Annotated in this window: 104 protein-coding genes and 1 pseudogene; 57 read left to right on the plus strand and 48 right to left on the minus strand. The window is 69.9% G+C overall.

Annotation, left to right across the window (positions count from 1 at the left end):
• Both ACGFX9_RS14835 and ACGFX9_RS14840 read left to right on the plus strand, forming a co-directional pair.
• Positions 1-764, plus strand: a 764-nt coding sequence (locus ACGFX9_RS14835) for an ABC transporter permease (protein ID WP_393470571.1), incomplete at its 5' end; no start/stop codon positions are given.
• 30 nt (positions 765-794) lie between these two features.
• Complete coding sequence (locus tag ACGFX9_RS14840; RefSeq protein ID WP_393470575.1) at positions 795-1,568, plus strand: class I SAM-dependent methyltransferase; 774 nt, start codon at positions 795-797, stop codon at positions 1,566-1,568.
• A gap of 70 nt (positions 1,569-1,638) precedes the next feature.
• On the opposite strand, the gene ACGFX9_RS14845 is transcribed toward ACGFX9_RS14840, so the two are convergent.
• Positions 1,639-2,844, minus strand: coding sequence for a winged helix DNA-binding domain-containing protein (locus ACGFX9_RS14845; protein WP_393470578.1), 1,206 nt, complete (start codon positions 2,842-2,844; stop codon positions 1,639-1,641).
• Positions 2,845-2,904: 60 nt separating this feature from the next.
• Between ACGFX9_RS14845 and ACGFX9_RS14850 the strand changes: the two genes are divergently transcribed.
• Entirely contained in the window at positions 2,905-3,318 is a 414-nt protein-coding gene (locus tag ACGFX9_RS14850; protein WP_393470581.1) for a winged helix-turn-helix transcriptional regulator, read from the plus strand.
• A gap of 216 nt (positions 3,319-3,534) precedes the next feature.
• Here ACGFX9_RS14850 and ACGFX9_RS14855 read toward each other — a convergent pair whose 3' ends face one another.
• Complete coding sequence (locus ACGFX9_RS14855; protein WP_393470584.1) at positions 3,535-3,885, minus strand: DUF192 domain-containing protein; 351 nt, start codon at positions 3,883-3,885, stop codon at positions 3,535-3,537.
• 365 nt (positions 3,886-4,250) lie between these two features.
• On the opposite strand from ACGFX9_RS14855, the gene ACGFX9_RS14860 reads away from it, so the two are divergent.
• The gene (locus ACGFX9_RS14860) at positions 4,251-4,799 is read left to right on the plus strand and encodes a hypothetical protein (RefSeq protein ID WP_393470587.1); all 549 of its coding nucleotides are present in this window, start codon (positions 4,251-4,253) and stop codon (positions 4,797-4,799) included.
• 9 nt (positions 4,800-4,808) lie between these two features.
• On the opposite strand, the gene mgrA is transcribed toward ACGFX9_RS14860, so the two are convergent.
• Positions 4,809-5,846 carry an L-glyceraldehyde 3-phosphate reductase gene (gene mgrA, locus ACGFX9_RS14865; protein WP_393470590.1) on the minus strand — a complete coding sequence of 346 codons (1,038 nt, stop codon included), beginning with the start codon at positions 5,844-5,846 and terminating at the stop codon, positions 4,809-4,811.
• Between the two features lie 129 nt (positions 5,847-5,975).
• On the opposite strand from mgrA, the gene ACGFX9_RS14870 reads away from it, so the two are divergent.
• The 4 genes from ACGFX9_RS14870 (at position 5,976) to ACGFX9_RS14885 (ending at position 10,971) form a co-directional block, all read left to right on the plus strand.
• Positions 5,976-6,737, plus strand: coding sequence for an isoprenyl transferase (locus tag ACGFX9_RS14870; protein ID WP_393472396.1), 762 nt, complete (start codon positions 5,976-5,978; stop codon positions 6,735-6,737).
• A 320-nt stretch (positions 6,738-7,057) separates the two neighbouring features.
• Positions 7,058-8,380 carry a PhoH family protein gene (locus ACGFX9_RS14875; protein ID WP_393470593.1) on the plus strand — a complete coding sequence of 441 codons (1,323 nt, stop codon included), beginning with the start codon at positions 7,058-7,060 and terminating at the stop codon, positions 8,378-8,380.
• 411 nt (positions 8,381-8,791) lie between these two features.
• Complete coding sequence (locus tag ACGFX9_RS14880; RefSeq protein WP_393470596.1) at positions 8,792-9,514, plus strand: lytic transglycosylase domain-containing protein; 723 nt, start codon at positions 8,792-8,794, stop codon at positions 9,512-9,514.
• A gap of 125 nt (positions 9,515-9,639) precedes the next feature.
• Positions 9,640-10,971: an AI-2E family transporter gene (locus tag ACGFX9_RS14885; protein WP_393470599.1), complete on the plus strand. Its 1,332-nt coding sequence runs from the start codon at positions 9,640-9,642 to the stop codon at positions 10,969-10,971.
• Positions 10,972-11,071: 100 nt separating this feature from the next.
• Here ACGFX9_RS14885 and ACGFX9_RS14890 read toward each other — a convergent pair whose 3' ends face one another.
• Both ACGFX9_RS14890 and ACGFX9_RS14895 read right to left on the minus strand, forming a co-directional pair.
• The gene (locus tag ACGFX9_RS14890) at positions 11,072-11,602 is read right to left on the minus strand and encodes an alkyl hydroperoxide reductase (RefSeq protein WP_393470601.1); all 531 of its coding nucleotides are present in this window, start codon (positions 11,600-11,602) and stop codon (positions 11,072-11,074) included.
• 15 nt (positions 11,603-11,617) lie between these two features.
• Positions 11,618-12,172 carry a peroxiredoxin gene (locus ACGFX9_RS14895; RefSeq protein WP_393470604.1) on the minus strand — a complete coding sequence of 185 codons (555 nt, stop codon included), beginning with the start codon at positions 12,170-12,172 and terminating at the stop codon, positions 11,618-11,620.
• Positions 12,173-12,329: 157 nt separating this feature from the next.
• On the opposite strand from ACGFX9_RS14895, the gene ACGFX9_RS14900 reads away from it, so the two are divergent.
• Positions 12,330-13,286 (plus strand): LysR substrate-binding domain-containing protein, encoded by a 957-nt coding sequence (locus ACGFX9_RS14900; protein WP_393470607.1) that lies wholly within the window; start codon positions 12,330-12,332, stop codon positions 13,284-13,286.
• A gap of 36 nt (positions 13,287-13,322) precedes the next feature.
• On the opposite strand, the gene ACGFX9_RS14905 is transcribed toward ACGFX9_RS14900, so the two are convergent.
• The 3 genes from ACGFX9_RS14905 to ACGFX9_RS14915 are packed head-to-tail and all read right to left on the minus strand — an operon-like array spanning position 13,323 to position 16,956.
• Positions 13,323-15,749: an FtsX-like permease family protein gene (locus ACGFX9_RS14905; RefSeq protein WP_393470611.1), complete on the minus strand. Its 2,427-nt coding sequence runs from the start codon at positions 15,747-15,749 to the stop codon at positions 13,323-13,325.
• Positions 15,746-16,432, minus strand: coding sequence for an ABC transporter ATP-binding protein (locus ACGFX9_RS14910; RefSeq protein WP_393470614.1), 687 nt, complete (start codon positions 16,430-16,432; stop codon positions 15,746-15,748). The genes ACGFX9_RS14905 and ACGFX9_RS14910 overlap by 4 nt, the downstream gene beginning before the upstream one ends.
• Positions 16,429-16,956 (minus strand): PadR family transcriptional regulator, encoded by a 528-nt coding sequence (locus ACGFX9_RS14915; protein WP_160506940.1) that lies wholly within the window; start codon positions 16,954-16,956, stop codon positions 16,429-16,431. Before ACGFX9_RS14915 ends, ACGFX9_RS14910 begins: the two co-directional genes overlap by 4 nt.
• A 237-nt stretch (positions 16,957-17,193) precedes the next feature.
• Here ACGFX9_RS14915 and ACGFX9_RS14920 point away from each other — a divergent pair, with 237 nt between their 5' ends.
• The gene (locus ACGFX9_RS14920) at positions 17,194-19,464 is read left to right on the plus strand and encodes a transglycosylase domain-containing protein (protein ID WP_393470617.1); all 2,271 of its coding nucleotides are present in this window, start codon (positions 17,194-17,196) and stop codon (positions 19,462-19,464) included.
• Positions 19,465-19,524: 60 nt separating this feature from the next.
• On the opposite strand, the gene ACGFX9_RS14925 is transcribed toward ACGFX9_RS14920, so the two are convergent.
• The 4 genes from ACGFX9_RS14925 to ACGFX9_RS14940 form a co-directional block, all read right to left on the minus strand.
• Positions 19,525-21,549 carry a SpoIIE family protein phosphatase gene (locus ACGFX9_RS14925; protein ID WP_393470620.1) on the minus strand — a complete coding sequence of 675 codons (2,025 nt, stop codon included), beginning with the start codon at positions 21,547-21,549 and terminating at the stop codon, positions 19,525-19,527.
• A 55-nt stretch (positions 21,550-21,604) separates the two neighbouring features.
• Complete coding sequence (locus ACGFX9_RS14930) at positions 21,605-22,297, minus strand: class I SAM-dependent methyltransferase (RefSeq protein ID WP_393470623.1); 693 nt, start codon at positions 22,295-22,297, stop codon at positions 21,605-21,607.
• A 127-nt stretch (positions 22,298-22,424) separates the two neighbouring features.
• A complete protein-coding gene (locus tag ACGFX9_RS14935; protein WP_393470626.1) occupies positions 22,425-23,111 on the minus strand; it encodes a DUF402 domain-containing protein in 687 nt (228 codons plus the stop codon).
• A 23-nt stretch (positions 23,112-23,134) separates the two neighbouring features.
• Positions 23,135-24,547 (minus strand): class II fumarate hydratase, encoded by a 1,413-nt coding sequence (locus ACGFX9_RS14940; protein WP_393470628.1) that lies wholly within the window; start codon positions 24,545-24,547, stop codon positions 23,135-23,137.
• A 122-nt stretch (positions 24,548-24,669) separates the two neighbouring features.
• Here ACGFX9_RS14940 and ACGFX9_RS14945 point away from each other — a divergent pair, with 122 nt between their 5' ends.
• Positions 24,670-26,211, plus strand: coding sequence for a ricin-type beta-trefoil lectin domain protein (locus ACGFX9_RS14945; protein ID WP_393470631.1), 1,542 nt, complete (start codon positions 24,670-24,672; stop codon positions 26,209-26,211).
• Between the two features lie 12 nt (positions 26,212-26,223).
• Here ACGFX9_RS14945 and ACGFX9_RS14950 read toward each other — a convergent pair whose 3' ends face one another.
• Positions 26,224-27,891 (minus strand): fumarate hydratase, encoded by a 1,668-nt coding sequence (locus tag ACGFX9_RS14950; RefSeq protein ID WP_393470634.1) that lies wholly within the window; start codon positions 27,889-27,891, stop codon positions 26,224-26,226.
• A 149-nt stretch (positions 27,892-28,040) separates the two neighbouring features.
• Between ACGFX9_RS14950 and ACGFX9_RS14955 the strand changes: the two genes are divergently transcribed.
• Together ACGFX9_RS14955 and ACGFX9_RS14960 are read left to right on the plus strand one after the other, a co-directional pair.
• Positions 28,041-28,721 carry a DUF1707 domain-containing protein gene (locus ACGFX9_RS14955; protein WP_393470637.1) on the plus strand — a complete coding sequence of 227 codons (681 nt, stop codon included), beginning with the start codon at positions 28,041-28,043 and terminating at the stop codon, positions 28,719-28,721.
• Between the two features lie 161 nt (positions 28,722-28,882).
• Positions 28,883-29,263: a WhiB family transcriptional regulator gene (locus ACGFX9_RS14960; protein ID WP_393470641.1), complete on the plus strand. Its 381-nt coding sequence runs from the start codon at positions 28,883-28,885 to the stop codon at positions 29,261-29,263.
• Between the two features lie 94 nt (positions 29,264-29,357).
• Here the strand turns inward: ACGFX9_RS14960 and glpX are convergent, their stop codons facing one another.
• The gene (gene glpX, locus ACGFX9_RS14965; RefSeq protein WP_361833009.1) at positions 29,358-30,389 is read right to left on the minus strand and encodes a class II fructose-bisphosphatase; all 1,032 of its coding nucleotides are present in this window, start codon (positions 30,387-30,389) and stop codon (positions 29,358-29,360) included.
• Between the two features lie 162 nt (positions 30,390-30,551).
• Between glpX and ACGFX9_RS14970 the strand changes: the two genes are divergently transcribed.
• Positions 30,552-31,070 carry a DUF4245 domain-containing protein gene (locus tag ACGFX9_RS14970; protein WP_393470644.1) on the plus strand — a complete coding sequence of 173 codons (519 nt, stop codon included), beginning with the start codon at positions 30,552-30,554 and terminating at the stop codon, positions 31,068-31,070.
• Between the two features lie 95 nt (positions 31,071-31,165).
• On the opposite strand, the gene ACGFX9_RS14975 is transcribed toward ACGFX9_RS14970, so the two are convergent.
• The 4 genes from ACGFX9_RS14975 to ACGFX9_RS14990 form a co-directional block, all read right to left on the minus strand.
• Positions 31,166-31,756 (minus strand): malonic semialdehyde reductase, encoded by a 591-nt coding sequence (locus tag ACGFX9_RS14975; protein WP_393470647.1) that lies wholly within the window; start codon positions 31,754-31,756, stop codon positions 31,166-31,168.
• A gap of 155 nt (positions 31,757-31,911) precedes the next feature.
• Positions 31,912-32,166 carry an exodeoxyribonuclease VII small subunit gene (locus ACGFX9_RS14980; RefSeq protein WP_393470651.1) on the minus strand — a complete coding sequence of 85 codons (255 nt, stop codon included), beginning with the start codon at positions 32,164-32,166 and terminating at the stop codon, positions 31,912-31,914.
• Between the two features lie 10 nt (positions 32,167-32,176).
• Positions 32,177-33,394, minus strand: a complete 1,218-nt coding sequence (gene xseA, locus ACGFX9_RS14985; protein WP_393470654.1) for an exodeoxyribonuclease VII large subunit — start codon at positions 33,392-33,394, stop codon at positions 32,177-32,179.
• A 107-nt stretch (positions 33,395-33,501) separates the two neighbouring features.
• Positions 33,502-34,881: an APC family permease gene (locus ACGFX9_RS14990; RefSeq protein WP_393470656.1), complete on the minus strand. Its 1,380-nt coding sequence runs from the start codon at positions 34,879-34,881 to the stop codon at positions 33,502-33,504.
• Between the two features lie 76 nt (positions 34,882-34,957).
• Between ACGFX9_RS14990 and ACGFX9_RS14995 the strand changes: the two genes are divergently transcribed.
• Both ACGFX9_RS14995 and ppgK read left to right on the plus strand, forming a co-directional pair.
• Entirely contained in the window at positions 34,958-35,950 is a 993-nt protein-coding gene (locus tag ACGFX9_RS14995) for a 4-hydroxy-3-methylbut-2-enyl diphosphate reductase (protein WP_393470659.1), read from the plus strand.
• Positions 35,951-36,009: 59 nt separating this feature from the next.
• Positions 36,010-36,753 (plus strand): polyphosphate--glucose phosphotransferase, encoded by a 744-nt coding sequence (gene ppgK, locus ACGFX9_RS15000; protein ID WP_393470662.1) that lies wholly within the window; start codon positions 36,010-36,012, stop codon positions 36,751-36,753.
• Positions 36,754-36,794: 41 nt separating this feature from the next.
• On the opposite strand, the gene ACGFX9_RS15005 is transcribed toward ppgK, so the two are convergent.
• A complete protein-coding gene (locus ACGFX9_RS15005) occupies positions 36,795-37,412 on the minus strand; it encodes a DUF6542 domain-containing protein (RefSeq protein ID WP_393470665.1) in 618 nt (205 codons plus the stop codon).
• 193 nt (positions 37,413-37,605) lie between these two features.
• Here ACGFX9_RS15005 and ychF point away from each other — a divergent pair, with 193 nt between their 5' ends.
• Positions 37,606-38,694: a redox-regulated ATPase YchF gene (gene ychF / locus ACGFX9_RS15010; protein ID WP_393470668.1), complete on the plus strand. Its 1,089-nt coding sequence runs from the start codon at positions 37,606-37,608 to the stop codon at positions 38,692-38,694.
• 151 nt (positions 38,695-38,845) lie between these two features.
• Here the strand turns inward: ychF and ACGFX9_RS15015 are convergent, their stop codons facing one another.
• Positions 38,846-38,989, minus strand: coding sequence for a hypothetical protein (locus ACGFX9_RS15015; RefSeq protein WP_393470671.1), 144 nt, complete (start codon positions 38,987-38,989; stop codon positions 38,846-38,848).
• Positions 38,990-39,618: 629 nt separating this feature from the next.
• Between ACGFX9_RS15015 and ACGFX9_RS15020 the strand changes: the two genes are divergently transcribed.
• Both ACGFX9_RS15020 and ACGFX9_RS15025 read left to right on the plus strand, forming a co-directional pair.
• On the plus strand, positions 39,619-41,064 hold the full coding sequence (locus ACGFX9_RS15020) for a carboxylesterase family protein (RefSeq protein WP_393472398.1): 1,446 nt from the start codon (positions 39,619-39,621) through the stop codon (positions 41,062-41,064).
• A gap of 61 nt (positions 41,065-41,125) precedes the next feature.
• On the plus strand, positions 41,126-42,148 hold the full coding sequence (locus tag ACGFX9_RS15025) for an alcohol dehydrogenase catalytic domain-containing protein (RefSeq protein WP_393470674.1): 1,023 nt from the start codon (positions 41,126-41,128) through the stop codon (positions 42,146-42,148).
• Positions 42,149-42,328: 180 nt separating this feature from the next.
• Here the strand turns inward: ACGFX9_RS15025 and ACGFX9_RS15030 are convergent, their stop codons facing one another.
• On the minus strand, positions 42,329-42,952 hold the full coding sequence (locus ACGFX9_RS15030; protein ID WP_393470677.1) for a TetR family transcriptional regulator: 624 nt from the start codon (positions 42,950-42,952) through the stop codon (positions 42,329-42,331).
• A 124-nt stretch (positions 42,953-43,076) separates the two neighbouring features.
• Here ACGFX9_RS15030 and ACGFX9_RS15035 point away from each other — a divergent pair, with 124 nt between their 5' ends.
• Complete coding sequence (locus tag ACGFX9_RS15035) at positions 43,077-44,069, plus strand: aldo/keto reductase (RefSeq protein ID WP_393470680.1); 993 nt, start codon at positions 43,077-43,079, stop codon at positions 44,067-44,069.
• A gap of 69 nt (positions 44,070-44,138) precedes the next feature.
• On the opposite strand, the gene ACGFX9_RS15040 is transcribed toward ACGFX9_RS15035, so the two are convergent.
• Positions 44,139-45,095, minus strand: coding sequence for a helix-turn-helix domain-containing protein (locus ACGFX9_RS15040; protein WP_393470683.1), 957 nt, complete (start codon positions 45,093-45,095; stop codon positions 44,139-44,141).
• Positions 45,096-45,180: 85 nt separating this feature from the next.
• Between ACGFX9_RS15040 and ACGFX9_RS15045 the strand changes: the two genes are divergently transcribed.
• The 3 genes from ACGFX9_RS15045 (at position 45,181) to ACGFX9_RS15055 (ending at position 47,381) form a co-directional block, all read left to right on the plus strand.
• Positions 45,181-45,576, plus strand: a complete 396-nt coding sequence (locus ACGFX9_RS15045) for an MmcQ/YjbR family DNA-binding protein (protein ID WP_356856400.1) — start codon at positions 45,181-45,183, stop codon at positions 45,574-45,576.
• Positions 45,573-45,953, plus strand: coding sequence for an MmcQ/YjbR family DNA-binding protein (locus ACGFX9_RS15050; RefSeq protein ID WP_393470686.1), 381 nt, complete (start codon positions 45,573-45,575; stop codon positions 45,951-45,953). Before ACGFX9_RS15045 ends, ACGFX9_RS15050 begins: the two co-directional genes overlap by 4 nt.
• A gap of 114 nt (positions 45,954-46,067) precedes the next feature.
• On the plus strand, positions 46,068-47,381 hold the full coding sequence (locus ACGFX9_RS15055; RefSeq protein ID WP_393470689.1) for a replication-associated recombination protein A: 1,314 nt from the start codon (positions 46,068-46,070) through the stop codon (positions 47,379-47,381).
• 143 nt (positions 47,382-47,524) lie between these two features.
• Here the strand turns inward: ACGFX9_RS15055 and ACGFX9_RS15060 are convergent, their stop codons facing one another.
• The 4 genes from ACGFX9_RS15060 to ACGFX9_RS15075 form a co-directional block, all read right to left on the minus strand.
• Complete coding sequence (locus ACGFX9_RS15060) at positions 47,525-47,932, minus strand: type II toxin-antitoxin system VapC family toxin (RefSeq protein ID WP_393470692.1); 408 nt, start codon at positions 47,930-47,932, stop codon at positions 47,525-47,527.
• Positions 47,929-48,204: a hypothetical protein gene (locus ACGFX9_RS15065; RefSeq protein WP_356535720.1), complete on the minus strand. Its 276-nt coding sequence runs from the start codon at positions 48,202-48,204 to the stop codon at positions 47,929-47,931. Before ACGFX9_RS15065 ends, ACGFX9_RS15060 begins: the two co-directional genes overlap by 4 nt.
• Before the next feature lie 84 nt (positions 48,205-48,288).
• Positions 48,289-49,332, minus strand: coding sequence for an ABC transporter permease (locus tag ACGFX9_RS15070; protein WP_393470696.1), 1,044 nt, complete (start codon positions 49,330-49,332; stop codon positions 48,289-48,291).
• Positions 49,329-50,318: an ABC transporter ATP-binding protein gene (locus ACGFX9_RS15075; protein ID WP_393470699.1), complete on the minus strand. Its 990-nt coding sequence runs from the start codon at positions 50,316-50,318 to the stop codon at positions 49,329-49,331. Before ACGFX9_RS15075 ends, ACGFX9_RS15070 begins: the two co-directional genes overlap by 4 nt.
• A gap of 290 nt (positions 50,319-50,608) precedes the next feature.
• Here ACGFX9_RS15075 and ACGFX9_RS15080 point away from each other — a divergent pair, with 290 nt between their 5' ends.
• Together ACGFX9_RS15080 and ACGFX9_RS15085 are read left to right on the plus strand one after the other, a co-directional pair.
• On the plus strand, positions 50,609-51,877 hold the full coding sequence (locus tag ACGFX9_RS15080; RefSeq protein ID WP_393470702.1) for a histidine kinase: 1,269 nt from the start codon (positions 50,609-50,611) through the stop codon (positions 51,875-51,877).
• On the plus strand, positions 51,874-52,530 hold the full coding sequence (locus tag ACGFX9_RS15085; protein ID WP_393470705.1) for a response regulator: 657 nt from the start codon (positions 51,874-51,876) through the stop codon (positions 52,528-52,530). Before ACGFX9_RS15080 ends, ACGFX9_RS15085 begins: the two co-directional genes overlap by 4 nt.
• A gap of 86 nt (positions 52,531-52,616) precedes the next feature.
• Here ACGFX9_RS15085 and ACGFX9_RS15090 read toward each other — a convergent pair whose 3' ends face one another.
• The gene (locus tag ACGFX9_RS15090; RefSeq protein WP_393470708.1) at positions 52,617-52,865 is read right to left on the minus strand and encodes a hypothetical protein; all 249 of its coding nucleotides are present in this window, start codon (positions 52,863-52,865) and stop codon (positions 52,617-52,619) included.
• A gap of 177 nt (positions 52,866-53,042) precedes the next feature.
• Between ACGFX9_RS15090 and ACGFX9_RS15095 the strand changes: the two genes are divergently transcribed.
• Positions 53,043-53,342, plus strand: coding sequence for a chaplin (locus tag ACGFX9_RS15095; protein WP_393470711.1), 300 nt, complete (start codon positions 53,043-53,045; stop codon positions 53,340-53,342).
• A gap of 45 nt (positions 53,343-53,387) precedes the next feature.
• Here the strand turns inward: ACGFX9_RS15095 and ACGFX9_RS15100 are convergent, their stop codons facing one another.
• Genes ACGFX9_RS15100 through ACGFX9_RS15110 form a run of 3 tightly spaced genes read right to left on the minus strand, consistent with a single transcriptional unit; the run spans position 53,388 to position 55,453 of the window.
• Complete coding sequence (locus tag ACGFX9_RS15100) at positions 53,388-54,257, minus strand: tyrosinase family protein (RefSeq protein ID WP_393470714.1); 870 nt, start codon at positions 54,255-54,257, stop codon at positions 53,388-53,390.
• Positions 54,258-54,301: 44 nt separating this feature from the next.
• A complete protein-coding gene (locus ACGFX9_RS15105; RefSeq protein ID WP_393470717.1) occupies positions 54,302-54,748 on the minus strand; it encodes a tyrosinase family oxidase copper chaperone in 447 nt (148 codons plus the stop codon).
• A gap of 57 nt (positions 54,749-54,805) precedes the next feature.
• The gene (locus ACGFX9_RS15110; RefSeq protein WP_393470719.1) at positions 54,806-55,453 is read right to left on the minus strand and encodes a vitamin K epoxide reductase family protein; all 648 of its coding nucleotides are present in this window, start codon (positions 55,451-55,453) and stop codon (positions 54,806-54,808) included.
• A gap of 135 nt (positions 55,454-55,588) precedes the next feature.
• Between ACGFX9_RS15110 and ACGFX9_RS15115 the strand changes: the two genes are divergently transcribed.
• Positions 55,589-55,807: a hypothetical protein gene (locus tag ACGFX9_RS15115; RefSeq protein WP_393470721.1), complete on the plus strand. Its 219-nt coding sequence runs from the start codon at positions 55,589-55,591 to the stop codon at positions 55,805-55,807.
• 97 nt (positions 55,808-55,904) lie between these two features.
• On the opposite strand, the gene ACGFX9_RS15120 is transcribed toward ACGFX9_RS15115, so the two are convergent.
• The 4 genes from ACGFX9_RS15120 to ACGFX9_RS15135 all read right to left on the minus strand — a co-directional run bounded on the left by ACGFX9_RS15120 (position 55,905) and on the right by ACGFX9_RS15135 (position 58,340).
• Complete coding sequence (locus ACGFX9_RS15120; RefSeq protein ID WP_393470725.1) at positions 55,905-56,408, minus strand: DUF5949 family protein; 504 nt, start codon at positions 56,406-56,408, stop codon at positions 55,905-55,907.
• A 335-nt stretch (positions 56,409-56,743) separates the two neighbouring features.
• Positions 56,744-57,025, minus strand: coding sequence for a hypothetical protein (locus tag ACGFX9_RS15125; protein ID WP_393470729.1), 282 nt, complete (start codon positions 57,023-57,025; stop codon positions 56,744-56,746).
• 207 nt (positions 57,026-57,232) lie between these two features.
• Positions 57,233-57,925 carry a hypothetical protein gene (locus ACGFX9_RS15130; RefSeq protein ID WP_393470733.1) on the minus strand — a complete coding sequence of 231 codons (693 nt, stop codon included), beginning with the start codon at positions 57,923-57,925 and terminating at the stop codon, positions 57,233-57,235.
• A gap of 175 nt (positions 57,926-58,100) precedes the next feature.
• The gene (locus ACGFX9_RS15135; RefSeq protein ID WP_393470736.1) at positions 58,101-58,340 is read right to left on the minus strand and encodes a chaplin; all 240 of its coding nucleotides are present in this window, start codon (positions 58,338-58,340) and stop codon (positions 58,101-58,103) included.
• 357 nt (positions 58,341-58,697) lie between these two features.
• Here ACGFX9_RS15135 and ACGFX9_RS15140 point away from each other — a divergent pair, with 357 nt between their 5' ends.
• The 9 genes from ACGFX9_RS15140 (at position 58,698) to ACGFX9_RS15180 (ending at position 69,087) form a co-directional block, all read left to right on the plus strand.
• Positions 58,698-59,639, plus strand: a complete 942-nt coding sequence (locus ACGFX9_RS15140; RefSeq protein WP_393470739.1) for a DUF3344 domain-containing protein — start codon at positions 58,698-58,700, stop codon at positions 59,637-59,639.
• A 33-nt stretch (positions 59,640-59,672) separates the two neighbouring features.
• A complete protein-coding gene (locus ACGFX9_RS15145; RefSeq protein WP_393470742.1) occupies positions 59,673-60,827 on the plus strand; it encodes a glycosyltransferase in 1,155 nt (384 codons plus the stop codon).
• The gene (locus ACGFX9_RS15150) at positions 60,824-62,305 is read left to right on the plus strand and encodes an exopolysaccharide biosynthesis polyprenyl glycosylphosphotransferase (RefSeq protein ID WP_393470746.1); all 1,482 of its coding nucleotides are present in this window, start codon (positions 60,824-60,826) and stop codon (positions 62,303-62,305) included. The genes ACGFX9_RS15145 and ACGFX9_RS15150 overlap by 4 nt, the downstream gene beginning before the upstream one ends.
• 98 nt (positions 62,306-62,403) lie before the next feature.
• Positions 62,404-63,666 carry an O-antigen ligase family protein gene (locus tag ACGFX9_RS15155; RefSeq protein WP_393472401.1) on the plus strand — a complete coding sequence of 421 codons (1,263 nt, stop codon included), beginning with the start codon at positions 62,404-62,406 and terminating at the stop codon, positions 63,664-63,666.
• Positions 63,663-65,300, plus strand: coding sequence for a murein biosynthesis integral membrane protein MurJ (gene murJ, locus ACGFX9_RS15160; protein WP_393470750.1), 1,638 nt, complete (start codon positions 63,663-63,665; stop codon positions 65,298-65,300). The genes ACGFX9_RS15155 and murJ overlap by 4 nt, the downstream gene beginning before the upstream one ends.
• Complete coding sequence (locus tag ACGFX9_RS15165; protein ID WP_393470752.1) at positions 65,290-66,075, plus strand: polysaccharide deacetylase family protein; 786 nt, start codon at positions 65,290-65,292, stop codon at positions 66,073-66,075. The genes murJ and ACGFX9_RS15165 overlap by 11 nt, the downstream gene beginning before the upstream one ends.
• Complete coding sequence (locus tag ACGFX9_RS15170) at positions 66,072-67,265, plus strand: glycosyltransferase (protein WP_393470755.1); 1,194 nt, start codon at positions 66,072-66,074, stop codon at positions 67,263-67,265. Before ACGFX9_RS15165 ends, ACGFX9_RS15170 begins: the two co-directional genes overlap by 4 nt.
• Positions 67,262-67,924: a lipopolysaccharide biosynthesis protein gene (locus tag ACGFX9_RS15175; RefSeq protein WP_393470758.1), complete on the plus strand. Its 663-nt coding sequence runs from the start codon at positions 67,262-67,264 to the stop codon at positions 67,922-67,924. The genes ACGFX9_RS15170 and ACGFX9_RS15175 overlap by 4 nt, the downstream gene beginning before the upstream one ends.
• Positions 67,924-69,087 carry a GNAT family N-acetyltransferase gene (locus ACGFX9_RS15180; protein ID WP_393470761.1) on the plus strand — a complete coding sequence of 388 codons (1,164 nt, stop codon included), beginning with the start codon at positions 67,924-67,926 and terminating at the stop codon, positions 69,085-69,087. The genes ACGFX9_RS15175 and ACGFX9_RS15180 overlap by 1 nt, the downstream gene beginning before the upstream one ends.
• Here the strand turns inward: ACGFX9_RS15180 and ACGFX9_RS15185 are convergent, their stop codons facing one another.
• Entirely contained in the window at positions 69,088-70,278 is a 1,191-nt protein-coding gene (locus tag ACGFX9_RS15185; protein ID WP_393470764.1) for a glycoside hydrolase family 26 protein, read from the minus strand.
• A gap of 411 nt (positions 70,279-70,689) precedes the next feature.
• Here ACGFX9_RS15185 and ACGFX9_RS15190 point away from each other — a divergent pair, with 411 nt between their 5' ends.
• Complete coding sequence (locus tag ACGFX9_RS15190) at positions 70,690-71,715, plus strand: ATP-grasp domain-containing protein (RefSeq protein WP_393470767.1); 1,026 nt, start codon at positions 70,690-70,692, stop codon at positions 71,713-71,715.
• Positions 71,708-72,976: an NAD(P)-binding domain-containing protein gene (locus ACGFX9_RS15195; protein ID WP_393470769.1), complete on the plus strand. Its 1,269-nt coding sequence runs from the start codon at positions 71,708-71,710 to the stop codon at positions 72,974-72,976. Before ACGFX9_RS15190 ends, ACGFX9_RS15195 begins: the two co-directional genes overlap by 8 nt.
• 245 nt (positions 72,977-73,221) lie before the next feature.
• Here the strand turns inward: ACGFX9_RS15195 and ACGFX9_RS15200 are convergent, their stop codons facing one another.
• From ACGFX9_RS15200 to ACGFX9_RS15210, 3 genes are all read right to left on the minus strand, one after another.
• Positions 73,222-74,322 (minus strand): chaplin, encoded by a 1,101-nt coding sequence (locus ACGFX9_RS15200; RefSeq protein ID WP_393470772.1) that lies wholly within the window; start codon positions 74,320-74,322, stop codon positions 73,222-73,224.
• A gap of 123 nt (positions 74,323-74,445) precedes the next feature.
• On the minus strand, positions 74,446-74,703 hold the full coding sequence (locus tag ACGFX9_RS15205) for a chaplin (RefSeq protein ID WP_393470776.1): 258 nt from the start codon (positions 74,701-74,703) through the stop codon (positions 74,446-74,448).
• 219 nt (positions 74,704-74,922) lie between these two features.
• Positions 74,923-75,333: a rodlin gene (locus ACGFX9_RS15210; protein ID WP_393470779.1), complete on the minus strand. Its 411-nt coding sequence runs from the start codon at positions 75,331-75,333 to the stop codon at positions 74,923-74,925.
• Between the two features lie 206 nt (positions 75,334-75,539).
• Here ACGFX9_RS15210 and ACGFX9_RS15215 point away from each other — a divergent pair, with 206 nt between their 5' ends.
• From ACGFX9_RS15215 to ACGFX9_RS15245, 7 genes are all read left to right on the plus strand, one after another.
• Positions 75,540-75,950, plus strand: coding sequence for a rodlin (locus ACGFX9_RS15215; protein ID WP_393470782.1), 411 nt, complete (start codon positions 75,540-75,542; stop codon positions 75,948-75,950).
• Positions 75,951-76,394: 444 nt separating this feature from the next.
• Positions 76,395-77,492 carry an LCP family protein gene (locus ACGFX9_RS15220; RefSeq protein ID WP_393470785.1) on the plus strand — a complete coding sequence of 366 codons (1,098 nt, stop codon included), beginning with the start codon at positions 76,395-76,397 and terminating at the stop codon, positions 77,490-77,492.
• Positions 77,493-77,603: 111 nt separating this feature from the next.
• Positions 77,604-78,011 (plus strand): rodlin, encoded by a 408-nt coding sequence (locus ACGFX9_RS15225; protein WP_393472404.1) that lies wholly within the window; start codon positions 77,604-77,606, stop codon positions 78,009-78,011.
• A gap of 104 nt (positions 78,012-78,115) precedes the next feature.
• Positions 78,116-78,415: a trypco2 family protein gene (locus ACGFX9_RS15230; protein WP_393470788.1), complete on the plus strand. Its 300-nt coding sequence runs from the start codon at positions 78,116-78,118 to the stop codon at positions 78,413-78,415.
• A gap of 11 nt (positions 78,416-78,426) precedes the next feature.
• Positions 78,427-79,494 carry a trypsin-like peptidase domain-containing protein gene (locus tag ACGFX9_RS15235; RefSeq protein WP_393470791.1) on the plus strand — a complete coding sequence of 356 codons (1,068 nt, stop codon included), beginning with the start codon at positions 78,427-78,429 and terminating at the stop codon, positions 79,492-79,494.
• Between the two features lie 79 nt (positions 79,495-79,573).
• The gene (locus ACGFX9_RS15240) at positions 79,574-79,786 is read left to right on the plus strand and encodes a hypothetical protein (RefSeq protein WP_393470794.1); all 213 of its coding nucleotides are present in this window, start codon (positions 79,574-79,576) and stop codon (positions 79,784-79,786) included.
• Between the two features lie 29 nt (positions 79,787-79,815).
• Positions 79,816-81,762 carry an HEXXH motif domain-containing protein gene (locus tag ACGFX9_RS15245; protein WP_393470797.1) on the plus strand — a complete coding sequence of 649 codons (1,947 nt, stop codon included), beginning with the start codon at positions 79,816-79,818 and terminating at the stop codon, positions 81,760-81,762.
• 133 nt (positions 81,763-81,895) lie between these two features.
• Here ACGFX9_RS15245 and fxsT read toward each other — a convergent pair whose 3' ends face one another.
• From fxsT to ACGFX9_RS15260, 3 genes are all read right to left on the minus strand, one after another.
• On the minus strand, positions 81,896-85,795 hold the full coding sequence (gene fxsT / locus ACGFX9_RS15250) for an FxSxx-COOH system tetratricopeptide repeat protein (protein ID WP_393470800.1): 3,900 nt from the start codon (positions 85,793-85,795) through the stop codon (positions 81,896-81,898).
• Positions 85,796-86,112: 317 nt separating this feature from the next.
• Positions 86,113-87,564 (minus strand): hypothetical protein, encoded by a 1,452-nt coding sequence (locus ACGFX9_RS15255; protein ID WP_393470803.1) that lies wholly within the window; start codon positions 87,562-87,564, stop codon positions 86,113-86,115.
• A 178-nt stretch (positions 87,565-87,742) separates the two neighbouring features.
• A complete protein-coding gene (locus ACGFX9_RS15260; protein ID WP_393470806.1) occupies positions 87,743-88,849 on the minus strand; it encodes a threonine synthase in 1,107 nt (368 codons plus the stop codon).
• 253 nt (positions 88,850-89,102) lie between these two features.
• Between ACGFX9_RS15260 and ACGFX9_RS15265 the strand changes: the two are divergent.
• The 8 genes and pseudogenes from ACGFX9_RS15265 to ACGFX9_RS15300 form a co-directional block, all read left to right on the plus strand.
• A pseudogene (locus ACGFX9_RS15265) lies at positions 89,103-89,621 on the plus strand (proprotein convertase P-domain-containing protein); the annotation flags it as partial.
• Positions 89,622-89,701: 80 nt separating this feature from the next.
• Positions 89,702-90,967: an alpha/beta hydrolase fold domain-containing protein gene (locus ACGFX9_RS15270; protein WP_393470809.1), complete on the plus strand. Its 1,266-nt coding sequence runs from the start codon at positions 89,702-89,704 to the stop codon at positions 90,965-90,967.
• Positions 90,968-91,160: 193 nt separating this feature from the next.
• A complete protein-coding gene (locus tag ACGFX9_RS15275; RefSeq protein WP_393470812.1) occupies positions 91,161-91,913 on the plus strand; it encodes a GntR family transcriptional regulator in 753 nt (250 codons plus the stop codon).
• A gap of 284 nt (positions 91,914-92,197) precedes the next feature.
• Complete coding sequence (locus tag ACGFX9_RS15280; RefSeq protein WP_393470815.1) at positions 92,198-93,892, plus strand: purine-cytosine permease family protein; 1,695 nt, start codon at positions 92,198-92,200, stop codon at positions 93,890-93,892.
• A 225-nt stretch (positions 93,893-94,117) separates the two neighbouring features.
• The gene (locus tag ACGFX9_RS15285) at positions 94,118-94,303 is read left to right on the plus strand and encodes an SPOR domain-containing protein (RefSeq protein WP_393470818.1); all 186 of its coding nucleotides are present in this window, start codon (positions 94,118-94,120) and stop codon (positions 94,301-94,303) included.
• An 18-nt stretch (positions 94,304-94,321) separates the two neighbouring features.
• Complete coding sequence (locus ACGFX9_RS15290) at positions 94,322-94,708, plus strand: (deoxy)nucleoside triphosphate pyrophosphohydrolase (protein WP_393470821.1); 387 nt, start codon at positions 94,322-94,324, stop codon at positions 94,706-94,708.
• A 203-nt stretch (positions 94,709-94,911) separates the two neighbouring features.
• On the plus strand, positions 94,912-95,328 hold the full coding sequence (locus ACGFX9_RS15295; protein ID WP_393470824.1) for an ATP-binding protein: 417 nt from the start codon (positions 94,912-94,914) through the stop codon (positions 95,326-95,328).
• Between the two features lie 166 nt (positions 95,329-95,494).
• A complete protein-coding gene (locus tag ACGFX9_RS15300; protein WP_393470826.1) occupies positions 95,495-98,113 on the plus strand; it encodes a SpoIIE family protein phosphatase in 2,619 nt (872 codons plus the stop codon).
• Positions 98,114-98,145: 32 nt separating this feature from the next.
• On the opposite strand, the gene ACGFX9_RS15305 is transcribed toward ACGFX9_RS15300, so the two are convergent.
• From ACGFX9_RS15305 to ACGFX9_RS15335, 7 genes are all read right to left on the minus strand, one after another.
• Positions 98,146-98,859, minus strand: coding sequence for a PspA/IM30 family protein (locus ACGFX9_RS15305; protein ID WP_393470829.1), 714 nt, complete (start codon positions 98,857-98,859; stop codon positions 98,146-98,148).
• Positions 98,860-99,034: 175 nt separating this feature from the next.
• Positions 99,035-101,185: a TPM domain-containing protein gene (locus tag ACGFX9_RS15310; protein ID WP_393470831.1), complete on the minus strand. Its 2,151-nt coding sequence runs from the start codon at positions 101,183-101,185 to the stop codon at positions 99,035-99,037.
• 76 nt (positions 101,186-101,261) lie between these two features.
• Positions 101,262-102,524 carry a hydrolase gene (locus ACGFX9_RS15315; protein ID WP_393470834.1) on the minus strand — a complete coding sequence of 421 codons (1,263 nt, stop codon included), beginning with the start codon at positions 102,522-102,524 and terminating at the stop codon, positions 101,262-101,264.
• Between the two features lie 99 nt (positions 102,525-102,623).
• Entirely contained in the window at positions 102,624-103,430 is an 807-nt protein-coding gene (locus ACGFX9_RS15320) for a succinate dehydrogenase/fumarate reductase iron-sulfur subunit (RefSeq protein ID WP_393470836.1), read from the minus strand.
• Complete coding sequence (locus tag ACGFX9_RS15325) at positions 103,427-105,364, minus strand: fumarate reductase/succinate dehydrogenase flavoprotein subunit (protein WP_393470839.1); 1,938 nt, start codon at positions 105,362-105,364, stop codon at positions 103,427-103,429. The genes ACGFX9_RS15320 and ACGFX9_RS15325 overlap by 4 nt, the downstream gene beginning before the upstream one ends.
• The gene (locus tag ACGFX9_RS15330) at positions 105,364-106,197 is read right to left on the minus strand and encodes a hypothetical protein (protein ID WP_393470842.1); all 834 of its coding nucleotides are present in this window, start codon (positions 106,195-106,197) and stop codon (positions 105,364-105,366) included. Before ACGFX9_RS15330 ends, ACGFX9_RS15325 begins: the two co-directional genes overlap by 1 nt.
• A gap of 102 nt (positions 106,198-106,299) precedes the next feature.
• The gene (locus ACGFX9_RS15335) at positions 106,300-106,614 is read right to left on the minus strand and encodes a hypothetical protein (RefSeq protein ID WP_393470845.1); all 315 of its coding nucleotides are present in this window, start codon (positions 106,612-106,614) and stop codon (positions 106,300-106,302) included.
• A 378-nt stretch (positions 106,615-106,992) separates the two neighbouring features.
• Here ACGFX9_RS15335 and ACGFX9_RS15340 point away from each other — a divergent pair, with 378 nt between their 5' ends.
• The 4 genes from ACGFX9_RS15340 (at position 106,993) to typA (ending at position 112,290) form a co-directional block, all read left to right on the plus strand.
• The gene (locus ACGFX9_RS15340) at positions 106,993-109,404 is read left to right on the plus strand and encodes an ABC transporter family substrate-binding protein (protein WP_393470847.1); all 2,412 of its coding nucleotides are present in this window, start codon (positions 106,993-106,995) and stop codon (positions 109,402-109,404) included.
• A 179-nt stretch (positions 109,405-109,583) separates the two neighbouring features.
• Positions 109,584-109,934: a type II toxin-antitoxin system RelE/ParE family toxin gene (locus tag ACGFX9_RS15345; RefSeq protein ID WP_393470850.1), complete on the plus strand. Its 351-nt coding sequence runs from the start codon at positions 109,584-109,586 to the stop codon at positions 109,932-109,934.
• On the plus strand, positions 109,931-110,236 hold the full coding sequence (locus tag ACGFX9_RS15350; RefSeq protein ID WP_393470853.1) for a helix-turn-helix domain-containing protein: 306 nt from the start codon (positions 109,931-109,933) through the stop codon (positions 110,234-110,236). The genes ACGFX9_RS15345 and ACGFX9_RS15350 overlap by 4 nt, the downstream gene beginning before the upstream one ends.
• Before the next feature lie 179 nt (positions 110,237-110,415).
• On the plus strand, positions 110,416-112,290 hold the full coding sequence (typA, locus tag ACGFX9_RS15355; RefSeq protein ID WP_393470856.1) for a translational GTPase TypA: 1,875 nt from the start codon (positions 110,416-110,418) through the stop codon (positions 112,288-112,290).
• Positions 112,291-112,891: the final 601 nt, after the last annotated feature.

The raw sequence follows: 112,891 nt of genomic DNA on the forward strand, positions 1-112,891 counted from the left end.
TACGCGACTCCTCCACCATGCTGCGCCGCAACCTCCTGCACGCCCGCCGCTACCCCTCCATGACCCTCAACCTGCTGCTCACGCCGATCATGCTGCTCCTGCTGTTCGTCTACATCTTCGGCGACACCATGAGCGCGGGCATCGGCGGCGGAGACCGCTCCGACTACATCGCCTACCTCGTCCCAGGCCTGCTCCTGATGACCATCGGCAGCACGACCATCGGCACCGCGGTATCGGTCTCCAACGACATGACCGAGGGCATCATCGCCCGCTTCCGCACCATGGCCATCCACCGTGGATCCGTACTCATCGGGCACGTCGTCGGCAGCGTCCTGCAATCGATCATCAGCGTGGTCTTCGTCGGCATCGTCGCCGTGGCCATCGGCTTCCGCTCGACCGATGCCAGCGCCCTGGAATGGCTCGCGGCCTTCGGGCTGCTGGTCCTCTTCGCCATGGCGCTGACCTGGATCGCGGTCGGCATGGGCCTGGTCAGCCCGAACGCCGAAGCCGCCGGCAACAACGCGATGCCGCTGATTTTCCTGCCGCTGATCTCCAGCGCGTTCGTGCCCGTCGACGCGATGCCGGGCTGGTTCCAGCCGATCGCCGAGTACCAGCCCTTCACCCCCGCCATCGAAACCCTGCGCGGCCTGCTCCTGGGCACCGAGATCGGCCACAACGGATGGCTCACGATCGCCTGGTGCCTGGGCCTGGCCGTACTCGGCTACTTCTGGTCCACCGCAAAGTTCAACAACGACCCGAAGTAATCCCCAAGCCAACAGTGCGAGGATCGCCCGATGAGTGATCGACCCGTCAGCAGGAGCTTCGAAGAGCTCGTCGCGGAAGCGGACGCCGCCCCCACCGAAGGCTGGGACTTCTCCTGGTTCGAGGGGCGGGCCACGGAAGAGCGCCCCTCCTGGAGATACGCCCACGCCATGGGAGAGCGGCTCGGGCACGCCACCGCCTCCCTCGACATCCAGACCGGCGGCGGTGAAGTCCTCGCCTCCGCGCCCGCCCTGCCGACGCTCGCCGTCGCCACGGAGGGATGGCCGCCGAACGTGGCCAAGGCGACCGCACTGCTGCATCCGCGCGGTGCGGTGGTCGTGGCCTCGCCCGAGGACGCGCCGCTGCCGTTCGCGGCGGAGGCGTTCGACCTGGTCACCAGCAGGCATCCGGTGAAGGCCGACTTCGACGAGATCGCCCGCGTCCTGCGCCACGGCGGCACGTACTTCGCCCAGCATGTCGGGCCCTCCAGCGTCTTCGAGGTCGTCGAGTACTTCCTCGGCCCGCAGCCGGAGGTATCCCGCAACGGGCGCCATCCCGACGGTGAGCGCGCCCAGGCCGAGAAGGCCGGGCTTGAGGTCGTCGACGTGCGGGCCGAGCGGCTGCGGATCGAGTTCTACGACATCGGCGCCGTCGTCCACTTCCTGCGCAAGGTCGTCTGGATGGTCCCGGACTTCTCGGTGGAGCGGTACCGGCCGCGGCTGCGGGAGCTGCACGACCAGATCCAGAGCGAGGGGCCCTTCGTCGCCCACAGCACCCGGCATCTGTTCGAGCTCCGTAAGCCGTGAGTCGCAAGCCGTAAGACGTCAGGTACGTGGCGGCTGGTCGCGCAGTTCCCCCGCGCCCCTTCGGGGGCGCCTACGCGTGCGCCCCCACCGTCACCTCACCCACCACCAACTCCGCCTTCCCCTCAAGCACTTCCCCCACCCGCTCCACCTGCTCCTCCAGCTCCCGCCGCCGCCCCGCGGCCAACCGCTCCAGCGGCTCGACCGTCACCGTCAGGCGGCGGCCCGCGCGCCGCTGGTGCCATACGCCCGCCACGACCCCGTCGACCAGCAGGACGGGGAAGTTGCCGGCCTGGCCCCCGGCCAGCGCACGCTCGTACGCCCGGCCGGGGAAGAGGCGTTCGCGGGGGTGGGAGGCGATGACGTACGCGTCGAAGTAGGGAAGCAGCCGCACACCCCGCACCGGCTCCTCAGGGAACTCCATGTCACCCGCGACCACGTACGCACCGGGCTTCCCCCCGGCCACGGCCCCCGCCCCGTCCCTGGCCCCGGCCCCCTCCATCTCCACCGCCTCGATCTCGCCGGTGGAAGCCAGAGACACGAACAGCTCCGCCGCCCAACCGCCCGGCGCCGCGGCCCACTTGGCGAACTCGCGTGGCGTCGCCGGGCCGTACGCGTACAAGAACCGCCGGACCAGCCGCTCCGTCGCCTCCTCGGCGGAGAGCGGCGGGTCCTCGGAGACGGGCGGACGCGTGTACGTCACCTTGCGTCCCCTGTTCGGTGCGAAGCACAGCGCGCCACGGTGGCCCGCGAGGTGCATGACCGAGCGCCAGCGCGGCCACATCCCCTGGAAGGCGGGCATCACCAGGTCGCCCGCCCAGGGCCCCGTACGCGCAAGCACTTCGTCGTTGAGCTCGTCGATGGTCAGCTGCTTTCCGTCCAGCGCCTCACCGATCGCGCTCACGACCTCCTCCGTCTGGGGCGGAGTCAGGCGCGCCTCCGCCTTGAACGGGTTCGGGCCGCTCGGAATCGCGGACAACGCGCCGGTCCAGAACGGGAGTTGTGCGGTCGGCAGGAGGTGGATCGTGCCGCGTGGCCCGAACGTCTTCACCAGGCTCGGCTCCTCGCCCCACAGCGCCTCGCGTACGTCCTGCCGGGTCGCCCCGTCCATCCGCAGCCCCACCGACAGCTCGGCGGCGGACATCACCTGCGCCTGCGCGGCCAGCATCGCGTCGACGACCTGCCCCGGCCCCGCCTCACCCGGCCTCGCCGGAGTCCGCAGGAACTGCCTCTCCGAGCGCCGGGCGTTGGCGGCGCTCCACGAAACAGCAAGGCTCATCAGAGTTCCCCTTCGGTACTGTCCATTCACAAGTGGCTCTGCGGACAAGGGGAGTGGACCATGCCGAAGCACGGCGCGGAGGGCAATTCGGAGGGCAATTCGGAGAGCACCGGGAGCGGCGGCAAGGAGACGAAGCAGTTGTACGCCTGTGGCCTCGACGCCGCGGTGGACGTCGTCGGAGGCAAGTGGAAGCCGATGATCCTCTGGGCTCTGTACGCGGGCAGGACCCTGCGCTTCGGCGAGCTCCGCCGCCACATCACCGGCGTCAGCGAGAAGGTCCTCATCCAGCAGCTGCGCGAGCTGGAGTCCGACGGCATCGTGCACCGCGAGGTGTACCCGGAGGTACCGCCGAAGGTCGAGTACTCGCTGACCCCCCTCGGGCTCTCCCTGAACGAGGCACTGATCCCGCTGGGGGCGTGGGGCGACGAGCACATGCAGCAGCTCGTGGCAGGCAGGGAAGGCAAAGCCGCCTGACGGGAAACCTGACGGGAAAGGGGAGCGGATGGTTGCCTGTCGCGTCGATCGTTAGCCAAGTGATCCCGAAACAGGTCGCGTTGATTCCGCATCGTTATCCGTACCGGCTCGATCCGGCCATGAGAATCACGTAAGTTCAGACCAAGGCGAATTCGCGTGAGCAAAGCCACGTGTGCGGCGCCGCGCGGTGGAGGGGACTGCGCGGCCCGCTCGCCCTCACCCGAGCTCCGCGGCCCCATCCGACCGCACCTCGACCCGTGCGCCCCGGCGTACGCCCCACCGCTCCATCGCCCCGGCCTCCGCCTCCAGGACGTGCCGGGCCCGCGGCCGCGGCCGCCCTATCCGCCCCGGGCGCATCGTCCGCACGCACAGCACCCGCAGCTCCCGGTCCAGATACGCCACGTCGATCGCGAACCGCATCCCCACCGTGTGCACGCTGCTCGCCGGGCTCAGCAACAGCGCCCCGCGCACTCCGTCCCGCCCGAGCAGTCCGCGCCGCCGGGCGCGGGCCGAATCCGCCATTTCCAGGGGGAGCATCCGTCCGCTCGGCAGGATCAGCATCGCCATGGGAGCCGAAGCTAGCCGCCCGCCCACGCACCGCGTCAAGGTGACCCGCCCGTGCGCCGCGTCAAGGCGGCGCCCCGAGGCCCGTCCCTCCAACGGGCTACCGCCTCGCGGGGCCGAAACCTGTCTCTCGGGGCCGAAATCCGGTGGAGAACAGGGCCGCGCAGTTGTCAGCCGGTTTCGGAGAGTAGTTGTGGCACGCCGATGCACGCAGCATCACTTACGAAGGGTTATGGTGGAAACCCCCCCTCGGGCCGGTCCGTCTCCCCCCCACGGACCGGCCCGATTTTTTGTGCCCGCGGGGAGCGCAGGGGGGCGCACTCGCCCGAATGATCACCGGGTCCGGGCCTGCGGATATCGTCAGGGACATGTCGAACCAGAACCCTCCGCCGCAGGGCAACCCGTACGCGAACCCTCAGGCCGACGCCCCCCAGGGCCATCCCCAGGCCGCCCCTCAGGCCAACCCCCAGGCCGGACTCCCCAGTTACGGCGGCCCGGCGCAGGACCCCACGCATGTCTACGGCTATGGCTACGGCTACGGCCGTATGGTCCCGACCACGATGCCGGGCGTCGTCCGTGCCACGCAGATCATCCTCTGGGTCCTGGGCGGACTGGTCTTGATCGGAGTGATCGGCATAGCGGCCACGGGCGACCCGGTGACGGCGGGCGCGGCCACAGGCGTGAACGTGTTCCTCCTGGTGGCCTGCGGTTTCTCGTTCGCGTTCAAGACCGCGGGCAACGGCGTGCGGGTGACCTGCATCGTCCTGATGAGCGTGCAGATAGCCTTCGGGCTCGGCGGCCTCGCCTCCGGAAACCCGGGCGGCATCCTGGGCCTTGCCGGCTCGGTCTCCACCGTCATCCTGCTGAGCCAGGGTGCCGCGGGCGCCTGGTTCAAGCGCCCGCGCACCCTCAACTGACCGCGGCGATCAGCCGCGCCCGGCCCAGATGTTGGTGCCGGGCGTGGAGACCGCGAACGTGTCGATCTCGGCCAGCTCCTCGTCCGTGAGCTTCGGTCCGGCAAGCGCCGCGACGTTCTCCTCCAGCTGCTTCACGCTGGAGGCGCCGATGAGCGCGGAGGTCATCCGCTCGTCGCGCAGGACCCAGTTCAGCGCCAGTTGCGCGAGCGACTGATCGCGGCGGGCCGCGATGTCGTTCAGGCCATTGAGGCGGCGTACGACCTCGTCGCTCAGCAGCTCCGGGTCGAGCGACTTGCCCTGCGTCGCGCGCGAACCCTCCGGGATGCCCTTCAGGTACTTGTTCGTGAGCAGGCCCTGCGCCAGCGGCACGAACGAGATGCAGCCCATGCCCGCGCCTTCAAGGGTGTCGAGCAGGCCGTCGTCCTCGGTCCAGCGGTTGATCATCGAGTACGACGGCTGGTGGATGAGGGCCGGAACGCACATCTCCCGCAGCAGCCGCGCCGCTTCGGCCGTCTGCTCGCTGTTGTACGAGGAGACACCCACGTACAGCGCCTTGCCCTGCTGAACGGCGGACGCGAGCGCGCCCATGGTCTCTTCGAGCGGGGTGTCCGGGTCGAAGCGGTGCGAGTAGAAGATGTCCACGTAGTCGACGCCCATCCGCTTGAGCGAGGCGTCGAGCGACGACAGCAGGTACTTCCGCGAACCCCATTCGCCGTACGGGCCGGGGTGCATGAGATAGCCCGCCTTGGTCGAAATGACCAGTTCATCGCGGTACGGGGCGAAGTCCTGGGCGAAGAGCTTGCCGAAGTTGAGCTCGGCCGAGCCGGCGGGCGGCCCGTAGTTGTTCGCCAGGTCGAAGTGCGTGACGCCCAGGTCGAAGGCGCGGCGCAGGATCGCGCGCTGGCTCTCCAGGGACTTGTCGTCACCGAAGTTGTGCCACAGGCCGAGGGAGACGGCGGGCAGCTTCAGACCGCTGCGGCCCGTGCGCCGGTACTCCATGGTGCTGTAACGGTCCGATGCCGCTCGGTACAGAGACGTGTCGTTCATGGGTACGAAGCTACTTCAGTGAGGGCTCACCCAAGGGCGAAGGCCCGTCACCCAAGGGCGGAGGCACGCCCTCACAGCGGTAGGCTTTCGCCTTCGGGGACTGCCATCTGCATGGAGGGGCTGACAGAAGTGAACCTGCGCGACCTGGTGTACGGACTTTACGCACGCCGGGTGGAAGGCCGCCTCGACCACGATCAGGTGCCCAAGCACATCGGGGTCATCCTCGACGGCAACAGGCGCTGGGCGAAGGCGTCCGGCGGGACCACCGAACAGGGCCATCAGGCGGGTGCGTACAAGATCGAGGAGTTCCTCGGCTGGTGTGCCGAGACGGACGTCGAGGTCGTCACCCTCTGGATGCTGTCGACGGACAACTTCGACCGCCCTGAGCGGGAGCTCATCCCGCTCCTCGGCATCATCGAGGACACGGTCCGCTCCCTCGCCACCGACGGCCGCTGGCGCGTGCACCACGTGGGCACGATGGACCTGCTGCCCGACCGCACCCAGGCCGTCCTGAAGGAAGCCGAGCAGGCCACCCACGCCAACAAGGGAATACTGGTCAACGTGGCCGTCGGGTACGGCGGCCGGCAGGAGATCGCCGACGCGGTCCGCTCGCTGATCCTCGACCACGCGGACAAGGGCACGAGCCTGGAGGACGTCGCGGAGAGTGTCGACGTCGACCTGATCTCCAAGCACCTCTACACACGCGGCCAGCCGGACCCCGACCTGGTGATCCGAACGAGTGGAGAACAGCGCCTGTCGGGCTTCATGCTCTGGCAGTCCGCTCACTCCGAGTACTACTTCTGCGAAGTCTTCTGGCCCGCCTTCCGCAAGGTCGACTTCCTGCGTGCCCTGCGTGATTACGCGGCCCGCCACCGGCGCTACGGCGGCTGACACCCCACGGGGTGCTCGCGTTGGTGAGGCGTGAGTAACCCAGAGTTCACGGACGCGCCGTCATATGCCCTGGCATGGCTGCGCGTGTTCGAGGGAATAAGCCTTGCAGGTCGACATCCGATTCACGGATGTCGTATCTCAGCGGGCGGCATGGGGCCGTCCGCCCGGGAGGCCCTTTGCACCAGGACGACCGTGCGGTGAGTACGGGCGAAGTGGAGGGCCGGAGCTCGGCCCGCGCACTGCGGTCCGAGACCGGTCCGGATTTCTCCCGGCATCCTTCCCGTCGCTCCCCGACCTCATCCGAGGGGGTACGTCCTTCCGTGGTGACCAGCACGAAGCGCCGCATGCCCGACAGGCGCACCTATGTTCTCGACACCAGCGTTCTGCTCGCAGACCCGAACTCCATGTACCGCTTCGACGAGCACGAAGTCGTGCTGCCCGTCGTCGTGGTCACGGAGCTCGAGGCGAAGCGGCACCATCCCGAGCTCGGCTACTTCGCCCGGCAGGCCCTGCGCCTGCTGGACGACTGCCGGGTCAGGCACGGTCGCCTGGACGCGCCGATCCCGATCGGCGACCTGGGCGGCACGCTGCGCGTCGAGCTCAACCACTCCGATCCCGGCGTGCTTCCGGCCGGCTACCGGTTGGGGGACAACGACTCACGGATTCTCGCCGTAGCGCGCAACCTCCAGGCAGAGGGATACGACGTCACTGTCGTGTCGAAGGATCTGCCTCTGAGGATCAAGGCGTCATCGGTCGGCCTCCTCGCCGAGGAGTACCGCGCCGAACTCGCCATCACGGACTCCGGCTGGACCGGAATGTCCGAACTGACCCTCTCCGGTGACCAGGTGGACCTCCTCTTCGAGGAAGACACGCTGTACGTGCCGGAGGTGGCGGACCTGCCCGTCCACACGGGCCTCACCATCCAGTCCGAGAAGGGCAAGGCACTTGGCCGCGTCACGGCCGAGGGCAACATTCGTCTCGTACGCGGTGATCGTGAGGCCTTCGGCATCAAGGGGAGGAGTGCGGAGCAGCGCATCGCGCTGGATCTGCTGCTCGATCCGGACATCGGCATCCTGTCGATGGGCGGCCGGGCGGGCACCGGCAAGTCGGCTCTCGCGCTCTGCGCGGGACTTGAGGCGGTCCTGGAGCGCCGCCAGCACCAGAAGGTGATGGTCTTCCGGCCGCTGTACGCGGTGGGCGGGCAGGAGCTCGGCTATCTGCCCGGCACCGAGGCCGAGAAGATGGGCCCCTGGGCGCAGGCGGTCTTCGACACGCTCGGCTCGGTGGCGGGCAAGGCGGTCATCGAGGAGGTGACGGCGCGCGGCATGCTCGAAGTGCTCCCGCTCACCCATATCCGCGGGCGCTCGTTGCACGACGCGTTCGTGATTGTCGACGAGGCCCAATCCCTGGAACGGAACGTCCTTTTGACCGTTCTGTCCAGGATCGGGGCGAACTCCCGCGTCGTACTCACTCATGACGTCGCCCAGCGCGACAACCTCCGAGTGGGGCGGTACGACGGGGTAGTTGCCGTGGTCGAGAAGCTGAAGGGGCATCCGCTCTTCGCCCATGTGACGCTCACCCGCTCCGAGCGTTCGCCGATCGCGGCGCTCGTGACCGAAATGCTGGAGGACGGGTCGATCTGAACCAGTTCACGGTGGTTACAGGGTAGTTGGGCGCCGCCCGGCGAAGCGAAGGAGCTTAGCCGGGCGGCGTCTTGGCGTTCGCCCTTTTCCGAAAAACTCCTGGGGCAAACGAGGTGTGAGCTTTCACACGCAACGGAGAATTGCCTTGCGGTGTCCGGCTGGGGCAGAGTCTGGGTCCTGTCAGGCCCCGCATGCGACACACCGGTACCCCCAGCGGTACCGCAAACCGGAAACACCAGAACTTCATAGTGGCAGTCGCATGCCGCCCGAGCACCACGCGACGCTCCCCTCACGGGAGTTGTCCACCGGGTCCGTGCCTCCCGTGACCGAGAACCAAGCGGAGGCCAGCGCCAGGGGCACGATTGCGTCCGCGAGGTCACCTATGCGGGCGCTGCTGGAAGGAAACCGCTTGTGAGCCGGATTTCGGTCCGGGGATTCGCCGTGGCATCTGCCACCGCGGTCACCACTGTCGGCGCTGTTGTCGGTGTCGCCTCGGGCAGCACCCAGGGCGCCTCGAATGACAACGACTTCGAGGCGACGGCAAGCGAAGCGACACTCCTCGCAGACATCCCCGCGGGTCAGCAGGCCCAGGTACAGACCGCGTCCCTGACGCAGCAGGCCGACGCGCAGGCCATGGCTGCCGACACGGCGGCGAAGAAGTCCGCGGCGGAAGCGGCCCGCAAGGAGGCCGCCGAGTCGGCGATCGCCAAGCAGAAGGCCGCTGAGAAGGCGGAGGCCGCAGAGAAGGCGGCAGCCAAGAAGGAGCGCGAGGAGAAGACGGAGGTCAAGGCCAGCCGTTCCTCCACGCGCGACGCCTCGGCTTTCTCCCCGCAGTCCTCGTACACCGTCTCGCAGGTCCAGGCGATGGCACGGCAGATGGTCCCCGGCGACCAGTTCCAGTGCTTCAGCAACATCGTCAACCACGAGTCCACCTGGAACTACAAGGCCACCAACGCCGGTTCCGGCGCGTACGGCCTCGTCCAGGCGCTCCCCGGCTCCAAGATGTCCTCGGCCGGAGCCGACTGGCAGACGAACCCCGCCACACAGATCAAGTGGGGTCTCGGCTACATGAACGACCGCTACGGAAGCCCGTGCGGAGCCTGGGACTTCTGGCAGGCGAACAACTGGTACTGAGCGGCGTCTCGCTCAACCTTCAAAGGCCCCTCACCGTCCTTCGGTGGGGGGTCTTCGCCGTGTACGGTCAGTCCGACAACTTCCAGGGGGGAGTGGTGGGGAAAGACGGGGGAAGAGGACGGATCATGTCGCGAGTACCAGGATGGATCGGCAGGCTCGGGTCCGGACTGTCCCAGGTGGGCGAGCGGATGGGCGCGAAAGAAGGGCCTGATGACGGCTTCGACGATGACATCGAACCGTCCCGCCGCTCGGCAGCCGACGATGCCGCGGCCGAGGGTGAGGTCGTCCCCGCGCCGCCCGCCTACGCACCGGACATAGCGGCCAGGCCCGACCCCGTCGCGGCGGTGCCGTGGGGGATGCGGGTCGCGGCCGAGGCCGGCTGGCGGCTGCTCGTACTCGCGGGCACGCTCTGGGTGTTGATGAAGGTCATCAGCGCCGTGCAGCTGGTCGTCTTCGCCTTCGTCGCCGCGCTGCTCATCACCGCGATGCTCCAGCCGACCGTGGTCCGGCTCAAGCGGCTCGGCCTGCCGCGGGGCCTCGCCACGGTCGTCACCGCCGTACTCGGCTTCGTGATCATGGGACTCGTCGGCTGGTTCGTGGTCTGGCAGGTCATGGAGAACGCGGACACGCTCTCCAGCCAGGTCCAGAACGGCATCGACGATCTGCGCAACTGGCTGCTCACCAGCCCGTTCCATGTGACCGAGGATCAGATCAACGACATCGCCAAGAGCCTGCGTGAAGCGGTCGGGGCGAACACGGAGGAGCTGACGTCGGCGGGGCTCGAAGGCGTCACCGTGATCGTGGAGGCCATGACCGGCATCCTGCTCACGATGTTCTCGACGCTCTTCCTGCTGTACGACGGCAAGCGGATCTGGCAGTGGGTCCTGAAACTGGTCCCGGCGCCCGCGCGGCCCGGCATCGCGGGAGCGGGCCCCCGCGCCTGGCGCACCCTCACCGCCTACGTGCGCGGCACGGTGATAGTGGCTCTGATCGACGCGATCTTCATCGGGCTCGGCATCTACTTCCTCGGGGTGCCGATGGCGGTGCCGCTGGCCGTCTTCATCTTCCTGTTCGCGTTCATCCCGCTGGTGGGCGCGGTCATCTCGGGCGCCCTCGCCGTGGTGGTGGCGCTGGTGACGCAGGGCGTCTTCACCGGCGTGATGGCCCTCGTGGTGGTCCTCGCCGTGCAGCAGATCGAGGGACACATCCTCCAGCCGTTCATCCTCGGCCGGGCCGTACGGGTGCATCCGCTGGCCGTGGTGCTGTCCGTGGCCGCGGGCGGCCTGGTCGCCGGGATCGGCGGGGCCGTGGTGGCCGTGCCGCTGGTCGCCGTCACCAACACGGTGGTGGGCTACTTGCGGGCGTACTCGCGGGAGGCCGCCCTGAAGCAGTCACCGCAGCCGCGGGGTGCCACGGCGTTGGACGTGGCACCGGTCGACAGCCCGTCCGCCGATTGAGGACGAACTCGGCGGAGCCGGTGATCGACGGCGCGCATGAGAAACGGCCCCTTCCAGCAACCGCTGGGAGGGGCCGTTCCGTTACCGCTCAGGGGAACCGCTACGCGAGCGACTCCTCGGAGTCCAGCGTGACGCCGACCGCCTGGATCACCGCGGCGATCTTGAACGCTTCCTGGATCGTCTCGCGGTCCACACCGGCCTTGCGCAGCACCTGCTCGTGGGAGTCGAGGCACTGGCCGCAGCCGTTGATGGCGGAGACGGCGAGCGACCACAGCTCGAAGTCGACCTTCTCCACACCGGGGTTGCCGATGACGTTCATCCGCAGGCCGGCCCGCATCGTCCCGTACTCGGGGTCCGAGAGCAGGTGACGCGTCCGGTAGAAGACGTTGTTCATCGCCATGACCGCGGCGGCGGACTTGGCGGCGGTGTACGCCTCGGGGGAGAGGTTCGCCTTCGCCTCGGGCTCCAGCTCACGCAGCACGCGCGGGGAGCGGGAGGCGATCGCGCAGGCGAGCACCGTGCCCCACAGCTGCTGCTGCGGCAGGTCCGAGTTGCCGATGACCGAGCCGAGGTTCAGCTTCAGGTCCTTGGCGTAGTCCGGTACGGCGGACTTCAGTTCGTCGAGTGCCATGTCAGAAGGCTCCGTTCACTCGCCCGAGAGCAGCGCGACCGGGTCCAGGGTCTCGTCGCCGGAGGTCCAGTTGCACGGGCACAGCTCGTCCGTCTGGAGCGCGTCGAGGACCCGGAGGACCTCCTTGGGGTTACGGCCCACGGAACCGGCGGTCACCATCGTGAACTGGATCTCGTTGTTCTGGTCGACGATGAAGACGGCGCGCTGCGCGAAGCCGTCCTCGCCCTCGATGCCGAGGTCACGCATGAGCTCGTGCTTCGAGTCGGCCATCATCGGGAAGGGCAGGTCGGTCAGGTCCGGGTGGTCCTTGCGCCAGGCGTGGTGCACGAACTCGGAGTCGCCGGAGAAGCCGAGGATCTGGGCGTCGCGGTCAGCGAACTCTTCGTTCAGCTTGCCGAAGGCGGCGATCTCGGTGGGGCACACGAAGGTGAAGTCCTTGGGCCACGCGAAGACGATCTTCCACTTGCCCTCGTAGGTCTTGTGGTCGATCTGCTTGAACTCGGAGCCCTTCTCAAGCGAGACACAGGCAGTCAGATCGAACTGGGGGAACTTGTCACCGACAGTGAGCACGCGCTCTCCTTGCAGCAAAGAAAATCCCTTTTGGGGAGTTTCCTGGGGGGTTGGACTGATGATGATCGTGGCACAGGGTGCATTGATTAGGGAAATAGCTAGAGTGGGTCGTGTTGATCGGACCTGGCTATCAGTGCCAGTAGTTAAGGAGGGGCCCGTGGCCACCAGCGCCAAGCCCGTGACCAAGCGGGGGGCCCGCCAACCCAGCCTCGCCCAGCTGCGCGCCTTCGCCGCCGTCGCCGAGCATCTGCACTTCCGGGACGCCGCCGCCGCGATCGGGATGAGCCAGCCCGCGCTCTCCGGCGCCGTGTCCGCCCTGGAGGAGACACTCGGTGTCACCCTGCTTGAGCGTACGACCCGCAAGGTCCTGCTCTCCTCGGCGGGTGAGCGGCTCGCGGTGCGCGCCAGGGCCGTGCTCGACGAGGTCGGGGCGCTGATGGAGGAGGCCGACGCGGTGCGCGCGCCGTTCACCGGGGCGCTGCGGCTCGGCGTGATCCCGACCGTGGCGCCCTATCTGCTGCCGACCGTCATCGGGCTCGTACACGAGAAGTACCCGGACCTCGACCTCCAGGTGCACGAGGAGCAGACCTCGTCCCTGATCGAGGGGCTCGGCGCGGGGCGGCTCGATCTGCTGCTGCTCGCCGTGCCGCTCGGCGTGCCCGGCATCACCGAACTGCCCCTGTTCGACGAGGACTTCGTGCTCGTCACGCCCCTGGACCACTGGCTCGGCGGGCGGGAGGGGATCCCGCGCGAGGCCCTGCGCGAGCTGAACCTGCTGCTGCTCGACGAGGGGCACTGCCTGCGCGACCAGGCCCTGGACATCTGCCGCGAGGCGGGGCGCGCGGACGCCCCGGTGACCACCACCGCGGCCGGGCTCTCCACGCTCGTCCAGCTCGTGGCCGGCGGGCTCGGCGTGACGCTGCTTCCGCGCACCGCCGTCCGCGTCGAGACCAGCCGCAGCAATCAGCTCCTGACCGGCTACTTCGCGGACCCGGCGCCGACCCGGAGCATCGCCCTCGCCATGCGTACGGGGGCCGCGCGGGCCGCGGAGTACGAGGCGCTCGCCGCCGCCCTGAGGGGGGCCGTCAAGCCGTTGCCGGTGCGGGTGTTGTGACCCCGCACCGGCAACGTACCGGCCCTGGAAGGGCAGTTACTCCGTGCGCAGACCGTCCGGGCGCATCATGCGCCACAGCGGCGGCAGGCTGAGCAGCGTCACGACCGCGACGAGCACGGCTCCGGCGGCCGTCAGGGGAGCGAACAGCCACCAGTCGGTGACCGAATGCCGGATCATGCGGACCATGACCCAGCCGAGGCCGGTTCCGCCCGCGACGGCGAGAGCCAGGCCGATCACGACCGGGATCGCGGTCTGCCACAGGATCGACCACGCCATCGAGGCGCGGCGCGTGCCGAACGCCGTGAGCGCGGCGAGCAGGCGCTTGCGCTCCCGCAGTTGCTCGATCATCGAGACCAGCATGGACGCCGCGATCAGCGCCATCGTCGCCATCGCGCCGATCCGCAGTCCGGTCTGGATGGTGGCGTACTGCTTGTCGCGCTCGATCGCCCGCAGCGTCCGCACGTCGAGGAACGGGTCCACGTGCGCCCCGGCGTTGCGGATGTACTCCTCGGCGTCCGGGACGTCCGGGTCGACCTTGATCATCGCGGTCGTGGCGGCGTCGGCCATCTTGGACAGGTCGATCGCGCCGGGCGTGGCGAAGATGCCGTTGTGCAGCTCGCCCCCCGGGTCGGAGCGGGCCTTGACCGTGCGGGAGTCGGCGGGCAGCGTCCACGGGGCGTGCCGGTGGCCGGGCTCGTCCCAGCTGATGGCGTTCAGGTCGACCGGCTTGCCGGGGCGCGCCGCTTTGTCGACCCACTTGTCCATCGCGGTGCCGGTGTGCACGACGAAGGTGTCGCCGTCCTCGCAGCTGCCGATGTGGGCGAGCTCGCGCAGGTTCGCGCAGGTGGCGACCGTCAGCTCCGTGGTGGGCCGCATGTCGTCCGCGTTCTTGAGCTTGCCCGGCTTGACGACGTACGTGGACACCGTGCCGATGACCTTCTCGACGCCCTTGGTCGTGCGGAACGTGTCGATCATCCGCGCGGCGAGTTCGCCGTCGCCGACGTCGGCCGTCACGACCAGCTTGGCGCGGCCGGGATTGTTGTCGGTGGCCTGGTTGAAGTCGTCGTGCATCGCGACGAACAGCATCTGCAGGGCAACCGCGCCCGCCACGGCGACGGTGATGCCGCTGACCGCCCGTGCCGCCGTACCGCTGCTCAACTGAAGTCTGCGGGTGGCCAGTTGCCAGGGGATGGGGCCGCCGCCGCGCAGCTTCGCCACGCTCACCTCGACGAGCCAGGGCAGCAGCGCCGCCAGGCCCACCAGGGTGAGCGTCGCACCCGCGCCGATGGCGAAGACCGGCGGTGCCATGTCGCCGCCGACCTGGCCCGCGGCCAGCAGGATCCCGAGGCCGAGGAGCGGCATCACGATGCGCCACCACAGACGGCGCTTGCGGGGCTTGCTGCTGCGGACGACGCCCAGCGGCTCGATGGAGACGGCCCGCAGCGAGACCAGCGTGACCAGGACGGCCGTGACCGGCACGGCGAGCAGGATCAGTACGGCGAGGGCGGGCACCGGCACCACGTCCGAGGGGAAGGCGCTGATCTTCCACCCATCGAGCGTGCCGATCAGTTCGCGCACGCCCAGGAAGAACAGGCCACCCGCGGCGAGACCGAGCAGTGCGCCGCACAGGGCCTCGCCCGCCGCGATCCGTCGCACGCTGTGGGCGTCGGCGCCGACGAGGCGCAACGCCGCGAGACGCCGGTCGCGCCGGTCGCCGCCGAAGCGGACGGCCGTGCCGATGAAGATGATCACCGGGGTCAGCAGGACCACGCAGATCAGGACCACCAGGACGATCAGCATCTGGTCCAGGGGTTCCGCAGGCTCCTTGTAGCCGAAGCTTTCGACGCGGTGGCCGCCCTTGGCCGGGGTGAGGGCGTCGGAACCGGCGTAGTAGTAGAGCTCCTGGGGGTTGGTCAGGCCGGCGTCGCCGATGGTGCCGGTGACGCGGTACTGGCTGTAGCGCTCCTTGAGGAGAGCGCCCTCGGAGCTGCCGAGGAGCTCGCGCAGGGCGGGCGACACGAACATCTCGCCGTCCGCCGGGATCTTCTTCAGGCCGGGCGGCAGGGCCGGGTGCGTGCCCTCGGCGCGCAGCACGCGGCCGCTCACCGTCTTGTCGCGGAAGTCGGTGGGAACGTCGCGTTGCAGGACCGTGGAGTCCGACCGCTTGATCTTCTTGCCCGTGAACTCGCCCTCGGCGGAGCGAGCCACCGAGCGGTCCTCGCGGTTCTGGAGCAGGTTGGGCACGGATGCCGCGCCGAGCAGCAGGGCCACGCCGAGGCCGACGCCGACCGCGGTCAGGAGGGTGCGAGCCCAGCCCTCGCGGCCGCCGCCGACGGCGAACCGGATGCCCAGCGCGAGGTCACGGACGAAGGCGCGGGATCCCCCCGTGGACACAGCCGCGGCGGGGTCGGCGTGCGGCGGCCCGGGCCGCGTGTGGGCCTCGGCGCGCGTGTCGAGGCTCATATCGCCCGCTCCATGTCGCGTGACCTGCCGTCGCGTACGACGATCTCGCGGTCGGAGTAGGCGGCGACGCGCGTCTCGTGCGTGACCAGGACGACGGCGGCGTTCGTCGAGCGCGCGGCGTCGGTGAGCAGCTCCATCACACGCTCGCCGTTGAGCGAGTCGAGCGCGCCGGTGGGCTCGTCGGCGAAGAGCACGCGCGGACTTGTGGCGAGCGCGCGGGCCACGGCGACCCGCTGGCCCTGGCCGCCGGAGACCTCGCCGGGCCGCTTGGCGGTGACGTCCTCGACCTCCAGACGCTCCATCCAGGTGCGGGCGGTCGCCTCGGCGTCCTTGCGCTTGGCGCCGTTCAGCCGCAGCGGAAGCGCCACGTTCTCGACGCACGTCAGCTCGGGGACCAGCTGCCCGAACTGGAAGACGAAGCCGAACTCGCTGCGGCGCAGGGCGCTCAGCGCCGCGTCCGGCAGGTCGACGAGCTCGCGGCCGTTGTACGTGATGGAGCCCGAGTCGGGCTTGACGATCCCCGCGAGGCAGTGCAGGAGCGTGGACTTGCCGGAGCCGGACGGGCCCATCACCGCGACGACCTCGCCGGGATGGATGGAGAAGTCGGCGCCGTCGAGCGCGGTCGTCGGACCGTACGCCTTGTGAAGACCGGAGGCGGTGAGAAGGGAACCTGCGGGGGTCATGCGGAGCGAACCTCCTGGGCGAGCTTGCCGAGGCGCGCGGCGGCAAGTTCCAGCCAGCGCAGATCGGCTTCGAGGTGGAAGAGCGCGTGGTCGCAGATCAGCTGGTCGGCGAGGTCGCCCTTGCGCTTGCGGTCGGTGAGGATGCGCATCAGGCGCAGGTGCTCGGCGCGCTGGGCGTCGAGCATCTCCGAGGCGTCGCGCTCGGTGAGGAGCGCGAGGACGACCTTCGTGTAGAGGGTCGACTGGAGGTAGGGCTCGGGCTTCTCCGGGGTGGCGAGCCACCGCTCGACATCGGTGATGCCGGCTTCGGTGATCGCGTACCGCTTGCGCTCGGGGCCGCCGCCCGCCTCTATGCCGTCGACCTCGACGAGGCCGTTCTTCAGGAGGCGGGACATGGTCGAGTAGACCTGCCCGTAGTGCAGCGGCTTGTCGTGACCGAACTTCTCGTCGAAGGTGCGCTTGAGGTCGTAGCCGTGGCGCGGGCCCGATTCGAGCAGGCCGAGGAGGGTGTGACCGATGGACATGCGGAGCACTCTACACGGTGTGTATACCCGCCATGTATACCGGTCACGAGGTGCTCACAGGTTCGAAAGTCAGGCAACCTTCTGAGGTCTGTGTTCGTCGGTTCTTAAGGGCAGGTGCTCATTGTCACGTCCGGAAAAGGCCGGATCGGCAGGAGTTTGTCCCAGGGTGCGGTGTTAGCTTCATGAGCTGACTCGACGTACGCATGAGGACTAGACGGAAGCGGAGCACTCAGAGCCATGGGCCGAGCGGAAGAGCGACAGGCGCGACAGCGCGGCGCGCGCCGGGCAGCGCGCGGGCGCCCTGCCGGCGCCGGCAAACCCAAGCGCACCGGCATACGCCGCTTCTTCACGCTGAAGAAGATCCTGGGTACGTTCTTCGGCCTCTGCCTGCTGGGCATGCTCGGTTTCGTCATCCTCTACATGGTGGTCGACGTGCCCGAGGGCAACGCGGCGGCCAAGCTGCAGAGCAACGTCTACAAGTACAAGGACGGCAAGGTCATCGCCAGGACCGGCGAACTGAACCGTGAGGTCGTCGACTTGGACAAGGTGCCGAAGAAGGTGCAGCGCACGTTCGTGGCCGCCGAGAACAAGTCCTTCTACAAGGACAAGGGCGTCGACTTCAAGGGCACGGCCCGCGGCCTGATCAACACGGTCACCGGCAAGGGCAAGCAGGGCGGCTCGACGATCACCCAGCAGTACGTCAAGAACTACTACTTGACGCAGGATCAGACGGTGACCCGCAAGTTCAAGGAACTGGTCATCTCGCTGAAGGTGGACCAGAACAGGAGCAAGGACGACATCCTCGCCGGGTACATCAATACCAGCTACTACGGCCGCGGCGCCTACGGCATCCAGGCCGCCGCCCAGGCGTACTACGGCGTGGACGCCGAGGAGCTGAACGTCACGCAGGGCGCCTATCTCGCCGCCCTCCTCCAGGCCCCGAGCCAGTACGACTGGACCTCCGCCACCGACGCCAGCCGCAGACTGGTCAAGGCCCGCTGGAACTACGTACTCGACAACATGGTCGAGGAGGGCTGGCTGCCCGCGGGTGAGCGCGAGAAGCTCACGTTCGACGTGCCGGACAAGCCCAAGGCCGCGCCCGGCCTCGAAGGGCAGACCGGCTATCTGGTGAAGCAGGCCAAGGACGAGGTCATGCGGGCGGGCAACCTCAGCGAGAAGCAGTTCGACGCGGGCGGCTACTCGATCACGCTCAACATCGACGAGAAGAAGCAGAAGCAGCTGGAGAAGGCTGTCGACAAGCAGCTGAACGACAAGCTCGACCCCGACAAGCGCAAGGCCGACGCCCGGGTGCAGGCGGGCGCCGCGTCCGTCGACCCCAAGACCGGCAAGGTCCTCGCGATGTACGGCGGCCAGGACTACGTCAAGCACTTCACGAACAACGCGGCCCGGCGCGACTACCAGCCCGCCTCCACCTTCAAGCCGCTGATCCTGGCCGCCGCCCTGGAGAACGGCTCCCAGACGCAGTCCGGCCAGCCGATCACGGCGAACACGGTCTACGACGGCACCAGCAAGCGCCCGGTCAAGGGCAGCGACGTCGGCTTCGCCCCGCCGAACGAGGACGGCAAGAGTTATGGCCCGGTCACCGTCCAGAAGGCGATGAACAAGTCCATCAACTCCGTCTTCGCGCAGATGGGCGTGGACGTCGGCATGGACGACGTGCTGGAGACGGCCGGCAAGCTCGGCATGGACGTCGAGGACCTGCCCGCCGTGCCCGCGCAGACCCTGGGCACCATGGGCGCGAGCCCGCTGGAGATGGCGGGTGTGTACGCCACGCTCGACAACCACGGCAAGAAGGTCACCCCGGCGATCGTGGCCAAGGTCGAGCACAAGGACCGCACGATCGACCTGCCGGACCCGATCGGCGAGCAGGTCGTGGAGCGGGGCACCGCGGACTCGCTGACCTCGGTCCTGACCGGTGTGGTCGACGACGGCACGGGCAGCGCGGTGCGCAGCCCGGTGCAGGACGTGGCGGGCAAGACCGGTACGTCCGACGACAACAAGTCGGCCTGGTTCACCGGCTACACGCCCAAGCTCGTCACCTCGGTCGGTCTCTTCGGTGAGGGTGCCGCGGGCACGGCCGAGGAGAGCAAGCAGGTCTCCATGAAGGGCGCCGGCGGTCTGCCGCGCGTCGACGGCGGCAGCTTCCCGGCGCAGATCTGGGCGGCGTACACCTTCAAGGCGATGGGCTCGCCCAGCAAGTTCGACCTGGACACGTCCATGGGCGCGGCCATCGCACCGCCTCCCGATCCGACGACGGAGGCCCCCGAGGAGCCCACGGACGAGCCGACGGAGTCCGAGGAGCCGACGACGAAGCCTCCGACGGACGAGCCGACCACCAAGGAACCGACGGACGACCCGACGACCCAGGAGCCGACGGACGACCCGACGACCCAGGAGCCGACGGACGACCCGGAGGAGCCGGACCCCGACCCGACGGGCTCCATCGAGATCCCGGAGAACCCGAACGGACAGCGCCAACAGAACTGAGTACGGCGAAGGCGCCCGGAAGCACATGCTTCCGGGCGCCTTCGCCGTACTGCTGCCTGCTCAGCTGTGGTTCAGCTCGAACCACACCACCTTGCCCGTGCTCAGGCGCGTCGCGCCCCACCGCCGGGCCAGCTTGTTGACCAGGTAGAGCCCGCGTCCGCCCTCGTCCGTGGCCCGCGCCTGCCGGAGGCGCGGCAGCTGCGGCACGTCGTCGCCGACCTCGCAGCGCAGCACGTCCGTACGCAGCAGGCGCAGTGTCACCGGGCGGGATGCGTACCGCACGGCGTTGGTCACGACCTCGCTGACCAGGAGCTCCAGGGAGTCGTTCAGCTCCTGGAGGCCCCAGCGCTCCAGGGCGCTGCGGGCCAGGCGGCGGGCGCGGGCCGGTGTCGCGTCCTCCGGCTCCAGGTACCAGTACGCGACATCGCTCGGCGCGATTCCGTCGAAGCGGGCGGCGAGCAGCGCGATGTCGTCGTCCCGGTCGCCGGGGCCGAGCATGTCGAGCACGTCGTCGCAGAGGGCTTCCAAGGGCGGCGGGTGGTCCGGCCCCGTCAACTGGGCGGTGGCGGCGAGCCGTTCGCGCAGCTGCTCTATGCCGGTCCACACGTCACGCAGGCGGGACTCGACAAGGCCGTCCGTGTAGAGCAGCAGCGTGGCGCCCGCGGGCGCGTCGAGCTCCACGGCTTCGAAGTCGACGCCGCCCACGCCGATGGGCGCGCCCGGCGGGACCCGCAGGACCTCCGCCCGGCCGCCCAGATGCAGCAGGACGGGTGGCGGGTGGCCGGCGTTGGCGATGGTGATGCGGTGCGCGACCGGGTCGTAGACCGCGTAGAGGCAGGTCGCCATGCGGTCCGAGCCGAGCCGCTGGGCCTGCTCGTCCAGGTGGTGCAGGACCTCCTGGGGCGGCAGGTCGAGCCCGGCCAGGGTCTGCGCGGTGGTCCGCAGCTGGCCCATGATCGCGGCCGATGTCATGGAGTGCCCCATGACGTCGCCCACGACGAGGGCTACGCGGCTGCCGGGCAGCGGGATCGCGTCGTACCAGTCGCCGCCGACGCGGGCCGTCTCGGCGGCCGGGAGATAGCGGGAGGCGAGGCGGACGCCGGTCGGGCGTGGCAAAGTCTCGGGCAGCATCGTGCGCTGGAGCTCGTCGGCGATGTACGCCTCGCGGCCGTAGAGCACCGCCTTGTCGATGCCGAGCGCGCTGTGCGTCGCCAGTTGGGCCGCGACAAGCAGGTCGTCGTTCTCGAACGCGGGCCGGTCGGGGCGGCGCAGGAACACCGCGGCGCCGATCACCCGGCGCCTGCCCCGCAGCGGGGCGAGGATGGTCCGCTGGCCCGAGGGCACGGTCCGCCCCTCGCCGAGCAGTTCGGGCAGCGCGGCGCTTGCCGCGGGGGCGTCGGCGAAGACCGGGCGGACGCCGCGAAGGACCTCGGCGAGGGTGCCGCCGGGGCGTACCTCGCAGAGCTCGGCGGTGGTCACCAGGTCGGACTGCACCTGGAGGGCGGGCATCGTGCCGCCCTCGGTGTCGGGCTCCTCGGGGATGCGGTCGGTGCGGCGCAGGCGCAGTACGAGGGCGCCGCTCGGCCGCTCCTCGCCGACCGGCAGCGGGTCGCGCAGATAGACCAGTATGGCGTCGGAGAACGTCGGCACCGTGGCCCGGCACAGGCCCATCACGATCTCGTCCAGGTCGATGCCGCGGGCGATCCGCCGGGTCGCCGCGCCCACGAAGCGCAGCCGGTCGCCGTCACGGCGCATGGCGGCGGGGCCTCCGCCCGGTGGCCTGGGCTGTCCCGAGCGCCGCTCCTCGCCGCCCGGAGCGCCATCGGGGCGCGGGCGGTGCGGGTCGGGGTGCTGCCCCGGGGACCCCGACGGCTGGGAGTGCTCGTCGCTGGGGCCCGGGGCGGGGTCGCCGGTCCGTGCCTGTGCCGCCTGAGGGGACTGTGTCGGCTGCGCGGGTAAGGCGGCCGCGCCCGCGCTGTCCCTCGCCTTCGGGGTACGCACCAGCGCCCCGCGTGGGTCCGCGGGGGCGGGGGGCCGGGCAGCTCGGGGCTGTCGGCCCTCGTCGGGGATGGAGTGCTCCGTCACGCGTTTCGAATCCGTCCGTCCGGGGCTGCGCCTTGGTCTCCGGTGGCTACTTTGGTCAGCCGCGTCGGCAGTGCAGGAAGAGCTGATGCTCGGGTGGTACGTCGGTACTGGCCGGGGCGTAGGAGTACGTGTCCTCGTCGACGATGTCGAAGCCCGCGTCACGTACGGCCTGCCGCAGTTCGTCCCGCAGATATCCGGATACCCGGATTGTGTGCCCCAGGAACGGAATTCTCGCGTCGTCCAGGTCGGCTTCGACCATGGACAGTGCGAGCAGACCACCGGGGCGCAGCAGTCCGTGCAGCAGCCGCAGAGCGTACGGGATCTCGGCGCGCGGAAGCATCAACAGCGCGAAGAACGCCGTGATTCCGTCGAACAGGCCCACGCCGTCCGGCCCTTCGGCCCGCAGCGCCGCCACGTCGAGCCGCCGGAACTCGGCGCCCTGGTCGGGCACGTTCTTCCTGGCGAGGTCGAGCATGCCCGGGGAGAGGTCGATCCCGAGGACCGAGTGACCGGCGCCCACGAGTTGCTGAGCGGTCGGAAGTCCGGTTCCGCAGCCCACGTCGAGGATCCTCGACCCGGGCGCCAGCGCGTCGGCGAGCCTGCGCCCGGCGGCGAGCTGGCCGTCCTTGTGCGGGAAGGCGTCGTCGTAGTGCTGTCCGATGGCGTCGAAGGCTTCGGCCTGCCCCGTACGGTCGGGCAGCACGCCGGATGACCCGCCGTACCCCTCGAACCCGCTCGCCTCGCTCACGTTCTGCCGCCCTTCGATGACACCCTGTCAGGCAACGCGCAAGCTCAGGGAGTTGAAGCTGGGTTGCTGCTGTGCGCCCTTGCGGAGGACGATCCTACGTTTGAACCATGGGGGCGCATCAAGGGTCTCATGACGTCACATGCGCGGGCGTGCGGTCCCAGTCATCCGGTAGGGCTGGAATAGTCCAGTCCGGATCGGGGCGCCAGTGCTGCCAGTTGTCCGAAAAGGGCTGTCCCCAGGAGTGGATCACATCGATGGCCGCGTGTGCGGCGGCCCGCACTTCCTGCGCTTTTGCCTCCTCCATCAGTCCTGCGCGCTGGGCCTGTGCGAACTCGTCCTCGTCGTGCCACTGCCAGGTCCTGTCCGGCCGTACAGAGATGTCCAGAAAGTGATCCTCGGAATCGATGCCTCCGGCCCAACGGCCGCGTGGCTCCTCGAGATTCACGTACCAGCTCTTGAACTGCCAGCCGGGCTCCCAGAAAAGCCACACCGACCACGGCTCGGCGGGCCGGGCCAGCTTCAGCACTCCGGTGCCGAACCACCGGTCCCTGCGCAGGGCACGGGGCTTGGTGTAGCGGGTGGCGAGGGGCTCCTGGTGAACGGGCGTCCCGTCGGCGATGACGGGCTTGACGCACTCGGTCCCCGGAGCCAGCCACACGGCGAGCAGTTCCTGGGTGTCCTGTACGACCGTGACGGGCCGGCAGATGTGGATCGCGTCCCCGCCGTTCTCCTTGTACCGCCACAGCACCTGGGAGCCGGGGGCCCATCGTGCTGCTCCGCTGCTCGTCGTTGGCGGCGTGGTGAGGTCTGTCATGCGGAGATATTAGTAGGGCATCCCTACGGGTGAGTCATCCGCAGTACGTCCAGCGCCTCGTCCAGCTGGGCCGACGTGAGGTCGCCCCGCTCGACGTACCCGCCTTCGAGCACGACCTCCCGGATGGTCTTCCGCTCGGCCAGCGACTTCTTGACCACCTTCGCCGCCTCCTCGTACCCGATGTACTTGTTCAGCGGAGTGACGACGGAGGGCGAGGACTCGGCAAACTCCCGGGCCCGCTCGGCGTTCGCGGTGATTCCGTCGACCGTCCGGTCGGCGAGCAGCCGCGACACGTTCGCGAGCAGCCGCATGGACTCAAGGACGTTCTTGCCGATCACGGGAAGCATCACGTTCAGCTCGAAGTTCCCCGCGGCCCCCGCCGCGGCGACCGTCGCGTCGTTGCCGGTGACCTGGGCGGCGACCATCAGGACCGCCTCGGGGATGACCGGGTTCACCTTCCCCGGCATGATCGAGGAACCGGGCTGCAGGTCGGGCAGGTTGATCTCGGCGAGCCCGGTCCGCGGTCCTGAGGCCATCCAGCGCAGATCGTTGGCGATCTTCGTCAGGCCGACGCCGATCGTCCGCAACTGCCCGCTGGTCTCGACGATCCCGTCCCGCGCGCCCTGCGCCTCGAAGTGGTCACGGGCCTCGGTCAGCGGAAGCCCGGTGGCGCGCGCCACCTCGTCGATCACGGCCGCCGAGAAGCCGGGCGGGGTGTTGATGCCGGTGCCCACCGCCGTTCCGCCGAGCGGCAGTTCGGCCAGACGCGGCAGCGATGAGCGCAGGCGCTCCACGCCGTAGCGCACCTGCGCCGCGTAGCCGCCGAACTCCTGGCCGAGCGTGACGGGCGTCGCGTCCATCAGATGCGTACGCCCGGACTTCACGACGTCGGCGAACTCCTCGGACTTCCGCTCCAGGGCCGCAGCCAGGTGTTCGAGGGCGGGGATCAGATCGCCGGTCACGGCTCCCGTGGCCGCGATGTGGATCGAGGACGGGAAGACGTCGTTCGAGGACTGGGAGGCGTTCACGTGGTCGTTCGGGTGGACGTCACGCCCGAGCCGCTCCGTGGCGAGCGTGGCGAGCACCTCGTTCGTGTTCATGTTGGACGACGTGCCGGAGCCCGTCTGGAAGACGTCCACCGGGAAGTGCTCGTCCCAGCGGCCTTCGGCCACCTCGCCCGCCGCGTCCGCGATCGCCGACGCGATGTCCTTGTCGAGCACGCCAAGCTCCGCGTTGACCTTCGCGGCAGCCGCCTTGATCCGCGCGAGGGCGGCGATGTGCGCGCGCTCAAGACGCTGTCCGGAGACGGGGAAGTTCTCCACCGCCCGCTGCGTCTGCGCCCGCCATTTGGCGTGCGCGGGGACCCGCACCTCGCCCATGGAGTCGTGCTCGATCCGGTACTCACCGCTTGCGCTTGCGCTGGCGTCGCTGGTCATTCCACGAACCTACCTCTCCGTCAGACCTCGCTGAAAAGTTGAGCACTTGTCTTGTTCTAGGTATTCCCAAGGCCGCTACTGACCAGTAAAAACCGTGGGTAACACCAAACCGGGGAGGCGCAATGAAGCGCACCAGACGCAGTCGCCAGGGCGGACTGCGATGTTCGTTCGCGGCGGCCGTCGCGATGGCGGCCGTGCTCGGCACGATCGCGGGCACACCCGCCCAGGCCGCGGACGGCAAGGACCGCGGGAGCGCCACGCTCACCTCTGCGCCGCTGCCGCCGGACCTGGAGAAGATCCGGGCGGCCGAGGCCACCAAGCTCTACGGCGACCCGGCCGAGCGCCCGCTCGCCGACCGGAAGACCGGCCTCATCTCGCTCGGCGACAGCGAGATATCGGGGGAGGGAGTCGGAACGTACGAACCCGGCACCGACGGCCCCGACAACTGGTGCCACCGCTCACCGGACGCCGCGATCCACCGCACCGGCATCCCCGCCGACGTGACGTACAACGTCGCCTGCTCGGGAGCGCAGACCGCCAACATCAAGATCGGCGGGACCAAGCAGTACCCCGACGAGCTGGTGCAGAGCGACAACCTCGCCATCAAGGCGCGCAACACGAACATCAAGGCGGTCATGCTGGTCATCGGGGCCAACGACGACCTCGAGTTCGCGCCGGTGATGACCGACTGCGTGACGCGCTATCTGCTCAGCCAGGGCTCCTGCGCCGGCAAGTACACGCCGGGGTGGCAGGCGCGGGTCGACGCGCTCGTGCCCAAGGTCGAGCAGTCCATCCGCGACCTGAAGACCGTCATGAAGGACGCGGGATACGCGGGCGACGCCTACAAACTGGTCGTCATGGGCTACCCGAGCCCCATCGGCCCGGACTTCAGGGACAACCCCTCGTTCCCGGGCAAGCTGGTCTGCGGCGGCCTCGGCTACGACTCCGACACCGAGTGGGGCCGCAACTACGCCGTCCCGGCCTTCGAGACCGGTATGCGCAAGGCGGCCAGGGCGGCGGGCGCGACCTACCTCGACAACTCCCGCCTCTTCCACGGCCATGAGGTCTGCATGGAGGACTCCTGGGCGCGCGGCCTCTACGTGGACCTCTCCCACCCCTTCCCGCCGGACTCCAATTCGGTCCGCCAGTCCTTCCACCCCAACGCCCGCGGCCACGCGGCCTTCGCGTCCTGCCTCACCCAGCTCTACAACTCCGGCTGGAGCGAGGGTGGTTGCGCCGACCCGGCGAGCACGGGCAGCCCGAAGCTCTACCAGGGCGGATGGGACGACGCGTACAAGCCGCTGAAGAACGCGGGTACGGGCACGTGCGTGGACGTCGACGCGTCGAGCAGCCGTAACGGCACCAAGGTCCAGGGCTGGGACTGCACCGGCAACCGCAACCAGACGTGGTGGTACGACGCCGGGCAGCGGTCCCTGCACACAGGTCTGACCCAGGACCGCTGCCTCGACGTCCCCGGCACCGCCAACGAAGGCACCGCCGTCACGCTGTGGAACTGCCACGGCGGCGCCAACCAGAAGTTCGTCCGCGACTCCGGAACGCTGCACCCGGCCGCCGACACCGGGCTCTGCTTGACCCTGGCGGGGGCCAAGGAGCAGCTGAAGCTCCAGAAGTGCACGGGAGCGGCGAACCAGCGCTTCGCGTAGCGGCTTAGGGCGTTACGCCTGGCCGGGTCCCCGTACCGGAATGCTGAGAATGGTCGGGGACTCGGCAGGTGCCTGGAAGAAGTCGTTGCCCTTGTCGTCGACCACGATGAAGGCCGGGAAGTTCTCGACCTCGATCTTCCATACGGCCTCCATGCCGAGCTCCTCGTACTCGACGACCTCGACCTTCTTGATGCAGTCCTGCGCGAGACGTGCCGCCGGGCCGCCGATCGAGCCCAGGTAGAAGCCGCCGTGCGAGCCGCAGGCGTCGGTGACCTGCTTGGAGCGGTTGCCCTTGGCGAGCATCACCTTGGAGCCGCCCGCCGCCTGGAACTGCTCCACGTAGGAGTCCATCCGGCCGGCCGTGGTCGGGCCGAAGGAGCCGGAGGCGTAGCCCTCGGGGGTCTTGGCGGGGCCCGCGTAGTACACCGGGTGGTCCTTCAGGTACTGCGGCATCTCCTCGCCCGCGTCGAGCCGCTCCTTGATCTTGGCGTGCGCGATGTCGCGGGCCACGACGAGCGGGCCGTTGAGCGAGAGGCGGGTCTTCACCGGGTACTTGGTGAGCTCGGCGAGGATCGCGTCCATCGGCTGGTTCAGGTCGATCTCGACGACGTCGGAGGCTTCGTCGAGGTGCTCGTCGGTGGTGTCAGGCAGGAAGCGCGCCGGGTCCGTCTCCAGCTGCTCCAGGAAGACGCCCTCGGCGGTGATCTTCGCGGTGGCCTGGCGGTCGGCCGAGCAGGAGACGGCGATCGCGACGGGCAGCGAGGCACCGTGGCGGGGCAGGCGCACCACACGCACGTCGTGGCAGAAGTACTTGCCGCCGAACTGCGCGCCGATGCCGATCTTCTGCGTCAGCTCGAAGACCTTCTCCTCAAGCTCCTTGTCGCGGAAGCCGTGGCCGGTCGGGGAGCCCTCGGCGGGCAGCTCGTCCAGGTAGTGCGCGGAGGCGTACTTCGCGGTCTTCAGGGCGAACTCGGCGCTGGTGCCGCCGACGACGATCGCCAGGTGGTAGGGCGGGCACGCGGCCGTGCCCAGGGAGCGGATCTTCTCCTCCAGGAACTTCATCATGGAGGCCTCGTTCAGGACGGCCTTCGTCTCCTGGTAGAGGAACGACTTGTTGGCCGAGCCGCCGCCCTTGGCCATGAAGAGGAACTTGTAGGCGCCCCCGTCGGTCGCGTACAGCTCGACCTGGGCCGGGAGGTTGGAGCCGGTGTTCTTCTCCTCCCACATGTTCAGGGGGGCCATCTGCGAGTAGCGCAGGTTCAGCTTCGTGTACGCGTCGTAGATGCCGTGCGACAGGGCCTTCTCGTCCTCACCTTCGGTGAGGACGTTCTGTCCGCGCTTGCCCATGACGATCGCCGTGCCGGTGTCCTGGCACATGGGGAGCACGCCCGCGGCAGCGATGTTCGCGTTCTTCAGCAGGTCGAGCGCCACGAACTTGTCGTTGCCCGACGCCTCCGGGTCGTCCACGATGCGCCGCAGCTGGGCCAGGTGCGCGGGCCGCAGATAGTGCTGGATGTCGTGGATCGCCTCGGCGGCGAGGGTGCGCAGCGCCTGTGGATCGACCTTGAGGAACGTCCGCCCGTCGGCCTCGAAGGTGGAGACACCCTCGGAGGTCACCAGCCGGTACGGGGTGGTGTCCTCTCCCAGCGGGAGCAGATCGGAGTACTCAAACTCTGGCATTTACGGCCATTCCTCACTCGGCAGACAGCGGCGCGGCCTCCATTGGCGACGCGACAACCAGCGTAGAACGCCACAGGACGGCCGAGCCTGTGAGGTAAGGCTCAGTAAGGGCTAGTCGCGATCTATCGCGTTTGGGTACGCTGACCGGTGTGGACCTAGAGAAGCGCCCCCAGCAGACCCACCCGGAACCGCGGCCCGCAGGCCTGCGCGCGTCGGACGCCGACCGGGACCGCACGGCGGACATCCTCCGCGAGGCGCTCGCCGAGGGCCGGCTGACCGCCGAGGAGCACAGCGAGCGCATCGACGGGGTCTACCGCGCCAAGACCATGGGTGAACTGGAGCCGCTGGTCGGCGACTTGCCCGCGGCGAGCGGCGCGCCGTACGCGACGGTGACGCCCGAGCCCGCGCCCTCCCGGCCGTCGGACGGAGTCGTGCCGCCGGTCGCCGACGAGAACATGGTGGCGGTCTTCAGCAGCTCCGTCCGCAAGGGCCGCTGGCGCGTGGGCCGGCGCACGCACGCGTACGCGATCTTCGGGAACATCGAGATCGACCTCAGTGAGGCGATCTTCGAGCAGCGCCAGGTCGTCATCAAGGCGGTCTCCGTCTTCGGCAACGTGGAGATCCGCGTCCCGGAGAACATCTCGCTGCGGGGCAGCGGCGCCGGTGTCCTCGGCAACTTCGAGGTGGACACGCTCGATTCGGCCGAGCGCGACGCCCCGGTCGTCTTCGTCGACGGTTACGCGATCCTGGGCAACATCGAGGCGAAGCCCAAGCGGGGCAAGCGCGTCCGGGACCTGCACAAGCAGCTGCGCAAGCACCTCGGGCACTGACGCGTCCCCCGAGGGGCCCAACCGGCGCGCGACCGGCCACTGACGGCGCGAACTCCCGTACATCCGCCCGTTCATCGGAACTCAGTGCATAGGCGCGTGCACAGCGGGTAGAGCTTGCTGCATCGTCTCTCGCTCGCGAAGCCGTCGTCAGGAGTAGACCCGTGCTGCAGCCGTCGCATCAGTCCCTGCAGGTCGCCGCCGTTCCGGCCCCGCGGGTGCCAGTGCGCGATCATGACCAGGACTCCCCATGGCACACCGAGGCGGTGTGCCGCCGAGACGAGGCCGGGCTGTTCTTCGCCCCGTCCAAGGAGCCGACCGCCTCACGCCTGTCCCGCGAGGAGGCCGCGAAGCGGGTCTGCGCCCGCTGTCCCGTGATGGTCGAGTGCCGGGAGCACGCCCTGCTCCAGCCCGAGCCGTACGGCGTCTGGGGCGGGCTCACCGCCGCCGAGCGCCGCGTGGTGCTCGCCAGGCGCAGGCGGCGCGAGGTGGAGCTCAAGAAGACCGCGCACACGACCTCGGGCCCGATCGCCGCGGCCGGATAGCCGGACAGCCGGACTGCGATGTCGTACGACGAAGGGGGCGTCCCCCGCACGGGGCGCCCCCTTCGGCGTACGTGACGTCAGCTGCTTCGCGCGGCTACTTCGCGCGGTCGAAGTCGATGGCGCTGTAGGCGCGCAGCTTCGCGAGCCGGTGGTCGGAGTCGATCTTGCGGATCGTGCCCGACTTGGAGCGCATGACCAGGGAGGAGGTCGAGGCCGTCTCCGCGGCGTAGCGCACGCCCTGGAGCAGTTCGCCGTCCGTGATGCCGGTGGCGACGAAGAAGACGTTGTCCCCGCGGACCAGGTCGGTCGTCGACAGCGTGCGGTCCAGGTCGTGGCCCGCGTCGAGCGCGCGCTGGCGCTCCGCGTCGTCCTTGGGCCACAGCTTGCCCTGGATCACACCGCCCAGGCACTTGATCGCGCAGGCCGAGATGATGCCTTCCGGGGTGCCGCCGATGCCCATGAGCATGTCGACGCCGGTGCCTTCGCGCACGGCCATGATCGAACCGGCGACGTCGCCGTCCGAGATGAACTTGATGCGCGCGCCGGTCTCGCGGATCTCCTTGACGATGCCCTCGTGGCGGGGGCGGTCGAGGATCATGACCGTCACGTCCTCGGGCGAGCGGCCCTTGGCCTTGGCGACGCGGCGGATGTTGACGGAGGCCGGGGCGTTGATGTCGACGTAGTCGGCGGCTTCCGGGCCCGTGACCAGCTTGTCCATGTAGAAGACCGCGGACGGGTCGAACATGGCACCGCGGTCGGCGGCGGCGAGCACGGCGATGGCGTTCGGCATCCCCTTGGCACAGAGGGTCGTGCCGTCGATCGGGTCGACGGCGATGTCGACCTCGGCGCCGGTGGTGTCACCGATGCGCTCTCCGTTGAAGAGCATCGGGGCCTCGTCCTTCTCGCCCTCCCCGATGACGACGATGCCGTTCATCGAGACGGTGGAGACGAGGGTCCGCATGGCCCTGACGGCGGCGCCGTCGGCGCCGATCTTGTCGCCGCGGCCGACCCAGCGGCCCGCGGCCATGGCGGCTGCCTCGGTGACCCGGACGAGCTCCAGGGCGAGGTTGCGGTCGGGAGCCTCGGGAGAGACTTCGAGCTCGGAGGGGAGATGATGCTCGGTCATCGGAGCGCACCTTTCTGCTGATACGACGACGGCCGGATGAGGGTGTGGCACGACTCTATCCGGAGGCCGACAAAATGAGCAGAGGGCCCCACGCATGAGCGGAACGGGCGTGAAGGGACCACCGGGGGACGAGCCGTGCCCGGCGCCTGAGACCATGGGTGCGTGGCAGGCAGACAAGGCAAGCAGACCGTACGGAACATGCTGTGGTCGATGGCGGTGATCGGCGTCGCCGCCGGCGCGATGTACATCTTCATCCCGCATGACGAGTCCAAGAGCCCCGTCAAGCGCGTCGACTACAGCGTGGAGCTGCTGACCGCGCGACGGGCCGCGGCGTATCCGGTGGCGGCCCCCGAGGGCCTGGCCAAGGCGTGGAAGCCGACGTCGGTGCGGTACGACGGCGCCAAGGGCGACAGCTGGCACCTGGGCTACCTCGACCCGTCGGGCGAGTACGTCACGGTCAAGCAGTCCACGGCGAAGCCGTCCGAGTTCATCGACGAGGCGACGCAGCGCGCGACCAGGACCAAGGTCACCGAGGAGATCGGCGGCAAGACCTGGCACCGCTACAAGGGCCAGACGTACGACGCCCTGGTGCGCGAGGACAAGGGCGCGACGACGGTGGTCGCGGGCACGGCGTCCTTCGAGGGCCTTGAGAAGATGGCGCGGGCGCTCAGGACGTCGTGATGTCCTGAGGCGTGTGAGCTGTGAGAGACGACAGGGCCCCCGGCAGATGTCTGCCGGGGGCCCTGTCTGTCGGCTGGTGTGCCTGGCGGCTCGGCTCAGACGGTCTGGATGACCTGGTCGAGCTCAAGGCGCGGGGAGCGCGGGAACCAGGCGTCGTCGCCGGGCTTGCCGATGTTGATGACCATCAGCGGGGTGTGGTCGTCGTCCAGGAACTCCTTCTGGACGCCGGCGGGGTCGAAGCCGGTCATCGGGCCCGCGGCCAGGCCCGCGGCGCGCACGCCGATGATGAAGTACGCGGCCTGCAGCGCGGCGTTGAGCTGCGCGGCACCTTCACGGGCCGGGCGCTCGGCGAAGAAGACGTCCTTGGCCTGCGGGAAGTGCGGGAAGAGGGCCGGCAGCTCCTCGTGGAACTCGTTGTCCGCGGAGAGGATCGCGACGAGCGGGGCGCTCGCGGTCTTCGGCTGGTTGCCCTCGGCCATGTGCTGGACCAGGCGCTCACGGGCCTCGGCGGAGCGGACCAGCGTGATGCGCAGGGAGGAGAGGTTGAAGGCGGTCGGGCCGAACTTGACCAGGTCGTAGATCGCCTGAACCTGCTCGTCCGTGACCGGCTCGTCGGTGAAGTTGTTCGCGGTGCGGGCCTCGCGGAAGAGCAGGTCCTGGGCGGCGGGGTCAAGGGCGAGAGACATGGATCAACCTTCTCGGTGCGTACGCGGATCAGCTTGCTCGATCGACCGTACGACGTTGCGGTTTAAGTTTCAACCAAATCCGGAGCTTGGTGATCCGCTTCACAGGTGTGTGCTGGTCGGGAGGCGGGGGCGCCCCTCGGATGCGGGGGCGCCCCTCAGGCGTCGTCCCCGTCCTCGGCTTCGTCCCCGTCCGGTCCGGCGAGCGCGGCGTCCAGGCGGGCGCGGGCGCCGTCCAGCCAGCGGCGGCACACCTTCGCCAGCTCCTCGCCGCGCTCCCACAGGGCGAGCGACTCCTCGAGCGTCGTGCCGCCGGTCTCCAGGCGGCGTACGACCTCGATGAGCTCGTCCCGCGCCTGCTCGTAGCCGAGTGCGTCCGCCGGGCCCGTGGCCTCGTCCGTCTTGCTGGTCATGTGCCCCACCCTAAATGTCGGTTCGTACGGCTCGTACGGTGAATTCGCCCTCGGCGACGCGTGCCCGCAACTCCTCGTCGGCGGCCACGTCTTCCGCGGCCCGCACCACCGCGCCGTCCGCCTTCTGCAGCACCGCGTATCCCCGCTGGAGCGTCGCGGCGGGGGAGAGGCCCACCACGCGCGCGTGGGTGTGCGTCAGCTCCGACTCGGCGCGGTCGAGCAGATGCCCGAGCGTGCGGCGGCTGCGGTCGACGAGCGCCGAGATCTGCTCCTCGCGCTCCTCGATCATGCGGTGCGGATTCTCCATGGAGGGGCGGGCAAGGGCGTGCGCCAAGCCGCGGTCCTCGCGGTCCAGGAAGGCGTCCATGCAGCGCCGGGCCCGGTCCCGCAGCCACCGCACGCGCTCGTACTCCTCGCCGACGTCCGGTACGACCTTCTTGGCGGCGTCGGTCGGGGTGGAGGCGCGCAGGTCGGCCACGTAATCGAGGAGGGGGTTGTCCGGCTCGTGCCCGATCGCGGAGACGACGGGCGTACGGCAAGAAGCCACGGCCCGTACGAGCTGCTCGTCCGAGAACGGCAGCAGGTCCTCCACGCTGCCCCCGCCGCGCGCCACGATGATCACGTCGACCGCGTCCAGGGCGTCCAGGTCCTTCACGGCCTGCACGACCTGCGGCACGGCGTGCACGCCCTGGACGGGGACGTTGCGCACCTCGAAGCGGACGGCGGGCCAGCGGTGCCGGGCGTTTTCGAGCACGTCACGCTCGGCGGCGGAGGCCCGGCCCGTGACGAGCCCGATGAGCTGGGGAAGGAAGGGAAGCGCCTTCTTGCGGTCGGCGGCGAAGAGCCCCTCCCCGGCGAGGCTCTTCTTCAACTGCTCGATCCGCGCGAGCAGTTCACCGACGCCGACGGGCTTTATCTCGACGGCCCGAAGGGACAGCTGCCCCCGGGGTGCATACCACTCGGGCTTGGCGTGGACGACGACCCGGGCGCCCTCGGAGACGACATCCGCGACGGCGTCGAACACCTGGCGGTAACAGGTGACGCTGACGGAGATGTCGTGCGAGGGGTCGCGCAGCGTCATGAAGACCACTCCGGCGCCGGGCCTGCGGGACAGCTGCGTGATCTGCCCCTCGACCCACACCGCCCCGAGCCGGTCGATCCAGCCACCGATGAGCCGCGACACCTCGCCGACGGGCAGCGGGGCGTCAGCGGACGTGTTCAAAGCCATGAGCCGAGCGTATCGGCAGCCTCTGACAGGACCCCTGCTCCTACGTCGAGGACGTGATGCGGAGTAACGGGTGGGCGGACGGGAAACATCCGCCGCGAAACGGCGGCCTAGGACTCCACACGACGAGCCCGCTGGCCAAAGAGCACAGCGAGCCCCACGACGAACCAGATCAGCCCCACCACCTGCGCAGACCCCGCAGCCTCAACAATCACGGCAATGGTGATCGCCGCCCCGAGCACGGGGACCAGCAGATGCCGCCACCAGCTGAAAGCCCCCCGCCGCTGAACGGCGAACCACCCCACGACACTCGCATGCAGCAACACGAACGCCGTCAAGGCCCCGACATTCACCACCGACACCAGATGATCCATGCCGTCATCCCGCCGCGCCGCCCACACCGCCGCCACCAGCGTCACGACGGCCGCGCACAGCAACGCGAGCCGCGGGGTCCCTGAATCCGTCTTCGACAGAGCCCCCGGCAGCCGCCGGTCACGGGCCATGGCGAACAGCAGCCGCCCCGCCGCCGCCTGCCCGGCGAGCGCGGCGAACGCCGCACCGATCGCCTTGCTGACGGCCACCAGGTCGTGGAGCCAGTCCCCGACCGCCGAGTCGACCGCATCGTAGAAAGCGGACCCCTGCTTGGCGGGCTCCGCGGCCAGCTGGGCCGACGACACCGGCTCAAGGACGGCCACCAGATAGGTCTGGGCGATGAAGAGCAGGCCCGCGAGCGCGAGGCAGAACAGCACCGCCCGCGCCACCTTCGCCGAGCCCCCCGTCACCTCCTCCGCGAACGAGGCGATCGCGTCGAAGCCCAGATACGAGAGCACCGCCACCGACACCGCGCCGATCACCGCTCCCAGCGCGAACGCACCCTGCGAGCCGTCCCCGCTCAGCGGCGAGAGCCAGTCCCGCTGCGTACCGTCCCGCGCCAGTACGACGATCGCCGACACCACGAACACGAGAAGGACCACGATCTCCAGGGCGAGCACCAGGAACCCGACCCGCGCCGCGGCCCGCACGCCCCACAGGTTCAGCGCGGTCGTCACCAGGACCGCGATCGCCGTCCAGACCCACCGGGAGACGGAGGGCACCAAGGCCTCCATCGCGATCCCGGAGAAGAGATAGGCGACGGCCGGGATCAGGAGATAGTCGAGCATCGCCATCCAGCCGGCGATGAACCCGGGACCGTTGCCGAGCCCCACGCGCGCGTAGGCGAAGACCGACCCCGCCTGGGGGACCACCCGCACCATCTGGGCGTAGCTGAACGCGGTGAACGCCATCGCGACCGTGGCGATGATGTAGACGAGCGCCACGGCACCGTGCGACTTGGCGTCGAGCGTCCCGAAGACACCGACGGGCGCCATCGGGGCGATGAAAAGCAACCCGTAGACGACGAGATCACGGAAGCTGAGACTGCGCCGCAGCCCGTCGCCTTCGGGGGTGGCTCCGGCGCTCGCACCGGCTGTCGAGTCTGAGGTACCGGACATCGTGCCTCCGTAAGTGAACGCAGGCTCCCAGTCTCCCCAAGAAGCCGATCTTTGACGCGCTGGGCTCGGCCTTACGATGGGGGGCATGACTGCTTCGACTCCTGCCCGCCGAGTCCTGCTCGCCGCCCCCCGCGGCTACTGCGCGGGTGTGGACCGTGCCGTGATCGCCGTCGAGAAGGCCCTTGAGCAGTACGGGGCCCCGATCTATGTCCGCCACGAGATCGTCCACAACAAGTACGTGGTGCAGACCCTGGAGAAGAAGGGCGCGATCTTCGTCGACCGGACGGCGGAGGTGCCAGAGGGCTCCATCGTCATGTTCTCCGCGCACGGGGTGGCGCCGACGGTCCACGCGGAGGCCGCCGAGCGCAAGCTCGCGACCATCGACGCGACGTGCCCTCTGGTCACCAAGGTCCACAAGGAAGCCGTCCGGTTCGCCAAGGACGACTTCGACATCCTCCTGATCGGCCACGAGGGGCACGAGGAGGTCATCGGCACGTCCGGTGAGGCGCCCGACCACATCACCCTGGTCGACGGCCCCGAAGACGTGGCGAACGTCGAGGTCCGCGACCCCGACAAGGTCGTCTGGCTCTCCCAGACGACGCTCTCCGTCGACGAGACGATGGAGACGGTCGACGCCCTGAAGACCAAGTTTCCCGGCCTGATCTCCCCGCCCAGCGACGACATCTGCTACGCCACGCAGAACCGTCAGATCGCGGTGAAGAAGCTGGCAGAGGACGCCGAGCTCGTCATCGTCGTCGGCTCCAAGAACTCCTCGAACTCGATCCGCATGGTCGAGGTCGCCCTGGACGCGGGCGCCCCCGCATCGCACCTCGTGGACGGCGCCGACGAGATCGACGAGGCCTGGCTGGAGGGCGTGAACACGGTCGGCCTCACCTCGGGCGCCTCCGTGCCGGACGTCCTGGTGGACGGCGTCATCGAGTGGCTGGCCGAGCGGGGCTACGGAGACGTGGAGACGGTGAAGACGGCCGACGAGTCGATCACCTTCTCGCTGCCGAAGGAGCTCCGCCGCGACCTGCGCGCCGAGGCCGCGGAGCTGTCCCAGAAGTAACGCGGAGGGCTGTCCCAGAAGTAACGCGGAGGCCGGGAGCTGCCCGTACGGTGGGTCTCATGCAGATCTTCGGTGTGGACATCGGCGGATCCGGGATCAAGGGCGCACCCGTGGACCTGGACCGTGGAGACCTGGCACAAGAGCGGCACAAGGTGCTGACCCCGCATCCGGCCACGCCCGGCGGCGTGGTCGAGAAGGTGCGCGAGGTCGTCGAGCACTTCGGCTGGAAGGGCCCGGTCGGGGCCACGTTCCCCGGCGTGATCGCCGGCGGCACGGCGCGCACCGCGGCCAACGTGGACAAGAGCTGGATCGGCAAGGACATCCAGAGCCTGGTCTCGGACCAGCTCGGCGGCGTCCCCGTCACCGTCCTGAACGACGCGGACGCGGCCGGCGTCGCCGAGATGCACTTCGGCGCGGGCCAAGGCCGCACGGGCACCGTCCTCCTGCTCACCTTCGGCACCGGCATCGGCAGCGCCCTCTTCACCGGCGGCCGCCTCGTCCCGAACACGGAGCTCGGCCACCTCGAACTCCACGGCCACGACGCGGAGAAGAAGGCCTCGTCCAAGGCCAAGGAGGACGAGGACCTGAGCTGGGAGCACTGGGCGCACCGCGTCCAGAAGTATCTGGCGCACGTGGAGATGCTGTTCTCGCCCGACCTCTTCATCATCGGCGGCGGAGTGAGCCGCAAGGCCCAGAAGTTCCTGCCGCTGATCGAGGGCATCAAGGCCGAGATCGTCCCCGCGCAGCTGCAGAACAACGCGGGCATCGTGGGCGCGGCGATGGCGGCGGCGGGCAAGGCGTAGAAGGCGCTGGGCAGCTTGTAGCCGCTTGAAGCAATCGCTCCCTACGAGGTGGGAACGCGCCTCTGGGGAGCCCGAGGCCCGGCGGCGGTGGTGCGCCGGGCCCGCCGTCGCTGCCCCATGAGCTTGATCTTGCGCACGGTGACGATCAGCCCGGCGATCAGCGTCCCGCCGTACAGCCAGCCCGCGTGCATCGCCAGCGACGTGATCAGCCCCATGAAGTGACCGCCGAACCCACCGGTGCCGCTGGAGATCGGGATCACCCCCGCGGCGAAGGCGATGGGCACCGTCACCGGCGCGGTCACCAGGTCGGCCGGCCGCACCCAGAAGGCGGTCAGCGCGCTCACGGGCAGGAAGAGCACGCCGTACGCGACGAGCGAACTCCCGAAGAGCAGCCACAGCAGACAGGCGAGCAGGAACATCGTCGCGGCGCAGAAGAGCCCACTGCCGAGCCCTGTGAGCCGCGGGTTCGGGATCCCGCGGAGCCTGCGGTAGAGCGGCAGCACGCGCAGTTTGCGTACGAGGGGTGGAACGGGGCGGCGGGGACGGGACGCGGCGCGGTAGACCGACGCCGCGTCGGCGGGCCTGCCCTGCGGGGGCAGGGGCGCGGTCCGTCGCGGCCGGGCCGGAGGCTGAGGGGGACGCGTCCTGTGTTGCTCCACCGGACCAACCTAGGTCGCTCCATGCCGATAATCCGGCCTGGGACACGCCCTTTGGCCGACCTTGGCCATCCGTTCGATACCCGCGCGATACGCCGACGGGAGCCGGGCCCGCACGCCGTAGACTGGGGGATCGCCCCACGGTCGCTCCGGCCCTCAGGGCCGTCCACCCACAGCACTCACGGGAAGTCGCAACGTGTCGCTCACGATCGGAATCGTCGGTCTGCCCAATGTCGGCAAGTCGACCCTGTTCAACGCCCTGACCAAGAACGACGTGCTTGCGGCCAACTACCCGTTCGCCACGATCGAGCCGAATGTCGGCGTGGTGGGCGTCCCGGACCCCCGCCTCACGAAACTGGCGGAAGTCTTCAGCTCCCAGAAGATCCTCCCGGCGACGGTCGACTTCGTCGACATCGCGGGCATCGTGCGCGGCGCGAGCGAGGGCGAGGGCCTGGGCAACAAGTTCCTCGCGAACATCCGCGAGTCGGACGCGATCTGCCAGGTCATCCGCGCCTTCAAGGACGAGAACGTCGTGCACGTCGACGGCAAGGTCTCGCCCAAGGACGACATCGAGACGATCAACACCGAGCTGATCCTCGCCGACCTCCAGACCATCGAGAAGGTCCTCCCGCGCCTCCAGAAGGAGTCGCGGATCAAGAAGGACATCGGCCCGAAGGTGAAGGCGGTCGAGGAGGCCCAGGCGATCCTGGAGAGGGGCGACACGCTCTTCTCCCAGGGCATCCTCCAGGGCTCGGAGCGCTCAGAACTCCTCCACGACCTGCACCTCCTCACCACCAAGCCCTTCCTCTACGTCTTCAACGTGGACGAGGACGAGCTGACGGACGACGAGTTCAAGGCCGAGCAGAGCGCGCTGGTCGCCCCCGCGGAGGCGATCTTCCTCAACGCGAAGCTGGAGTCGGACCTCGCGGAACTGGACGAGGACGAGGCCCTGGAACTCCTCCAGTCGGTAGGCCAGGAAGAGCCCGGCCTGGCCACCCTCGCCCACGTGGGCTTCCGCACGCTGGGCCTCCAGACGTACCTGACGGCCGGCCCCAAGGAATCCCGCGCCTGGACGATCCCGAAGGGCGCCACGGCCCCCGAGGCCGCGGGCGTCATCCACACGGACTTCCAGAAGGGCTTCATCAAGGCCGAGGTCATCTCGTTCGCGGACCTGGTCGAAACAGGCTCGGTGGCCGAGGCCCGCGCGAAGGGCAAGGCGCGCATGGAGGGCAAGGAATATGTGATGCAGGACGGGGATGTGGTGGAGTTCCGCTTCAACGTGTAGCGGCTGACTTATCGCCACGTCGCTGATCTGGCAAACATGCAGGTCAGGGAGGGTCCGACTCTTCGGGGTCGGGCCCTTTGTTTTTTCCCGTGCTGGGATGGTGCTGGGATGGGATGAGAACGCCCGTGCTGGGACGCGGGCCGGCGCTGGCTCAGTACGAGCGGGGCAGTGTGGGGAGCTTTGGCGCTGAGGCGGTCTCGGAGAGACGTTGGAGGTGCGTGGTGGCGAACGCGAGCCATTCCTCGGACCCCGCCTTCTCCTCGCCGGGCGGGAGCGCTGCGGCGTGACTGCGCACGGCGGCCATGTACTCGGCGAGGCGCGTGGTTCGATGCGGCTCGCTGGTCTGCGCGGCGCCGGCGTTCGGCGGCCTCTCCCCGGAGGATGATCTCCTGTGCGATCTCCGCGAGTTGGTCTTCGAGGGGCCGAGTGGCGGTGTTCCAGGAGTGCTTCTTGGCGTCGGCGAGTTCCTTGTCGGTGGGGATGTGTTCGCTGCGGTCCTGTTCTTGGAGGACGAGGAAACCCGACCTTTTCGCCTTGGGCGGTGATGGTGAAGTGCGGCTCGGCTTTGCGGCGCCGCTGGGGCGGCACGGCGCCTCGGGGACCCGCAGTGCCAGGCGCATTGCGTAGGTGAGCTTGTAGATCGTCGCGCCCCGCACGGGACTGGCGACGGTCCGGCGAGGCAGGCGCGCGGGCGTGGTCCGGCTACTCGGAAGGGCCGCATCGGCGGAGGGGTCAGCGGAGTGCCTCCGGAGCGTGGGGCCGCAGGGGGCCGCGGACGACGAGGAAGGGGAGCGGCTGACTGTCACCTGGTGACCATCAGGTGACCGCCACTTGCCGGGCGCTTTGTCGGATCTCAGGAAACGATGGGAGACGTCACCGCTCGCAATCATCCGCCGACACGCCGCGCGAAACACCCGCACCGCGCTGGAAGGACACGCCATGACCACTCCCAAGGCTCCGACTGCACCAGGGGTGCGGTCCTGGTGGGGAATTCCGTACGCCACCGCCGAGCGGTACCGCCGTCCCGTGGTCGCGGACTTCGATCCGAGTCTCGCGTACGACCGGAAGGGCGTCGTCGCGATCCAGCCCGACAGCGGGGACTGGCTCGAAGCGGACAGCGGGATGGGCGAGGACTGCCTGAACCTGAACGTGTGGGCCCCCGAGCAGCCGGCCGACAAGGCGCTCCCGGTGACCGTGTACATCCACGGCGGCGGATTCGAGTACGGCGCGAACACGCAGATCACCTCGAACGCCGCCGGTCTCGCCGCGACGGGGCGCGTGGTGGGCGTGTCGATCAACTACCGGCTCGGCGCGCTGGGCCCGCTCTCGCTCTCGCAGTACGGCGGGAAGCTCGCCGAGGCCAGCAACCTCTTCCTCCAGGACATCATCGCCGCGCTCACCTGGGTCCAGCGGAACATCGCCCACTTCGGCGGCGATGCGGACAACGTCACCGTCTACGGCCACAGCGGCGGCGCCTACTCCTCCCTCGGACTGCTCGGCGCCTCCTCTGCCGACGGTCTGTACCGGCGCCTGGCCGGGTTCTCCGGCGGGCCCGCCCGCTCCATCCCGGCCTGGTGGGCCGAGGAACTCGCGCACCTGTTCGTCACCGAACTCGGCGTCGCGGACAACCCGGAGAAGCTGCTGGACCTCGACCCGCTCTCCCTGCGGGACGCCCTGCGCAAGGTCGCCCCGACGGACCTCGGAGAACGGGGCGGGGTGGACAACAAGGCCACCGGCGTCGTCCTGGACATCGGGCAGCCCGGTGCGGTGGTGCACGCCCACCCCATGGACGTGCTCGCCTCGGGCGCGCACCGCGACGTCGACATCCTGCTGAGCATGGCCAGCGACGACATGGGCTGGTGGGTGGCGAACGACCTCGACCGGTTCGACCCGGGCACCGTCGACCGCGTCGTCGACGAGGTCGCGGGGTGGCGTATCTCCCGCTCCCGCGCCAAGAAGATCGTCGACGCCTACGACCAGGGCGGCCGTACCCCGGCCGAGGTCCGCGCCGCGGTCATGGCGGATTACCTCTTCGCGATCCCCGCAGCCCGCGGCGCCCTGGCCCACGCCGCCGCCGGCGGCAACGCCCACCTCCTGATGATCGGCCCCGCCGAGGGCGCGCCCGCCGTGCACGGCACCGAGATGTACGCGCTGGTCGGCCAGGAAAAGCCGGGCCGCAGCGCCGAACAGGCCGAGCGGGACACCCGTATCCGCGACATCGTGCTCGACTTCGCCACCGGCGAGCACTCCCGTCTGTGGCCCGCGGTCACGGACAAGCCCACCTCGCAAACCGTCGGCAACTCTCCCTTCGAGGGCACCGCCCACTACCAGCAGGTCCTCGACCTGTGGGAAGGCATCGACCGCCCCTGACGGCCGGCGGGCGATACGGAACTGCACGCCAAGGGGGCGAAACAGAGTGAGGAAACTCGACATGAGCCAACCGACAGCAGCCGGCGACGCCGCACCGGCGACGATGAGAGCCGTCGTTGTCACCCGGCCCGGCGGCCTGGACGCACTGGAGATCAAGGACGTCCCAGTACCCGTCCGCAAGCCCGGCTGGGTGCGGATCAAGGTCAAGGCGTTCGGCGTCAACGAATCCGAGGTCACCACCCGCAAGGGCGAGTCGGACCCGGAGGTCACCTACCCGCGTATCCCCGGCATCGAGGGCGTCGGCGTGGTCGACGAGGCCGACGAGGGCAGCGGACTGCGGCCGGGACAGCAGGTGGCCACGATGATGGGCGACATGGGCCGCAGTTACGACGGTGCCTACGCCCAGTACGTGACCGTCCCCGCGGCGCAGGTCATCCCGTTCGAGACCGGCCTGCCATGGGAGGTCGTCGGCGCGCTGCCGGAGATGTTCCAGACCGCCTACGGATCACTGACCCGCGGCCTGGACCTCAAGGCCGGGCAGGCGCTGCTGATCCGCGGCGGCACCTCCACGGTCGGGCTGAGCGCGGCCACGATCGCGAAGGACCTCGGAGCGACCGTGCTGTCCACCACCCGCAGCCCGGAGAGGGCCGGGGAACTGCGGGCCGCGGGCGTCGACCATCCCCTCGTCGACAACGGCACCCTCGCCGACCAGGTGCGCGAGCTGATGCCGGACGGCGTCGACGCCGCCCTGGAACTGGTCGGCTGCTCGGTACTCCCCGACACCCTCAACGCCGTCCGCCGCCACGGCACGGTCTGCTTCACCGGAGCCCTGGCGGGCCAGTGGACGATCCCCGACTTCAGCCCGTTCATGATCCCGGGCGGGGTGCGGCTGACGTCCTACGGCGGTGAGGCCGCCGACCTCCCGGCCGACGTCTTCGCCCACCAGCTGCAGGCCATCGCCGCCGGACGTCTCAACGTCCCGCTCGCGAAGGTCTACCACGGTCTGGAACAGGTCCGCGACGCCCAGGCCGACCTCGAATCCGGCGCCACACCGGGCAAGCACGTCGTCGTCCTGGACGACTGAGAACTGATCGCGGGACGTGACAAGGTCATCGCACACATCGCCACGACCATCCGGCCCCCGTTGGACCCGGAGCTCGCGCCCGTCGAGGAGGCGCGGGGCGCTGTTTTTCCGGCCCTGTCGGATGGCGGCCGGCGCCGTTCGGGGGATGTTCGGGCAGGGCTGCCGCGGGTCGGGTGGACCTCAGCGCACTCGAGGGAAAAGCCGCTCGACAGCGGTCACCACCGCGGCGCGGCGGGCGGCGGTGGTGGGGTCCACGGCGTGTGCGGCGGCGGCCTCGCTGAGTTCGGGTTGTGATGCCCAGGTCATGGCGATCTGGTTGACCAGGGCGAGGACGTCGGCCGGGTCCCAGGCGGGGTCGAGCTGTCCGGCCTGTTGCACCTGGCGGAGCTGGTCGATTTTGCGGGCGAGCAGTGCCTGGGCGGGATCGTCGGCAACGGCTGTGGTGCCCGGCAGTTCGAGGCGGCCCCAGGTGATCAGGCGGTGGTGGTCCGGACGGGCGACGAAGTAGTCGAACAGGCGGCCCGCGTAGCCGGGGAGGTCGCACGGGTCTATCTGGGTGGCCTCGGCGATGACGACGTGCTCCCGTGCGGCGACGGCGGCATAGAGCGCGTCTTTGCCGCGGAAGTAGGCGTAGACGCGTTCTTTGCTGGTCTTGGCGAGTTTGGCGATGCGGTCCACGCGGGCGCCGGCGATGCCGTGGCGGGCGAACTCCTCCATGGCGGCGGTAAGGATGCGCTCGCGCGTGGTGTCGCCGCCGGCGGCTGCGGGCGCTGCGGTCTGGCCGGAGTCGCGGGACTGGGACATGGTCCCAGGATAGAGCACCAAACCGTTTGGTTTGGCATCCGGGCGATCGGCGCGTAGAGTCAAACGGAACAGTTCGGTTTGACCTCTGCGGGTGAAGCCGGCGAACTACTCAGGGAGTGAACTCATGCAGCACCGCAATCTGGGCTCTCAGGGTCTGCGCGTCTCGGCGCTCGGCCTGGGGACCATGGGCATGTCCATGGCCTACGGCGCCTCGAACGACGATGAGGGCATCGCGACCATCCGCCGCGCCCACGAACTCGGGATCGACTTCTTCGACACCGCCGAGCTGTACGGCGCCGGTACCGGCAGCAACGAGATCCTCCTGGGCGAGGCGGTCAAGGACTTCCGCGACGAGGTGGTCCTTGCCACCAAGTTCGGCTTCGACATGACCGCCCAGCCGATCGGCTCCGCTTTCGACAGCCGCCCGGAAAACATCCGCAAGGTCGCCGAGAACAGCCTGCGCTACCTGCAGAGCGACCACATCGACCTCTTCTACCAGCACATCTCCGACCCCGGCATTCCGGTCGAGGAGGTCGCCGGCGTGGTCGGCGAACTGATCACCGAAGGCAAGGTGAAGTACTTCGGCCTGAGCAACGTCGGCCCCCAGTACATCCGCCGCGCCCACGCCGTCACCCCGGTCTCCGTGCTCCAGTACGAGTACTCGCTCTTCGAGCGGGAGGTCGAGGAGGAGATCCTTCCCGTTCTGCGGGAACTCGGCATCGGCCTGGTGCCCTACTCCCCGCTCGGCCGCGGCTTCCTCACCGGCCAGGCCAAGCCCGCCAGCGAGTACGCCGCGGACGACATGCGCAGCTGGGACGAGCGCTGGCAGGGCGAGAATTACACGTACAACCTGCATGCCACCGAACAGCTCAAGGATCTGGCCGACACCAAGGGCATCACCACCGCCCAGCTCGCGCTGGCCTGGCTGCTCGCCCAGGGCGAGGACATCGCGCCCATTCCCGGCACCCGCAGCACCAAGCGCGTCGAGGAGAACGCCGGCGCCACCGACGTCCAGCTCTCCGCCACCGATCTGGCCCGCATCACGGAGATCCTTCCCCACGGCTCGGCGGGCAGCCGCCTCCCGGCCGCGGTGCTGTCCAGCTTCACCACGGACTGACCGTGCCGACACCCGCGCGTACGAGCCTGGGCCCGTCGGCCAAAGGCGGCACGCGCGGGCTCGGGAACCTCAACCAGCGGGAGGCGGGGGGAGCGTCATGGTCTCGTCGGCCGCGAAGGCGGCCGGGGTGAGGCCGGTGCGGTCGCGGAAGAAGCGGCCGAAGTTGGCGGGATCGGTGAAGCCGAGGTGGGCGGCCACACTCCGGGCGTCCCATCGGGCACCTCCCAGCAGGCGCCGGGCTTCGAGCAGGCGCCGTTCGTCGATGAGTTCACGTACCCCCTTGCCGGTGGTTTCCCGGGCGGCGCGGCTGAGGGTGCGGACCGAGCAGCCGATCAGCTCTGCGTAATCCGCGGCCCGGTGCAGCTCGCGGAAGTGCAGCTCCAGGGCGTCCGCGAACCGTCCGTAGGTGTCACCACGGCTCGTGCCGGCACTCGTGTCGGCGGGGGTGATCCCAGGGGCGCCCGCGAGGCGTAGCAGCAGTGATTCGAGCAGGCTGCGCCGCAGGGCGTGGTGGACGTCGAGGGGGCGGCGCCCGAGTGCGCGGTGTTCGTCCAGAAGCTGGAGTGCCGTCTGCTGGAGCCAGGCGGCGTCGTCGGGGTGCGGGCTCAGCACGGCAGGAGCCGCGTGTGCGGTGAGCGGGGCCAGCAGGCGGGCGATGTCGGGCCGCAGTACATCCGGTTCGAACAGGATGAACGGGCCGCGGGCGGCGCCGGGCGGATGCCAGCACTGCGCGTGCCCCGGGCGCACCCACAGCCACTGGCCGGGGCTGACGGTCCGCGTGAGGTGGTCGACGTCGTGCCGCAACTCGCCCTCGGTGACGGCGATGAGGTAGTGGAAGGTGGCGCGGCCCGGACGGGGCGGGTTCCACGGCCAGTCGTCGTGCTGGGCGAAGAATTCCTCGACGGTGCTCACCTCAAGGCCGTACGGGGTGCCGACCGGGGGCTGGAACCCGTACAGCGGGACCGTGGCCTGTCTGGTCTGTCCGGCCGGTCCGCTCGGGCTGGGGTGTCGCTTGTCGACCATCACGTGTCCGCAGTCTACTGCCCTATTTGTCGGCTTCGAGGGGAGGATGGGATGTGCCGCGACCACCCCGTGAGGAAGGCAACGCCCCATGAACGGAACGACCCTGCACAAGACCGCCGCCGACCGCGCCGAGGGGCTTCCCGGAGCCCAGCTGGAGCATCCCTTCGGCGATGACTGGGAGGTCTTCAAGGTGCGCGGCAAGGTGTTCATGCTGATGACCGAGGTCCCGGGGCGCCCGGTCGTGATCCTCAAGGCGGACCCCGGCGAGGCCCACGCCCTGCGGGAGCAGTACAGCCACATCACCCCCGGCTACCACATGAACAAGAAACATTGGATCACGCTGGAGGGCGGGGACGGCGTCGACAGGGAACTCGTCGATGAGCTCGTCACCGACTCCTACCGACTTGTGGTCGCTCGCCTGCCCAGGGCCGAGCGGCCCGTCGACCCGCACACCTACGGCATCCGCATGCGGGCGGCCCGGTGAGCGCGGCAGGCGACCGGCTCCAGGACACCGCCCGCCACGCGGCCCTCGCGCTGCCCGGGACGGACCACGGGTACCCGTTCACCAAGCACCTGGACGTGTACAAGGTCGCGGGCAAGGTGTTCCTGATCGTCACCGACGACCCCGACGAGCAGATCATCACGGTCAAGTGCGAACCCGAACACGCCCGCGCGCACATGCACGCCCACGCCTCGATCACCCCGGGCCGCTACCTCGACAAACGACACTGGATCTCGATCGGACCAGGCCCCGGCATCACCAAGCGGCTGATCACAGACGCAGTCGAGGACTCCTACGACCTGGCCGTCGAGCGGCTGCCGCAACGCGACCGCCCCCGGCCCCATCCCCGTACCCGATGAGCACCGCAAGCGCGCCCACGAGCCGCTGAGCCCGCGCCTGTCAGTGCCCCGTGCAAAGCTCGCCACGCCCGCACACCTCCGCCCGCACACCTCCGCTTGCGATCTGAGAGACCGATGGAACCGACCGAAGCGACCCTGCCGCTCTTCGACGAGGAGCCCGCCCGGCCACTGGCCGACCGCCTGCGTCCCACCCGGCTGGAAGACGTCGTCGGGCAGGACCACCTCTTGGCCCCGGACGCCCCGCTGGGCCGCATGGTCGCCCAGCGGCGCCTCGGTTCCGCCATCCTGTGGGGCCCGCCCGGCGTGGGGAAAACGACCATCGCCCGCCTCCTCGCGGACGGCAGCAACCTGGCCTTCGAACCGGTGTCGGCCACCTTCTCCGGCGTGGCGGAGCTGCGCAAGGTCTTCGCCGCCGCCCGCAGCCGGCGCACCATCGGCCAGGGCACCCTGCTGTTCGTCGACGAGATCCACCGCTTCAACCGCGCCCAGCAGGACAGCTTCCTGCCCTACGTCGAGGACGGCACGATCACCCTGGTCGGCGCCACCACCGAGAACCCCAGTTTCGAACTCAACGGCGCCCTCCTCTCCCGCACCCAGGTCCTCGTCCTCAAACGCCTCGACGAAGCCGCCCTGTCCACACTCCTCGACCGCGCCGAGGACCTCACCGGCCACCGGCTGCCCCTGGATGACGACGCCCGCCGAGCACTGATCGCCATGGCCGACGGCGACGGCCGCTACCTGCTCAACATGGCCGAACAGCTCCATGCCCTCCCGCACCCCGGCACCCCCCTGGACACCGCCGCGCTCGCCCACCACATCCAGCAGCGCGCCCCGCTGTACGACAAGGCACAGGAGGGCCACTACAACCTGATCTCCGCGCTCCACAAGTCGATGCGCGGCTCCGACCCGGACGCGGCCCTGTACTGGCTCGCCCGCATGCTCGACGGCGGCGAGGACCCGCTGTTCGTGGCCCGCCGCCTGGTCCGCTTCGCGAACGAAGACATCGGCATCGCCGACCCGCACGCCATCCAGCAGGCACTCGCCGCCTGGGACGTGTACGAGCGACTCGGCTCCCCCGAGGGCGAGTTGGCGATCGCGCAGGCCGTCGTGTACCTCGCCACGGCCCCCAAGTCCATCGCCGTCTACCGCGGCTTCAACGCGGCCCACCGATCCGCTCGCCGCACCGGCTCACTCATGCCGCCCGCCCACATCCTCAACGCCCCGACCCGGCTGATGAAGGACATCGGCTACGGCAAGGACTACCAGTACGACCCCGACACCACCGACGGCTTCTCCGGCGCCGACTACTTCCCCGACGGCATGGACCACGAGACCTACTACCAGCCCACCCGCAACGGCTACGAGTCCCAGATATCCGAGCGCCTGCGCCACTGGACCGGCTTGCGCGCTCGTAGGCGCAGCGGCTGACGTGGACGTATGGGCAGCGGACAGAGCCCGCACACGACAGAAGGGTGATGAGTCGTCGTGCGATCCGCGCATTCGATGCCGCGCGGTCCGGAGGTGTGCGGATCCTCGCGAGTCGTCTTCGTTGGAAGGGGTAACTCCCAAGGTCAGACGTCCTTGATCTGTACGCGGTCGCCGCACGATTCGGCCCAGTCGTCGCGGTCCGAGGTCAGTACGAGGACGGGCGCCGGGGAGCGGAGTGCCATCGCGGCGACGAGGGCGTCGATGGCGTACTTGTGGCCGTGCAGGCCACCGGCATCGCTCAGTAGCTGCACGGCGGTGAGGCTGTCCGCCTGGGTGACGTCCTGGACCTGGAGGCGGGAGAGCAGCCAGTGCAGCCGGGCGGTGTCCGTCTTCCCGTGGACGGCCTCCACCACCGTCAGGGCCGATACGAGGACGGGCACGCCTATGCGCCGAGCGGCCTCGATCCGGGTGACCATTTGGCGGCCGCCCTGCAGGAGGAGCGACAGCGCCTGGGAGTCCAGAACCATGGACCTGGCCGCGGGTTCCTTCATGCGGCGCTGTCGTTCGACGCGTACGGCGCCGGTGCGTCACCGAACAAATCGCGCTGCGCGGCCTGGATCTCGGCCTCGCTGAGCGGTTCGTGCTCGGCTTCGTAGGCGGCCACGATCTCGGAGAGGCCGTCCATTGCCAGCTGATGTCTGACCGCCGCGGTTACGTAGGCGGACACGCCGCGCTTGCCGGTGCGCGTGCGCAGAGCGCCGAGGAGTTCCGAGGGCAGTGAGACGGAGATGTTCTCCGTCCCTCCGGGGCGGGGCGACTTCATGAGACCCAGTCTAGTACAGGAACTATTACACCGCTGGGGCGCTGTGCAGGCTGCGTGGGTGGCGCATAGTGGAATCCCGACGTTTCACAAGAGCCGCTTGCGCCCCCAGAAGACGACGTAAGCGACGACAGCGGCGGTGGCGGCGAGCATGATGCCGGCTCCGAGCCACTGCATCGTGTGCATCTGGGAGACGGGGAGGTACTCCATGGACCGGCCGATGACGTGCTTCGACTCCAGGCAGGCGTTGTATGCCTTGGTGTGTTCCGACTGGGCGAGGCAGGTCGTCCAGTCCAGCTTCTCCCCGGAGCTGGTGAGGAAGTACGTGCCCTGTCCCTGTTGCACCGCCTCGGCGGGCAGCTTCGGAAGCTCGGCACCGGGCCCGACGCCGTTGTCGGTGCTGACCGACATGACGTTCCCCAGGTTCAGGCGGAATCGGTCCCACACGACACTGATCGCCCCGACGATGCCGAGAGTCACCACCATCGACACCAGCGTGCGGCGCAGGACCATGCCGACTGCCGCGCCCACCGTGAACGTGAGCAGGGCGTAGGCCACCGGCGTGATCCCCGTGGTGTCGAAGAACGCGCCGCTGGTCCATTCCAGGGTGTCGGCACGGCCCTTGAGCGGGCTCCACCACCAGCTGAACACCGTGCCCAGTACGGCGGTGGACAACGCGATCAGACCCGCGGTCATGGCGTACTTCGTGGTGAGCCACCGCAGTCGGCTGACGGACTGCGAGGTCACCAGCTTGGCGGTGCCGGACTCCAGGTCGCCCGCGATGAGCGGGGCGCCGAGGAAGACACCGGCCAGGATGGGGACGTAGCCCAGGAAGCCCCCGAAGCTGGACAGACGGCTGGTGTACTGCTCGAAATCGGGCGGAAGGCTGTCCGACTTCTTGGAGGACGCGTCCAGGGCGTTCAGTTCGTCCGTCAGCTGCCCGCGCAGATAGACCATGGCGACCACGCCGAGGACGGTGAGGGCGATCAGCGTCCAGTACGCGGCGCGGTGCTGGCGCCAGACGAGCCAGGCCGTGCCGCCGAGCCGGGGGCCGAACCGCCCGGAGCTCCGTCCGTCGGCCGGACGTCCGGCGGGCGTCGAGCGGGCCGGGTCGTGAGTGAGCGTGGTCATGCGGTCACAGCCTTCTGCCGGTCGCGGGCGATGATGTCGTGGATGTCGCCCGCCTGGGCGCTGGGGGCGATCAGTGGAGGCGCGTCGGGTGACCGCAGATAGGCGAGCAGAAGCTCCTCCAGGGTGGGAGGTTCGGCCTGCCCGCCGTACTTGATCGGCTCGCCGAGGCGTACCAGGACGCCCGGCCGGCCCTCGTCGCTCCGGGACTCGATGACCCTGTGCGGCGCGAGGGCGGGAGACGATCCGTCCGACGTGACGGCGAACAGGGCGTGTGCGGCGCGCAGTTCGTTCACCTCGCCCGCGAGGCGCAGACCGCCGTTCGCTACGACGAGGAGGTAGTCGCAGATGTACTGCAGCTCGGCGAGCATGTGCGAGGACACCAGTACCGTCGTGCCGTGCTGGGCGGCCTCCGTCGTCAGCGTGGCCATCAGCTCGCGGCGCACCAGCGGGTCCAGATCGGACATCGGCTCGTCGAGGATGAGCAGGTCAGGGCGCTTTCCGAAAGCCAGGGCGAAGGCGACGCGGGTGCGCTGCCCGCCGGACAGGGTTCCGATCTTCGCCTTCAGCGGCACCTGGCCCGCGTGGACGATGCCTTCCGCGACGCGCTGGTCCCAGCGGGGGTTGAGCTCGTGGCCGAGGCGCAGGGTCTCTCCCACGGTGAAGCGCCGGAACAGCGGCTTCTCCTGGGACAGGAACGCGGTCCGCAGGACGGCCTCCGTAGACCCCGGTGCCGCGCCGAACACCCGCAGGTCGCCGGCCGTCGGCTGGATCATGTTGGTGGCCAGGCTCATCAGGGTGCTCTTGCCGGCGCCGTTGGGGCCGACGAGGCCGCATACGCGTCCGGCAGGCAGCCGGAAGGAGACGTCCCGCAGCGCCCAGCCGCGCCGGTACTTCTTGCCGAGTCCGTAAGCCTCGATCGCGGCCTCGCCGGCAGGGCGCGGGGGAAGTCCCGCCCCGCCTGCGAGCTGCATCGTCGCGTGGTCCATGTGTGGCTCCTGTACGTGTGGGAGGACGGCCCTGCGCGTGGGGGAGGGGCCGCCCGTGTGTGGCCGACCGGAGAGGAACCCCACCGACCTGGGCTCCAGCGACTCCGGGCGTCCGCACTAAGGTGACGTTGGCCGTGATCACGGCGTCGCCCTTGCGTGGTGGAAGGCGACTGCCGCTCTCGATGGACACAACTCTGCTCTGCCGCGCCCCGCGGCGGATCGGGCGAAAGACAGATCATGCGCGGCCGGCTCCGACTTTCGGCCGGTCGCCGGAACGGACGGTGAGAGAGATGGCGGAAGCGAGCGCGGACGCGGCGAACGATGCACCCACGCCGCCCACAGCCACGCCCACGCCCACGGCCAGGACCATGACCCCGCGTGGCGAGAGGCGCTCATGGGTGCCGCCCGTCCCGCTGTGGGCGCTGCTGGTCGGCGGCCTGTTCGGCCTCGTCGTGCTGGACTGGGTGGGCGGTTTCTACGGGGTCACCGGTTCCTACTGGATCGTGGATCAAGGTCCCCCCAAGCTGACCGGCGCTCTCCTGGCCATCGGCCTCGTCGTCGCCTCGCCCCGGCTCGGCAGCCGGACCCTGCCGAAGGCAGCCTGCGTACTCGCCGCCGTGTCGTTGTGCATCTCGGTGTGGCTGCACCTGGAGATGAGGGCCAGCTCGCTGGCGTTGGGATTCGCCGAACCGGCTGCGCTGGCGTGGCTCCTGCTGATCGTGGCCCGGCGGGGGATGCCGTCGTGGGCGATGGCGGCCGTACCCGTGCTGTGGCTCGCGATCGTGCTGCGGCCGATGGCGGTCTCGGTGCGGCAGTCCACCATCATCATGGCGCTGCTCTTCGCCCTCGCGGCGGTCACGGCATTGGGCATCGGCCTCGGCACGCGCCTGCTCCTGGTGGACCGGCGGCGTCAGGCGGCGGCTCTCAAGCTGGAGCAGCGGACAGAGTTCGCCAGGGATCTGCACGACTTCGTCGCCCACCACGTGACCGGCATCGTCGTACAGGCACAGGGCGCCCAGGCGATCGTGGGAAAGCGGCCCGAACTGGTGCCGCCCGCGCTGCAGCGGATCGAACAGGCGGGCGCGGAGGCGCTGACCTCGATGCGGCACATGGTGGGGATGCTGCGCGACGCCGACGGAGAGGTGGCACTGACACCACTGGCGGGCATCGGCGAAGTGCGCACGCTCGTCGAGGAGTTCTCGGCGGTCGGTGGCGCCCGGGCCCGGCTCGAACTGGAAGGGACCTTCGACGACCTGCCGGTGGAGGTGACCACCACCGCTCACCGGGTGGTGATGGAGGCCCTCACCAACGTACGCAAACACGCCCACGGATGCACCGAGGTGCTGGTGCGCGTGGCCCGCTCGGGAGACCGGGTCGCCGTACGGGTCAGCGACGACGGACGGCCGCGCAACGTCTCCCACGGCGGCTTCGGGCTCAAGGGTCTGGCCGAGCGGGTGGGCCTGATCGGCGGAAGCGTCCAGGCGGGCCCGGTGACGGCCGGCGGCTGGGGCGTCGAGGCGACGCTTCCGGTGTCCACGGCAGGGGTGGCGGCCTCGTGACGATCCGCGTACTGATCGCCGACGACCAGGCCATGGTCCGTGCCGGGTTCGCGATGATCCTGGCCGCGGAGGACGACATCGACGTCGTAGGCGAGGCCACGGACGGGGTGCACGCCGTGGAACTCGCCGAGCGCCACCGGCCCGACGTGGTGCTGATGGACATCCGTATGCCCCGCATGGACGGCCTTGAGGCACTGCGCAGACTGACTCGCCCCGGCACCGTGAACCCCCCGAAGGTCGTCGTCGTCACGACGTTCGACGACGACGAGTACGTCCAACGCGCCCTGAGCGAGGGCGCCTCCGGTTTCCTGATCAAGGACTCCGGCCCTGCCCTGCTCGTCGAGGCCATCAGGGCGGCCGCCTCCGGCGAGGCACTGGTGAGCCCGGCCATCACCGTCCGGCTGCTGCGGCGTCTCAACAGCGCCGTGCCCGCCCCGCGGGAGCCGCACACCGCGCTCTCCGCACGGGAGAAGGACCTGGTGCGGCTGGTCGCCAGAGGGCTGACCAACGCCGAGATCGCCACCGAACTGTCCATCTCGGTAGGCACGGTGAAGACGCACCTCGCCAATGTGCAGATCAAACTGACCGCCCGCAACCGCGTGGAGATCGCGGCCTGGGCCTGGGAATCCGGTCTGGTCGACGGGCGAGGGTAGGCGCTGCGGGACGCCCGTGCGGCGCCCCACGAAAGGCGGGGCCGGACCCTCAAGGGCCGGCCCCGCCTTTCACGTATCCACCGCGCTTACCCCACCGCACCCAGAAGACCCGTGACCGGAGCCGCCAGGTCGGTCAGCTGGTGGAGCTGCTGCAGCTGGTACAGATCGTTGAGTCCGCCGAGCTGGCCGGTGACCGACGGCATCTCGTCGCGGTGCTCCGCGGGGATCGCGGACGTGGTGAGTGTGTCGATGGTCTCCGTGGGGGAGATGGCGGCGTTCGCCGCCGGTGCGGCCAGGGCCGATGCGCCGGCGGCGAGAGCTACTGCGGCGAGCATGCGTCGTGTTGAGATCATGTGATGCGCAACGGCCCCAGAGAGCCCTGGACACGGGCTCGCAGACGATTTCACCAATGATGTACCGATCAGTGCCGTTACCTGGTGCCTGTGACGCCGTTGAAGGGACCGTACGGCCGCGTACATGCGGACGTGCTCGTCAATTCAAAGGAGAACGTGATGTCTCGCATCGCGAAGGCAGCCGCTGTTGCCCTCGGCACGGGCGCCGTGGTGCTCAGTGGCGCCGGCCTGGCCTCGGCGGACGCAGGCGCAGAGGGGGCGGCCGTCGGCTCGCCCGGCGTCCTTTCGGGGAACCTCTTGCAGGTGCCGGTGCACATCCCGGTCAACGTGTGCGGCAACACTGTGGACGTCATCGGGCTGCTGAACCCGGCGTTCGGCAACACCTGCGTCAACAGCGACGGCCACCACGGTGGCCACCACGGCGGCCACCACGGTGGCCCCGGCGGCTACGGCGGCTGAGCCCGTGTGAAAGCCCCTGACGGTCACGGACCGTCAGGGGCTTCGTCATGCGTAGCGGTAGATGCCGCGATGGCTGAGCAGTTCGTCCGGCGGCACGTCCCACGGCGGCATCCCCTCGAAGCGGCCGACGACGCGGCCACTCGACGGGCCGTGTGCCGCGGGCGGCTTCTTGGGCAGGTAGGGCGCGGAGTGGGGGTGACGCGCCTGCCAGCGGTCCCACAGCAGGTCCACGAAGGCGTGGTTCAGCCAGAAGACGGGGTCGTTGACCGAGGCCCCGCCGAGCATGTGTCCGCCGACCCAGCGGTGGACGCGGTTGTGGTTGCGCCACTTCGCGCTCCCGGTGCCGGATGTCCACCCCTCCAGCTTGTTGCGGTAGCCGGTCTTCGATGTGGAGTCCCAGGGAGCGGTGTCGTACACCGGGTCGCGCATGGCCCAGGCGAGCTCGTCCGGGGTGGGGAGCTTGATCGGGTTCTGCGGCCGGCCGAAGTCCCGCATGAGGAAGTCGCCGGTCGTCGCGCCCTCCTTGATGACCCAGACGCCGTTCGTACGGGCGAAGGGACCGGACATCACCTGGCGGTCCGAGCGCCTGCCGTTGCCGCCCATGAGCCCGGCTCCCCAGAGCGACGCTCCCGCCGTCCGGTCCACCGTCCAGTCCCAGTACGGGACGGTCACGGAGGAGTCCACCCGTTGCAGGGCGCGCTCGAACTCCAGGAGGAACCTGCGGTGCCAGGGCAGGAACGAGGGCGTCATGTGGGCCACCCTCAGTCCGCTGTCCCCGTCGGAGACGTAGTGCTCGATGTGCGTCCGTACGAACTCGTCGTACCGGCCCTTGCGTTTGAGTTCGAGCACCGCGTTGACGAACCGTCGCTTCTCGGCGCGGGTGAGGCGGCTCTGGTTCTTGCGGGTGTAGACCACGTTCGGTGCGCTCCTCCGGTGAGGTCCTGTCTGTGGGGCCGGGCTCAGGCGGGACCGGCGCGCAGCTGCTGGGTGGGGCCGAGTTCGTCCACTGCCCTGCGGGTGGCGAGGAGAGGCGTCGGGAACGACTGGTAGTGGTCGATCATGCTCAGGTAGCCGCCGTCGGCCCGCCGCATGAGGTGCAGAGGACGGCCGTCGACAGTGATGTCCCAGGCCGCGCCCGTGTGTTGACGGACACCGGCCGCTCTCGCACCGCGGATGTGGCGGCCCGCGTACACCTCGTCGAACGAACCGTCGCCGAGGCTGTCGTCGAGCGAACCCTCGCCGAGGTCGTCGGACGGCGGGTGATCCGCCTGCCGGGTCCGGGCCGTCCACAGGAGCGCGGCCGGTGCCGTGACGGCGGCGACGGCGAATCCGATGAGACCACGCGCCGCGGTCCGGCGCGTGGTCTTCGCCGCGCCCGGACCGTCGGCCGCTGCTGCCTCGACCACTGCATGCCTCCTTGTACGTGATGCCTTCGCGCCCGGCGGACAGTCCCCCCGTTCGCGTCAGCTGGTCCAGAAGTCCCACCAGCGCGTGAGGATCAGCATCCCGATGACACCGACGTGCAGTACGGGGAAGACCCAGGTGAACTCGCCGAAGAACGTACGCAGCCAGGAAGGCGCCGGCAGGAATCCGTTGCGGACGTTGAACGACGTCACGTACCAGAACATGACGATCGTGGCGACCCAGGCCAGGCTGCACCACAGGCACAGCGAGTTGATCTCGTACAGCGACTGGTACTGCAACCACGTGCAGAACCCGACCCCGAAGAGCGTGCCCGCGTTCAGCGTCAGCCAGTACCAGCGGGGGAAGCGCGCCCGGCCCAGCAGGCTCATGCCGACACAGATCACGACCGCGTACGCGGCGATGCCCAGCATCGGATTCGGGAACCCGAAAGCCGACGCCTGCTCGCTCTTCATGATGTTCCCGCAGGACACCACCGGATTGAGGCTGCACCCCGGCGTGAAATCCGGGTCCTCGAGGAGCTTGAACTTGTCAAGCGTGATGACCCACGCCGCAAGCAGCCCCGCCGCACCCGTGATCACCAGAAGCAGCGCGAACGCACGACTTCCGCCGACACCGTGTGGAGAGTCCGCGCGCTGTAAGGAGGCTTCGGGATTTCGGGCTTTCGGCAGAGACGCCTTGGTGTGCATGGGCTCTGGTCCTTACTTGGTTCGTGGTTGGGGGGCTCGGCACCCTATTGCAGTAGTGGCGCAGCTCTCGGCACGACAGGGACTGGGCGGCTGATTAGCGTCGATCTCGTCCCCAACGGATCGAGGAGATCCCCCATGAAGATCACGCTTCGTCGTGCCGCTGCGACGGCCATGCTGGCCCTGGCCGTGACGGTTCCGCTCACAACTACCGCTTCGGCGGCGGAACTTCCCGCTCAGAAGGCCGCGGCGACCCCCTGCGACCACGGCGGGTGCTGGAACGACGGCTACCACCACGGCCACCACCACCACTACGACCACCTGCTCGACGCGGACCTGGGTCTGGGTCTGCTCTGACGTGGTGCGCTGAACGGTTTGCGTCACAGAGCGCTGGGGTCCTCCGGTCTGTCCCAACCGGCGGGCCCCAGTCGCATGCGGGCCACGTCGGCCGCCGCTAGCCGCGCAGGCTGCGCACCGAGAGCAGGCAGTGCGCGGCCCGGGTAAGCGTCTCCTCGTCGCCCGCGAACGCCTTGAGATCCTCCTCGGAGAGGGCGACCCCGGGCTTGGCCTCGGGCCAGGGGCGCGTGGTGAACAGGAAGTACGCGTGACCCCGCGCGCCCACGGCGGCGAGCCACTCCGGCGGCACCACGCACTGGGCACTGAGGTACGGCATGTTCAGCGCGGCCTGGCCGGCCTCGACGAGGAGGGTGACGGGCAGGCCCGGGTTGCGGGAGCTCTCCACGACAGGGCCGCCGATGGGGAGCCCGTTGTTCCGCAGCAGGAGTTCGACGGCTTCGGACGCGGCCTCAGGACCGCCCTCGCCGTCGCCCAGCGAGTAGGCGAGCAGGAAGGGCATGTCCTTCTCGTCCTCGGGGTGTTCACCACTCCAGGCGACCACGGTGAGGGTGCCCAGATCGGCGGCGCGGAAAGTGCGGGTTTCGCTCGATGTCGAGGTCATCCCGGAACCGTATCGATGAGTTCCGAGGTCTCAGGCCCGTCCGTCACTTGACTGGGTGAGTGTGGACGAGCGATCACACGATCGGGGCACGCCCGGTCGAACTCCGGGCATTCGAGTCGAACTGAGGCCCCGTGGAATTCCGGGGGGCCGGCGACGGGGCGGGCGGTGAAAAGCCGAGGGCCGGTTCCGCAGAACGCATTCTGCGGAACCGGCCGTCACCGCCGCGCCGTGTGCCGGCGGCCGCGTCCTCGGCGGAAGCCTTCGCAAGAACACGCCCACGCGATTGCTTCCCTCGAACGGCGTCGCGCGATCAGGAAGGGAAACAGGAATGAGTCCTACTTCGCGAGGGGGAGTCCGCCGAGAAGCTTGCCGGCGCCGCCGCCCGCGTGCACGTCTTTCGCGGCACTCTTCACCGTGTTGACGAGCGAGTCCTTGTTCTTGGTGTCCAGGGCGTTGGTGGCCACCGGCAAGGTGTCGAGCGTGAGCCCCCGGGCGGCGATCGTTTCCAGTCCACCGTTCAGGCTGGTGGGCGTGAGGTCGGCGGCAAAGGCGGGCGCGGCGGCACCAGCGATGACCATGGATCCGGCAACGACGGCGGCAGCCTTCAGGGGCTTCATCGTGTTCCTTTCTTCGGCGACAGACGGTCGCCAGCGGGGCTTTCACTTCGCCGTGGCTAACGAGCGCTGTGAACGGCGGAAACTCTGTGCGGCGGAAATTCACCGAACCCCACCCGAACGAAGGCGAGTCTCATTCTTGTATGAGATGGACACGGAAAACCCGCCGTGCCGGCGACGAAGGCCGACGCGACGGGCTCTGACCGGGGCTCAGGCCCCGGGTGCCTGGGGCGTCGTGGGCAGGGCGGGCAGGCCCGCCAGCTTGGGAGCCGGGAGGCCGCCGGCGAGGACGGTGGCGGTGACGACGTTGACGAGGCCGGTCAGGACGATGGGGGCCTGCTTGCCCACCGCGGTGGCATCACCCGCGGTGGCCGCCTTGGTGAGGGCGTCGACCGCGGTCTGCAGCTCCTTGAGGGCGTCGGCCTTGGGGTCGGGAGCCGCCACGATGTCGCTCGAAGGTCCCTTGGGGAGCGGGGCCGCCGGGAGTTCGGCCTTGGGCGCCGCGGGCACCGCCGGGGTCTCGGGCAGCGCCTGAGCTTCGGGGACCGCCTGCCCTTCGGGAACGGCTGGTGCCGCGGGGGCTTTCGCGGCACCGGCGCCCGCGATGGCCTTCCTCGCCGCGTCGGCGAGCTTCGTGGCGTCCGCGGCGGGGAGCTTGCCGCCGTCGGCCTTCAGTGCGGCGGTGAGCAGCTCGGTGACCGGAGTGAGTACGCCGCCGATGTCGCCCAGCGTCTTCGCCTGCGCCAGCAGCTCGGTCGCTTTGGGGACCGGCGCGCGGACCGCTTCCTGAGCGCTGCCGCCGGGGGTGTCGTTCTCGGCTGCGACGACAGGACCGGCCGCCCCCAGGAGGAGCGTCGTGCAGAGGGCGGTGGCCGCGATGCGCCGGACGGGCAGAGCACGCATGGGTGTTCCCTTCGGTGATGCGTCGGATCTTGTGTTCACCGTGAAAGCGGCGGGAACCGACCGCAACCGAGCGACTGCCATTTGGGGCATGGAGGGGTTGGGGTGCTCGGGAACGCACGACGGCCGCTCTCCCCGAGGGGAGAACGGCCGTCGCGAAAAGCGAGCTGGCGAGGTGTCAGCTGTTGACGCAGGTGTTGCCGAACGCCGGGTTCAGGAGACCGATGACGTTGATGGTGTTGCCGCAGAGGTTGACCGGAACGTGGACCGGGACCTGGACGAGGTTGCCCGAGAGGACGCCGGGGGAGTGGGTGGCTGCCCCCTGGGCGCCGGCGTCAGCGGCGGCGATGCCGGCGCTGCCGGCCATGGCGGCCACGGCAACGGTGGAGAGGGCGAGGGCCTTCGCGGTACGCGACATGGAGAGTTGCTCCTTGGTCAGTTGGTGCATCGCCAGGGCGGTGTGCCCGGCCCATGGATCAACGGACGTGGCCCGCAAGGGTTGTGGGCCCAAAAGGGTGATCTGCTGGCGTGAGGTTCACGCGGAGGGCCCGGCCCCGTACTCCCGGCAGGGCCCGAGAGCCGCCTGATCACTGCGCACTTCACGATTCCGACACACTTGTCAGCCTTCCTGGATTAATCCGGAAAGCGGCTAGTGTTGCTCATCTCCTGAAGCCATTTGAAAGAACAAGTGCGGGAAGTTACGCGTCTTGTGTGACTAACGCATTTCCCTTCTCGCTCCTGGTTCAGAACCTTTCCCGAAAGGGCAACGCCGGTCATGCGTCATTCCGTGGGTCCCCTTCTGCGTCGCGTGACGCTGTGTGCCTTTTCCCTCGCCGTTGTCGCGGCGCCGGGCGGCCCCGCCCTGGCCGTGCCCTCGCCCCCTGCCGCCGAAGCGCCGAGCATCGAATTCGCCCAGCGCTATCACGCCCTTCAGCGCGGCGGAATCACCCGCGCCGCCAACACGTCCCACGACTACGACATGTCCTACGTAGACGTCGACAGGGATTCGAACACCTACAACTCCAGCCGTGGAGAGGTCCGTCTCCCCAAGGGCTCCCGCGTGTCCTACGCGCGCCTGTACTGGGGCGACAACCTCCGCGTCGGCGAGCAGAAGCCCGCCGAGGACAACGGCATGGCCCTGATCGCCGAACCCGGCGGCAGCTACCAGGACGTGCGGGCCGACACCCTTGTCGGGCACCGCGCCGCCGACGAGGTGGACGCCTTCCAGGCCTCGGCCGACGTCACGCCCCTCGTACGGGCCGGTGGCGAGGGGCTCTACACCGTCGCGCAGGTCAATGCGGCGAGGGGGCACTTCGGCGCCGACTCCTTCGACGCACGGCGGCGTGGCCATGTGCTCCGTCTCTCCGGCGCCCCGGTCCCGGCCCGCGCGAGCGGGGACGTGGGCATGGTGACGTACAACGGAGACCGCGGGATGACCGGCGACACGCTCACCGTGTCGTCCGGCGGGAGCAGGCCCCAGCGGCTCTCCGACGCGGCCAACCCCGCCGATGACGTACTGAACTCGACCATCAGCGAGCCGGGCAGGCAGATCGCCAGGAAGCCCGCGTACACCAACACGCTCGGATACGACTCCGACATCTTCCGGCTCGACAGGTCCCTCAAGGCCGACCGCGAGGGTCTGCTCATCCGTCTCGCGTCGCAGCGGGAGTCCGCGTGGGCCGGTGTGCTCTTCACCGCTGTGGACGCGAAGCGGTAGGGCACCTCCTTCCCCCTGAGCAAGGCGCCGTGCATGCAACTGATCGCAACAGACCCCCGGCTGAGCGTCCTTCACGTCGCCCAGCCCGTCGACGGCGGAGTGGCCCGCGTGGTCACCGACCTGGTCAAGTCCCAGCTGTCCGCCGGAATGCAGGTCCACGTCGCGTGTCCGGGCAGCGGTCTCCTGCCGGAGGCCGTACGCGGCCTGGGAAGCGGCACGCACCACTGGGCGGCGGCCCGGTCCCCCGGGCCGGGGGTGCCGGGCGAGGTACGGCGTCTCGCCCGCCTCGTCGAGGCGGTCAGGCCCGACGTGGTGCACGCGCACAGCGCCAAGGCCGGGCTCGCCGCCAGGCTCGCCGTGCGCGGCCGGATCCCCACGGTGTTCCAGCCGCACGCGTGGTCCTTCGAGGCCGTCGGCGGCGTGAGCGCGCGGCTCGCCCTGCGCTGGGAGCGCTTCGGTACGCGCTGGGCCACGCGGGTCGTCTGTGTCAGCGAGGCCGAGCTGCGCACCGGGCAGCGGGCCGGGATCGACGCCCACTGGTCCGTGATCCCCAACGGGGTGGAGACCGAGCGCTTTTGGCCCGTGGACGCGCGGACGGCGCGGACCGCCCTTGACCTCGAAGGACAGGCCCCGCTGGTGGTGTGCGTGGGGCGGCTGTGCCGGCAGAAGGGCCAGGACCTCCTGCTGCGGGCGTGGGCGGCGGTCACCGAACGGATGCCGCTCGCCCGGCTCGTCCTGGTCGGCGACGGCCCCGACGCCGCCGCCCTGCGCGCACAGGCGCCCGCCTCCGTCCGCTTCGTCGGAGCCGCCAGGGACGCCACCCCCTGGTACCAGGCCGCCGACGTGGTCGTCATGCCATCGCGCTGGGAAGGCATGGCACTCGTACCCCTGGAAGCCATGGCCTGCGGCCGGCCCGTGGTGGTCACCGACGTGGACGGCGCCTGCGAGAGCCTGCCGCCCGAACTCGTGCCGCACGGCCTGGTGCCCCCCGAGGACCCCGAGGCACTGGCACGCGCCCTGCTCGGGCTGCTTGACGATCCGCCCCTTCGCGCGTCCCTCGGCCGGGCGGCGCACCGCCATGTTCTGAACACCCACGATGTGCGGCGCACCGCGGACGCTGTCGCGGCCGTGTACCGCGAGCTGCTGGGCGTGGGGCCCATCAAGTGCAGGGAGTCCATCAACCCGTGAGTGCGGAACGAACCGTCGCCACCTCTGCCACGCAGCCACGGGCGGCCGACCACGCCATCCCCACCGCCTCGGTCATCCCTCCCCGCGGGGCCGGCGGCGGCCTGCGGACGAGCATCGGCCGGGGCTCCTCCGTACGCCGTTCCTCGGCCTTCCCCCTGCTCGCCGTCGACTGCGGCGCGGCCCTGCTCGCCGCCGTGGCGCTCGAAGGACCGCAGCGCCACCCTCTCCTGGTGGCCCTGCTGCTGGCCTGCGTGATCGCGCTGAACGTGCGCGCCGCGCTGTATCGTCCGCTCGCCGTGCCATCGGCGCTCGATGAACTGCCTTCGCTGGCTTGGCAGATCACGGTGAGCTGGTGCGCTGTGGGGCTGGCCGCGGCGAGCTTCACCGCGCTGCGTCCGCTCTCCCTCGCCGCCCTGTCCATGGCCGCCGCGCTCCAGTGCGTGCTGTGCTGCGCGGGCCGCGGAGCCCTGTACCTGCGGGCCCGCAGGGCGACGCTCCGTCAGCCGCGCCCGGCCCTCGTCGTCGGTCCAGGCGCCGCCGCGCGCCGCGTTGCCGACGCGGTCCTGCGCCATCCGCGGGCCGGGGTGCGGCCGGTGGGCGTCGTGGGGGAGGCGCCCGGCGAGCGCACGGAGTCGGAGGGGGCCGAACTGCCGGTGCTCTCCACCATCGAGGAGCTGCGCCGCGCGGTCATCCAGAACTCCGTGCGCACCGTCCTGGTCGTCGGGCCGACTCCCGGCCCCGACCAGATCGGGTGGCTGCGGGAGCTGGACGGCTCGGGCTGCGAGGTGTGGGCGGTCGACGCGACACAGCCGCCGGGGTACGACGCGCCGGGGCGCCAGAACAGATCCGGGCACCTCGCCGGGTTCCCCTGCCGCAGACTCGTGCCCGCCGGGCGCGGGTACTTCAGCCTCAGCAAGCGCGTCATGGACTTCGTGACCTCGGGGATCCTGCTGCTGCTCGCCGGGCCCGTGCTCCTCGCGTGCGCCGCCGTGCTGCGGGCCACCGAAGGACCCGGGGTGATCTTCCGTCAGGAGCGCATCGGCAAGGACGGACGGCCCTTCACCCTGCTGAAGTTCCGCACGCACCGCCCCGCCGATCAGCACGAGGCGGCGACCCGGTGGACCGTCGCGGGCGAGCAGCACATGAGCGGCTTCTGCCAGTTCCTGCGCCGTACGTCCCTCGACGAGCTGCCGCAGCTGTGGAACGTCCTGCGGGGAGACATGAGCCTGGTCGGTCCGCGCCCCGAACGCCCTTATTTCGTCGCCCAGTTCAGCAAGGCGCACCCCGGCTACTCGGAGCGTCACCGCATGCCGACCGGCATCACAGGGCTCGCCCAGATCCAGGGGCTGCGGGGCGACACCTCGATCGAGGACCGGTGCCGGTTCGACAACGCCTACATCGACAGCTGGTCGTTCTGGCAGGACCTCTGCATCCTGCTGCGGACCGCCGCCTCCCTCGTACGCCCGACGGGGAGCTGACGCGGGTGAACGCCGCCTCGATCACGCTCATCCCGCCGGGCTCACCGGCCGCCGCCCTGACGGCGGCACTGCGCCGGGCGGGACCCGTCCTGCCCGTCATGGCCGTGGTCGCCCTGCTCGCGCTTCCCGTGCCGCCGGACGCCGGCGGTTCCGGCGCCGCATCCGGCGGCACGGTCGCCGACGCGGTCTCCGGCCTGGTCGTGCTCTGGTGCGTGGCCCGCGCCGTGCGCGGGGCGCGGCGACCGCTGACGCGCACCGCCGCCGTCGTGCTCGGCCTCCCGGTGCTCGGCATCGCGGTCGCCGCGGTCGGCGCGAGCACCACCTCCGCCGGGATGACGGGCCTGGCGCGCTACCTCCAGATCTTCGTCCTCGTACCGGCCGCGGTCCTGATGCTCGTCCGGGACCGCCGCGACTTCCGTCTGGTGGCCTGGTCCCTCGTCGCTCTCGCGCTGTTCCAGGGCTCGCTCGGCGCCTATCAGTACGTCACGGGCACGGGCGCCAGCTATATGGGCTCGGACGTCCGGGCCGTGGGCACCTTCGGCCCGACGGACGTCATGGGGATGGCGACCGTGGTGGCGTACGGACTGGTGTGCGCGGTCGCCCTCGCGCTCGGCCCGGTGTCCCCGAGGCAGCGTCAGATGGCTTTGGTGTGCGCGCTGCTCCTGACCGTGCCGCTCGCGCTCTCCTTCAGCCGGGGCGCCTGGATCGCCACCGTCGTGGCGTGCGGCGCGCAGCTCGGGCTCGCGGGCGTGCGGCGCGCGCTGCGGGTCTTGACGGCGGCGGCCGCGGCGGGCGTGGTTCTCGTGGGCGGGTTCGGGGTCGGTACGCAGATGCTGCAGGAGCGCATCACCAGCATCACGCAGGTGACCGACGCCCCCGACCAGTCGGTCACCGACCGGTACACGATGTGGGCCGCCGCGGTGGACATGTGGAGTGAGCGGCCGGTGTCGGGCGTGGGGCTCAAGGCCTTCCCCGACCATCGCGACAGCCACGCCTCGGTGGCCCTCTCGTCGGCCAGCGACACCGCGGGCGCGGGCGCCGAGTTCAGCCGCGAGCCGCTGCTCTCCCCGCACAACATGTATCTCCTCGTCCTCAGTGAGCAGGGGCTGCTCGGCCTGTGCGCGCTGGTGGGCAGCTGGGCGGCCTTCCTGCTGCTGGGGTTGCGGCGCCTCGCCCGGGTGCGCGGGCGGCCCGGCGTGGACTGCGCGCTGGTCGCGTGCGGGCTGCTTGTGTGGCAGCTGGTCGATTTCGCGTACGCCGACATCGGCGGGCCATCGACCGTGCTCATGGCGGTGGTGTTGGGGCTCGTGGCCTGGTGGGCGCTCTCCCCGAGAGCCCTGTCGGGGGAGGTCCCGCGATGACCTCGACGACCCACGCCCCGGACACGGGACCGGCCGGGAAGGTCACCGCCCCGGCGGCCGAGCCCGTCAAAGGCTCCGACCCCTCCAACGGCTTCCTCGCCAAGGCCGCTCTGGTCACCGCGGTCCTCACGGTGGCCGGATCGGTGCTCGGGCTCGTGCGCGACCAGGCGCTGGCCCACTTCTTCGGCGCGGGCGCCGAGACCGACGCCTTCCTGGTCGCGTGGACCGTCCCCGAGGTGGCCACCACGCTGCTCATCGAGGACGGCCTCGCGTTCGCCCTCGTACCCGCCTTCAGCATGGCCATCGCCCGCCGCGGCCAGGGCGCGCCGCGGGACCCGGTGCGGGCCCTGGTGGCCGCATCGCTGCCCCGGCTGATCCTGGCCTCGGGGGCCGTCGCGCTGATCCTGATGTTCGGGGCTCCGGTCCTGGTGGAGGTCCTCGCGCCCGGGCTGCCCGACCCGGGCCTCGCCGTGGACTGCACGCTGCTGACCGCCACCTGCGTCTTCACCTTCGGGCTCGCCGGCTACTGCAGCGCGGCGCTGCGCGCCCACCGCAGGTTCGTGGCGCCCGCGGGCATCTACGTCTTCTACAACATCGGCATCATCACGGCGCTCTTCGTCCTCGCCCCCCGCTACGGCGTCCGGGCCGCCGCCCTCGGCGTCGCGGTCGGCGGCGTCCTCATGGTCCTCGCCCAGGCGCCGTCGCTCTGGCGGCAGCTCACCCGCGACACCGCCGACGCGCCGGACGACAAGGCGTCGACCGCCTCGGCGCCGGCGCTGATGAGCGGCACCCTCATCGCCACCGTCCTGTTGTTCGCGCTGTGCCGGCAGTCGCAGGTGCTCATCGAGCGCTTCCTGGCGTCCTCACTGCCCGCCGGGGCCATCTCGCACCTCAACTACGCCCAGAAAGTGGCGCAGGTGCCGATGATCCTCTCCCTGATGCTGTGCACGGTCACGCTCCCCGTCGTTGCGCGGGCCCTGGCCGAGGGCGACATCAAGCGGGCCAGGTCGCGGGTCGAGCGCGATCTGGGGCTCGCCGGATGCGTGGTGCTGCTCGGCACCTCGGTGGTGATCGCGTGCGCACCCCAGCTCATCCAACTCCTCTTCCAGCGGGGCGCGTTCACCGCGGACGACACCGAGGCCACGGCCGCCGTCATGCGTGTGTACGCCCTGGGCCTCCTCGGCCACACCCTGGTGGGCGCCCTGGTCCGCTCCTACTTCTCCGGCGGGCGCGCCACCTGGTACCCGCTGGGCGCGATGGCGGTCGGCATCGCGGCCACCGCGGGGATCGGCGGCTGGGCGGTGGACCTGTGGGGCGTACGCGGCATCGCGCTCGCCAACGCGGCCGGGATCAGCGTCACGGCCGGTGTGCTGCTGCGCGGGATGGGCCCGCGCAACGTGCCGATCCGGGTCCGCCGGGTGCTGGCGGAACTGGCCAAGCCGGCCGCGGCGACGGTGTGCGCCACCGCGGCGGGCGGCGCCTTCGCGGGCCATGTGGAATCACCGCTCATCGCCGTCGCCGCCGTCGCCCCGATCGTCGTCGCCGTCTTCGTCCTGGTGCTCTGGGCCCTGAAGGCCCAGGCCATCGGGCCCGTCCTCCGTTCCGTCACACGAAAGCTCGCGCATGTCCGTTGACACAGCACAAGGCCGGACCTCCCGTTCGCGGCGCAGACGGCACTGGCTGCCCGAAGCGCCGATGTGGGTGGCGATGTACCACTCCGTGGACGACTGCGCGGACGACCCCTACAAGATCACCGTCACGCCCGAACGCCTGGCCGCACAGCTTCGCTGGCTGCGGCGCCAGGGCCTGCGCGGGGTGAGCATGACGCGGCTGCTCACGGCGCGCGCCCGGGGCGAGGGCCGGGACCTGGTCGGCCTCACCTTCGACGACGGGTACACCGACTTCGTCGACCACGCCCTGCCGCTCCTGCACCGCTACGACTTCGATGCCACGCTCTTCGTGCTCCCCGGCCGCCTCGCGGGGGAGAACGCCTGGGACCCGCTCGGCCCGCGCAAACCACTGCTCGGCGCGGACGGCATCCGCCGGGCCGCCGCCGAGGGGATGGAGGTCGCCTCGCACGGCCTCACGCACATCGACCTCACCCAGGCCGGCGACCGGCTGCTGTGGCAGGAGACGAGCGGCAGCCGGGTCGCGCTTTCCGACCTCATCGGCAGCGAGGTCGAGGGCTTCTGCTATCCGTACGGCACCATCGACGAGCGTGTCGTGGAGTGCGTACGAGCGGCCGGCTACCGCTACGGATGCGCGATCTCCCCAGGCCCCCTGACCGGGGTGCACGCCCTGCCCCGCGTGCACGTCGGGCAGGAGGACACCGCGCTGCGGCTCCAGCTGAAGCTGCGGCTCAACCGGCTGCGCCGCCGTGCGGTGCGCGAACCGGCGGTGACCGAATGAAGGCACTGCACATCATCACCGGCCTCGGGGTCGGCGGCGCCGAGCAGCAACTGCGGCTGCTTCTACGCCACTTGCCCGCCGCCTGTGATGTCGTCACCCTCACCAACCCGGGCCCGGTCGCCCAGGGCCTGGAGGCCGACGGAGTGCGCGTCATCCACCTGGGCATGTTCGGCAACCGTGACGTGGGAGCCGTGCCCCGCCTCGCGAAGGTCATCCGGGGCGGCGGCTACGACCTGGTCCACACCCACCTGTACCGCGCCTGCCTGTACGGGCGCGTCGCCGCCCGCATCGCCGGGACACGCGCCGTGGTGGCCACCGAACACTCCCTCGGTGACTCGCAGATGGAGGGACGGCCGCTGACCGCGGGCGTCCGCGCGCTGTACCTGGCCGGGGAGCGCCTGGGGCGGGCCACCGTCGCGGTCTCCCCGTCCGTCGCCGAGCGGCTCAGCCGGTGGGGCGTACCCCGGCAGCGCATCCACGTCGTACCGAACGGCATCGACGTCGAACGGTTCCGCTTCGACCCCCGGGCCCGGATCACCGCCCGCCGCCAACTGGGGCTTCCGGACGAGGCGTTCGTCGTCGGGGGAGTCGGCAGGCTGGCTCCCGGCAAGCGCTTCGACGTCCTGCTGCACGCGGTGGCCGCGCTGCCCCAGGACGTACGCGTGCTGCTGGTCGGGGGAGGGCCCGACGAGGAGAGGCTGCGCGCGACGGCGGGCCGGCTCGGCATCGCAGGCCGTGTGGTGTTCGCCGGGGAGCGGGCCCACCTGGCCGGGGAGTCCGCTGGGGGCGGTGAGGGCGGTGAGGGCGGTGAGGGCGGTGAGGGCGAGGGCGGTGCGGGCGGCGACCTGCCCGCCCTGCTCGCCGCCATGGACGTCCTCGCCTCGCCATCGCCGGAGGAGGCCTTCGGCCTGGCCGTCGTGGAGGGCCTGGCCGCCGGTCTTCCGGTGCTCTACGTCCGGTGCCCCGCCGTCGAGGACCTGCCGCCGGACGCGGCCACCGGCGCCCTGCGGGTCACGGGCGACCCGGTCTCCTTCGCCCGGGCGCTGACCCGGCTCCGGGAGGCAGGGCCGGGGCGGCGCCTCGCCCCACAGGCCGTGGGGCACTACAGCATCACCCGCAGCGCGGCCCAGCTGATGCACGTGTACGAGGCAGCTGCCTCCGGCTCGACCCCGAGAGTGAGTTCCCGATGATCGATACCCTCAGCAGGCGGCTCCGCCCGGCCGGTGGCCCCGCTGCGATGCTGACCCGCGTGAAGCGCCTGCCCGTGTGGTGGCTGCTCCCGGCGGGCGCCGCGCTCGGCGCCCTGACCGGCGGTGTGTACGGGGCGGTGACGACACCGCAGTACACCGCGACGAGTTACGTGATCGCCGTCCCGCAGAAGGGCTCCGACCCCACCGCCGCACTGGGCTTCGCCACCGCCTACGGCCGGGTCGCCACGCAGATCGCGGTGCTCGGCGACGCCCAGGTGGAGTCGGGTGTCTCGCCGCGGACGCTGCGCGACAGCGTGCGTGCGGCCACCTCGCCCGACGCGCCGATGATCGCCATCTCGGCTGACGCGGCCGAGCCCGGCAAGGCGGCCGACATCGCCAACGCCGTCTCACGCTCCCTGACCGACAACGCGAACCACACCAAGGACAGCACCCAGGTACGTCTCCTGCAACTCTCCCGTGCGGTCGAGCCCGCGGACCCCGCTTCGGCCCAGGCGCCCATGACCGCCCTGGTGGGCGGCTGCGCGGGCGGCCTGCTCGGCGGTCTCGCCCTCCTTGTGCGCCCCCGGCGCGGCGAGGACGCGGTGGCCGCCGCGGTGCCGGGCCCCGCGCAGGCCGCCGACCTCAGCCGGGAGAGGTGATGGCGGTGTCCCAAGGCGCCCGTGACCTGACCCGTGACATGAACCATGACTTGAGCGTCGAACTCTGCACGGACGAGGGGGAGTTCGGGAATGTGGCGGCGGCGTGGGCCCGGCTGCACCGCCGGTGCCGCACGGCGACGCCGTTCCAGAGCCACGCGTGGCTGCACTCCTGGTGGCTCTCCTACGGCAGGCGTGGACGGCTCCGCGTCGTCCTCGTACGCAAGGACGGCGAGCTGATCGCCGCGGCCCCGCTGATGCGCGCGCACGTCCCGCTCCCGGCGCTCGTGCCGCTGGGCGGCGCGATCTCGGACTTCACCGATGTGCTGCTGGACGACGAGTACGCCGACGAGGCCGCGCAGGCCCTGGCCGACGGCCTGTCGAAGCTGGCCCGCGGCGCCCTGATCGACTTCCGCGAGGTCAGGTCCGGAGCCGCCCTGGAGCGGATCTACGAACGCTGGCACGGGCCACGGCTGCGCCTCGCGGACTCCCTCTGTCTTGAGCTGCCCGCGGCTTCCATGGAGGAGCTGCTCGGGCGGCTGCCCGCGCCACGGGCCCAGCGGGCGCGCGCCAAGATCCGGAAGATGGACGCGCTGGGCGTCGAGCGGAGGGTCGTACGCCACGACGAGGTGGACGAGTCGGTGCGCACGCTCCTGCGTCTGCACCAACTCCAGTGGCAGGGCCGCAAGGTGACGTCCGAGCACCTCCAGCCGCGGTTCTCCGAGCACCTGATCAGGTCGGTCGGGCTCATGGTCCGGACGGGCGACGCGGTAGTCACCGAGTTCCGGCTCGACGACGCCGTGGTCGCGGCGGACCTGACCCTGCTCTCGCCCCACCTGGTCGGCGGCTATCTCTACGGGGCACACCCGCAACTGCGCGAGCGCAAGGTGGACGTGGCGACGATGCTCCTGAACGCCTGCACGGAGCATGCCGAGGGCGACAGGAGCCGGGTGCTCAGCCTCCTGCGCGGCAACGAACCGTACAAACACCACTGGCGCCCCGAGGCGGTCACCAACCACCGCTTCCTGCTCGCCCGCCGGCGCACCGCCCCCGTGCTGCGGGCCGCCGCGTGGGATGCCGCAGCCCGCAGCCGGGCCAAGGAGTTCCTGCGCGAGCGCCGCGAGCGCCGGGAGCGCAAGGAGCGGCCTGACCAGGAGCGTTCCTGATCAGGAACGCTTGTACCAGTCCAGGCGCATGCACAGTTTGCCGCCGAGCCAGCGGTCGATCCAGTCACCCAGATTCAGCGGGGAACAGTGGGGCGGAGCCGTCGGCGTGGTCGGCTCCGGCACGGGCGCGGTGCCCGTACGGCCGAAGAGCAGCATCCGATAGGCCTTGGACGACTTGGGGTTGTCGTCGCACTGCCACACACCGTGCGGGCAGTAGTCGGTGAGGGTGTTGTAGAGCGGTTTGTGCTCGTCCATCCAGGCGAGCATCTTCCGCATGTATTCCTCGTTGTCACCGTTCCGGAAAAGGCCCCACTCCGGATAGGAGATTTCCTTGTTGTGGGCCTTCGCGAATTCCACGTGCTCTTTCAGTCCGTACGGCTCGCTGACCTGCTCGGCGAAATCCATGCCCTCCGGCTGGTCGTACGAATCCATGCCGATGATGTCCACGACGTCATCGCCCGGATAACACCGCGTCCACGGAGTGGCGTCCCGGCCCCTGTTGGGCGTGAAGTCGAACTTGAACTTCTGTCCTGGCACCGAACGCATCGTGGTGATGATGCGCTTCCAGTACGTTTTCCAGGCCTCCGGGTCGGGACCGCACCGATGGGTGTACGTGATGCCGTTCATTTCCCAGCCGAGCACCACCACGGTGTAGGGCACCTTCAGCTTCACAAGCCGCTCGGCGAGAGCGCGGTAATGCTGGTCGAACTCGCCCGCCGCGCCCCGGCGCAGCTGCGCGCGGACCTCCGCGTCGCCGACGTGGTCCTCGTTGCGCTCCAGCATGGGGACGTTGAGGACGAAGAGCCGGTCGTCCTGCGCGCGCCGCCACTGGGCCCAGCTCTCCAGGAAGTTCGGGGCGCCCTCGATGTTGCTCCACCGGTCGCCCGGCAGGTAGGTGTGCCCGACACGCAGCTCGGCGCCGCCCAGCCACTTGCTGAGCTCGGCCATCCGCTGCACGCCGTCGGGCCCGTAGGTGAGGTAGGCGCCGAAGGCGGGCCTCTGCTGCTGGGCCGGCGGGTCGCCGCCGGGGGTGCTCGGCGCCGCGGAGGGTTCGGGGGAGGCCGGTGGTTCGGGGTCCTGCCCGGCTCCGGACGCGTAGCCAGGACCGACGGCGAGCGCTGCCGATACGACGATTCCGCCGGCGACGAACGCCAGCCGTTCACTGGTGCTCCGGCGTCTCGGCAAAGCCATGGGCGCTCCTCGTGCTGCTCGTCCAGCTGCTCGTCCACTGACACTCAGTCATATGTATTTCTATTGCGCCAATCGAGCCCCTAATCCTTTGGGCGCGCCCATCGCCCGCATGGGGGATGGAATTGAGAGAATCTGGCAGTGCTGACTCTCGACACCCGGGTCCCCGCGGTTCTGCTGCGGATCGACCGGAATCCCTTTCATCACGGCACGCTCGGAGCTGTTCGGTCACTGGGGCGTGCTGGGGTGGAGGTACACGTAGCGGCCGCGGATGGTGCGAAAAGCCCGGTGCGCAGATCCCGCTATCTCCACCAGACGCACCCTCCGCCGCCGCCGGGCGCGTCACTCCACGAAATCTCCGCCCTCTTGCGCCGCATTTCCCACCGCGTGGCCCGGCCTTCCGTCCTCATTCCCATGGACGACGCGGGAGCCCTCGCCATCGGCCGGCTGCAGAAGGAACTTGCCGACATCTATCTCCTGCCGGACCAGGCGAGCGGACTCGCCGAACGGGTGGCCGACAAGGCGGCGCTGGCCCAGCTGTGCGCGTCGGCCGGTATTCCGCACCCGGTGACGCTCGTGCCGGAATCGGCGGAACAGGCCGCCGCCTCCGTACGCCGACTGGGGCTTCCCGTGGTCGCGAAGTGGAGCCGCCCATGGCTCGTCCCCGCCGGGACGGATTTGCGCAGTACGGTCCTGCTGCGCTCGGCGAAGGAGGCGCGGGAGCTGTACCGCAGGACCGAGGAGGCGGGCAGCCGCCTGCTGCTGCAGGCCTTCCTGCCGGGCGGGCCCGGCCGCGACTGGTTCGTCCACGGCTACGTGGACCGTACGGGTGCCGTGCGGGGCGGCGGCTGCGGCCGCAAGCACCGCTCGTGGCCGCGCGGCGCGGGCCTGACCGCGGTCGGCGAGTGGACGCCCGACCGGGGCCTGCGGGCCGGTGTGGAGCGGCTGGTCGGCACGCTGGGCTACCGGGGCATCTTCGACCTCGACTTCCGGGTGGACCCGGCGACGGGCGAGCACTGCCTGCTCGACTTCAACCCACGGCCCGGCGCCCAGTTCCGGCTGTTCGCCGACGGGGCGGACCTGGACGTGGTGCGCGCGCAGCACCTGGACATGACGCACCGTCCGCTGCCGGCCGCCGCCGTTCTCCCCGAGCGTGCGTTCGTCGTGGAGAACTACGCCCCGCTGAGCGCGGTGCGCGTGCTGCTGACGGCGGGACCCGCCTCCTCCGCCGCACACCGCCGCGAGCTGGCCTGGCACGCCAAGGACGACCTGGCTCCCGCGTTCGCGATGTGGGTGCTGTGGTGCCGGCACGTGACGCGGCGCCTGCTCAGCCGGCTGCGGCGGGCGGTACGTCCCGGTGGCCCGCCGACCGTGCCGCCGTCGCCCCCGACGACGACGGCCCTACCGACGACGAGAGAGCGAGCAGTTGCTGATGTATGACCTGTTGGTTGTCGGAGCCGGCCCCTACGGGCTCTCCATCGCTTCACACGCCGCCGGTGCCGGTCTCGACGTACGCGTCTTCGGCAGACCCATGGCGTCCTGGCGCGACCACATGCCGCGGGGCATGTTCCTGAAGTCGGAGCCGTGGGCGTCCAACCTCTCCGACCCCCGGGGCCGCTACGGCCTCGCCGAGTACTGCGCGCGCAACGGAACGCGGGCCCGGCACGGCGAACCGGTCCCCGTGGAGACGTTCGCCTCGTACGGCCTGTGGTTCGCGCGCCGCGCCGTACCGGACGTCGACGAACGCATGGTGACCTCGGTCAGCGCCTGCCCCGGAGGCTTCGAGCTGATCACGGAGGACGGCCGGAGCCTCCGCGGGCGCACGGTGGCCCTGGCCGTCGGGGTGATCCCCTTCATCGAGATCCCCGCGGCGCTGCGCGGCCTCGGCACGGAGTACGTCTCGCACAGCAGCGGCCACCGAGACCTGGACCGCTTCCGCGGCCGGGACGTCACCGTGATCGGCGGTGGCCAGGCCGCCCTGGAGACCGCGGCGCTCCTCGCCGAGCAGGGCACGCGCGTGCGCGTACTCGCCCGGTCGCACCAGCTGAACTGGAACACCGTGCCCCCGGCGTGGAAGCGCCCCTGGTGGGAGTCCGCCCGCGCCCCGCACAGCGGCCTCGGCTGCGGATGGCGCAACTGGTTCTACTCGGAGGTGCCGGGCGGTTTCCGGCGGCTCCCCGAGCCCACCCGCGCCCGCATCTGCGCGTCGGCGCTCGGCCCGGCGGGAGCCTGGTGGGTGCGCGAGCGGGTCGAGTCCCGCGTCGAGGTGCTGCTCGACCACGAGGTCTCGGCGGCGTCCGTCGTGGCGGGCCGGGTGCGCCTGACGACCGTGGGCGGCGCGAGCTGCGGCCCGGGCTTCGAGACGGACCACGTCATCGCGGCCACCGGTTTCAAGGCGACGAGCGAGCGGCTGCGCCTGCTGGATCCGGAGCTGCGCGAGAGCCTGGCGGTGAACGCCGCCGACGAGCCGTACGCCTCCGCCGACTTCGAGTCCTCGTATCCCGGTCTGTTCCTGGCGGGCCTGGTGACGGCATCCAGCTTCGGCCCGGCCATGCGCTTCGTGCACGGCGCCTCCTTCACCGCGGGCAGGCTGGTACGAGGCGTGCGACGGAGCCTGCGGCGCGGTCCCGCGGAGCCCGTGGTCCCGGCGCCGTTCGGTGAGCGGGAGCGCCGGGCACCCATCGGCGCGGTCAACCGCTGACCGAGAACCCGGAAATCGGGAACTCATATAGGTGACGAAGTCGGCGAACGGGTGAATCGGTTCTTCGCGGGCGGCTTTCAGGTGGTGGACTCTGCCCCAGTGGGACGGGCCTTGTTGTCCTCCGCCAGCCGTCGGCGCCATCGCCGTGGGTGGGCAACACGCTTCGCGGACCGGCCCCCCTCCCGTTCTGGCGGGGAAGAGACCCTCGGGTGTCTCTTCCCCGCCAGCGGCGTTTTCCCGGCGTACTAGCGACCGGACGAGGCGCGTCCGCGCCGGTAGAGAACTCCCCCGCCGAGCAGCAGAGCGGCGCTCACCGCGGCCGCGGCCATCAGATCCTGCTCGCTTCCGGTCGCGGCCAGCTGCGCCGGCACGTACGCCTTCGCGGGGACGGCCGCCGGCGCCTGCGCGGCCATGGCGGGCGCGATGTGCCGCTGCGGCTGGTGGTGCTGTGGCTGCTGGTGCTGGTGCTGGTGCGGCTTAACGTGCCGCGCGGGCTGCGGAACGGCACGGCCGACGGGCGGCGCGACCGCCGGGGGAGGCGTCTCGCGGTGCGGAGGCGCGGCGTGCCGCGGGGGTGCCGCGTGGTGCGGGGGCGTCTCGTGCTGCGGAGGTGCCTCGTGCCGCGGGGGTGCCGCGTGCCGCGGGGGCTTCGGCGAAGGCGTGCCGTTGGCGCAGGGGTTGCCGAACGCCGGGTTCAGCAGGGCGACCACGTCCGCGGTGTTGCCGCAGGCGTTCACCGGAACATCCGCGGGGGTCTTCACGTTGTTACCCCCCGCGACGCCGGGCGAGTGCGCGGTATCGCCGTGGGCCACCGCGTGGGTGCCGTGGTCCTTCTCGGGCCTGGGGGCAGCCTTGTGAGCCGGCTTGTGAGCCGCCTTGTGAGCCGGCTTGGGGGCAGGGGCAGGGGCTGCCTTCGGGACCGGAGCCGGAGCTGGGGCGGGGGCTGCCTTCGGTGCTGGGGCGGGGGCCGCCTTCCGGACCGGCGCAGGAGCAGGAGCCTTTTTCGGTGCCGGGGCAGGCGCCGCCTTCGGGACCGGAGCCGGTGCCGGGGCAGGCGCCGCCTTCCGAGCGGGAGCGTGCTGCGACGACGCCCGCTCCGGGGCGTGCGTCACGTGTTCCTTCGAGGAATCGCCCGCGTTGGCGCAGTTGTTGCCGAAGGTCGGGTTGAGCGCGGCCGCCGCGTCCGCGGAGTTTCCGCAGGCGTTCACCGGCACGTCCACGGGCGCCTGCACGCTGTTGCCCGACAGGATGCCGGGCGAACCCGTCGCCACCGCGTCCCCGGCTGCGGCGAACGCGTTCGAGCCGGACAGGGAGAGGATGCTTGTCGCGGCCGCGGTCGCGAGCATTCCTTTACCAATGACCTGTCGCATTCTGATTGTCTTCCTCTGAGCAGTGGAAAGCCGGCCTTGGAGTCGAAGTGACGGTCCAAGGCCGGCCATGGAACAGAACAGCCTGGCGGCTGGGTTACCTCAGGTGTTGGCGCAGGTGTTGCCGAACGTCGGGTTCAGCAGGGCGATCACGTCGATGCTGTTGCCGCAGACGTTGACCGGAATGTGGATCGGGACCTGGACGACGTTGCCGGAGAGGACGCCGGGCGAACCGACTGCCGCACCCTCGGCACCGGCGTCGGCGAACGCGGGAGCGGCCATGCCCATCGCCATCACGACACCGGCGATGATCGTCGCGCTCTTCTTGTGCTTCACAGATGTTCCCTTCTCTGTGGTCATGCCGATCTGGCAGTCGAAACCGAGCGAGCACATCATTTACGTCTCGCACCATGACCTGCAGCCTGCAAACGAGTTAAAGATGCGGAAGAAACCGCCCGTTTTGAATGTCCTGGAAATTCACCCGAATTACCGCATTTTCGAAGCGTTCGAAAATGAAGGAGCTCGGGCTGCCGGACCTCGGAGGAGGCCGGCGGCCCGAGCGGACCTCACATCGGCAGGTCAGTTGTTGAACTCACCATTGCCGGACAGGACCGGGATGTCGTTCAGGATGTGCGACAGCGGCTCGTCGCCCTTGGCCTGCGTGGAGTTCTCGGTGCACTGCTGGTTCTGAGGCGCCGACAGGATCGGGATGTCCTGGATTCCGATGTTCACGAGCGCGACGAGCGACTGGAGGTTCGCCTTGACCGGGAGCCCGACACAGGGCTTGTTCAGCGAACCCTGGACGAGGGAGAGCTGGGGGCTCATGTCGCCGTGCGTCGCGGAGTTGCCGTACGCCTGCTTGGAGCCGTTGCCGCTGAGCGACGTGGTGCCGTGGTCGTCACCGATCGCCATCGCCGAAGGGGCCGCGGCAGCGCCCATACCGACGACGGAAACGGCAACTGCCGCCGTGGCCATAGCCTTCTTCATCATTTTGTGTGTTCCTTTTCTGGCAGAAGCTCGAGTCACTGCGGGCTGACCAACCGATCTGCGGGAGTTTGGGTTTCGGGGCTTCACTCGGTTGGGGTCCGTGTCGGCCCCGCATTGGGCCAATGGAGTGAACCGGAGCAACTAAGCGCGGTGCGTGGAGTTAATCAGCACGCTCCGGCGAACGGGGTTTCTTCAGAAGGGAATTAGTTGTGATCAAGAAGGGTATGGCTGCAGCCGCGGTTGCCGTCTCCGTCGTCGGCATGTCCGCCGCCGCAGCTCCGTCGGCCATGGCGATCGGTGACGACCACGGCACCACGTCGCTCAGCGGCAACGGCGCTCAGCAGGCGTACGGCAACTCCGCCACGTACGGCAACATGAGCCCGCAGATGGCGCTGATCCAGGGTTCGCTGAACAAGCCCTGCATCGGTCTCCCGGTCAAGGCGAACCTCCAGTCGCTCGTCGCGCTCGTGAACGTCGGAATCCAGGACATCCCGATCCTGTCGGCGCCTCAGAACCAGCAGTGCACCGAGAACTCCACGCAGGCCAAGGGCGACGAGCCGCTGTCGCACATCCTCTCCGACATCCCGGTCCTGTCCGGCAACGGGACGGCCAACCACTGATCCTCCCGCATTGCTCAGCGGGCCGCCGGTCACCGGCGGCCCGCTGCCATGTTCAACTCCCCGTGTGGGTCAGCCCCGTGGCCAGGGGTCGCGGGAGACGAGAGCCGCCCACTCCGGGTCGGGGCGTCCCGGCACGGTTTTCCCCTGCCTTGCCCAGGAATCCCGCAAGGACGTGAAGATGGGGTCGTTGACGCGGAGTTCCGGAGAACTCCTGCTCACTGGGATGAGGCCTTGCCGCTTCCATTGCCTCTTGAAGTCAGCCATAGTCCCTCGCCGTCGACGGGCGTGTGTCGAGCCATCTGTTCCAGTCGCTGAATCCCGCGAAACCGAACGGCTTAGGGCGAACGAGTTGTTGTTCGTGAGCCGCGCAGCTCCCTCACCCGGCAGGGCCGTCGAACGGTTTACCGTTTTATTCGTCCCTGTTCCCCCGCGGCGGAGATCGGCGTGCTCACTCACCTCTACTCACCGACCGGCACCCGGGGGGCGCGACGGCTGCGTCTCGTCATTCCGGGTGTCCTTCTGATCGTCGCGGCGGCCGGAATGGGAAACGCCAAGGCCCTGCCACTTCCTGCCCAACGCGTCGACGTCTTCGGTGACATGAAGAATCGTCCGGACGAGGGAAGAGGTATGAACATCCTCCTGATGGGGACGGACGGCCGCGACACCATCACGCGGCAGGAGAAGCAGGAGTTCCGCGCGGGCGGTGTCGCCTGCGACTGCACGGACACGCTCATGCTGGTGCACGTCTCCGAAGCCCGGGACCGCGTCAGCGTCGTCGGCATCCCCAGGGACTCCTACGCCGTCATCCCGGCCCATCGGGACAAGTCCACGGGGCAGCGGCGCGCGGCGCATCCGGGGAGGATCAACGGCGCCTACGCGGAGGGCGGTCCGGCGCTGTCCGTGCGGACGGTCGAGGGCATGACCGGCGTCCGCGTCGACCGTTATCTGCAGCTCGACTTCCGGCGGTTCATGGACAGCGTGGACATCGTCGACGGAGTCGAGGTCTGCACGCCCCGCCCCCTCAAGGACAGGACGACGAAGCTCGACCTCGCGCCCGGCCGCCACCGGCTCGGCGGCGGCCAGGCCCTGCAGTACGTCCGCTCCCGGCACGTGGACGGGAGCGCCGACTTCGGGCGGATCCAGCGCCAGCAGCGCTTCCTGATCGGCGCGCTGCGCAGCGTACGTACGGAGAACGTTCTGGCCGACTCCGTCAGGGCGACGCATCTGAGCCGTGCGCTGCTCGGGTCGGCGCGGGTCGACCGCGGGTTCAGCACCGGACAGCTTCTGTCGCTCGCCAAGGTCGTGGGCAGGCTCCCGGCGTCGTCGACGGAGTTCACCAGCGTGCCGGTCAGTGGATTCAACACGTCGATGAAGGACGTCGGGGAGACCCTTCGGTGGGACCGGGCCAAGGCCCACAAGGTGTTCACCGCCGTCAAGAACGACCGCCCTCTGACCTCCCGTAACTCGACGGCCAGGCTGAGCGATCCGCCGCGGTTCGGCAGCGTCTCCACGGTCCGCGGTGACACGCTGGCATGCCGTTGACGGCCGTCCGATTACTAGGCCAACCGGGTCGAAGGTCGCAACCATCGCCGTGTCAGGCAGTTGATCATCACGCGGCTCTGCCAAGGGAGCCCGCTCTTGAAGGGAATCACAATGAAGAAGCTGTGGGCATCCGCGGCCATTGCCGCCTCCGTCGCCGGAGTCTCGGCGGGAATGGCCCCCCAGGCCATGGCGATCGGTGACGACTCGGGCACCACGTCCCTGAGCGGCAACGGATCCGAGACGGCGTTCGGCAACTCCGCGACCAAGGGCAACCAGAGCCCCCAGCTCACGCTCGTCCAGGGCACGCTGAACAAGCCCTGCATCGCCGTGCCGGTCAAGGCGAACGTCCAGTCGATCCTCGCGCTCGTGAACATCGGAGTCCAGGACATCCCGATCCTGTCGGCGCCGCAGAACCAGCAGTGCACCGAGAACTCCACCCAGGCCAAGGGCGACGAGCCGCTGTCGCACATCCTGGACGACATCCCGGTCCTGTCCGGCAACGGCAACGGCAACGGCTGACCTTGCCCCAGGGGCCGGCCGTCGTCGTGCCGGCCGGCCCCTTTCGGCTCTCCTCGGTTCGCCTCCGCAGTGTGGGGGCGACACGCCGGGGGTAGAGGCCCGGCGTGATTGAACTCGCCGAGATGATCGCGCAGTTACGTGGGGAACTCGCCGCCGCCATGACGGCCGCGGAGGACGAGGAACTGCGCTTCGAACTGGGTGCCGTACAGCTTGAGGCGGAGTTCGCCGTGCAGCGGACCGGCACCGCGGACGGCAGGATCCGCTTCTGGGTCGTCGAGGCAGGCGCCTCCGCCCAGCAGGCGAACAGCACCACCCACCGCGTCACCCTCAGCCTGGAGCCCCGCGTGCGCGGCTCCGATCAGCGGCCCTTCGTCAGCGGCGACTCGACCGCACGTGAGCGCTGAGCCCGGCCGCCATGTCAGCGTCAGGGGGACTTGAGGCGGCGCGCGTCGCCGAAGTGCTGGTGGAGAGGCCGGGTGGGAAACCCGGGCGGCGCGGGTCCGGCTACCGCGTGGGGGAAAGGCGCGTACTGACGGCCGCGCATGTGGTCAGCGGCCCGGTGGCATCGGTGCGGGTGCGCTTCGACGCCGATCTGCCGGGGGAGTGGAGCGCCGAAGCGGGTGTGGTGCTGCTCGCCGAGGCCGCGGATGTCGCACTCCTCGAAATTCCGGACGCCCCGCCTGGAAGTGCGCCCGTCGAAACGCCCCGCTACGCCGCCGTACCCGAGTCCGATGTGGTGCTGCCCGTCAGTGCGATGGGCTTTCCCCGTTTCAAGCTGCGCGACGACAGCATGCGCCTCCTCGACGACGGCGCTCCGAGCCAGTACCGCGACTCCTGCCATGTCGTGGGGACCGTCTCCGTCCTCTCCAACCGCCGCGAGGGCACACTCGAACTGGCCGTTCTCGCACCCCACGCCGCCCTCGAACCGGGCCGCTCCCCGTGGGAGGGAATGTCGGGTGCGGTGGTCTGGTCCGGGGGCGCTGTGATCGGCGTGGTCAGTTCCCACCACCGGTCGGACGGTCTGGGCCGGCTCGCGGCCAGCCGGGTGGACCATTGGTACGAGGTTCTGTCCCCCGGCGAGTTGGCGAGCCTGCACGATGACGCCGGTCTGCCCAAGCCTGGAGGGCTCGGTTCCGCGGCCGGTCCGGACGGATTCCAGACACCCGGGAGCCTGGCCGCTCTCCCCTCTGACCTGCCCTTGCGTGAACTCATGGGTCTGGTGGACGCGTTGGTGAGGATTCCGTCCCTGAGGGATGCGAACAGCCTGGGTCTTGTGCTTGCCAGCATCGACGCGGAGATCGCCGCCAACAGGCCGAGGGACTCCCGGCTCAGAATGGACATCTACGGCATCGTGCGCACCTGCCTGAGCTATCCGGGCACGCTCGATCAGCTCCTGGAAGCCGTCCGTCTCCTTGAGGGGGAGTCGTCGGAGGTGGCCCATGTGGACCGTGAGGCGGCCCAACTGGCCAAGCGATACTGCTGACTTGATGTCGGGCACGGCTCGGATGCGGGGTTTCGCAGCGTGCCGTGCTGGGTCATCATGAAGAGGAAAGGGACTGCGCATGCACGGAATCGCGGGAGGGGACTTGGCAGCCGTGGACCGATCGATGCCTGCCGTCGAGTCCGATCTCGTAGATCTCTCGGGGGTTTCTCTTGAAGCGCTGCGTTCCATGGGCGGTGCGGCGGTCGCCGAATCGCTGGAACAGCTCCTGCGGCACATCGACGGGCCACAGGCCATCACCGTGTCGTACAACCCCCCGGATCGCATCGACTGAGGCGCTCGGTACGGTGCGGTGGAGGGCTCATGGCGGGTGAGTCCGCGATATCGGCGGACCTGTCGTTCCACCACCTCTCGGCATCCGGTGTGCGCGCCCTCGCGCGCGGCGAGGGCGGCGAGAAGGCCGTGGCGGAGCTCCTCGCCGCGGAACGAAGCCGCCGGTTGCTGTTGCTGCGCGCCGTGGACGACGGGCTGGCCAGGAGCGGGCTGCCGCTCGGCTCCGGGAACGCGGTGTCGCACGAGGCGGCCTGGGCGCTGCTCGAACGCGTCCAGAAGCAGTCGCCCGAGGTCTTCGAAGACGTACTGATGTGCCCGCACACCGGCATGTGGCTCTCGCTTGCGCTGCGCCGGCTGAGGGGCAAGTCGTACGACGACGCGCCCTTATGGGTGGTGATCGGACACCTGTCGGCGCTGGCCGCCGCGGCGGGAGCGCGGGCGGGCCTCGACTTCTCCATGACGGTTCCGGTGCGCCGCGGTGCCGTGCCGCTGCCGACGCTGGGATGCGCGGTGCTGCCGGCGGGCGAGGGGGCCTGGGACACGGCCGAAGTCGTCGCCGTGGGCGGGTGGTTGAAGGTTGTCGGCGCGGATGGCGAGGTGGTCGTACCGGCGGACCGGGAGGAGAGCGGGCCTGGCTGGCATGCGGTGCGTCGCGTGGCCGTCGGGTCCGGGGGCGGCCGCAAGTGGCTGGTCCTTGAGGAGCTCGACCCCTACCGGACGTTCCCTCGGCCGAGCGCGCCCGTTCTCATGTCTGCCGCGGAGTACGCGAGTTGGCGGGGGCTGCTCGCCGACGCGTGGGAGGTGCTGCTGCGCGATGACGCGGAGAGCGCGGATGCGATGCGCCTCGGGCTGATGTCGGTGGCTCCCGTGCCGGCCAGAGAGCGGTTCCGGCCCTACAGCGGGACGGCGGGCGACGCGTTCGGGAGTGTGACCGCGTCCCATCCGGACGATGCCGCGCAGCTCGCCGCGACGTTGGTGCACGAGTTCCAGCACACGAAGCTGGGCGGGCTGATGCATTTGGAGGCGTTGACTCGGGGAGTCCCGGGTTCGGTGCCGGTACCTGGGCAGGCGCAGGCGCAGGCGCAGGCGTCGCAGGAGCTCTTCTACGCTCCCTGGCGTGACGATCCGCGGCCCCTGGGCGGTCTGTTGCAGGGGATCTACGCCTTCGCGGGGGTCGCCCGCTTCTGGCGCGCCCACCGGCATGCCGCCGACGCGGGGTACGCCCCGCTGGCCCACTTCGAGTTCGCATTGTGGCGGGACCAGGTGTGGTCCACCCTGAATCTGGTGCTCGGGCACGAGCAGTTGACCCCGCTTGGCCGACGCGTCGTGGAGGCTCTGCGCGAGAGGTGCGCGGAGTGGATGGCCGACGCGGTGCCGCCTCGGGAGCTTGAGCTTGCCCGGGAAGCAGCCGCCGACCATCGGGCCCGCTGGCGCGTGCACCATCTGCGGCCTCCCGCCGCGGCCGTCGACGAAGCGGTGCGGGCATGGCTCCGGGGCGAGAGCCGCCCACCCGCTGCCCTGGCCGCCGGGCCCGACCTTGCCCCGGATCCGGACGGCCGGCTCCTGGACGTCGCGGCGATCCTGGCCCGGTACCGCATCACTGACCCGGATGGGGCGTGGCGGCGGACTGCTGCCGCCACTGTCGCTGCCGCTGCCGTTGCCCAGGAGGATGGCGTCAAGGGCGTCGGAGAGGCCGATGTCCTGCTGGCCTGTGGCGACCGTGGCGGGGCGCGGGACGCCTACGCCGCACAGCTGTCGGGTGAGGGCGCGCCCGTGGTCGCCTGGGTGGGCCTCGGCCGGGCGCTCGCGCCTTCCGGGGACGGCACGGCGGGCTCAGAGGCCGCGGCCCGCCTGCTGTGCCGGTATCCGGAGCGTGCCCGTGCCGTGCAGGACGCGTTGCGGGAGGCTACGGGGCGCGGGGCGGACCCTGTGCGGTTGGCCGAGTGGCTGGGGCGGGGCGGGGCTGCGGGGCGTTAGGGCGCGTCGCGGGGTGTGGGGTGGATCCCCCAGGTGGCCGAGTGGCTGGGACAGGCGGGCGCGGCAGGGGGCTGGAGCACGTCGGGGAGGGCCGGACCCGGGGTGTGTCCCGGGGCCGGCCCTCCCCCTCGCGTTACAGCGACACCGGGTCGATGTCGCAGTTGGACCGCAGTCCCTCCTTGGCTTGGAGGGTTGCCGGGTGCGGGCCGGCGGCGTCGCGGATCCGGGGTGCGTCAAGGACGCGCTCCATGCGCTCCAGGGTGTCCGCCCGCAGCGCGTTGCCCGCGGCTTCCTCCCCTACCGCGATGAGGTCCATCGACAGGTTGCTCGCGCACGCCAGCGTGGTGGGGTGGTCGGGCCCGAAGGTCGACCGGCAGAGGGCCAGAGTCGTCTCGCCACGGCCTCGCGCCTCCTGGTGGAGGGCGAGCGCGGCCAGGTCGCTCGCGAGGTTGATGGCGCAGGCCAGGGAGATCGGGTGGCCCGGGCCGAGCCGTTCGGCGAGTGAGGAGAGGGACGCCTCGTTCAGCCGCCGTGCCTCGTCGGGCTGGCCGAGCAGCCGCAGCGTGACCGCGAGGTTGATGTCGGCCGACAGGACGTGCGGATGGTGCGGGTCGAAGATGTTGCGGTAGCCCTGGGAGGCCTTGATGCCACGGGTGCGGGCCGCCTGCAGATCGCCGTTCTGCCGCAGCGCCACCGACAGGGTCAGCGCGGTGGAGAGCGACTGGGGGTGGGTGTCGCCATAGCGCCGGGTGAACTGGGCGTAGGCCTCGGTGGCCAGTTCCAGGGAGCGCGTGTGGTCGCCCTCCTTGCGATACGACTCGCTGAGCTGGCGCATCACACCGATGGTGGAGGGGTTGGCGCGGCCGAAGACGTCACGGAAGGCGCCGAGCACCGCTTCCTGGAGGGCGCGGGCGCCGACGTAATCCCCCGTCTCTCGTACGTCGATGGCGACCGAGTTCTCCGTGACCAGGGTCCGCTGGTCGTCCCGGCCGAAGAGACGCATCTTCAACCCGAGGGTGTTCCGGTCGAGTTCGAGCGCCCTGCGGAACTCTCCGGTCAGGCGCAGGCTCACGCCGAGGTTGTGGGCGATGTTCAGCGTCGTCGGATCGTCCTCGCCGAACGCCCTGCGGGCTCGCTCGAACGCGGTCTCGTCCAACTCGGCCCCGACGGCGAAGTGCCCTTCGACACGGCGTACGGCGGCTTCGAGCTGGATCGCGTCCAGGGCGTCTTCCCTGGTGTCCTCACGATCGGCGGGGGCGGTGCGTTCGTAGATGTCCTTGAGCTGGTCCACGAGCGTGGCGGCGTCGTCGTAACGGCCGACCACGCGGTACATGATGCACAGCCACTGCCCCATCAGGACGGTCTGCTGGTCCTCCTCGCCGAAAATGGTCAGCCAGGTTTCCCAGGCCTGTTCGGAGAAGTCCAGCGAGACTTCGTGGTCGCCCCAGTAGTAGAGGTATTTCGCGATGTTCATCACGAGTTGACGCACCCAAGGCTGGTCGGACTTGATGGCGTCAGAGGCGATGACGTGACCGTAAAGCTCCGCATAGCGCTGCCAACTGGCCGCGTTGTTCGGCGATTTCGGGTCGGCCGCGGCCAGCAGCGTATGGGCGCCATGGCGCATGCGGGACTGCTCCTCAGCATTCATGCGGTTGTTCAGGACGAGCTGAACAAGGCGGTGCATTTCGATGGAGTTCGTACGGTGGTCGATGCGTGCGAGTGAGTAGCGGTTCACCTCCCTTATGGCTCGCGCAAGGCGCATCGGGTCATTCAGTGTCGCGTCGAGCTCGGGGAAAATGCTGCTGTTTCCGAGCCCTGAGAAAATGGACCGCGAAATCGGGTCCGGGGCGAAATACGAGCAGAGCTGCAGCAGCCGCAGGGCCGAGGGGCTGCGCTGCTCCAGGTGGTCCAGGGAGACGTTCCAGGCTGCGGCGACCGGCAGTTGGTAGTCCGGGGGCGGGGAGACCTCGAGGAGTTCGGTGCGCTTGTCCTCGAAGAGGCGGAGGTACTCGGAGGCCGGCATGCCCGTCTCCGCGCGCCACGCCGCTGCCTGCTCAAGGGCCAGGGGCAGGTCCCCCAGGGCCTCGGCCAGCTGGTCGGCCTCATCGTCCTGGAGGGGCGGCCCGGAGTGCCGCAGGAGTTCCTTGCTCTCCTCGCGCGTGAAGACGTCCACTTCGAGTGAGCCGCCGACAAGGCCCCACCGCCGGTTGCGGGAGGTGACCAGGATCGTGCCGTTGCCTCCGGTGGGGAAGTAATGGCGTACCTGTTCGGGGTTATCGGCATTGTCGAAAATGAGCAGCCAGCGCGAGAAGGGGCGGCCCTCGCGCAGCGCCTCACGCACCGCGGGTCCTGCGATATTGGCCTCGGTGCTCGTCTCAAGGCCGAGTCGCCCGGCGAGTTCCACCAGGGCCTGGCCGATCTGGCCTGGCCGCTCCGACGGAATCCACCAGACGATGTCGTACTCGGACTGATGGCGATAGGCGTACTCGATGGCCAGCTGGGTCTTTCCCACTCCGCCCATTCCGTGAATGGCTTCCGGCAGGACGGTGGTCGTGCCTTCCCTCAGTCGCTCGCCGAGGAGGTCGAGCAATTCCATTCGGCCGGTGAAATTCGGGTTGCGAGGCGGTAGGTTTCCCCAGACGCGCGGCTGTGATGTGCGGTCCCCCTCCACCGTTTGCTGGGGCGTAGTCGACATCACCGATGCTCCTTCAGGATCGGGCCGAGAGACAGGGGTGGCACCGCTTTTCTCCAGGCTTACTGCGTAGCGACGATCGTGCCAGCCAAGTACCCCCGCCAGCAGGGCGGCGCGCTGCATGAAACGTCCGGAGAGTGCCCTCAGTGCGGCTAATTCCACACGGAGGAAACCGATATTGCGGCTGTTCACCCGAGGCATGGCCAAGGTGTCCAGGGGTTCTGCGGGGGAGGGAAGCAGCGACGCGGCCGCATGTGTGTCCCCGGCCATTAACGTGCGTACGTCGTGCAGGATGCGGGCGGTGTCGCTGCGACGGCCCAGTGCGAGGAGTTCTTCGCGGATGTCGGGGGCGAAGGAGAACACCACATCCGTCAGTTCCTCGCCTTGCGCCCCGCTGGGGCGGACGAGGCCGCTCATCAGTAACTCCGAGGCGTGCACCGGGCCCGCTCCCGGAGTGGTCTCAAGGACTTTGCGGATCAGGGGAAGGCTCAGGGGGACGGCCGATAAACGCGTCGCCAGGGTGAAGGCCGTGGGGGACGCACCCGCACGGAAGTCCGATACGCGGTCCGCGGCGGGCACCGTGCTGAGCGGATCGGGGACGTCGTCCGTCCAGGGCAGGGCGCGTGCCGCGTCAGGGCGGCGCTTCCACTCCCGCGCCCGGATGGCGGACATCTCCAGCCAGTGCCGCTCCGGGCCCATGACCAGCTGGGTCCATGCCTCGGCCCAGCGGTTGGTCAGCGCGAGGACCGGCACGAGGACCGCGTCCCCCTCGGTGTCGGGCTCGTCGGGGTCGCGCGCGGCCACCGGTGCCTCGCGCAGCTCCCAGTCGAGTTCGCCGTTGGCCGCCCAGGCGTGATCGGCGCGCAGCCGCACCCGGCAGACGTCCAGGCCCGTGCGGAACCACAGGTGCTGCGGCAGCACGTGCACCACGGCGACCGGGCAGGTGCGCCCCCAGGCGCGCAGCAGGGGCATGACGGCGCCCGAGCGCCATCCGGCGGCGAGGCCGTCGGTCAGTACGAGGATGACGCGGCGCTTGTCCCCGGGGCTGCCCAGCGATTCCTCGGGGGCGAGGCGGGCGGGGTCGGTCTCGTCCGTTCCGCGCAGGCGCACCGGGCGTACCCGCGCGAAGTCCCCTTCGCGGATCAGCTCGTCGACCAGGTCGTCGACCGCCTGGTCCCAGACCTTCATCGTGACGTGGCTGTCGATGACGAGGACCGCTTCGGCGCGCTCCTGTCTTCCCGACTGGCCTGGCCTCGCATGTCCGAGCCTGCCGAGAACAGACGCGGCCTCACGACGTGCCCGCGTAGCCGGTGCCTGCCGCTGTCCTCCGTCATCATGCATATGCGCCCTCAAGGCGTCGGGGTGACGCTGACAGTTGTGCGGAGTCCCGCAGAGCACGGGCGTGCGTGACGTCCACACGCGAAGCGTGGCAGTGCGCCCGCCGTGCAAGCAAGGGTGTACGGCGGCATGGGCCGGGGCGCACGCAACTCATGGTAGGAGTCGCGCCTGTCGCCGGGGTGCTCGCGCTTCCGGCGAGATGCGCCGTGCGCCCTGCCGGGAGCGGTGTGCACGCGGCAGCGGAGGCCGGGGCGTTCACGGTGCGGCACCCCCTCTCGCCGTACGCGGGAGGTTCACGGACATGTGGCCGGCGGGCCCGTTCAAGTCGTCACCGGCGCACGGTCGGGGCCGGGCGGCCCGGGTCTGCGTTCCGGATCGTCGAGCAGGATCGCCAGATGGCGTCCCACGTGGTTGTCCCAGCCCTCGGGGCCCAGCGCCAGTGCTTCCTTGCGCCAATTTCCGGCGCGCGTCACCAGGCTGGCGAGGCCCCTGTCCTGGACCATCTCGGCGACCGCTTCCTTGAAGGCGGGATCACCGCAGTCGCCCCGGTGCCAGATCATCGCGGGCACCCCCGCGCGCAGCCCGGCCATGAACTCCTGGTGGCCGGCCTCGGAGTCGGTGCCCGGCGGCTGGCTCAGCACCAGACAGACCGCCTGGTCGTCCTCCTTCAGCTCCCGCTCCAGGTGGAAGTCCGACTGGCCGGGAGGGTTGAAGTACGAATGGCTGTCGGCGGGTTGCTCCTTGAGCTGACGCCACTTCTTGTGCCAGGGACGGTGCCAGGCGGCCTTGCGCAGGCGCTCGAAACTTCGGACGAGGACCGCGTAGTCCATCACCAGAGGAGTGGGCGACGGGGAGGAGGACTCCTTGTGCCACCACTCCACGGGCTCTCCCAGCAATTCCCACGGGAGGATGAATTCCAGGACGACGGGTTGCCTCAGATCCGCCCACCGCTCCTCGGTCTGTTCGATGAGGGTCTCGACCTCGGCCGGCAGGTCGTCGCGGTGCAGATGCAAGGTCTCGCCCGGCACCGGATGCCATCCGTCCGCGTCCGACTGCCGCCAGTGGGAGAGGAAATAGCGGTTCGGATCCACCCCGTCCGGCTCGAACTGGATCATCAGATACGCGGGCACCATCGGCGGCGGGGCCTGCTGGGTGATGCCGCTGCGCTGCCAGTCGGTCATCGTGTCCTCAAGGCCCCAGGCCCTGGCCTGTCCGCGGTTCCAGCGACGCAGGTCCTCCGCTGCCTCCATCAGTCCGTCCTCCACGAGCCGATCGGCGGCCAGGGCCAGGAACGCCATGCTCACAGGGAGTTCCTTCGCGGCGGAGTTGCCGCCGGCCAGTCGTAGGAAGACTGCCCATCCCGTGTCGCACCACGCGGGCAACTCCTGTGTACGTGAGCGGCTGGCCCGCCGCGCCAGTGCGGCGAGTTCGGCGGATGAGCGCATGTCCCGCAGGACCGGCTGCAAGGGGCGCAGGTCGGCGCCGTCGAAGAAGTCCACCGCCTCCCATTCGTCCACCAATCGCAGCAGCGACAGAATGGCGGAAGACTGCTGCTCCAGATACCTCAGGCAGCGCACAAGACACGGCAGCCCGTCGGGCACCTCCGCGCACCGCTCCACCAGACCGAGCAGCCAGGGGCGTAACGCCGCGTTCCGCAGAGGTTCCACGGGCGCGGCCAGTTCATCGCTCAGCATGCGCACCCAGATATCGGCGCTGTTCTCCTGTCGCACTGTGGTCGATTCCTGCAGTACGTCGACGATGTCGGCGACCAATTCATTGCGAACCCTCGCAGGGCTGCGCCCTTCCACCCCCGTGACCTCCCGATCGCCACCCAGCAGTGCCGACAAGAGTACGGCCACACCTCGGCGCAGGGCAGGCCTCCGGCCATGAGCAGCACCGACCTGTGACCATCTGTGGATGACCGCCAACTCGCTTATCCTGGCGAATAGTTCAGGCTTCGGCCAGTCCTGATTTCAAACCCGCCCCGCACAGCGGAACGACCGCGGTGCGCTCGCCGAGGGCTCCTTGCCGCACGGCCGCCCAGCACGCGACCCCGGTCGCCTCGACGTACAGACCCCGTCCGGCCAGGTCGAGCTGGGCGTGGCGGATCTGGTCCTCCGTCACCGTCAGGAAGGCCCCGCCGGACCCTCGTACCGCCCGGAGGATCTGGCGGGCGCGAGGTGGCCGCGGGATGGCGATGCCCTCGGCGAGGGTGGGCGCCATCGGGGTGGTGCCAAGGGGCTCGTCGGCGCCCGTGCGCCATGCCTCGGCCAGCGGGGAGACCGCCGCGGCCTGCACGGCGTACAGCGCGGGAGCCTTCGCGATCAGCCCGGCCGCGTGCAGCTCCCGTACCGCGAGGGCCGCCCCGAGCAGCAGCGTGCCGTTGCCCACGGGTACGACGAGTACGTCCGGCAGCCGGCCGCCCAGCTCCTCCCACAGCTCGTGGACGTAGGTCTTGGTGCCCTGGAGGAAGTACGGGTTGTGCACGTGCGAGGCGTAGAACACGCCGGGCTCGTCCGCGATCTTGCGGGCCTCCCGTGCCGTCTGCTCGCGATCGCCCGGGACGACTTCGAGCCGCGCTCCGTGCGCCGCGATCTGCTCCAGCTTCTTGGGTGACGTGCCCTCCGGGACGTACACCGTGCAGGGGAGTCCGGCCCGCGCGCAGTACGCGGCGATCGCCGTGCCCGCGTTGCCGCTGCTGTCGGCGATCACCCGCTCGGGGGCGAGCCGCTGTGCGAGCGCGGCGAGCACGACCGCGCCGCGGTCCTTGAAGGAGAGCGTCGGCATCAGGAAGTCGAGCTTGGCCGAGATCCCGCCATCCAGCGGTACGAGCGGTGTGCGCCCCTCGCCGAGCGAGAAATCCGGGACGGGCAGCGGCAGTGACTCCGCGTACCGCCACAGTGAATTGACCCTTCCGGCAAGGGATTTCAGCGATGCGGGGTTGGGGGAGAAGTCCAGGTCCAGGGGGCCGCGGCAGACGGGGCAGCACCAGGCGAGGGTGCCGGCGGGGACACGGGTTCCGTCGGCGGGGCAGAAACAATCCGGCAGCGCTGTCATGTGCGCAGGCTAGTTGGGGCAGTTGGGACCGCCGTGTCATGGCGGGTGCGTGGCGGTCGTGTTACGTCCGAACCTGACCCTTGTGTGATTCCTATGGGTCCGCCAATCTTTCGTCCCGACGAGGGCAAGAGGGCGTGCCTGATTGGGTGTCTGATTGCGTGTTTTCTTGGCATGTCCCTGCCGCTTGACCCTCGTACGTGTGGGCACCACGAGCACCATCCCCCACCTGCGCACCACCTATTGAGGAGGACCGTCCCCGCACACCGCCGGCGCCGCGGCGCTCTACCTCGCCGACAACCGCACGGCGACCCCCGCACTGGTGTCGGCGGCCCTGGTCGGCGCGGCCTCCACGGGTGTCGTCACCAGCCCTGGAACGGGCTCACCGAACCGTCTCCTGAACGCGGGCCCCGGCTCGACGAACCCTCCGGGCCCTAAGTTTGAAAACACGACCGACTACGCGATCAGCGACAACGCCACCGTCGAATCGCCGGTCACCGTGAGCGGTGTCGCGGGCTCCGCGCCCGCCGCCCTGAGCGTGCCGGTCGCCATCAAGCACACCTACGTAGGCGACCTTCAGGTGCAGCTGATCGCGCCCGACGGCACCGCGTACACGCTGAAGGGGTACGGCACCGGCGGCAGTTCGGACGACATCAACACCACATACACGGTGAACGCGTCGTCCGAGACGGCCAACGGGACGTGGAAGCTGCGGGTGAGTGACAACGCGGCGCAGGACGTGGGGAAGATCGACTCCTGGGGGCTGCAGTTCTAGGCCGCAGGGAGGGGGCCCGGCCTGCGGCGGAATCACTCACCCTAAGGGCTTTTTGTCCGCTTCTGTGATAGTTCTTCGGCGTGACGTCCGTCATGACCCCGACCGTCGCGGCCCCGCCCACCCCCGGGACCGCGACGCCGGACACTCCGCGAAGGGGCAGCCGCAACGCCGGGAACGGGCCCAGGGTTTCGTGCGTCGCGCACCTCTCCCGCGGTCTCCTCGTCGCCGTCGCCCTCCTCAACGCCGCCCTTGCCGTGCTCGTCGCCGCCCCGCTCCCCCGCATCCCCCTCCTGGTGCTCGTCGCGGCGGCGGTCACCTCCTGGGGGCTCCTGCTCGTGCCCCCCGCGGTCATCGGCCTGGTGGCCGGGGCGTTCGCGGGGCGGCGGCACCCCTGGTGCGCCGGATTCGCCGCCCTCACCGCGTTCATCGCGCTCGTGTACGGCGTCATGCCGTACGCCGCCGCCTACCGCGCCGCCGAGGACTACGGGCAACCCCTGGTCCCGACCGACTACTTCGAAGGCGTCAACTACGCCAAGGCCCCCGACGGGGAGCGCACGCGCCGCTACGCCCGCATCGGTGAGCGGCGCGGCAAGCTGGACCTCTGGACGCTGCCGAAGCGGGACGGGGAGCGGCACCCTGCCGTGGTCTGGGTGCACGGCGGGGGCTGGAACAAGGGGCATCGAGGCCAGAGCCCCGAGTGGAACCGCTGGTTCAACGAACGCGGCTGGTCGGTCTTCGACATCGACTACCGGCTCGCGCCCCATGTGACCCAGCTCGAACAGATCGGCGACGTGAAGTGTGCCGTCGGCTGGGTGCGGCGGCACGCGCGCGTGTACGGCATCGATCCCGGCCGCCTTGTCCTCGCGGGGAGTTCGGCGGGCGGCAATCTCGCCCTCGCGGCCGCCTACACGGAGGGTGATGAGCGCGTTCCGGAGTCCTGTGCGGTGCGTGACAGTTCGGTCGCCGGGGTGATCTCCCTCTACGGGCCGACCGACATGCGGCGCCTCATCGCCGGGACCGCGCTGCGCGGCGACCCCATGATCCCGCGTCTGATGGGCGGTTCGGCGAAGGCCGTCCCCGCCCGGTACCGCCTTGGCTCGCCCGCCAGGCTCGTACGGACCGATGTGCCGCCCACGCTGCTGCTGCACGGCAGCGCGGACCGGGCGGTGCCGGTGGCGCAGGCGCGGGAGCTGGCGCGGCGCCTGGACGCGGCGGGGGCGCCGGCGACGTATGTCGAACTTCCCTGGGCGGACCACTGCTTCGACGTGAACTGGGGCGGCTGGGGGAGTCAGATCGCGCGGGCGGCGATCTCCCGCTTCCTCGCGATCCGGGGCGAGAACGCTTGACCGGCGTCCCCTCCCCGGAGGGCGCCCTCGGGTTCCGCCGAGGGAATTTGATCTCTATAGCTGCGGAAAGGCCCTGCGTAAAGACCCGCGCCCCCAGAAATCATCACTTCGGGTGATTCCTTGGCCTTGGCTTGCGGCCAACAACCCACGGTTGCCAGGCTGTTGCTGTCTGTCAACCTGATGGGAGTGGCCAGTGACTTTCGGTGAACAGCCGGCGTATCTGCGTGTCGCGGGTGATCTCCGCAAGAAGATCGTCGACGGTTCGCTGCCGCCGCACACCCGCCTCCCTTCGCAGGCCAGGATCCGCGAGGAGTACGGGGTGTCGGACACGGTCGCCCTGGAGGCCCGCAAGGTCCTGATGGCCGAAGGCCTGGTCGAAGGGCGGTCCGGGTCCGGCACGTATGTGCGCGAGCGACCGGTGCCCCGCCGGGTCGCCCGCACCGGCTATCGCGCCTCCGGGGGCTCGACGCCCTTCCGTCAGGAGCAGGCGGAGGACGGCGCGCGCGGCACCTGGGAGTCCCGCAGCGAACAGGTGGAGGCGAGCGGCGCGATCGCCGAGCGGCTCGGCATCCGCGCGGGGGATCGTGTCATGTGCACGAAGTACGTCTACCGCGACGCGGGCGAGGTGATGATGCTCTCGACTTCCTGGGAGCCCCTCTCGGTCACCGGCCGCACCCCGGTGATGCTGCCGGAAGAGGGCCCGCTCGGCGGCTGCGGGGTGGTCGAGCGGATGGCGGCCATCGACGTGGTCGTGGACAACGTCGCGGAGGAGGTCGGCGCGCGCCCGGGGCTTGCGGAGGAGCTCATGTCGCTCGGCGGCGTCCCGGGGCATGTGGTGATCGTCGTGCAGCGGACGTACTACGCGTCGGGCAGGCCGGTGGAGACGGCGGACGTCGTGGTGCCCGCGGACCGCTACCGGATCGCATACCACCTGCCGGTGAAGTGATCGGGGTCGTGAACCGCCCGCCAGGGGCGTCTGCCGGGGGCGGTGGCCGGAGCCGTGAACCGCCCGCCTGTGAAGTGGCCGGGAGCGCATGCCGCCGCTGAAGCGACCCGGTGCTTCGGCGTACGCCCGGAATCCGGACGGGGTCGTCCGACCGCCGTGATCGCGAGTTAACGCGCGGTCAACTTCCGTAACACCCGGGCAATCGCGCCCTGCAACAAATTGTCATGCACGGCTCCTAACTTCATCGCCCGTACCCGCAATCCGGTCGGACGACAGGAACCCTCATGACGGATACGGCCACCCGCGACACCAGCGCCGCCGCAGGACCACCACCGAAGCGCAGTTACGCCAAGATGGCCGCCGACGAGAGCCGTGAGGACTACTCGCTGCGCTACGCGCCGCACTCCTTCCGGCGCTGGTCGCCGACGATGGTGGCGTCGACCGCGCTCGGCGGCATCGCCTACCTCGCGGACTTCGCGATCGGCGCGTCCATCGTCTTCACCTACGGCTTCACCAGCGGACTCGCCTCGATCCTCTGTGCGGCCACGATCATCTTCGTGACCGGCATCCCGATCGCACGGGCCTGCGCCAAGTACGGCCTTGACATGGACCTGGTGACCCGGGGTGCCGGCTTCGGCTACTTCGGCTCGACGCTGACGTCCCTCATCTACGCGTCGTTCACCTTCATCTTCTTCGCGCTCGAAGGCTCGATCATGGCCCAGGCCATGCACCAGGCCGTCGGACTCCCGGTGGAGATCGGCTACTTGCTCACGACGCTGATCGTGATCCCGATCGTCTTCCGCGGCATGGGCGCCCTGGCCAAGGTGCAGGCCTGGACGCAGCCGATCTGGCTCATCGGCATGGTGCTGCCCTTCGTGGTGCTCGCTTTCGAGGCGCCGGACGCCTGGGGCGCCTTCGCGTCCTTCGGGGGCACCGAGGGCGCCGGCAGCGGCTTCTCCTGGATCTCCTTCGGGCTCGGTACGGGAGTCGCGCTCTCGCTCATCGCCCAGATAGGCGAACAGGCGGACTACCTGCGCTTCATGCCCGCCAAGACCGACCGGAACAGGCGGCGTTGGAATCTGGCCGTTCTCGCGGCGGGCCCCGGCTGGGTCATCATCGGCGCGGCCAAGCAGCTGGGCGGCGCGCTCCTGGCCTTCGTGTCCCTGGAGGCCGTCGGCAAGACGCACGCCCTGGAGCCGATCGCGCCCCAGATCGAGGCCCTGAAGCCGTGGCTCGGCTCCTTCGCGCTGCCCGCTGCGGCCCTCTTCGTGATCGTCTCCCAGATCAAGATCAACGTGACCAACGCCTACAGCGGTTCGCTGTCCTGGTCGAACTTCTTCTCCCGCATCACGCACAAGCACCCGGGCCGGGTCTGGTACATCTTCCTCAACCTCGGCATCGCGCTGACGCTGATGGAGATGAACATGTTCGCGGCCCTGAACAAGCTGCTCGGCTTCTACTCGAACGTGGGCATCGCGTGGATCGTGGCGGTCGCCGCCGACCTCGTCATCAACAAGAAGATGGGCTGGAGCCCGCCGTACATCGAGTTCAAGAGGGCCTATTTGTACGCGGTGAACCCCGCGGGCTTCGGCTCGATGGTGATCGCCTCGGTGGTGTCGATCCTGGCCTTCTTCGGCCTCTTCGGAGAGTACGCGGAAGCCTTCTCGACGTTCATCGCGGCCGGACTCGCCCTCGTCCTGTGCCCGTTGATCGCCTGGGCGACGAAGGGCAAGTACTACCTGGCGCGCCCGAACCCGGTGAACGGGCCGCACGTCCACGTGCCCGACGTGACGGCCACGCACGCGTGCGGCGTCTGCGAGACGGCGTACGAACTCCCCGACATCGCGGACTGCCCCGTCCAGGCGGGTCCGATCTGCTCCCTGTGCTGCTCGCTGGACGCGGGATGCGGCGATGTCTGCCGTACGTCGCCGTCGAGTGAGCCGGTGCTCATGCCGATGCCGACGGTGCGCACCGGCTGACGCGGGCGCGCGGCGGCCGTCCATGGGCCGCACCAGCCGAACCGCTGTCACCAGGGGGCGCATCCGACGGGATGCGCCCCCTGGGCGCTGGCCGATTGCGTACCTCTTTGTGCAAACGCGTATCCGCTGAGTGAAGGTCGGGCGTAGGCTCGGGCATATGCGGATTGCGGTTTCCTTACTGATCGAGGCGTGGCGCGCGCCGGGGGCGGCGAGCGGAGGGGCGCGATGAATGACGGAACGGTCGTACTTCCCTGGCTCGTCATACGTCAGGACGACAACGGCAACCGCTACAGGGTGGGCAGGTACGCGACGAAGGCCGAGGCCGAGAAGATCGCGGACAGCCTCGACGAGCACGGGCACAAGCAGCTGTACTGGGTCGAGAAGCTGAGCCAGAACGGCAGCCCGCGCTGAGCGCATAGGCTCCGCCGCATGACGGAACGGATCGTGGTGGGCGCCGCCCTGTACGACGACGGGCGCCTGCTGGCCGCGCGGCGCAGCGCACCCCCCGAGCTCGCGGGCCGCTGGGAACTGCCCGGCGGGAAGGTCGAGCCGGGCGAGCACCCCGAAGAAGCCCTCGTACGTGAGTTGCGCGAAGAGCTGGGCGTGAGTGCCGAGCCGGTCGCGAGGGTGCCGGGCCAGTGGCCGCTCAAGCCGGGCTACGTCCTGTGGGTGTGGACGGCGAAACTCCTGACGGGTGAACCGGAACCCCTGGAGGACCATGACGAACTGCGGTGGCTCGCGCCGGACGAGGTCTGGTCGGTGGAGTGGCTGGACGCGGACGTGCCCGCTGTCGCCGCCGCGGTCGCGTGCCACTAGCCGCCGCGATCGCCTCTCACTAGCTGCTGGTCGGATGCCGCTGGGCGGGGGAGCGCGCGAGGTGACGTCGTCCGGCACTTGAGCCTCGCCTACGCCGTTCGTGCCACAGTGCGCCCTGGTAAGCGGTAGTTCCGCCGGGATATCGGGTATGTGCCCATTAACCCCATGAAACCGGACAAGGGTCCGCTGTTGCTGGTCTGGAAGTGATCGGCGTGATCGACATTGAAGGCGACTGCGCCGAGTGGGATTTTCCCGCCGACCCGGGCGCCGTGCGCACCGCCCGCGCGGTCGTCCGCAAGCAGCTGGGCGCCTGGGGGCTCGGCGCCCTCGGCGACATCACCGTCCTCCTCGTGAGCGAGTTGGTGACCAACTCGCTGCGGCATGCCTCGGGCCCCATCGGCGTACGTCTCGTACGGCCTGCCGGACCCGCGGACGCGCTCCTCGTGGAGGTCTCCGATCCGCTTCCCGACCCGCCCCTGCAACGCGACGCCGCGCCTGATGACGAGGGGGGCAGAGGCATCCAGTTGGTCGCCCGCTCGTCGCGGCGCTGGGGGACACGACAGGGCAGGACGGGCAAGACGGGGAAGACGGTGTGGTTCGAGCTGGTGCTGCCGGGTTAGAAGACTGGCAGCGTAGGACAGACACAAGACGGTCACGGGCCAAAAAGAGATGAGTCCGTGCTGTGATCGTGAACGCCGTGTGGCGTGGCGCCGTAGTGCTGGATACTGCGGGCAGCCGCATCCGGTGACCGGTGCCGGACGTGGTGAGCTGGAGGGGACGGTTCGCGTGAGCGAGATACCAGCGAAGGCGACGGAGCGAGGCGGTCCGTCGGGTGACGCTAGGGGCGAAGCTGCGGATGACGTGATGTGGCAGAGCAGTCCACCCGGTTCGATCTACGACTACATCAAGGTGGCCTCCTTCTCGATCGGCCCCGACGGGCTGATCGACCAGTGGAGCCTGCGCGCCGAGCGGCTGTTCGGGGTGCACGCCGATGACGCCGTGGGCAGGGATCCGATCGAGGCCTTCGTCCCGTCCGAGCTGCGCAGCAGCGGGCACCGCAAGATGGCGGAGATCCTGGACGGCAGGGAGTGGACCGGGTCCGTCCCCTTCCGGGCGCCCGGAAGGCCCGAGGGGCCCGGCTCGGAGTCCTTCGAGGGCTCCGAGGGCATCGCCGAGGTCTACGTGATGCCGACCCGGACCGAGGCCGGCGAACAGGCCGCCGTCTGCATCGTCGTCGACGTACGGGCGCTCCGTCAGATCGAGACCGATCTCGCCGCCTCGCAGGCCATTTTCGGCCAATCTCCCTTCGGTTTCCTCCTGTTCGGCACGGACCTCAAGGTGCAGCGCGCCAATCGCCGCTTCGCCGCGGTCTTCGGAGGCGGCGTCGAGGACCACCGCGGCCGCACCGTCCACGACTATCTGCCCCGGCACGAGGCCGACCGCATGGCCGCCGCGCTCAAGCGGGTCCTGGAGACCGGCGACTCCGTCACCGACATGCAGATCGTGGGCCCCGCCCCCGGCAGCAACGACCGCCGCCACTGGTCGATCAACCTCTATCGCGTACACAGCGGTTCGGGCCGCCCCATAGGCATCGCGGGGCTCGGCACCGACGTCACCCGCCGTCACGCCGCCGCCCGCGAAGCCGCCCACGCCCGGCGCAACCTCGCCCTCCTCAACGAAGCGGGCGCCCGCATAGGCAACTCCCTCGACCTGGAGACGACCGCGCGTGAGCTGCTCGACGTCACCGTCCCCGGCTTCTGCGACCTCGCCTCCGTAGACCTCTACCAAGGGCTGCTCGACGGCGACGAGACCCCTCCCGGGCTCGCCGACGGGAGCGCCGAGCTGCGCCGCGTGGCCTTCGCGAGCGCCGTCGCCGACGCGCCCTTCCCGGAGGGCGGCACCCCCATAGACGTCGGCGCCGTACACCGCTTCGGCTTCACCACGCCCTGCGCCGACGCCCTGCGCACCGCCCGGCCACGGCTCGTCTCCGCGGCCGACGAGGGCTCCGCGAGCAGGCTCACCGGCGGGCTCGTCCAGTCGACGCTCGCCGTGCCGATGGTCGCCCACGACACCGTCGTCGGCCTCGCCCAGTTCTCCCGCACGAAGGGAAGCGAGCCCTTCGGAGAGCGCGATCGCGCCCTCGCCGTCGAACTCGCCGCGCGCGCCGCGGTCTGTATCGACAACGCCCGCCTCTACCGCCGCGAACACGAGCGCGCACTGATCCTGCAGCGCTCCTTGCTGCCGCCCGACGACCCCGAGGCGTCCGGCCTGGACATCGCCTGCCGCTACCTCCCCGGCAACGCGGCCACCGAAGTCGGCGGCGACTGGTTCGACGTCATCGAACTGCCGGGCCACCGCACCGCCCTGGTCGTCGGCGACGTCATGGGACGCGGCCTGCGCGCCGCCGTCGCCATGGGCGAACTGCGCACCGCCGTACGCACCTTGGCGCTCCTGGACCTGGAACCCGCCGAGGTCCTCTCCGCGCTCGACGAGATCGCCCGCGGCCTCGGCGACCCCTCAGGCACCCAGCAGGCCACGAGAGCGGCCCGTCAGAAGCGTTCCGAGAGCGAGACGGACCTTTGCGAGGTCTACCTCGCCACCTGCGTGTACGCGGTCTACGACGCCGTCACGCGCCGCGTCACGTTCGCCAACGCCGGTCATCTGCCGCCCGTGCTCGTCGAGCCCGACGAATCGCCGCTGATGCTCGACGTGCCGCCCGGCATGCCGCTGGGCGTCGGCGGCGAGCCCTTCGAAGAGGTCGAGGTCGAACTCCCCGACGGCGCGCTGCTCGCGCTCTACACCGATGGGCTCGTCGAATCCCGCGACCACCCGCTCGACGAGGGCCTGAACGCCTTCGTACGCGCCCTGAACGACCCGGCGCCCGCCCTTGAGGACGTCTGCGACCACGTCCTGAACACCCTCGACACCCACCACGGAGAGGACGACATCGCGCTCCTCATGGCACGCGTCCAGGGACTGCCCGCCGATGCCGTCGGCGACTGGACGCTGGAGCGCGACCCGAAGTCGGTGGGCCGGGCGCGTGAACTCGCCTGCGAACAACTGCGCTCCTGGGACCTGGAACCCCTCTGCGACACGACCGAACTGCTGGTCAGCGAGCTCGTCACCAACGCCCTGCGGTACGGCGAGGGCGAGATCCGGCTGCGGCTCCTCCTCGACCGCACCCTGGTGTGCGAGGTGTGGGACGCGGGCCTCGTCCAGCCGCGCCGCCGCCGGGCGCGTGACACGGACGAGGGCGGCCGGGGGCTGCAGCTGGTCGGGCTCCTGAGCGCCGCGTGGGGCTCGCGCAGGACTCCGCGCGGCAAGACGGTGTGGTTCGAGATGCCGCTGCCGGACAGCGGGGTGCAGCCGATGGACGCGGCGGAGGCGCTGCTCAGCCTGTTCTGAGGGCTGTTCCGTCCCTCTCGTGGCGTGGCTCCCTATGTCGTGGCCTTCAGGGCGGCGAGGCGGGCCTCGACCTCGGCCGTGTCGCCCAGGTTGTCCAGCTCCTCGAACTGGGCGTCGAGCGAGGACGCGGCGAGCTCCTGCTTGCCGAGCGCCCTGGCCTCCTCGCGGCGCACCTTGTCCTCGAAGCGGTTCAACTCGCTGGTGGGGTCAAGGACGTCGATGTTCTGGGCGGCGTCCATCATCTGGTTCTGGGCCTGCGCGGTCTTGGCGCGGGCCACCAGTTGGTCGCGCTTCGACCGGAGCTCGGTCAGCTTGACCTTCATCTGGTCGAGCCCTGACTTCAGCTTGTCGACGACCTCGGTCTGGGCGGCGATGGTCGGCTCCGCGTCCTTGGCCTCCCGCTCGGACCGCAGCTGCCGTTGCAGCGCGACCTTGGCCAGGCCGTCGAACTTGTCGGCCTCCTCGGCGCTTCCGCCGGACCTCAACTCGTCCGCCTTCTTGCTGGCGGCGATCGCCTTGGAGCCCCACTCGTCGGCCGCTTCCCGGTCCTCCTTGTGGTCGAGTTCCAGCATCCGCAGATTGCCGATGGTGGTCGACACCGCCTCCTCGGCCTCCCGGATGTTGCTCGTGTAGTCGCGGATCAGCTGGTCGAGCATCTTCTGCGGGTCCTCGGCCTGGTCGAGGAGGGAGTTGATGTTGGCCTTGGCGAGCTGGGCCACCCGGCCGAGGATCGTCTGCTTGGCCATGTCCGGCACCCTTCTTGCGCCTGAGTCGGCGCCGCTTTCGCGGAGTCGGTTCTCTCCGTCGTGGTCTCTCGATTGGTGGTCGCGTGGTGGTTGCGGGGTTGCGTGATGGCTGCGGTGGTTGTGGGGGCCGCGGTCATGGCTGCCGCATCGCGGGGCGGAACCCTGCTGCGCATCCTCAGAATCGGCCGCCCCCGCCCATCCGGCCCCGGGTCCCCCCGCCGCCGAAGCTTCCGGGGCTGCCTCCGCCGAAACCGCCCCCTCCGAAGCCGCCGCCTCCGCCGCCCGCCCCGCGGCCCACGCCTCCGACGAGCTCGCCGAGGATGATGCCGCCGAGGACCGCGCCGCCCATGCCGCCGCCGCGTCCGCCGCCACCGCCGCCGCCTCCGTAGGGATTGCCGTATCCCCGTACGTCGAGTTCGGCGAGCTGCCGCGCCTGCCGGGCCTGGGCGTCGCCCTGCTGGGCCTGGGAGAGCGCCGTGGCGGCATCGGTCTCCTGAGCGGCCTCCGCCTCCGAGAGGTGACGCTGGGCCTCCGCCAGGCGGGTCCTCGCCTCGCTGCCGACCGCTGCCCGGTGCGTGCCGATGAAGTCCGCCGCCGCTCCTACGGCGCTGCGCGCGGTGAGCAGGGCCTGGCCCAGGAGGGCGACGGCACGCTGGTTGGTGACCTCGCGCTCACGGGCGCCCTTGAGGGACGCGTCGAGGACCGTGTCGGCTTCCTCGACCCGGCGCAGGGCGTCGATCGGGTCGTAGGGGCCCGCCGCCATCGCCTTGCGGACCTCGGTGGCCACCGCCTCCGCGCGGGCGATGCGGCCGTGCAGGTCGGCCGTGGAGGCTCCCGCCGCGGTGCCTTCGATGAGGCCGCGGGCCTCGGCGAGGTCGGTCTCCGTCTCGGTGAGCGCGGCGGGGAGCTTCTCCGCGGCGAGCGCGAGCTCACCGGCCAGGCGGTCGACGGCGTCCACGAAGGTGCCCGCCTGGTCGACGGCCCCTTCGGCGGCACGCAGATGGACGGCCGCCTTGCCGTTGTCGCCCTTGTCGATGGACTGCCGGGCCTCGTTCAGATGCGTCGTCGCGAAGAGCAGACGGTCCTTGGCCTGCTCCACGTGGCCTACGACGGGTGCGTACGCGGACGGCGCGTACTGCCCGCGGATCGCGGCGAGGGTGCTCCCCGCGGTGGTGGCGCGCCCAGTGACCTGCCGGAACGCCGTTTCGGCGTGCTCCAGGGCCTGCGCCGCGTCGCGTTCGAGTGCGCGCAGCTGATCGAAGCCCGCGGCCTCCGCGTCGAGGCGGCGGCCTGCGTCCGTGCAGCGTTCGACGATCTCGTCCAGCATGCTCCGCCTGGTCGCGTCGTCCTCCGGATAGGCGTCGTCAAGGCGCTGGCGCACCTTGAAGGCCGCGGTCAGCTCGGAGCGCGCGTACGTGAGCGCGTCCGTGAAGGGCCGCACCGCCTCCTCGCCGAACTGGGCGGTGGCGAAGCCGAGTTCCTCGGCGCTGGTGCGGATCGCGTCATCGGTCTCCACCAGGAGCTGCTTGCTCCGCTTGTCGAGCTCGGGGAGCGAGGCCGGCTGCCCACCGGCTGCCCCTTTGCCCCAGCCGCCGCCTCCGCCACCTCCGCCACCGCCTCCAGGAGTCGTACGCGTGTTGGTGCGCCGTTTGCGGCGGCTGTACGCGACCGCCGCGAGTGCGCCCGCGCCGCCCAGCACCACGACGGGCAGCACCAGGTCCCCGGCGGCTGTCTCGTCACCGCTGTCGCCGCCGCTGCCGCCCGGGTCGGGGTCGCCCGTGGTGAGCGCCGGGGTGGGTACGGGGTCGCCCGCGAGGACGGCGCGGTAGCCGTTCGCGGCGCCGATGGCCGCGCCGGCCCAGTCGTTCCGGCGCAGGGCGGGCTTGATCGCGGTGGTCGCGACGTCCTGGAGCTGAGCCTTGGTGAGCCGGGAATCGACGTCCACGGAGTACGCGTACTGGCGGTCGTGCGTGGCGACAGCGAGCAGCGCGTCGTCCAGGCCGAGCCCGTTGCGCTCGGCGGTCGTGTCCGCCCAGTCCTGCGCTCCGCGCCCGGAGAAATCACGTACGTAGACGACGAAGAGCTGGAGCCCCCGGTCGTCGTAGAGCTGATCGAGTGCCCGTTCGGCGGCGTCCTTGCGGTCGCCGAGCGCGCCCACCTTGTCGGTGATCTGGCCGTCACGGGAGAGCGTGACCGGGTCATCGTCCGGGGCGGCGAGGGCCACAGGGGCGAGGGCCACGGGGGCGGACAGGAACAGCAGGCACCACGTGAGCAGTGCGGCAGCTGTGGCTGTCGCCCGCACGGCTATGGGCGAGGGCGGCGTCACATTTGGGAGCGTATGACCGTCTTGTGGGGGACGCGAGCGGGGCTGGGTGACGGGGCCCAACCTCCGCTCGGTCCCCTCAGCCGGCGAACTCGACCTCCGGGTACTTCGCCGAAGGTCCGTCGAGCAGCTGGTCGTCCCGGCCCCGCAGCCAGCGGTCGAAGAACGACGTCACGTAGACGCGTTCCGCTGTGATCGCGCGGGAAGGGGTGACCGTACCTATGTGTTCCTCGATGACCTTCCGGTCCACCCCCGCCTGGGGGAGCAGTGCCGCGAGGTCCGTGTATGCCTGGTGCTTCGAGCCGGTCAGGGTCACGTTCCGCTTCCAGCCCTTGGTGTGGGACCAGAACGCGCGCCATGACGGTTCCGTCACGCGGTCGCTGTCCTGCCTGCCCATGAGGAGGAACGGGCGGGTCAGGCCATGCTGGGCCACCGGCATGAGGTTCGTGCCGTTCGGTTCGGGGTTGTACTCCAGGGTGCCGTCGATGTTGATGCCTGCCTTGACCCGCTTGTCCTCGTACATCGTCTCGGCGGCGGCGATCCCGCCCGCGGACTGGCCGAACATCCCCACCCGCTTCTGGTCCACCACCTTGGAGAGGCCGTTCGGCAGCGAGCCGAGGCGGTCCAGGACGAACTTGGAGTCGGCCACCCGGATGTCCAGGACCTTCTTCAGCAGCGCCGGCATCGAGTCGTCCTGCTGCGCCTCCACGAGCGCCTCGCGCAGCGGGGCGTCGTCCTTGACCGAGCCGTCGGGGAACTCCACGCCCGGCGCCTCATAGGTGTGGTCGATCGTCACCACCACATAGCCACGGCTCGCCAACTCCTCCACCGCTGAAGTGCCCCAGGTGCGGGGGTCGTTGGCTCCCGCCGCGTACACCAGCACCGGGCGCCGCCCGCCGCTCGTGTCGGCCGGAGCTCCCTCCCGCGCGTGCGTCCGTATCCCCGCGAAGTCGATCGCGTCCTTGGGGATGCCGTGGGGTGCCGTCGCGTTCCAGCGCTCTGCCGCGCCCGGTGTCATATAGGGCGCGAGGCGGGATCCCGTCTTGCCCGACGTGCGTGCGGCCGGATACCAGACGCTGATCATCAGTTCTCGGTACGGCACGGACTTCACCCACGGGTCATGCCGCGAATCGTCCACGAGACGCGTCGACACCATGCCGATCCGGTGCGGTCCCGTCGGCGCGGGGAGCCTCGCCTCTGTGCCCGTGGCGCGGGCCTGCGCGGCAGGCGCCGGGACGGTCAGCAGCGCCGCCGCCAGGCCCGCCGCCGCGAGCCCCAGCGCCGAGCGCCGGGTCAGAGGCGAGTGAGTGGCCGAGTGAGAAACAGCCGCAGAAGAATTCATGCCTCAATGCTGATCTCGTCCCGAGCCCCTGACCATGGGGGAAATCACGAGTCTTTGGGATGGGGGATTACCCCCACAGGCCCCCACGAGCCTCCGGAACTACTCCCCCCGCCGCCGAATCTTGTTCCCCAGCCAGACCAGCGGATCGTACTTCCGGTCAACCGCCCGCTCCTTCAAGGGAATCAGCGCGTTGTCCGTGATTTTGATGCCCTCGGGGCACACCTCCGTGCAGCACTTCGTGATGTTGCAGTAGCCGAGGCCGTGCTCGTCCTGCGCGGTCTGCTTCCGGTCGAGGCCGCTTTCCGCCGCCGCGTCCAGCGGATGCATGTCCAGTTCCGCGATCCGCATGAGGAAGCGCGGTCCCGCGAACGCCGCCTTGTTCTCCTCGTGGTCGCGCACCACATGGCACGTGTCCTGGCACAGGAAGCACTCGATGCACTTGCGGAACTCCTGGGAGCGGTCCACGTCCTCCTGCATCATGCGGTACTCGCCGGGGCCCACGCCCTCCGGAGGCACGAAGGCCGGAACCTCCCGAGCCTTCGTGTAGTTGAAGCCGACGTCCGTCACCAGGTCCCGCACGATGGGGAAGGCCCGCAGCGGCGTCACCGTGATGACGTCCTCGCGGTCGAACACCGACATGCGCGTCATGCACAGCAGCCGCGGCCGGCCGTTGATCTCCGCCGAGCACGAACCGCACTTGCCCGCCTTGCAGTTCCAGCGCACCGCCAGGTCAGGGGCCTGGGTCGCCTGTAGGCGGTGGATGATGTCGAGGACGACCTCGCCTTCGTTGACCTCGACCTTGAAGTCCTCAAGTCCGCCGCCTTTGACGTCCCCGCGCCAGACCCGGAACCGCGCGTCGTACGACGTACTCGACGTACTCGAAGGACTCGGCGTAGACGTACTCACTCGTAGAGCTCCTCTTCGGCGAGGTACTTGACCAGCTCTTCCTTCTCGAAGAGAGCAAGCAGGTCGGGACGGATGGGCTCGGTGGTGACGCGCACCAGATCGATCTGGCCGTGCACGGGATCCGTGGCCGCCAATCCACCTGATGGGTCGGTGAGTTGGCAGAGCAGATTCGCGCGGCGCCATTCGCGGTTCATCGCCGGATGGTCCTCGCGGGTGTGCCCGCCTCGGCTCTCCGTGCGCTCCAGGGCGGCCCGCGCCACGCACTCGCTGACAAGGAGCATGTTGCGCAGGTCGAGCGCGAGGTGCCAGCCGGGGTTGAACTGGCGGTGGCCCTCGACGCCGGCCCTCCGTGCCCGCACGCGCAGTTCCGCCAGTTTCTCCAGGGCCTGCTCCATCTCGGCCTCGCGGCGGATGATGCCGACCAGGTCGTTCATCGTCTGCTGGAGTTCCTGGTGGAGGGTGTACGGGTTCTCCGGCGTCGCCCCGTCCTCGGGGCCCTCGGCGCTGAACGGCCGCAGCGCCTCGGCCGCCGCCGTGTCCACCTGGACCTCGTCGACCAGGGGCCGCAGGCCTTCACCGGTGAGCCCGGAGGCGTACCGCGCGGCGTGCAGTCCCGCGCGCCGCCCGAAGACGAGCAGGTCGGACAGGGAGTTGCCGCCGAGCCGGTTGGAGCCGTGCATGCCGCCCGCGACCTCGCCCGCCGCGAACAGACCGGGCACGCGCCGCGCCGCCGCCGTGTCCGACTCGACCGCGATACCGCCCATCACGTAGTGACAGGTCGGCCCGACCTCCATCGCCTCGGCCGTGATGTCGACGTCCGCCAGCTCCTTGAACTGGTGGTACATGGACGGGAGCCGACGCCGGATGACCTCGGCGGGCATGCGCGTCGACACGTCGAGGAAGACACCGCCGTGCGGAGAGCCACGGCCCGCCTTCACCTCGGAGTTGATGGCGCGCGCCACTTCGTCGCGTGGCAGGAGCTCCGGAGGCCGCCGGTTGTGGTCCGGGTCCTCGTACCAGCGGTCGCCCTCCTCCTCCGACTGGGCGTACTTCTCCTTGAAGACGTCGGGTACGTAGTCGAACATGAACCGCTTGCCTTCGGAGTTGCGCAGTACCCCGCCGTCGCCGCGCACCGACTCGGTGACCAGGATCCCCTTCACCGAAGGCGGCCAGACCATCCCCGTCGGGTGGAACTGCACGAACTCCATGTTGAGCAGCGGCGCACCGGCGAGCAGCGCGAGCGCGTGGCCGTCGCCCGTGTACTCCCACGAATTCGACGTCACCTTGAAGGACTTGCCGATGCCGCCCGTCGCGAGGACCACGCTCGGGGCATCGAGGACGAAGAAGCGGCCCGACTCGCGGTCGTAGCAGAAGGTGCCACTGACGCGCTCGCCCTCCTTGAGCACCCGTGTGACCGTGCACTCCTGGAAGACCTTCAACCGCGCTTCGTAGTCACCGAATTCGCGCTCGTCCTCCTGCTGGAGGGAGACGATCTTCTGCTGGAGCGTGCGGATCAGTTCGAGGCCCGTCCGGTCGCCGACATGGGCAAGACGCGGATACTCGTGCCCTCCGAAGTTGCGCTGGGAGATCCGGCCGTCCGCCGTACGGTCGAACAGTGCGCCCCAGGTCTCCAACTCCCACACGCGATCAGGCGCTTCGCGCGCGTGCAGCTCGGCCATGCGCCACTGGTTGAGGAACTTGCCGCCGCGCAGGGTGTCGCGGAAGTGGACCTGCCAGTTGTCGCCGGAGTTCACATTGCCCATGGAGGCCGCGATGCCGCCTTCGGCCATCACCGTATGGGCCTTGCCGAACAGGGACTTGCAGATCACGGCGGTACGCGCGCCTCGCTCACGCGCCTCGATCGCCGCCCGCAGGCCCGCACCTCCGGCTCCCACCACGACAACGTCCCACTGCTGCCGCTCCACTTGAGACATCAGAACAACCTCGGATCGTCGAAGACGCCGGACGCGATCAGATACACGTAGAAGTCGGCGAGCGCCACGCTCACCAAGGAGGCCCAGGCGAGCAGCATGTGGCGTGCGTTCAGTTTTCCGACCCACTGCCACATGCGGTAGCGCACAGGGTGCTTGGAGAAGTGCTTGAGCTTGCCGCCGACGATGTGCCGGCAGGAGTGGCAGGAGAGTGTGTACGCCCAGATCAGCACGATGTTGACCAGGAAGACGAGCGTCCCGAGGCCCATGTGGCCCCACTCGTAGTGCTCGTCACGGAACGAGAGCACGGTGTCGTACGTGAGGATGCCCGCCACCGGCACCGCCGCGTAGAAGAAGTAGCGGTGGATGTTCTGCAGGATCAGCGGGAAGCGGGTCTCACCCGAGTACTTCTTGTGGGGCTCCGCGACCGCGCAGGCCGGCGGTGAGGCCCAGAAACCGCGGTAGTAGGCCTTGCGGTAGTAGTAGCAGGTCAGCCGGAAGCCGAGCGGGAAGATCAGGATGAGCAGCGCGGGGGACAGGCCCCACCAGCTGCCGAAGATCTCCCAGTTGGGTCCCGACCGCATCGGCTCGCAGTTGTCGGCGAGGCACGGTGAGTAGAACGGTGAGACGTAGGGCGCCTGGTAGTAGTCCGCGTTCCCGAAGGCCCGCCACGTCGAGTAGACGATGAAGGCGAACAGTCCGGCGGCGGTGGCGGCGGGCGCGAGCCACCAGCGGTCGGTCCGGAGATGGGCAGCGCTGATGGCGGCGCGCGTCGCCGCTCGCACGCCGCCCGGTTCCTGGCCGCTCTTCAGATGGGGTTCCGTGCCAGTGGCCAACGAGGCTCCACTCCTTTGTCCTCGGGTCTGTCCTCGGGTCGGCTGTTCTCGGATCGGCCGTTCTCGGGTCGGCTGTTCTCAGCTCAACAGCGACGGCCGTCCTCAGGGCGCGTGCCGGTCGTGCGCGCCCAGGCCCTCGTCGTCCGAGTCCGTCCACAGAGAGCTGTCGTAGGGCGTATCGGGAATGGTGACCAGGTCAGGTCGCTTCCCCGGGACGGCGCCCGGCGCGGGGATCGCGGCGCGCAGCAGCGCGACGCTCTCGCGCAGATGGTCGGCGTCGGTGCGGACGCGGCGGACATCGAGCCCGGCCAGACCGCCCTGGGCACTCTCGCTGACCTGCTGCTCCAGCTTGCCGACGGTGCGGACCAGATCGTCGACGCATCGCTGAACAGCCGTCAGATCATCGTGCAGAGCCATGACTTGCCCTCACTTCAGGGGTGCGGCGGCAACGTTCACGCGCCTGCGAGTGTCGCGCGTCACATCCCGGCTTGTGAAGAGATCTGCCGGGATTCCCGGCTCGTACGCGCTGAAATGCGCCGGGGCGTGAGCCGCGTCGCCGATCGTGCCTCGGGGCGGACGCCGATGCCCCCGCCGCGCCCGGTCACGCTGGGTCATGCCCTTGTTGGGCCGCACGGGTGGGATCTGGCGCCCCCACGCCGTGTCGCTGTCGCGTGCCGGGCCCCGTCCCCTTCAGTGGATCGATAGATGTGATCAGCTCCATATACCGCCAAACGTGATCAAACCCGGCCCGATCCTGGTAGCGGGCGGCCGGGCGAGCCCCGGAGGTAACCCGCCATGTCCCACGACCGCGCCAGACTGAGATCTGCCGTGTTCCTCGCCACGGGCGTGCTAGCTCTGCCCGCCCTCGCCGCCTGCAGCTCTCAGGACGAGGCCGGCTCCCCGACCGCCGGTCAGGACATCGCCCCCGCGGCCCGGGACCGCGTCGCCGACGGCGGGACCATGAACTGGGCCCTTGACGCGATGCCGGAGACCCTCAACTCCTTCCAGTCCGACGCCGACGCGGGCACCTCCCGGATCGCGGGCGCGGTCCTGCCGTCGATGTACCGCCTCGACGCGCAGGGCAGGGCGCAGCAGAACCCCGACTTCCTGGAGTCCGCGAAGGTCGTCGAGCGCGAGCCCAAGCAGGTCGTGCTCTACAAGCTCAACCAGCAGGCGGTGTGGAGCGACGGCCGGGAGATCGGGGCCGATGACTTCGCTGCGCAGCAGCGTGCCCTGTCCGGGAAGGACAGCGCGTACTGGACGGCACGCAACGCGGGCTACGACCGCATCGAGAAGATCGAGCGCGGCGAGAACAACCTTGAGGTGCGCGTCACGTTCAACAAGCCCTACGCGGACTGGCGTTCGCTCTTCTCGCCGCTGTACCCGAAGGAGGTCATGGGCACTCCTGACTCCTTCAACGACGGCGCGCGGCGCAAGCTCAAGGTGAGCGCCGGTCCGTTCGCGGTGCAGGACGTCGACCGCAAGACGGACGAGGTCACGCTGGTCCGCAATCCGCGCTGGTGGGGAGAGCCCGCCAAGCTCTCCAAGCTCGTCCTGCGCGAGGTGCCGCGCGGCGAGCGGGCCGCCGCGATCGCGGCGGGGAAGGTCGACCTGGCCGAGATCGACGCCCCGGAGGCGCGGCGCATCACCGACGCCGCCCGTGACAAGGGCGCCCAGGGCCCGCTCAGCCACGGCCCCGAGGCGCGGCTCACCCCGGGCAAGGCGCTGCGCTCCTGGGCGATCGCCCACGGCTCCGACGAGGAGGCGGCCGACACCGAGCAGCGGGCCCGCAAGAAGGCGCACAAGGCGGTCACGAAGTACTCCACCGAGCAGACGGGCCTGCGGGGCTACACCGTCCGCAAGTCCCTCGAACCGGCCTACACGCAGCTCGCCCTCAACGGCACCGAGGGCCCGCTCGCCGACGACCGGGTGCGGCGCGCGGTGGCCCGCGCGCTTGACCGGGACGCGCTCGCCAAGGCGGTCCTCTCGCCGCTCGGCCTGCCCGCCGAGCCGGTCGGCAGCCACCTGGCCCTGGCCGGGCAGCAGGCGTACGCGGACAACAGCGGGGCCCTGGGCGACCAGGACACCACCGAGGCGCGGGCGCTGCTCGCCGACGCGGGGTGGACGCCGGGTGGGCCGCTGAAGGAGAAGGAGAAGGGGAAGACGGCCGGAGGCGAGGCGGACACCAAGAAGAAGGGCACCGCTTCGAAGAAGGACACTGCTTCGAAGAAGGACACCGCCGCTTCATCGTCTGACTCGTCCGGCTCGGGTGAGGACTCCGACTCGAATGAGGACTCCGGAGACGGCACGTACGTCGTCGGCGAGGAGGACGAGAAGCCGGGGGAGAGCGGTACCTCGGTCCTCGCGCCCGCTCCGGCGGCGGCGTACCAGCGGGCGGCGCTGAACCGTCAGGCGGTGTCTCTCGTGGCGCACCGCGAGGCGGACAAGGAGAAGAAGAAGGACCCGGGCGGGCATGCCAAGCAGCGCGCCGAGAAGCGGGCGGGGAAGGGGGGCGCGCAGGGTGCGTACGCCCCCAAGGGCACCGCGGCACCGGCCGAGCCTGCCTCGGCCGTGGGCGGCCCCATGGCCAAGGACGGCAAGCCGCTCACCCTCCGCTTCGTCCTGCCGTCCGGCGAGGGCTCGGAATCCCTGCGGACCGTGGCCGACCGGATCTTGCGGATGCTGGAGAAGATCGGGGTCCGCACGGAGACGGCGAAGGTCGCCGACGAGAGCTACTTCAAGGACCACATCGCGTCCGGCCAGTACGACCTCGCCCTCTACTCCTGGCCCGCGACCGCCTTCCCCGCCACGGACGCACGGCCGATCTTCGCCAAGCCGGTGCCGGCCGCGGACGGGTCGCTGAACGTCGAGCAGAACTACACGCGGGTCGGTACGGACCACATCGACCAGCTCTTCGACCAGGCGATGGGGGAGCTGGACGAGGATGAGGGGCGTTCGCTGGTCAGGAAGGCGGACGCGCGCATCTGGGCCGAGGCAGGATCGATTCCTCTCTACCAGCGCCCGCAGCTGGTGGCGGCCCGGCCGAACCTCGCCAACGCGGGGGCGTTCGGTTTCCAGTCCCCGGACTTCGAGGACATGGGCTTCCTGAAGCAGGGCGGGGAGCAGGCGGGGAAGCCGGGCGGGAAGCAGGCCGGGGAGCGGCCGGGGAAGCCGGGCGGCAAGCCGGAGAAACCCGCCGAGAAGTAGCTCCGCCGCAGGTCACGCTCAGATTCCGCTCAACTCCCTTGCCCGCCGGTGCCTCCGGCGGGCAAGGTCGTTTCCACCCATGACCCGGGACGATCACCCCTACCCCTCCCCTCTCACGATCGGGTGACTGCACAGCAATCCACCGCCACGGGCGCGCCCCGGTTTATAGCGTTGATGCTATGAAGTGGGGTACCGTCGAACTGGAGCCGGAAGTCGATGCGTGGCTGTCCGGGCTCGACGACAAACGCTGGGCTCAGGCCCTTATGCACCTCGACCTGCTCGAACAGCGCGGCGTCCTCCTCGACGAGCCGTACACGCGCCAGCTCGACGGCAAACTCAGAGAGCTGCGCTTCTACTGCGGGGGCGATCGGGTCCGCGTCACCTACTGGATCGCCTCGGGCCGCCGCATCATCATGCTCACGGTGTTTCCCAAGACGCGGATGCGTGAGTTCGCCGAGGTGGAGCGAGCGCGGCAGGCCATGAAGCGCTGCCAGGAAGAGGGGCACACCGTGGATGAGGAGGAGTCGTGACTCAGACCAGGCGCAGCAGCCTTGCCGACGCGCGTGCGGCGCGGGCCATCACGCCGGAGATCGAAGAGGAGTACGCCGCCGCGCGACTCCGCTTCGCGCTCGCTGAAGCCGTGCGCGAGCGGCGCCAGGCGCTGGGGCTCTCGCAGAGTGAGCTCGGGCGCAGGGCGGACATGACGCAGTCCGCTGTGGCGCGGTTCGAGGGCGGCGGCACCGTGCCCACGATCCCGGTGCTCGACCGGCTGGCCCGGGCCCTGGACCTCCAGCTGCGCGTGGAGCTGGCACCGCACGCCGAGAGCGCCTAGCAGAGCCTGCTCCAGGGGGTAAAACCCCAGCTCAAGCCCCCCGCAAGGGCCCCGCGGAGGCCGCCTCCCCGGGAGGGACGTAGACTGGGGTGAGGCCGTGGCGTGTTCTGCCCGGCAGGGCACGCGTACCGGACCGTACGCGCCGCCAATCCACTCTTCCCGGGAGAAGCGCAGCTCGTATGCCCACGCGCCATGACATTCGTAATGTTGCCATCGTCGCCCACGTCGACCACGGCAAGACCACCCTGGTCGACGCCATGCTCAAGCAGGCCGGCTCCTTCGCCGCGCACGCTGCGGAGTCGCTCGACGACCGCATGATGGACTCGAACGACCTGGAGCGTGAGAAGGGCATCACGATCCTGGCCAAGAACACGGCCGTCAAGTACCACCCGAAGGATGGCGGCGACGTCATCACCATCAACATCATCGACACCCCCGGCCACGCCGACTTCGGTGGTGAGGTCGAGCGCGGCCTGTCGATGGTGGACGCGGTGGTGCTCCTCGTGGACGCCTCCGAGGGTCCGCTGCCCCAGACCCGCTTCGTGCTCCGCAAGGCCCTCGCGGCCAAGATGCCGGTCATCCTGTGCATCAACAAGACGGACCGTCCCGACTCGCGCATCGCCGAGGTCGTCGACGAAACGTATGACCTCTTCCTGGACCTGGACGCGGACGAGGAGCAGATCGAGTTCCCGATCGTCTACGCCTGCGCCCGTGACGGCGTCGCCTCGCTGACCAAGCCGGAGGACGGCACCGTCCCGGCCGACAGCGAGAACCTGGAGCCGTTCTTCTCCACGATCCTGGACACCGTCCCGGCTCCGGAGTACGACGAGGAGGCCCCGCTCCAGGCTCACGTCACGAACCTGGACGCCGACAACTTCCTCGGCCGTATCGCGCTGTGCCGCGTCGAGCAGGGTGAGCTGCGCAAGGGCCAGACCGTCACCTGGATCAAGCGTGACGGCACGATGTCCAACGTCCGCGTCACCGAGCTGATGATGACCGAGGCGCTCACCCGCAAGCCGGCCGAGAAGGCGGGCCCGGGCGACATCTGCGCCGTCGCCGGATTCCCGGACATCATGATCGGTGAGACCCTCGCCGACCCCGAGAACCCGATCGCGCTGCCGCTGATCACGGTCGACGAGCCGGCGATCTCCATGACCATCGGTACGAACACCTCGCCGCTGGTCGGCAAGGGCGGCAAGGGCCACAAGGTCACCGCCCGTCAGGTGAAGGACCGTCTGGACAAGGAGCTCATCGGTAACGTGAGCCTCCGGGTCCTCGACACCGAGCGCCCGGACGCCTGGGAGGTCCAGGGCCGTGGTGAGCTCGCGCTCGCCATCCTGGTCGAGCAGATGCGCCGCGAGGGCTTCGAGCTGACGGTTGGCAAGCCCGAGGTCGTCACCAAGCAGATCGACGGCAAGACGTACGAGCCGATCGAGCGCATGACGATCGACTCGCCCGAGGAGCACCTCGGCGCCATCACGCAGCTGATGGCGACCCGCAAGGGCCGCATGGAGACGATGACCAACCACGGCTCCGGCTGGATCCGCATGGAATGGATCGTCCCGTCGCGTGGCCTCATCGGCTTCCGTACGGAGTTCCTGACCCAGACCCGCGGTACCGGCATCGCGCACTCGATCTTCGAGGGTCACGAGCCGTGGTTCGGCGACCTGCGCACCCGTCACAACGGCTCGCTCGTCGCGGACCGTTCGGGTTCGGTCACGCCGTTCGCGATGGTCAACCTCCAGGAGCGCGGTGTCATCTTCACCGAGGCCGGCACCGAGGTGTACGAGGGCATGATCGTCGGTGAGAACTCGCGTGCCGACGACATGGACGTGAACATCACCAAGGAGAAGAAGCTCACCAACATGCGTGCGGCTTCCGCGGACACGACCGAGAACGTCGTGCCCGCCCGCAAGCTCTCGCTCGAGCAGTCCCTGGAGTTCTGCCGCGACGACGAGTGCATCGAGGTGACCCCGGAGACCGTGCGTATCCGCAAGGTCGTCCTGGACGCCAAGCAGCGCGGCCGCAGCGCCTCGCGCGCCAAGCACGGCTAAGGCCGGAGCAAAGCCCGGCTAAAACCTCGGGCTCGGCGCAACTGCCGCCGCCGTTCGGCGAATTCGGCAACAGAGGCCGGTTTCCGCCCCTCCAGGAGGAGGAGTGGAAACCGGCCTCTCGTGCGTCCGCGGGAGTTGCCCCTCTGCCGTCCGCGGGAGTTGCCCCTCTGCGGGGCTCCAGGCGGCGCTACGCTGGCGCACACCTCGGGGGTGGGGGATTCCGCGCCTTCGCGACTCTCCGCGCATCTACGCGCGTCCGCCCGACGTCCCCCGAAGGCGCCGTCGGTCGTCTCCGACGCGGTGCACCGCAACCGGTTTTCCTGAGCCAACTGTCCGGAATACGGACATCATTGACCGGTAGATGTGTAACACGTCCGTTTCGCAACCATCTATCTCGGATCGGTTTGTCCGGATTTTGGAAGTTGTACGCACCAGGTGTGATTGAACCGAGACCAAAAGAGTGTGGTCGGGCGGTATCTCATGGCTAATAGTTGACCGCGTATAGCTCGGGTCAATGGGTCACGCGCTGTGGGGAGCGCCGACTCACGAGCACACTGGGGTACTTCGATCTACGCGCCGTCAGGGGTGTCGGCGCGGTTTC

The sequence above is a fragment of the Streptomyces sp. NPDC048436 genome (assembly GCF_043200355.1).
Lineage (GTDB): Bacteria > Actinomycetota > Actinomycetes > Streptomycetales > Streptomycetaceae > Streptomyces.

Coding starts and splice junctions, on each gene's coding strand:
- ACGFX9_RS15130 (WP_393470733.1), bottom strand. CDS start 57,925: ATGCGTGCTCTGCCCGTCCGGCGCATCGCGGCCACCGCCCTCTGCACG.
- ACGFX9_RS15315 (WP_393470834.1), bottom strand. CDS start 102,524: ATGAATTCTTCTGCGGCTGTTTCTCACTCGGCCACTCACTCGCCTCTG.
- ACGFX9_RS15055 (WP_393470689.1), top strand. CDS start 46,068: ATGGAACCGACCGAAGCGACCCTGCCGCTCTTCGACGAGGAGCCCGCC.
- ACGFX9_RS15260 (WP_393470806.1), bottom strand. CDS start 88,849: ATGACAGCGCTGCCGGATTGTTTCTGCCCCGCCGACGGAACCCGTGTC.
- ACGFX9_RS15170 (WP_393470755.1), top strand. CDS start 66,072: ATGAAGGCACTGCACATCATCACCGGCCTCGGGGTCGGCGGCGCCGAG.
- ACGFX9_RS15110 (WP_393470719.1), bottom strand. CDS start 55,453: ATGCACACCAAGGCGTCTCTGCCGAAAGCCCGAAATCCCGAAGCCTCC.
- ACGFX9_RS15175 (WP_393470758.1), top strand. CDS start 67,262: ATGATCGATACCCTCAGCAGGCGGCTCCGCCCGGCCGGTGGCCCCGCT.
- ACGFX9_RS15235 (WP_393470791.1), top strand. CDS start 78,427: ATGTCAGCGTCAGGGGGACTTGAGGCGGCGCGCGTCGCCGAAGTGCTG.
- ACGFX9_RS15345 (WP_393470850.1), top strand. CDS start 109,584: ATGAAGTGGGGTACCGTCGAACTGGAGCCGGAAGTCGATGCGTGGCTG.
- ACGFX9_RS15210 (WP_393470779.1), bottom strand. CDS start 75,333: ATGATGAAGAAGGCTATGGCCACGGCGGCAGTTGCCGTTTCCGTCGTC.
- xseA (WP_393470654.1), bottom strand. CDS start 33,394: ATGGCTTTGAACACGTCCGCTGACGCCCCGCTGCCCGTCGGCGAGGTG.
- ACGFX9_RS15290 (WP_393470821.1), top strand. CDS start 94,322: ATGACGGAACGGATCGTGGTGGGCGCCGCCCTGTACGACGACGGGCGC.
- ACGFX9_RS15190 (WP_393470767.1), top strand. CDS start 70,690: ATGGACGACGCGGGAGCCCTCGCCATCGGCCGGCTGCAGAAGGAACTT.
- ACGFX9_RS14990 (WP_393470656.1), bottom strand. CDS start 34,881: ATGTCCGGTACCTCAGACTCGACAGCCGGTGCGAGCGCCGGAGCCACC.
- fxsT (WP_393470800.1), bottom strand. CDS start 85,795: ATGCATGATGACGGAGGACAGCGGCAGGCACCGGCTACGCGGGCACGT.
- ACGFX9_RS15080 (WP_393470702.1), top strand. CDS start 50,609: ATGGCGGAAGCGAGCGCGGACGCGGCGAACGATGCACCCACGCCGCCC.
- ACGFX9_RS15335 (WP_393470845.1), bottom strand. CDS start 106,614: ATGGCTCTGCACGATGATCTGACGGCTGTTCAGCGATGCGTCGACGAT.
- ACGFX9_RS15225 (WP_393472404.1), top strand. CDS start 77,604: ATGAAGAAGCTGTGGGCATCCGCGGCCATTGCCGCCTCCGTCGCCGGA.
- ACGFX9_RS15060 (WP_393470692.1), bottom strand. CDS start 47,932: ATGAAGGAACCCGCGGCCAGGTCCATGGTTCTGGACTCCCAGGCGCTG.
- ACGFX9_RS15025 (WP_393470674.1), top strand. CDS start 41,126: ATGAGCCAACCGACAGCAGCCGGCGACGCCGCACCGGCGACGATGAGA.
- ACGFX9_RS15125 (WP_393470729.1), bottom strand. CDS start 57,025: ATGAAGCCCCTGAAGGCTGCCGCCGTCGTTGCCGGATCCATGGTCATC.
- ACGFX9_RS15240 (WP_393470794.1), top strand. CDS start 79,574: ATGCACGGAATCGCGGGAGGGGACTTGGCAGCCGTGGACCGATCGATG.
- ACGFX9_RS15035 (WP_393470680.1), top strand. CDS start 43,077: ATGCAGCACCGCAATCTGGGCTCTCAGGGTCTGCGCGTCTCGGCGCTC.
- ACGFX9_RS14945 (WP_393470631.1), top strand. CDS start 24,670: ATGAAGCGCACCAGACGCAGTCGCCAGGGCGGACTGCGATGTTCGTTC.
- typA (WP_393470856.1), top strand. CDS start 110,416: ATGCCCACGCGCCATGACATTCGTAATGTTGCCATCGTCGCCCACGTC.
- ACGFX9_RS14920 (WP_393470617.1), top strand. CDS start 17,194: ATGGGCCGAGCGGAAGAGCGACAGGCGCGACAGCGCGGCGCGCGCCGG.
- ACGFX9_RS15165 (WP_393470752.1), top strand. CDS start 65,290: ATGTCCGTTGACACAGCACAAGGCCGGACCTCCCGTTCGCGGCGCAGA.
- ACGFX9_RS14915 (WP_160506940.1), bottom strand. CDS start 16,956: ATGTCCATCGGTCACACCCTCCTCGGCCTGCTCGAATCGGGCCCGCGC.
- ACGFX9_RS14860 (WP_393470587.1), top strand. CDS start 4,251: ATGTCGAACCAGAACCCTCCGCCGCAGGGCAACCCGTACGCGAACCCT.
- ACGFX9_RS15145 (WP_393470742.1), top strand. CDS start 59,673: ATGCAACTGATCGCAACAGACCCCCGGCTGAGCGTCCTTCACGTCGCC.
- ACGFX9_RS15180 (WP_393470761.1), top strand. CDS start 67,924: ATGGCGGTGTCCCAAGGCGCCCGTGACCTGACCCGTGACATGAACCAT.
- ACGFX9_RS14890 (WP_393470601.1), bottom strand. CDS start 11,602: ATGGCACTCGACGAACTGAAGTCCGCCGTACCGGACTACGCCAAGGAC.
- mgrA (WP_393470590.1), bottom strand. CDS start 5,846: ATGAACGACACGTCTCTGTACCGAGCGGCATCGGACCGTTACAGCACC.
- ACGFX9_RS15140 (WP_393470739.1), top strand. CDS start 58,698: ATGCGTCATTCCGTGGGTCCCCTTCTGCGTCGCGTGACGCTGTGTGCC.
- ppgK (WP_393470662.1), top strand. CDS start 36,010: ATGCAGATCTTCGGTGTGGACATCGGCGGATCCGGGATCAAGGGCGCA.
- ACGFX9_RS15305 (WP_393470829.1), bottom strand. CDS start 98,859: ATGGCCAAGCAGACGATCCTCGGCCGGGTGGCCCAGCTCGCCAAGGCC.
- ACGFX9_RS15070 (WP_393470696.1), bottom strand. CDS start 49,332: ATGACCACGCTCACTCACGACCCGGCCCGCTCGACGCCCGCCGGACGT.
- ACGFX9_RS15115 (WP_393470721.1), top strand. CDS start 55,589: ATGAAGATCACGCTTCGTCGTGCCGCTGCGACGGCCATGCTGGCCCTG.
- ACGFX9_RS14885 (WP_393470599.1), top strand. CDS start 9,640: ATGTCGCGAGTACCAGGATGGATCGGCAGGCTCGGGTCCGGACTGTCC.
- ACGFX9_RS15285 (WP_393470818.1), top strand. CDS start 94,118: ATGAATGACGGAACGGTCGTACTTCCCTGGCTCGTCATACGTCAGGAC.
- ACGFX9_RS14980 (WP_393470651.1), bottom strand. CDS start 32,166: ATGACCAGCAAGACGGACGAGGCCACGGGCCCGGCGGACGCACTCGGC.
- ACGFX9_RS15030 (WP_393470677.1), bottom strand. CDS start 42,952: ATGTCCCAGTCCCGCGACTCCGGCCAGACCGCAGCGCCCGCAGCCGCC.
- ACGFX9_RS15090 (WP_393470708.1), bottom strand. CDS start 52,865: ATGCTCGCCGCAGTAGCTCTCGCCGCCGGCGCATCGGCCCTGGCCGCA.
- glpX (WP_361833009.1), bottom strand. CDS start 30,389: ATGACCGAGCATCATCTCCCCTCCGAGCTCGAAGTCTCTCCCGAGGCT.
- murJ (WP_393470750.1), top strand. CDS start 63,663: ATGACCTCGACGACCCACGCCCCGGACACGGGACCGGCCGGGAAGGTC.
- ACGFX9_RS14845 (WP_393470578.1), bottom strand. CDS start 2,844: ATGAGCCTTGCTGTTTCGTGGAGCGCCGCCAACGCCCGGCGCTCGGAG.
- ACGFX9_RS15200 (WP_393470772.1), bottom strand. CDS start 74,322: ATGCTCGCGACCGCGGCCGCGACAAGCATCCTCTCCCTGTCCGGCTCG.
- ACGFX9_RS15195 (WP_393470769.1), top strand. CDS start 71,708: ATGTATGACCTGTTGGTTGTCGGAGCCGGCCCCTACGGGCTCTCCATC.
- ACGFX9_RS14855 (WP_393470584.1), bottom strand. CDS start 3,885: ATGGCGATGCTGATCCTGCCGAGCGGACGGATGCTCCCCCTGGAAATG.
- ACGFX9_RS15245 (WP_393470797.1), top strand. CDS start 79,816: ATGGCGGGTGAGTCCGCGATATCGGCGGACCTGTCGTTCCACCACCTC.
- ACGFX9_RS14905 (WP_393470611.1), bottom strand. CDS start 15,749: ATGAGCCTCGACACGCGCGCCGAGGCCCACACGCGGCCCGGGCCGCCG.
- ACGFX9_RS15065 (WP_356535720.1), bottom strand. CDS start 48,204: ATGAAGTCGCCCCGCCCCGGAGGGACGGAGAACATCTCCGTCTCACTG.
- ACGFX9_RS14840 (WP_393470575.1), top strand. CDS start 795: ATGAGTGATCGACCCGTCAGCAGGAGCTTCGAAGAGCTCGTCGCGGAA.
- ACGFX9_RS15185 (WP_393470764.1), bottom strand. CDS start 70,278: ATGGCTTTGCCGAGACGCCGGAGCACCAGTGAACGGCTGGCGTTCGTC.
- ACGFX9_RS14975 (WP_393470647.1), bottom strand. CDS start 31,756: ATGTCTCTCGCCCTTGACCCCGCCGCCCAGGACCTGCTCTTCCGCGAG.
- ACGFX9_RS15135 (WP_393470736.1), bottom strand. CDS start 58,340: ATGTCGCGTACCGCGAAGGCCCTCGCCCTCTCCACCGTTGCCGTGGCC.
- ACGFX9_RS14940 (WP_393470628.1), bottom strand. CDS start 24,547: ATGACCAGCGACGCCAGCGCAAGCGCAAGCGGTGAGTACCGGATCGAG.
- ACGFX9_RS15095 (WP_393470711.1), top strand. CDS start 53,043: ATGTCTCGCATCGCGAAGGCAGCCGCTGTTGCCCTCGGCACGGGCGCC.
- ACGFX9_RS14850 (WP_393470581.1), top strand. CDS start 2,905: ATGCCGAAGCACGGCGCGGAGGGCAATTCGGAGGGCAATTCGGAGAGC.
- ACGFX9_RS14910 (WP_393470614.1), bottom strand. CDS start 16,432: ATGACCCCCGCAGGTTCCCTTCTCACCGCCTCCGGTCTTCACAAGGCG.
- ACGFX9_RS14950 (WP_393470634.1), bottom strand. CDS start 27,891: ATGCCAGAGTTTGAGTACTCCGATCTGCTCCCGCTGGGAGAGGACACC.
- ACGFX9_RS15120 (WP_393470725.1), bottom strand. CDS start 56,408: ATGACCTCGACATCGAGCGAAACCCGCACTTTCCGCGCCGCCGATCTG.
- ACGFX9_RS15045 (WP_356856400.1), top strand. CDS start 45,181: ATGAACGGAACGACCCTGCACAAGACCGCCGCCGACCGCGCCGAGGGG.
- ACGFX9_RS15075 (WP_393470699.1), bottom strand. CDS start 50,318: ATGGACCACGCGACGATGCAGCTCGCAGGCGGGGCGGGACTTCCCCCG.
- ACGFX9_RS15325 (WP_393470839.1), bottom strand. CDS start 105,364: ATGTCTCAAGTGGAGCGGCAGCAGTGGGACGTTGTCGTGGTGGGAGCC.
- ACGFX9_RS14995 (WP_393470659.1), top strand. CDS start 34,958: ATGGGGGGCATGACTGCTTCGACTCCTGCCCGCCGAGTCCTGCTCGCC.
- ACGFX9_RS15280 (WP_393470815.1), top strand. CDS start 92,198: ATGACGGATACGGCCACCCGCGACACCAGCGCCGCCGCAGGACCACCA.
- ACGFX9_RS14935 (WP_393470626.1), bottom strand. CDS start 23,111: ATGACAGACCTCACCACGCCGCCAACGACGAGCAGCGGAGCAGCACGA.
- ACGFX9_RS15340 (WP_393470847.1), top strand. CDS start 106,993: ATGTCCCACGACCGCGCCAGACTGAGATCTGCCGTGTTCCTCGCCACG.
- ACGFX9_RS15205 (WP_393470776.1), bottom strand. CDS start 74,703: ATGACCACAGAGAAGGGAACATCTGTGAAGCACAAGAAGAGCGCGACG.
- ACGFX9_RS15155 (WP_393472401.1), top strand. CDS start 62,404: ATGGCCGTGGTCGCCCTGCTCGCGCTTCCCGTGCCGCCGGACGCCGGC.